The organism is Rossellomorea sp. DA94 (assembly GCF_029834455.1).
Classification (GTDB): domain Bacteria; phylum Bacillota; class Bacilli; order Bacillales; family Bacillaceae_B; genus Rossellomorea; species Rossellomorea vietnamensis.
Genome location: NZ_CP122397.1, coordinates 3,503,270 through 3,618,612, shown reverse-complemented (window position 1 = coordinate 3,618,612; position 115,343 = coordinate 3,503,270). Strand labels below are relative to the sequence as shown.

General features: G+C 44.4%; 118 protein-coding genes, 2 pseudogenes, 3 riboswitches and 1 other annotated feature (2 of these 124 running past the window's edge). Of the genes and pseudogenes, 92 read left to right on the top strand and 28 right to left on the bottom strand.

The window, feature by feature from the left end:
- Positions 1 to 487 carry the 5' portion of a phosphatase PAP2 family protein gene (locus P8596_RS18870; RefSeq protein ID WP_279724720.1) on the bottom strand. 155 nt of this gene lie to the left of the window's left edge, so only the first 487 of its 642 coding nucleotides appear in the window; the start codon lies at positions 485 to 487; the stop codon falls past the left edge of the window.
- A 205-nt stretch (positions 488 to 692) separates the two neighbouring features.
- A complete protein-coding gene (locus P8596_RS18865) occupies positions 693 to 1,178 on the bottom strand; it encodes a GAF domain-containing protein (protein WP_279727030.1) in 486 nt (161 codons plus the stop codon).
- A gap of 280 nt (positions 1,179 to 1,458) precedes the next feature.
- Here P8596_RS18865 and refZ point away from each other — a divergent pair, with 280 nt between their 5' ends.
- On the top strand, positions 1,459 to 2,112 hold the full coding sequence (gene refZ, locus P8596_RS18860; RefSeq protein WP_279724719.1) for a forespore capture DNA-binding protein RefZ: 654 nt from the start codon (positions 1,459 to 1,461) through the stop codon (positions 2,110 to 2,112).
- Between the two features lie 41 nt (positions 2,113 to 2,153).
- On the opposite strand, the gene hisJ is transcribed toward refZ, so the two are convergent.
- Positions 2,154 to 2,945 (bottom strand): histidinol-phosphatase HisJ, encoded by a 792-nt coding sequence (hisJ, locus tag P8596_RS18855; RefSeq protein WP_279724717.1) that lies wholly within the window; start codon positions 2,943 to 2,945, stop codon positions 2,154 to 2,156.
- Between the two features lie 442 nt (positions 2,946 to 3,387).
- On the opposite strand from hisJ, the gene ezrA reads away from it, so the two are divergent.
- Positions 3,388 to 5,085: a septation ring formation regulator EzrA gene (ezrA, locus tag P8596_RS18850; RefSeq protein ID WP_279724715.1), complete on the top strand. Its 1,698-nt coding sequence runs from the start codon at positions 3,388 to 3,390 to the stop codon at positions 5,083 to 5,085.
- Positions 5,086 to 5,147: 62 nt separating this feature from the next.
- Here ezrA and brnQ read toward each other — a convergent pair whose 3' ends face one another.
- The gene (gene brnQ, locus P8596_RS18845; RefSeq protein WP_261749919.1) at positions 5,148 to 6,488 is read right to left on the bottom strand and encodes a branched-chain amino acid transport system II carrier protein; all 1,341 of its coding nucleotides are present in this window, start codon (positions 6,486 to 6,488) and stop codon (positions 5,148 to 5,150) included.
- A 325-nt stretch (positions 6,489 to 6,813) separates the two neighbouring features.
- Between brnQ and P8596_RS18840 the strand changes: the two genes are divergently transcribed.
- The 6 genes from P8596_RS18840 to rarD all read left to right on the top strand — a co-directional run bounded on the left by P8596_RS18840 (position 6,814) and on the right by rarD (position 14,460).
- Positions 6,814 to 7,965: a cysteine desulfurase family protein gene (locus tag P8596_RS18840; RefSeq protein ID WP_279724714.1), complete on the top strand. Its 1,152-nt coding sequence runs from the start codon at positions 6,814 to 6,816 to the stop codon at positions 7,963 to 7,965.
- The gene (gene thiI, locus P8596_RS18835) at positions 7,962 to 9,173 is read left to right on the top strand and encodes a tRNA uracil 4-sulfurtransferase ThiI (RefSeq protein WP_279724713.1); all 1,212 of its coding nucleotides are present in this window, start codon (positions 7,962 to 7,964) and stop codon (positions 9,171 to 9,173) included. Before P8596_RS18840 ends, thiI begins: the two co-directional genes overlap by 4 nt.
- 86 nt (positions 9,174 to 9,259) lie before the next feature.
- Complete coding sequence (locus P8596_RS18830; RefSeq protein ID WP_034765764.1) at positions 9,260 to 9,463, top strand: alpha/beta-type small acid-soluble spore protein; 204 nt, start codon at positions 9,260 to 9,262, stop codon at positions 9,461 to 9,463.
- A 715-nt stretch (positions 9,464 to 10,178) separates the two neighbouring features.
- Complete coding sequence (mbcS, locus tag P8596_RS18825; protein ID WP_279724712.1) at positions 10,179 to 11,762, top strand: acyl-CoA synthetase MbcS; 1,584 nt, start codon at positions 10,179 to 10,181, stop codon at positions 11,760 to 11,762.
- Between the two features lie 114 nt (positions 11,763 to 11,876).
- On the top strand, positions 11,877 to 13,472 hold the full coding sequence (locus tag P8596_RS18820; RefSeq protein ID WP_279724710.1) for an amidohydrolase: 1,596 nt from the start codon (positions 11,877 to 11,879) through the stop codon (positions 13,470 to 13,472).
- Between the two features lie 73 nt (positions 13,473 to 13,545).
- Positions 13,546 to 14,460 carry an EamA family transporter RarD gene (gene rarD / locus P8596_RS18815; protein WP_034756193.1) on the top strand — a complete coding sequence of 305 codons (915 nt, stop codon included), beginning with the start codon at positions 13,546 to 13,548 and terminating at the stop codon, positions 14,458 to 14,460.
- A gap of 88 nt (positions 14,461 to 14,548) precedes the next feature.
- Here rarD and P8596_RS18810 read toward each other — a convergent pair whose 3' ends face one another.
- Positions 14,549 to 15,349, bottom strand: coding sequence for an NAD kinase (locus P8596_RS18810; RefSeq protein ID WP_034756196.1), 801 nt, complete (start codon positions 15,347 to 15,349; stop codon positions 14,549 to 14,551).
- A 150-nt stretch (positions 15,350 to 15,499) separates the two neighbouring features.
- On the opposite strand from P8596_RS18810, the gene sppA reads away from it, so the two are divergent.
- From sppA to P8596_RS18770, 8 genes are all read left to right on the top strand, one after another.
- Positions 15,500 to 16,510, top strand: coding sequence for a signal peptide peptidase SppA (gene sppA / locus P8596_RS18805; protein WP_279724707.1), 1,011 nt, complete (start codon positions 15,500 to 15,502; stop codon positions 16,508 to 16,510).
- Between the two features lie 92 nt (positions 16,511 to 16,602).
- A complete protein-coding gene (locus P8596_RS18800; RefSeq protein ID WP_224522332.1) occupies positions 16,603 to 17,055 on the top strand; it encodes an RDD family protein in 453 nt (150 codons plus the stop codon).
- A gap of 350 nt (positions 17,056 to 17,405) precedes the next feature.
- Positions 17,406 to 18,116 (top strand): DUF2953 domain-containing protein, encoded by a 711-nt coding sequence (locus P8596_RS18795; protein ID WP_254652159.1) that lies wholly within the window; start codon positions 17,406 to 17,408, stop codon positions 18,114 to 18,116.
- Positions 18,117 to 18,131: 15 nt separating this feature from the next.
- Positions 18,132 to 18,608: a GerW family sporulation protein gene (gene ytfJ / locus P8596_RS18790; protein ID WP_224522194.1), complete on the top strand. Its 477-nt coding sequence runs from the start codon at positions 18,132 to 18,134 to the stop codon at positions 18,606 to 18,608.
- A 128-nt stretch (positions 18,609 to 18,736) separates the two neighbouring features.
- Positions 18,737 to 19,237 carry a thiol peroxidase gene (gene tpx / locus P8596_RS18785; RefSeq protein WP_224522195.1) on the top strand — a complete coding sequence of 167 codons (501 nt, stop codon included), beginning with the start codon at positions 18,737 to 18,739 and terminating at the stop codon, positions 19,235 to 19,237.
- Between the two features lie 131 nt (positions 19,238 to 19,368).
- Positions 19,369 to 20,355 (top strand): class I SAM-dependent methyltransferase, encoded by a 987-nt coding sequence (locus P8596_RS18780; protein ID WP_371928690.1) that lies wholly within the window; start codon positions 19,369 to 19,371, stop codon positions 20,353 to 20,355.
- A gap of 324 nt (positions 20,356 to 20,679) precedes the next feature.
- Positions 20,680 to 21,873 carry an acetate kinase gene (locus tag P8596_RS18775; RefSeq protein WP_224522197.1) on the top strand — a complete coding sequence of 398 codons (1,194 nt, stop codon included), beginning with the start codon at positions 20,680 to 20,682 and terminating at the stop codon, positions 21,871 to 21,873.
- A 325-nt stretch (positions 21,874 to 22,198) separates the two neighbouring features.
- Positions 22,199 to 23,038, top strand: coding sequence for an EcsC family protein (locus P8596_RS18770; RefSeq protein WP_224522198.1), 840 nt, complete (start codon positions 22,199 to 22,201; stop codon positions 23,036 to 23,038).
- 27 nt (positions 23,039 to 23,065) lie between these two features.
- On the opposite strand, the gene P8596_RS18765 is transcribed toward P8596_RS18770, so the two are convergent.
- The gene (locus tag P8596_RS18765) at positions 23,066 to 23,377 is read right to left on the bottom strand and encodes a hypothetical protein (protein WP_279724705.1); all 312 of its coding nucleotides are present in this window, start codon (positions 23,375 to 23,377) and stop codon (positions 23,066 to 23,068) included.
- A gap of 211 nt (positions 23,378 to 23,588) precedes the next feature.
- Between P8596_RS18765 and P8596_RS18760 the strand changes: the two genes are divergently transcribed.
- Together P8596_RS18760 and argH are read left to right on the top strand one after the other, a co-directional pair.
- Positions 23,589 to 24,800, top strand: coding sequence for an argininosuccinate synthase (locus P8596_RS18760; protein ID WP_279724703.1), 1,212 nt, complete (start codon positions 23,589 to 23,591; stop codon positions 24,798 to 24,800).
- On the top strand, positions 24,797 to 26,191 hold the full coding sequence (argH, locus tag P8596_RS18755) for an argininosuccinate lyase (RefSeq protein ID WP_279724702.1): 1,395 nt from the start codon (positions 24,797 to 24,799) through the stop codon (positions 26,189 to 26,191). The genes P8596_RS18760 and argH overlap by 4 nt, the downstream gene beginning before the upstream one ends.
- A 101-nt stretch (positions 26,192 to 26,292) precedes the next feature.
- On the opposite strand, the gene P8596_RS18750 is transcribed toward argH, so the two are convergent.
- Positions 26,293 to 26,745, bottom strand: coding sequence for a universal stress protein (locus P8596_RS18750; protein WP_279724701.1), 453 nt, complete (start codon positions 26,743 to 26,745; stop codon positions 26,293 to 26,295).
- 108 nt (positions 26,746 to 26,853) lie between these two features.
- Here P8596_RS18750 and P8596_RS18745 point away from each other — a divergent pair, with 108 nt between their 5' ends.
- Together P8596_RS18745 and P8596_RS18740 are read left to right on the top strand one after the other, a co-directional pair.
- Positions 26,854 to 27,006 carry a hypothetical protein gene (locus P8596_RS18745; protein WP_179886503.1) on the top strand — a complete coding sequence of 51 codons (153 nt, stop codon included), beginning with the start codon at positions 26,854 to 26,856 and terminating at the stop codon, positions 27,004 to 27,006.
- 133 nt (positions 27,007 to 27,139) lie between these two features.
- On the top strand, positions 27,140 to 28,237 hold the full coding sequence (locus P8596_RS18740) for a flavin monoamine oxidase family protein (protein WP_279724699.1): 1,098 nt from the start codon (positions 27,140 to 27,142) through the stop codon (positions 28,235 to 28,237).
- Between the two features lie 42 nt (positions 28,238 to 28,279).
- On the opposite strand, the gene P8596_RS18735 is transcribed toward P8596_RS18740, so the two are convergent.
- Both P8596_RS18735 and P8596_RS18730 read right to left on the bottom strand, forming a co-directional pair.
- On the bottom strand, positions 28,280 to 28,933 hold the full coding sequence (locus P8596_RS18735) for an SDR family NAD(P)-dependent oxidoreductase (RefSeq protein WP_279724697.1): 654 nt from the start codon (positions 28,931 to 28,933) through the stop codon (positions 28,280 to 28,282).
- A gap of 68 nt (positions 28,934 to 29,001) precedes the next feature.
- Complete coding sequence (locus tag P8596_RS18730; RefSeq protein WP_254652153.1) at positions 29,002 to 29,433, bottom strand: MarR family winged helix-turn-helix transcriptional regulator; 432 nt, start codon at positions 29,431 to 29,433, stop codon at positions 29,002 to 29,004.
- Positions 29,434 to 29,592: 159 nt separating this feature from the next.
- Here P8596_RS18730 and P8596_RS18725 point away from each other — a divergent pair, with 159 nt between their 5' ends.
- The gene (locus P8596_RS18725; RefSeq protein WP_279724695.1) at positions 29,593 to 30,558 is read left to right on the top strand and encodes a quinone oxidoreductase family protein; all 966 of its coding nucleotides are present in this window, start codon (positions 29,593 to 29,595) and stop codon (positions 30,556 to 30,558) included.
- Between the two features lie 162 nt (positions 30,559 to 30,720).
- Here P8596_RS18725 and P8596_RS18720 read toward each other — a convergent pair whose 3' ends face one another.
- A complete protein-coding gene (locus tag P8596_RS18720) occupies positions 30,721 to 31,971 on the bottom strand; it encodes an FtsW/RodA/SpoVE family cell cycle protein (RefSeq protein WP_279724693.1) in 1,251 nt (416 codons plus the stop codon).
- Positions 31,962 to 32,306, bottom strand: coding sequence for a PadR family transcriptional regulator (locus P8596_RS18715; RefSeq protein ID WP_279724691.1), 345 nt, complete (start codon positions 32,304 to 32,306; stop codon positions 31,962 to 31,964). Before P8596_RS18715 ends, P8596_RS18720 begins: the two co-directional genes overlap by 10 nt.
- A 245-nt stretch (positions 32,307 to 32,551) precedes the next feature.
- On the opposite strand from P8596_RS18715, the gene P8596_RS18710 reads away from it, so the two are divergent.
- The 14 genes from P8596_RS18710 to P8596_RS18645 all read left to right on the top strand — a co-directional run bounded on the left by P8596_RS18710 (position 32,552) and on the right by P8596_RS18645 (position 42,159).
- Complete coding sequence (locus P8596_RS18710; protein ID WP_279727029.1) at positions 32,552 to 33,019, top strand: NUDIX hydrolase; 468 nt, start codon at positions 32,552 to 32,554, stop codon at positions 33,017 to 33,019.
- A gap of 175 nt (positions 33,020 to 33,194) precedes the next feature.
- Positions 33,195 to 33,860, top strand: coding sequence for a Type 1 glutamine amidotransferase-like domain-containing protein (locus P8596_RS18705; protein WP_279724690.1), 666 nt, complete (start codon positions 33,195 to 33,197; stop codon positions 33,858 to 33,860).
- 43 nt (positions 33,861 to 33,903) lie between these two features.
- The gene (locus P8596_RS18700; RefSeq protein WP_279724689.1) at positions 33,904 to 34,401 is read left to right on the top strand and encodes a hypothetical protein; all 498 of its coding nucleotides are present in this window, start codon (positions 33,904 to 33,906) and stop codon (positions 34,399 to 34,401) included.
- Positions 34,402 to 34,609: 208 nt separating this feature from the next.
- Complete coding sequence (locus P8596_RS18695) at positions 34,610 to 34,948, top strand: PadR family transcriptional regulator (protein ID WP_224522210.1); 339 nt, start codon at positions 34,610 to 34,612, stop codon at positions 34,946 to 34,948.
- 1 nt (position 34,949) lies between these two features.
- Entirely contained in the window at positions 34,950 to 35,294 is a 345-nt protein-coding gene (locus P8596_RS18690) for a DUF1048 domain-containing protein (protein ID WP_224522211.1), read from the top strand.
- A 138-nt stretch (positions 35,295 to 35,432) separates the two neighbouring features.
- Positions 35,433 to 36,206: an ABC transporter ATP-binding protein gene (locus tag P8596_RS18685; protein WP_279724688.1), complete on the top strand. Its 774-nt coding sequence runs from the start codon at positions 35,433 to 35,435 to the stop codon at positions 36,204 to 36,206.
- The gene (locus P8596_RS18680) at positions 36,196 to 36,945 is read left to right on the top strand and encodes an ABC transporter permease (RefSeq protein WP_279724687.1); all 750 of its coding nucleotides are present in this window, start codon (positions 36,196 to 36,198) and stop codon (positions 36,943 to 36,945) included. Before P8596_RS18685 ends, P8596_RS18680 begins: the two co-directional genes overlap by 11 nt.
- 206 nt (positions 36,946 to 37,151) lie before the next feature.
- Positions 37,152 to 37,616, top strand: a complete 465-nt coding sequence (locus P8596_RS18675; RefSeq protein WP_279724686.1) for a DUF3291 domain-containing protein — start codon at positions 37,152 to 37,154, stop codon at positions 37,614 to 37,616.
- 192 nt (positions 37,617 to 37,808) lie between these two features.
- Positions 37,809 to 38,882, top strand: coding sequence for a peptidyl-alpha-hydroxyglycine alpha-amidating lyase family protein (locus P8596_RS18670; RefSeq protein ID WP_279724685.1), 1,074 nt, complete (start codon positions 37,809 to 37,811; stop codon positions 38,880 to 38,882).
- Positions 38,883 to 39,021: 139 nt separating this feature from the next.
- A complete protein-coding gene (locus P8596_RS18665) occupies positions 39,022 to 39,603 on the top strand; it encodes a sugar O-acetyltransferase (protein WP_279724683.1) in 582 nt (193 codons plus the stop codon).
- Between the two features lie 149 nt (positions 39,604 to 39,752).
- On the top strand, positions 39,753 to 40,100 hold the full coding sequence (locus tag P8596_RS18660) for a YciI family protein (RefSeq protein WP_279724681.1): 348 nt from the start codon (positions 39,753 to 39,755) through the stop codon (positions 40,098 to 40,100).
- Between the two features lie 37 nt (positions 40,101 to 40,137).
- On the top strand, positions 40,138 to 40,689 hold the full coding sequence (locus P8596_RS18655; RefSeq protein WP_279724679.1) for a dihydrofolate reductase family protein: 552 nt from the start codon (positions 40,138 to 40,140) through the stop codon (positions 40,687 to 40,689).
- Between the two features lie 29 nt (positions 40,690 to 40,718).
- Entirely contained in the window at positions 40,719 to 41,066 is a 348-nt protein-coding gene (locus P8596_RS18650) for a VOC family protein (protein ID WP_279724677.1), read from the top strand.
- A gap of 16 nt (positions 41,067 to 41,082) precedes the next feature.
- Positions 41,083 to 42,159 (top strand): DUF3626 domain-containing protein, encoded by a 1,077-nt coding sequence (locus P8596_RS18645; RefSeq protein ID WP_279724676.1) that lies wholly within the window; start codon positions 41,083 to 41,085, stop codon positions 42,157 to 42,159.
- 296 nt (positions 42,160 to 42,455) lie between these two features.
- Positions 42,456 to 42,595, bottom strand: a riboswitch (cyclic di-AMP (ydaO/yuaA leader).
- A gap of 51 nt (positions 42,596 to 42,646) precedes the next feature.
- Here the strand turns inward: P8596_RS18645 and P8596_RS18640 are convergent.
- Positions 42,647 to 43,015: a Na-translocating system protein MpsC family protein gene (locus tag P8596_RS18640; RefSeq protein WP_279724674.1), complete on the bottom strand. Its 369-nt coding sequence runs from the start codon at positions 43,013 to 43,015 to the stop codon at positions 42,647 to 42,649.
- Between the two features lie 241 nt (positions 43,016 to 43,256).
- Positions 43,257 to 43,398, top strand: a riboswitch (cyclic di-AMP (ydaO/yuaA leader).
- A 417-nt stretch (positions 43,399 to 43,815) separates the two neighbouring features.
- Between P8596_RS18640 and P8596_RS18635 the strand changes: the two genes are divergently transcribed.
- The 9 genes from P8596_RS18635 to P8596_RS18600 all read left to right on the top strand — a co-directional run bounded on the left by P8596_RS18635 (position 43,816) and on the right by P8596_RS18600 (position 52,586).
- The gene (locus P8596_RS18635; RefSeq protein ID WP_279724673.1) at positions 43,816 to 44,220 is read left to right on the top strand and encodes a hypothetical protein; all 405 of its coding nucleotides are present in this window, start codon (positions 43,816 to 43,818) and stop codon (positions 44,218 to 44,220) included.
- Between the two features lie 122 nt (positions 44,221 to 44,342).
- Positions 44,343 to 44,420, top strand: a complete 78-nt coding sequence (locus P8596_RS23925) for a potassium-transporting ATPase subunit F (RefSeq protein WP_427600606.1) — start codon at positions 44,343 to 44,345, stop codon at positions 44,418 to 44,420.
- A 30-nt stretch (positions 44,421 to 44,450) separates the two neighbouring features.
- Positions 44,451 to 46,112, top strand: a complete 1,662-nt coding sequence (gene kdpA, locus P8596_RS18630) for a potassium-transporting ATPase subunit KdpA (protein ID WP_481900344.1) — start codon at positions 44,451 to 44,453, stop codon at positions 46,110 to 46,112.
- Between the two features lie 129 nt (positions 46,113 to 46,241).
- On the top strand, positions 46,242 to 48,257 hold the full coding sequence (gene kdpB, locus P8596_RS18625) for a potassium-transporting ATPase subunit KdpB (protein WP_279727028.1): 2,016 nt from the start codon (positions 46,242 to 46,244) through the stop codon (positions 48,255 to 48,257).
- A 24-nt stretch (positions 48,258 to 48,281) separates the two neighbouring features.
- Entirely contained in the window at positions 48,282 to 48,857 is a 576-nt protein-coding gene (gene kdpC / locus P8596_RS18620) for a potassium-transporting ATPase subunit KdpC (RefSeq protein WP_254652137.1), read from the top strand.
- A 72-nt stretch (positions 48,858 to 48,929) separates the two neighbouring features.
- Positions 48,930 to 50,081, top strand: coding sequence for a KdpD-like non-kinase potassium sensor (gene kdpDN / locus P8596_RS18615; protein ID WP_279724670.1), 1,152 nt, complete (start codon positions 48,930 to 48,932; stop codon positions 50,079 to 50,081).
- Positions 50,082 to 50,093: 12 nt separating this feature from the next.
- Entirely contained in the window at positions 50,094 to 50,510 is a 417-nt protein-coding gene (locus tag P8596_RS18610) for a CBS domain-containing protein (protein WP_254652135.1), read from the top strand.
- 95 nt (positions 50,511 to 50,605) lie between these two features.
- Positions 50,606 to 51,262 carry a potassium channel family protein gene (locus tag P8596_RS18605; RefSeq protein WP_254652134.1) on the top strand — a complete coding sequence of 219 codons (657 nt, stop codon included), beginning with the start codon at positions 50,606 to 50,608 and terminating at the stop codon, positions 51,260 to 51,262.
- A 1-nt stretch (position 51,263) separates the two neighbouring features.
- Entirely contained in the window at positions 51,264 to 52,586 is a 1,323-nt protein-coding gene (locus tag P8596_RS18600; protein WP_279724669.1) for a TrkH family potassium uptake protein, read from the top strand.
- Between the two features lie 223 nt (positions 52,587 to 52,809).
- Here the strand turns inward: P8596_RS18600 and P8596_RS18595 are convergent, their stop codons facing one another.
- Positions 52,810 to 52,962 carry a hypothetical protein gene (locus P8596_RS18595; RefSeq protein WP_254652132.1) on the bottom strand — a complete coding sequence of 51 codons (153 nt, stop codon included), beginning with the start codon at positions 52,960 to 52,962 and terminating at the stop codon, positions 52,810 to 52,812.
- Between the two features lie 317 nt (positions 52,963 to 53,279).
- On the opposite strand from P8596_RS18595, the gene P8596_RS18590 reads away from it, so the two are divergent.
- The 6 genes from P8596_RS18590 to P8596_RS18565 all read left to right on the top strand — a co-directional run bounded on the left by P8596_RS18590 (position 53,280) and on the right by P8596_RS18565 (position 59,448).
- A complete protein-coding gene (locus tag P8596_RS18590) occupies positions 53,280 to 53,369 on the top strand; it encodes a putative holin-like toxin (protein WP_219927342.1) in 90 nt (29 codons plus the stop codon).
- 272 nt (positions 53,370 to 53,641) lie between these two features.
- Positions 53,642 to 53,898: a binding site (T-box leader), on the top strand.
- A gap of 52 nt (positions 53,899 to 53,950) precedes the next feature.
- Positions 53,951 to 57,043, top strand: a complete 3,093-nt coding sequence (ileS, locus tag P8596_RS18585; RefSeq protein ID WP_279724667.1) for an isoleucine--tRNA ligase — start codon at positions 53,951 to 53,953, stop codon at positions 57,041 to 57,043.
- A 104-nt stretch (positions 57,044 to 57,147) separates the two neighbouring features.
- Entirely contained in the window at positions 57,148 to 57,831 is a 684-nt protein-coding gene (locus P8596_RS18580) for an HAD family hydrolase (RefSeq protein WP_279724666.1), read from the top strand.
- Between the two features lie 15 nt (positions 57,832 to 57,846).
- A complete protein-coding gene (locus P8596_RS18575; RefSeq protein ID WP_279724664.1) occupies positions 57,847 to 58,287 on the top strand; it encodes a GNAT family N-acetyltransferase in 441 nt (146 codons plus the stop codon).
- A gap of 18 nt (positions 58,288 to 58,305) precedes the next feature.
- On the top strand, positions 58,306 to 58,977 hold the full coding sequence (locus P8596_RS18570; protein WP_279724662.1) for a CPBP family intramembrane glutamic endopeptidase: 672 nt from the start codon (positions 58,306 to 58,308) through the stop codon (positions 58,975 to 58,977).
- A gap of 21 nt (positions 58,978 to 58,998) precedes the next feature.
- Positions 58,999 to 59,448, top strand: a complete 450-nt coding sequence (locus tag P8596_RS18565; protein WP_279724660.1) for a hypothetical protein — start codon at positions 58,999 to 59,001, stop codon at positions 59,446 to 59,448.
- Between the two features lie 37 nt (positions 59,449 to 59,485).
- Here P8596_RS18565 and P8596_RS18560 read toward each other — a convergent pair whose 3' ends face one another.
- Complete coding sequence (locus P8596_RS18560; protein ID WP_279724658.1) at positions 59,486 to 59,845, bottom strand: GIY-YIG nuclease family protein; 360 nt, start codon at positions 59,843 to 59,845, stop codon at positions 59,486 to 59,488.
- A gap of 16 nt (positions 59,846 to 59,861) precedes the next feature.
- Positions 59,862 to 60,608: a DUF2087 domain-containing protein gene (locus P8596_RS18555; RefSeq protein WP_279724656.1), complete on the bottom strand. Its 747-nt coding sequence runs from the start codon at positions 60,606 to 60,608 to the stop codon at positions 59,862 to 59,864.
- 187 nt (positions 60,609 to 60,795) lie between these two features.
- On the opposite strand from P8596_RS18555, the gene P8596_RS18550 reads away from it, so the two are divergent.
- A complete protein-coding gene (locus P8596_RS18550; protein ID WP_279724655.1) occupies positions 60,796 to 61,623 on the top strand; it encodes a nucleotidyltransferase domain-containing protein in 828 nt (275 codons plus the stop codon).
- A gap of 300 nt (positions 61,624 to 61,923) precedes the next feature.
- On the opposite strand, the gene P8596_RS18545 is transcribed toward P8596_RS18550, so the two are convergent.
- The gene (locus tag P8596_RS18545; RefSeq protein WP_156029919.1) at positions 61,924 to 62,097 is read right to left on the bottom strand and encodes a hypothetical protein; all 174 of its coding nucleotides are present in this window, start codon (positions 62,095 to 62,097) and stop codon (positions 61,924 to 61,926) included.
- A 197-nt stretch (positions 62,098 to 62,294) separates the two neighbouring features.
- On the opposite strand from P8596_RS18545, the gene P8596_RS18540 reads away from it, so the two are divergent.
- The 5 genes and pseudogenes from P8596_RS18540 (at position 62,295) to P8596_RS18520 (ending at position 67,621) form a co-directional block, all read left to right on the top strand.
- A complete protein-coding gene (locus P8596_RS18540; RefSeq protein ID WP_279724653.1) occupies positions 62,295 to 63,485 on the top strand; it encodes a sensor histidine kinase in 1,191 nt (396 codons plus the stop codon).
- A complete protein-coding gene (locus tag P8596_RS18535) occupies positions 63,485 to 64,141 on the top strand; it encodes a response regulator (protein WP_279724652.1) in 657 nt (218 codons plus the stop codon). The genes P8596_RS18540 and P8596_RS18535 overlap by 1 nt, the downstream gene beginning before the upstream one ends.
- A 146-nt stretch (positions 64,142 to 64,287) precedes the next feature.
- A pseudogene (locus P8596_RS18530) lies at positions 64,288 to 64,957 on the top strand (ABC transporter ATP-binding protein); the annotation flags it as partial.
- 278 nt (positions 64,958 to 65,235) lie between these two features.
- Complete coding sequence (locus P8596_RS18525) at positions 65,236 to 66,450, top strand: ABC transporter permease (protein WP_279724649.1); 1,215 nt, start codon at positions 65,236 to 65,238, stop codon at positions 66,448 to 66,450.
- Positions 66,451 to 66,463: 13 nt separating this feature from the next.
- Positions 66,464 to 67,621 carry an ABC transporter permease gene (locus P8596_RS18520; protein ID WP_279724648.1) on the top strand — a complete coding sequence of 386 codons (1,158 nt, stop codon included), beginning with the start codon at positions 66,464 to 66,466 and terminating at the stop codon, positions 67,619 to 67,621.
- Positions 67,622 to 68,077: 456 nt separating this feature from the next.
- On the opposite strand, the gene P8596_RS18515 is transcribed toward P8596_RS18520, so the two are convergent.
- Complete coding sequence (locus P8596_RS18515) at positions 68,078 to 68,932, bottom strand: COX15/CtaA family protein (RefSeq protein WP_279724647.1); 855 nt, start codon at positions 68,930 to 68,932, stop codon at positions 68,078 to 68,080.
- A gap of 273 nt (positions 68,933 to 69,205) precedes the next feature.
- On the opposite strand from P8596_RS18515, the gene P8596_RS18510 reads away from it, so the two are divergent.
- The 9 genes from P8596_RS18510 to nhaC all read left to right on the top strand — a co-directional run bounded on the left by P8596_RS18510 (position 69,206) and on the right by nhaC (position 77,819).
- The gene (locus P8596_RS18510; protein ID WP_051758163.1) at positions 69,206 to 69,565 is read left to right on the top strand and encodes an ArsR/SmtB family transcription factor; all 360 of its coding nucleotides are present in this window, start codon (positions 69,206 to 69,208) and stop codon (positions 69,563 to 69,565) included.
- 21 nt (positions 69,566 to 69,586) lie between these two features.
- On the top strand, positions 69,587 to 71,686 hold the full coding sequence (locus P8596_RS18505; protein ID WP_279724645.1) for a heavy metal translocating P-type ATPase: 2,100 nt from the start codon (positions 69,587 to 69,589) through the stop codon (positions 71,684 to 71,686).
- Positions 71,687 to 71,838: 152 nt separating this feature from the next.
- The gene (locus tag P8596_RS18500) at positions 71,839 to 72,450 is read left to right on the top strand and encodes a CPBP family intramembrane glutamic endopeptidase (RefSeq protein WP_279724643.1); all 612 of its coding nucleotides are present in this window, start codon (positions 71,839 to 71,841) and stop codon (positions 72,448 to 72,450) included.
- Between the two features lie 20 nt (positions 72,451 to 72,470).
- On the top strand, positions 72,471 to 73,376 hold the full coding sequence (locus P8596_RS18495; RefSeq protein WP_279724641.1) for an alpha/beta fold hydrolase: 906 nt from the start codon (positions 72,471 to 72,473) through the stop codon (positions 73,374 to 73,376).
- Between the two features lie 18 nt (positions 73,377 to 73,394).
- Positions 73,395 to 73,583 carry a hypothetical protein gene (locus P8596_RS18490; RefSeq protein ID WP_279724640.1) on the top strand — a complete coding sequence of 63 codons (189 nt, stop codon included), beginning with the start codon at positions 73,395 to 73,397 and terminating at the stop codon, positions 73,581 to 73,583.
- A gap of 120 nt (positions 73,584 to 73,703) precedes the next feature.
- On the top strand, positions 73,704 to 74,516 hold the full coding sequence (locus tag P8596_RS18485; RefSeq protein ID WP_279724639.1) for a sugar nucleotide-binding protein: 813 nt from the start codon (positions 73,704 to 73,706) through the stop codon (positions 74,514 to 74,516).
- Positions 74,517 to 74,545: 29 nt separating this feature from the next.
- A complete protein-coding gene (locus P8596_RS18480; RefSeq protein WP_279724638.1) occupies positions 74,546 to 75,073 on the top strand; it encodes a P-loop nucleotide/nucleoside kinase family protein in 528 nt (175 codons plus the stop codon).
- Positions 75,074 to 75,177: 104 nt separating this feature from the next.
- On the top strand, positions 75,178 to 76,305 hold the full coding sequence (locus P8596_RS18475) for an amidohydrolase (RefSeq protein WP_279724636.1): 1,128 nt from the start codon (positions 75,178 to 75,180) through the stop codon (positions 76,303 to 76,305).
- Between the two features lie 95 nt (positions 76,306 to 76,400).
- Positions 76,401 to 77,819 (top strand): Na+/H+ antiporter NhaC, encoded by a 1,419-nt coding sequence (nhaC, locus tag P8596_RS18470; RefSeq protein ID WP_279724634.1) that lies wholly within the window; start codon positions 76,401 to 76,403, stop codon positions 77,817 to 77,819.
- A 5-nt stretch (positions 77,820 to 77,824) separates the two neighbouring features.
- Here the strand turns inward: nhaC and P8596_RS18465 are convergent, their stop codons facing one another.
- On the bottom strand, positions 77,825 to 79,075 hold the full coding sequence (locus P8596_RS18465) for a transcriptional regulator (RefSeq protein WP_279724633.1): 1,251 nt from the start codon (positions 79,073 to 79,075) through the stop codon (positions 77,825 to 77,827).
- A gap of 89 nt (positions 79,076 to 79,164) precedes the next feature.
- Between P8596_RS18465 and P8596_RS18460 the strand changes: the two genes are divergently transcribed.
- Both P8596_RS18460 and P8596_RS18455 read left to right on the top strand, forming a co-directional pair.
- Positions 79,165 to 80,274: a mandelate racemase/muconate lactonizing enzyme family protein gene (locus P8596_RS18460; protein ID WP_279724632.1), complete on the top strand. Its 1,110-nt coding sequence runs from the start codon at positions 79,165 to 79,167 to the stop codon at positions 80,272 to 80,274.
- A 13-nt stretch (positions 80,275 to 80,287) separates the two neighbouring features.
- A complete protein-coding gene (locus P8596_RS18455; RefSeq protein WP_279724630.1) occupies positions 80,288 to 81,001 on the top strand; it encodes a GNAT family N-acetyltransferase in 714 nt (237 codons plus the stop codon).
- Positions 81,002 to 81,287: 286 nt separating this feature from the next.
- Here the strand turns inward: P8596_RS18455 and P8596_RS18450 are convergent, their stop codons facing one another.
- Positions 81,288 to 82,214, bottom strand: coding sequence for a DMT family transporter (locus tag P8596_RS18450; protein WP_279724629.1), 927 nt, complete (start codon positions 82,212 to 82,214; stop codon positions 81,288 to 81,290).
- 212 nt (positions 82,215 to 82,426) lie between these two features.
- On the opposite strand from P8596_RS18450, the gene P8596_RS18445 reads away from it, so the two are divergent.
- From P8596_RS18445 to P8596_RS18390, 12 genes and pseudogenes are all read left to right on the top strand, one after another.
- Positions 82,427 to 82,906 (top strand): Lrp/AsnC family transcriptional regulator, encoded by a 480-nt coding sequence (locus P8596_RS18445; RefSeq protein ID WP_279724627.1) that lies wholly within the window; start codon positions 82,427 to 82,429, stop codon positions 82,904 to 82,906.
- Between the two features lie 637 nt (positions 82,907 to 83,543).
- Complete coding sequence (locus P8596_RS18440; RefSeq protein ID WP_279724625.1) at positions 83,544 to 84,068, top strand: RNA polymerase sigma factor; 525 nt, start codon at positions 83,544 to 83,546, stop codon at positions 84,066 to 84,068.
- The gene (locus tag P8596_RS18435; RefSeq protein WP_279724623.1) at positions 84,046 to 85,089 is read left to right on the top strand and encodes a DUF4030 domain-containing protein; all 1,044 of its coding nucleotides are present in this window, start codon (positions 84,046 to 84,048) and stop codon (positions 85,087 to 85,089) included. The genes P8596_RS18440 and P8596_RS18435 overlap by 23 nt, the downstream gene beginning before the upstream one ends.
- A 181-nt stretch (positions 85,090 to 85,270) precedes the next feature.
- Positions 85,271 to 85,561: a DUF3784 domain-containing protein gene (locus tag P8596_RS18430; protein WP_279724621.1), complete on the top strand. Its 291-nt coding sequence runs from the start codon at positions 85,271 to 85,273 to the stop codon at positions 85,559 to 85,561.
- A 75-nt stretch (positions 85,562 to 85,636) separates the two neighbouring features.
- Positions 85,637 to 86,371, top strand: coding sequence for a hypothetical protein (locus P8596_RS18425; RefSeq protein ID WP_279724620.1), 735 nt, complete (start codon positions 85,637 to 85,639; stop codon positions 86,369 to 86,371).
- Positions 86,352 to 86,825: a toxin-antitoxin system TumE family protein gene (locus tag P8596_RS18420; RefSeq protein ID WP_279724617.1), complete on the top strand. Its 474-nt coding sequence runs from the start codon at positions 86,352 to 86,354 to the stop codon at positions 86,823 to 86,825. The genes P8596_RS18425 and P8596_RS18420 overlap by 20 nt, the downstream gene beginning before the upstream one ends.
- 222 nt (positions 86,826 to 87,047) lie before the next feature.
- Positions 87,048 to 87,563 carry an MgtC/SapB family protein gene (locus tag P8596_RS18415; protein ID WP_159362542.1) on the top strand — a complete coding sequence of 172 codons (516 nt, stop codon included), beginning with the start codon at positions 87,048 to 87,050 and terminating at the stop codon, positions 87,561 to 87,563.
- A gap of 251 nt (positions 87,564 to 87,814) precedes the next feature.
- A complete protein-coding gene (locus P8596_RS18410) occupies positions 87,815 to 89,089 on the top strand; it encodes an ABC transporter substrate-binding protein (protein WP_224522249.1) in 1,275 nt (424 codons plus the stop codon).
- 82 nt (positions 89,090 to 89,171) lie between these two features.
- Entirely contained in the window at positions 89,172 to 90,062 is an 891-nt protein-coding gene (locus tag P8596_RS18405) for a carbohydrate ABC transporter permease (protein ID WP_279724615.1), read from the top strand.
- A gap of 14 nt (positions 90,063 to 90,076) precedes the next feature.
- Positions 90,077 to 90,885 (top strand): annotated as a pseudogene (locus P8596_RS18400) (carbohydrate ABC transporter permease).
- An 11-nt stretch (positions 90,886 to 90,896) separates the two neighbouring features.
- Positions 90,897 to 91,637 carry an MBL fold metallo-hydrolase gene (locus tag P8596_RS18395; RefSeq protein ID WP_279724614.1) on the top strand — a complete coding sequence of 247 codons (741 nt, stop codon included), beginning with the start codon at positions 90,897 to 90,899 and terminating at the stop codon, positions 91,635 to 91,637.
- A 117-nt stretch (positions 91,638 to 91,754) separates the two neighbouring features.
- Positions 91,755 to 92,540, top strand: a complete 786-nt coding sequence (locus P8596_RS18390; protein WP_279724612.1) for an HAD-IIA family hydrolase — start codon at positions 91,755 to 91,757, stop codon at positions 92,538 to 92,540.
- Positions 92,541 to 92,901: 361 nt separating this feature from the next.
- Here the strand turns inward: P8596_RS18390 and P8596_RS18385 are convergent, their stop codons facing one another.
- Positions 92,902 to 93,195 (bottom strand): 3-isopropylmalate dehydrogenase, encoded by a 294-nt coding sequence (locus tag P8596_RS18385; protein ID WP_279724611.1) that lies wholly within the window; start codon positions 93,193 to 93,195, stop codon positions 92,902 to 92,904.
- 24 nt (positions 93,196 to 93,219) lie between these two features.
- A complete protein-coding gene (locus P8596_RS18380; RefSeq protein ID WP_279724610.1) occupies positions 93,220 to 93,381 on the bottom strand; it encodes a hypothetical protein in 162 nt (53 codons plus the stop codon).
- A 230-nt stretch (positions 93,382 to 93,611) separates the two neighbouring features.
- Here P8596_RS18380 and P8596_RS18375 point away from each other — a divergent pair, with 230 nt between their 5' ends.
- The 3 genes from P8596_RS18375 to P8596_RS18365 all read left to right on the top strand — a co-directional run bounded on the left by P8596_RS18375 (position 93,612) and on the right by P8596_RS18365 (position 97,578).
- The gene (locus tag P8596_RS18375; protein WP_279724608.1) at positions 93,612 to 94,529 is read left to right on the top strand and encodes a proline dehydrogenase family protein; all 918 of its coding nucleotides are present in this window, start codon (positions 93,612 to 93,614) and stop codon (positions 94,527 to 94,529) included.
- Between the two features lie 39 nt (positions 94,530 to 94,568).
- Entirely contained in the window at positions 94,569 to 96,200 is a 1,632-nt protein-coding gene (gene pruA / locus P8596_RS18370) for an L-glutamate gamma-semialdehyde dehydrogenase (RefSeq protein WP_279724606.1), read from the top strand.
- Positions 96,201 to 96,306: 106 nt separating this feature from the next.
- The gene (locus P8596_RS18365; RefSeq protein ID WP_279724604.1) at positions 96,307 to 97,578 is read left to right on the top strand and encodes a PucR family transcriptional regulator; all 1,272 of its coding nucleotides are present in this window, start codon (positions 96,307 to 96,309) and stop codon (positions 97,576 to 97,578) included.
- A 135-nt stretch (positions 97,579 to 97,713) separates the two neighbouring features.
- Here P8596_RS18365 and P8596_RS18360 read toward each other — a convergent pair whose 3' ends face one another.
- Positions 97,714 to 98,202, bottom strand: a complete 489-nt coding sequence (locus P8596_RS18360; protein WP_279724602.1) for a DinB family protein — start codon at positions 98,200 to 98,202, stop codon at positions 97,714 to 97,716.
- 521 nt (positions 98,203 to 98,723) lie between these two features.
- On the opposite strand from P8596_RS18360, the gene P8596_RS18355 reads away from it, so the two are divergent.
- The 3 genes from P8596_RS18355 (at position 98,724) to P8596_RS18345 (ending at position 100,183) form a co-directional block, all read left to right on the top strand.
- Positions 98,724 to 99,230, top strand: a complete 507-nt coding sequence (locus P8596_RS18355) for a GNAT family N-acetyltransferase (RefSeq protein ID WP_279724600.1) — start codon at positions 98,724 to 98,726, stop codon at positions 99,228 to 99,230.
- A gap of 115 nt (positions 99,231 to 99,345) precedes the next feature.
- The gene (locus tag P8596_RS18350; RefSeq protein WP_279724597.1) at positions 99,346 to 99,576 is read left to right on the top strand and encodes a hypothetical protein; all 231 of its coding nucleotides are present in this window, start codon (positions 99,346 to 99,348) and stop codon (positions 99,574 to 99,576) included.
- A gap of 61 nt (positions 99,577 to 99,637) precedes the next feature.
- A complete protein-coding gene (locus tag P8596_RS18345) occupies positions 99,638 to 100,183 on the top strand; it encodes a GNAT family N-acetyltransferase (RefSeq protein WP_279724596.1) in 546 nt (181 codons plus the stop codon).
- Positions 100,184 to 100,273: 90 nt separating this feature from the next.
- On the opposite strand, the gene P8596_RS18340 is transcribed toward P8596_RS18345, so the two are convergent.
- On the bottom strand, positions 100,274 to 103,264 hold the full coding sequence (locus tag P8596_RS18340; RefSeq protein ID WP_279724595.1) for a lamin tail domain-containing protein: 2,991 nt from the start codon (positions 103,262 to 103,264) through the stop codon (positions 100,274 to 100,276).
- Positions 103,265 to 103,656: 392 nt separating this feature from the next.
- Between P8596_RS18340 and P8596_RS18335 the strand changes: the two genes are divergently transcribed.
- The gene (locus P8596_RS18335) at positions 103,657 to 104,187 is read left to right on the top strand and encodes an MgtC/SapB family protein (RefSeq protein ID WP_481900343.1); all 531 of its coding nucleotides are present in this window, start codon (positions 103,657 to 103,659) and stop codon (positions 104,185 to 104,187) included.
- A 36-nt stretch (positions 104,188 to 104,223) separates the two neighbouring features.
- On the opposite strand, the gene P8596_RS18330 is transcribed toward P8596_RS18335, so the two are convergent.
- On the bottom strand, positions 104,224 to 104,793 hold the full coding sequence (locus P8596_RS18330; RefSeq protein WP_279724593.1) for a glycerol-3-phosphate responsive antiterminator: 570 nt from the start codon (positions 104,791 to 104,793) through the stop codon (positions 104,224 to 104,226).
- A gap of 269 nt (positions 104,794 to 105,062) precedes the next feature.
- Positions 105,063 to 106,235 (bottom strand): iron-containing alcohol dehydrogenase, encoded by a 1,173-nt coding sequence (locus P8596_RS18325; RefSeq protein WP_279724592.1) that lies wholly within the window; start codon positions 106,233 to 106,235, stop codon positions 105,063 to 105,065.
- 518 nt (positions 106,236 to 106,753) lie between these two features.
- Positions 106,754 to 106,860, top strand: a riboswitch (SAM riboswitch).
- A gap of 120 nt (positions 106,861 to 106,980) precedes the next feature.
- Here P8596_RS18325 and P8596_RS18320 point away from each other — a divergent pair.
- The 6 genes from P8596_RS18320 to P8596_RS18295 all read left to right on the top strand — a co-directional run bounded on the left by P8596_RS18320 (position 106,981) and on the right by P8596_RS18295 (position 113,260).
- Complete coding sequence (locus P8596_RS18320) at positions 106,981 to 108,006, top strand: methionine ABC transporter ATP-binding protein (protein ID WP_279724591.1); 1,026 nt, start codon at positions 106,981 to 106,983, stop codon at positions 108,004 to 108,006.
- Positions 107,996 to 108,658 carry a methionine ABC transporter permease gene (locus P8596_RS18315; protein WP_060674923.1) on the top strand — a complete coding sequence of 221 codons (663 nt, stop codon included), beginning with the start codon at positions 107,996 to 107,998 and terminating at the stop codon, positions 108,656 to 108,658. The genes P8596_RS18320 and P8596_RS18315 overlap by 11 nt, the downstream gene beginning before the upstream one ends.
- An 11-nt stretch (positions 108,659 to 108,669) precedes the next feature.
- Positions 108,670 to 109,506, top strand: coding sequence for a MetQ/NlpA family ABC transporter substrate-binding protein (locus P8596_RS18310; protein WP_279724589.1), 837 nt, complete (start codon positions 108,670 to 108,672; stop codon positions 109,504 to 109,506).
- 14 nt (positions 109,507 to 109,520) lie between these two features.
- On the top strand, positions 109,521 to 110,723 hold the full coding sequence (locus P8596_RS18305; RefSeq protein WP_279724588.1) for a M20 family metallopeptidase: 1,203 nt from the start codon (positions 109,521 to 109,523) through the stop codon (positions 110,721 to 110,723).
- 127 nt (positions 110,724 to 110,850) lie between these two features.
- Complete coding sequence (locus P8596_RS18300; protein ID WP_279724587.1) at positions 110,851 to 111,297, top strand: hypothetical protein; 447 nt, start codon at positions 110,851 to 110,853, stop codon at positions 111,295 to 111,297.
- A gap of 451 nt (positions 111,298 to 111,748) precedes the next feature.
- Positions 111,749 to 113,260 (top strand): FAD-dependent monooxygenase, encoded by a 1,512-nt coding sequence (locus P8596_RS18295; RefSeq protein ID WP_279724586.1) that lies wholly within the window; start codon positions 111,749 to 111,751, stop codon positions 113,258 to 113,260.
- Positions 113,261 to 113,927: 667 nt separating this feature from the next.
- Here P8596_RS18295 and P8596_RS18290 read toward each other — a convergent pair.
- The 3 genes from P8596_RS18290 to P8596_RS23855 form a co-directional block, all read right to left on the bottom strand.
- Positions 113,928 to 114,284 carry a hypothetical protein gene (locus tag P8596_RS18290; protein ID WP_279724585.1) on the bottom strand — a complete coding sequence of 119 codons (357 nt, stop codon included), beginning with the start codon at positions 114,282 to 114,284 and terminating at the stop codon, positions 113,928 to 113,930.
- Between the two features lie 326 nt (positions 114,285 to 114,610).
- Complete coding sequence (locus P8596_RS18285) at positions 114,611 to 115,093, bottom strand: GNAT family N-acetyltransferase (RefSeq protein ID WP_279724583.1); 483 nt, start codon at positions 115,091 to 115,093, stop codon at positions 114,611 to 114,613.
- 52 nt (positions 115,094 to 115,145) lie between these two features.
- Positions 115,146 to 115,343 carry the 3' portion of a hypothetical protein gene (locus tag P8596_RS23855; RefSeq protein WP_347815194.1) on the bottom strand. Its footprint extends 102 nt past the window's final position, so 198 of the gene's 300 nt are visible here — the last part of the coding sequence; its start codon lies off the right edge, out of view — the gene reads right to left on this strand; it ends in the stop codon at positions 115,146 to 115,148.

Here is a 115,343-nt window from a genome sequence, read left to right as displayed (position 1 = left end):
CCATTACCGGCACAAAGACCGTGTGGAACAAATGTTTATTCTTAATGTTGAAGTTTCCGAGAATGATGGCAAATGTCGTTAAGACATGGATGCTCGGGAAAGCATTATAAGGCTGATCATGGCTGTAGATCATCCGGACCAGGTCGATAAACAATCCATCACCCGTCAGTTCCGGGCGGGGTACGGTCGTTTGAAAGTAAAAGTAGATCACAAAACAAACCAATTCTCCGATGAAAATAATGCCGAGGGTTTTCAGGAATGTAGGGACATCTTTATACCAGAAGTAAAAAAGGTATCCTAAAATAAAGGCGTACCATAATATATACGGCACAATGAAAATCGGCACGAATGGGATCCATTCATCGAGTTGGGTAGATAAAATGACTGCTTCACGGGTATCCGTATTTAATAGCGTGTATATAAAACCTAATGCCGGCATCACCAGCAAACATAGTAAGTAGGGTAAGTCTTTTTTCTTAGCTCTCATATTACACCTCTTTTTACCTGTACTCCATTCTGGATATTGTATGGGATATCACAGGGTAAAGTTCTCATGTACGGTACTCTTTTCCCTATAAAAGGAGCAGGGAAACGTGAACTTTTTAACAAGTAACCGAATTTTTCCCAGCACAAAAAAACACCCTGACGGAAATGTCCTATTCCCGGCAGGGCTTTATCCCTATTATACAGGATTAAAGATGTCTTAAAAGTTCATCTGTGAAGATTTCCAAATACTTCTGGTCATCTTCATCAAATCGTGCTTTTTCAGGGCTGTCAATGTCGAGGACCCCGATCAGTTTACCATCTTTGACGAGAGGGATGACGATTTCGGATTGGGAGGCAGCGTCGCAGGCGATGTGGCCGGGGAATTGATGGACATCCTCGATCCGCAGCGTCTTCTGTTCACTTGCAGCCGTACCGCAAACGCCTCTTCCTAATGGAATCCTTACACATGCAGGAAGTCCCTGGAAAGGCCCGAGTACCAATTGATTGCTTTCTTCCTCAACCAAATAAAAGCCAACCCAATTAATACGGTCCATGAATTGGTTCAGTAAGGCGGAAGCATTGCTCAAATTCGCGATCTGATTCGGTTCACCTTCCAATAAAGCCTTCAATTGTTTCGTCACAAGACCAAAGCCCTGTTCCTTTGTACCTTGATATTTTTCTACTTGAAACATCATAAATTCCCCCAATTCTACATATTCTGCGCTATTTCATGTCTAAGCGTTATCGCAGGAACTCCAAGCGACAAATCCTGTCGAGAAATACTTAAAGGAAAACCATACGAAAACACGAATTCTTAGTGTAAACAAATTATAATAGAAACATCTATTGAACCATTTTTAGCATATTTTTTCATAACCTTCAATGATTTAGTTTAATTCTGAGAAGTTTTTATACATTGATCCTCGCCACTGTTTTTTTCATTCGCCTAATATACAAGAAAGAAGGGGAAATATGAAAAAACTAGATACCTCCAAGTCGACCAAAGAGTCCATTTTCAATTCGGCTGTGTACCTGTTTTATGATCATGGTTTCGATGGGACGTCCGTCAGGGATATAGCGAAGAGGGCGGGCGTGAACCCAGCTACGATTTCCTATTACTTCAAAGGAAAGCAGGGAGTATTGGAAGCGTGCTTCACCCATTTCTTTGAACCGTATTTGCGTTTCCTTCAGGAAGAGGTGGAGGCGTTGAATTATGTCAGTGCCGATCTGTGCCTGAAGCGTGCCGTCTATAAAATATTGAAATTCCAAAGCGAAAATCATCAGCTATCCCGATTCATCTGGAGGGAAGTATCCATCGATTCCCAGGTGGTCCGGGAAATCATTTCATCCTATTTAATGAAAGAAAGGCATTATATGAAACGGTTATTCGAACAGGGGATGAAGGACCATGCCTTGAAAAAACAGCCCGTCAGCTTCCTCGTCATCCAGCTCAAGTCCATGCTGACGATGCCGTTCCTTAACAGCCAGCAGTTAAGGGAAGTGTGGCAGATGTTCCCGCAGGAATACTACTTCATTGATCAATATTATAAAAACATTGATCAATGGATCGATCTCTTACTCGTTTCTGAAGCGAAAGAGGTCATGAAAAAAGAACTGATCATCTGAAAGAAAGAACTCTTCTCCGATTGAAGAAGAGTTCTTTCCTTTTATTTCATCAAGGCTCTTCCTTGATCCAGCCCATCAGCCGTATGGGCATCCGATCCATAGACGATCTTGATCCCCATGGCGCGGGCCTGGGTGATGACATCCTGTGGCGGATAGGATTCCCCGCAATGAGGTTTCACGAACCCCGCCCCGTTATAATCAAGCTCCAAATCCCTTCCCGCCATTTCCTGAAGGATGAGGGAAATCTCATCGGAAAACGACTGGGATGCAGGAAACAGCTTCTGAAATTTCTTTACGAGAGTGATGTGACCGATTCTCTTAGGTTTATAAACACCTAAATCAGCCCTGGTTGATTTCAATACCGTCTCATAATACCGCGCATAAACCGCATCCACCGAACCGTAATCATCGACCATCGACCCGAACACATCGGGACTGAAGTCCAGACAATCCCACTTTCCACGGTGCTGCAGAAAATGAACAGAAAGAATACTGTCATCCATCCGAGGTCCGTAGGTTGTAAGAATTTCTGCGGACTCTTTTTCAAACCCATCTATATAATCAACTTCAAGTCCAGAGAGGATGATGATCTTATCCTTATATTTTTCCTTAAGAATATCCAGTGCATCGAAGTATTCAGAAAGACGGGAAGGATCCATCCCGCTGTCCTGATCAGGTGTCGTATCAACAAACCCCTCAGGCAGCGGCGCATGCTCCGTAAACGTTATAGCACTATAATCAAGAGCAATCGCCCTCTCCACATACATCTCAAAAGAATCCTTACTACCATGTGGACAAAAAGGCGTATGAACATGTCCGTCGACTTTTAGCATGATGTTTCACTTCCTTGTATTTTAATAATGATCAGGGAGAATGAGGGTATGTTGCTTATATTCTTATAAAAAAGATTCTACATAGGTTGATTGAAGCGGAAGGTGCTCGACTCCGACGGGAATAGCGGGAAAGTTGAGACCCCGCAGGGCAAAGCCCGAGGAGGCTCAACTCACGCCCCGCGGAAAGCGAGCACCTGCAGCGGAAATCAACCAGCAGTCACTCATCCAAACGGTGTAAAACAACTAGCCAAATCAGCAACAAACCCAATAATCATACCCATTTCCCCTCAAATTTGCTAAAATTGACTTTTATCACTAAAAAATCAGAAATTAATAGTCAAAAAATGTCGTTAACATGGTATCATTATAGCAATGACAAATTATTAATGAAACATTCACATTCATATAGATGTCTACTGAATAGTTGAACAGGGGGCTTAAGATGCAATACGTCATCGCTGGAATAATACTTATCTTAATCGTATTCCTAATCGGATTTATCTCTAGAAAGAAATATTACGCCGAAATCGATCGGTATGAAGCCTGGAAAATCGATATCATGAACAAACCGGTTTCAGACGAACTTTCCAGAGTGAAGCAACTGAATATGACAGGTCAGACAGAAGAATTGTTTGACGGCTGGAGACAGGGTTGGGATGAGATTGTTGCTGTGCAGCTTCCTGATGTTGAAGAACTACTATTCGATGCAGAAGAGTACACCGATAAATTTCGCTTTAATAAAACCAAAGAGGTCCTGTCAAGAATCGATCAGGTTCTCACTGATATCGAAAAGAAGATCGAACTGATCCTGAGCGAATTAAATGAACTGGTCGGCAGTGAAGAGAAGAACCGCGAAGAAATCCTGGCCCTTCAAGAAGAATTCCGGAACAGCAAGAAACAATTGCTCGCCTATCGTCATACATACGGCCAAACGGCAAAGCATATGGAAGCAGTCCTTGATAAGCTTTCTGAACAAATCAATCAGTTCAATGAGCTGACGGAGCAGGGGAACTATCTGGATGCAAGGGAGATCGTGCTGGGCCTTGCAGAGGAAATGAAGATGGTTGCCTACAAAATGGAGACGGTACCGAAACTGATTACGGACTTTGAGAACGTATTGCCGTCCCAACTGTCCGAGCTTGAAGCTGGATACATCGAGATGAAGGATCAGGGCTACACCCTTGATCATATCGAAGTGGACAAGGAAGTAGCCTCATTGAAGGAAACCCTTCAACACTTTAATAAAAATCTTGAGGAGCTTCAGGTCGAAGAAGTGGAAGAAGGCATACAGGAAATCAAAGTGAAGGTGGAAAGCCTTTACGATTTACTGGAAAAAGAAGTCCATGCCAAACATTTTGTAGAGCAGTATCGAGACCAAACGACGGAAGGGCTCATCAAGGCAAAAGAAGACAATGATGACATTCAATCGGAAGTAAGAATCGTGAAGCAAGGGTACCATCTACATGATGCGGACCTTAGTACACCGAACGAGATTGATAAGAAAATCATCCAGCTCTCCAAGCGACATGAAATGCTGATGCATAAGGAAGAAACGAATGCGACGGCTTTCTCGAATTTAAGTGATGAGCTGAAAGATATCAGAAGTGGACTGGAAGAACTGAATCAACAGCAAAGTGAATTCTCCGTCTATCTGCAGAACCTCCGCAAGGATGAATTGGCTACAAGGGAAAAAATCCAGGAGCTTAAGAAAAAGGTGGCTGAAGCAAGCCGGATGATTTCAAAGAGCAATGTACCGGGATTGCCTGCCGATTACAAGGATCTTCTTGATGAAGTCCATCGTAAGATCGAGCAAGTGAATGCGAGCTTAACGGAAAAGCCTTTAAACATGAAGTTCATCCAGGAAACATTATTGGGTGCCGAGGATACGGTCGACCATTTCTATACGAAAACGGGAGATCTGATCGAGAATGTTCTTTTATCCGAGAAGATCATTCAGTACGGAAATCGCTACCGCAGCAAATATAGTTCGGTACGGGAAGGTCTTCAGACGGCTGAACAAGCCTTCCGTCAATATGATTACCGCAGAGCGTTGGAAGAAGCGGCCACAACCATCGAGAAGGTGGAGCCGGGCGCATTGAAGAAAATTGAGAAGATGATGGATCTTGAAGAAAGATCATAAATAAAAAGGACTGATGTAGACGTTTCAATCTACATCAGTCCTTTTTTGTAAGACGATTGAACTTAACTGGCTTCAATCGTCCGTTTGGTTTGACCTGCGAGTACGGCAATGATGAATCCGATGATGGCACCGATCATAGCCGGAACAATCCAGCCGATTCCTTGAGTATAGAACGGAAGGAATTCAAGAGATTGACTGATGGCCGTCACGTCGACGCCAGCGGTTTTGATGCCATCGATCAGACTGATCAGACCCGTTGGAATCAATGCCCCAACATACACAAGGGAGTAACCGTTAAATCCATTATGCATGAATGATAGAAGAATCAGTACGATCGCCAATGGATAAATGAATATTAGAACAGGTAAAGAGACGGCAATCAACTGAGTCAATCCGATATTGGCGATGATCATGCTGAATAGAGAAATGATGATCACCAATTTAGGATAGGATACCGGCAGGATTTTGGCGAAGAATTGTGAGCACGCCGACACAAGTCCGACTGATGTCGTAATGCACGCAAACGTAATCGCAAGTCCCAGGATGATCGTCCCCATTGAACCGAATAAATGGCTCGCTGCAGCTGAAAGGATCGCTCCACCGTTTGCCTGAACGCCGATGGAATCCGTACTGCTCGCACCGATATAGCTTAAGGATAAATACACAAGGGCAAGCCCTGCGGCCGCAATGAATCCGGCAATGATCGTGATGCGTGTCAGGCTGGACTTATTGGTGATGCCCCGGTCTTTAATGGAATTGATGACGACAATCCCGAACACTAAAGCAGCGATCGTATCCATGGTCAGGTATCCCTCGATGAATCCTTTGAATAATGGTCCATCCTGATAGGCTTCATGCGGTGCACCGAAGTCTCCCATCGGGCTGATGATGCTTTTGACCACTAGTACTGTCAGGATGACAATGAGGGAAGGAGTCAAGATCTTCCCGATACGGTCGACAAGTTTTGACGGATTCATCGCAAGCCATGCCGTCAATCCAAAGAAGATAATCGTATAAATCAGTAAAGAAACTCCGTATTTTGCTGTATCTTCAGGTAAGAAGGGGATGACCCCGATTTCATAGGCGACGGTTCCGGTCCGTGGTATTCCGAAGAACGGCCCGATCGCCAGGTACATAACAATGGTAAAGATAAGTCCGAATAATGGATGTACGCGGTTTGCGAGTGTCTGAAGGTCCCCTCCGGACTTCGCAATGGCGATGACACCAAGCAGCGGTAGCCCCACTCCCGTAATAAGAAAGCCGATGATACCGGTCCAGACATGTTCTCCGGCCTGCTGCCCCAGGAATGGCGGGAAGATCATATTTCCTGCTCCAAGAAAAAGAGCGAAGAGCATTAATCCAATCGTCAAGATCTGACTGAATGATAGCGCTTTCTCGTTCATATATACCCCTCCGTTTGTAATCGTTATCACAAGCAAAAAATATCTTATCATAAGTTTGTAGAAAAATGTCGAAAAACTAAATAGTCTTACAATTTAGTATATTTAAATAACTTCCGTTTCTGCTACCTTTTAGATTCTCGCAAAAATTCTGTCATTTTTCAATAATAATTTTTGGAAAATGAAAAAATATTTGTGAATGATGTGATAAATCATTTTTCTACTATAATGAATCCTAATGCCGAAATGAATTTCATTTGGGATGTGCAGGATTTATGGTAAGATTAATGATTGAGTATAAAAGCGTCATGTAAAAGAAGGTGTAAACTTGATTTATTTTGATAATAGTGCGACAACCAAGCCATATAAGGAAGTGCTGGACACATTCCTGAAAGTAAATGAAAGCTATTATGCCAATCCATCGTCCATCCATTCGTTCGGTGGTCAGGTGGAAAAGTTAGTTCAACAATCCAGGGAGCAGATCGCTTCCCTATTAGGGATAAAGACAAAAGAGGTATTCTTCACTTCTGGCGGGACTGAATCGAATAATCTGGCGATAAAAGGAACCGCACTGCAATACGGTCACAGAGGGAAGCATATCATTACGACCAAAATAGAGCATCCTTCCGTCATCAATGCCTTTAAGCAGTTAGAATCATTTGGTTACACAGCGACGTATCTCGATGTAGATCCAGAAGGCAAGGTCCGTCCCTCAGAATTGAAAGAGGCGATCCAGGATGACACGATCCTTGTTTCGGTGATGCAGGTGAATAATGAAATCGGGAGCGTGCAGCCCATCAGGGAGATCGCTGAGATCCTGAATGATTATCCCAAGATACTCTTTCATGTCGATGCCGTACAGGCATGCGGGAAGGTCCCCCTTATTCTCGACGAAAAGCTCATCGATTTATGCAGCCTATCCGCCCATAAAATTCATGGCATCAAAGGAACCGGCATGCTGTATGTGAGGGACGGACTTGAAATTTCGCCCATCCTCTCAGGAGGCGAGCAGGAAGGGAACCTCAGAAGCGGCACGGAAAACACCGGAGGAATCGTATCCTTCGCGAAGGCACTCCGGATGCATATGGGAGAAAGTAAACAGAAGTTGGTTATAATGGAAGAAAATCAGCAATTCCTTAAGGAAGAGCTTGAGAAAATCGGAGGTGTGACGGTTCATACACCTGCACGGGATCATGCCCCCCATATCCTGAATTTTTCAGTGGCGGATTTTAAAGGGGAAGTACTCATTCACGCCCTCGACCGGCATGAAGTGTATGTATCGACGACAAGCGCTTGTTCATCGAAGCAAAGCAAGCCCAGTCAGACCCTCTTATCCATGGGTGTACCGGACAACCTTGCCGCTAATTCGATCCGGATCAGCCTGTCCTTCCATAATACGATGGAGGAATGCAAAGAATTTATTGGTTTACTAAATAAAGAAATTCAATACTTACAACATACAATGAGGAGATCAAGATGAAATATAATCGCATACTCGTACGATACGGTGAAATTTCAACCAAAGGAAGAAACCGTAAGATGTTCACAGCCAAGCTCCGTGAAAATATTTTGCACACGCTGAAGGATTTCCCGACGATTTCCGTTGCAGCGAGCCGGGATCGCCTCCACATTCAATTGGGAGACGAAAACGCAGAAGAAATCATTCCGAGACTTGAAAAGATCTTCGGGATCCAATCATTCAGTCCAGTCGTCAAAGTCCCTCAAAATATGGAGGACATCATGAAAGCAGGACTTGCTCTCGTTCAAAAGAGCTTTTCCCCCGGCAAAACCTTTAAAGTGGCTGCCAGAAGAGCGGATAAAAAGTTTGAACTCGACACGAATGAATTAAACTATGAAGTAGGGTCCTATATCCTCCGCAATATGGACGGATTAAAGGTGGATGTAAAGAATCCCGACATTCAACTGAATGTGGAAGTGAGAAAAGAAGCCGTCTATCTCTCTTCTGAAATTTATCAAGGATCTACCGGAATGCCGGTCGGGGCGAGCGGGAAGGCGATGCTGATGCTTTCAGGCGGGATCGACAGTCCTGTCGCCGGTTATCTGACGATGAAAAGAGGAGTGGAGATCGAAGCGGTCCATTTTCACAGCCCTCCGTTTACAAGTGAACGGGCGAAGCAAAAGGTAATCGACCTATCGAAGAAGCTCTCTGCCTTCAGCGGGAAAGTGAAACTGCATATCGTCCCATTTACCAAGGTGCAGCAAACGATTCATGATCAGGTTCCTGAAAACTATACGATGACGTCGACGAGACGGATGATGCTCAGGATCGCGGATCAAATCCGTGAGAAGAATGAAGGGCTGGCACTCATTACCGGAGAAAGCCTTGGCCAGGTGGCGAGTCAGACGCTTGAGAGCATGCAGGCGATAAACGACGTCACGAATACACCGGTGTTACGTCCACTCATCGCCATGGACAAGCTTGAAATCATCGATATCGCCCAGAAGATCGATACCCATGACATTTCCATTCTTCCTTACGAAGACTGTTGTACGATCTTCACACCACCTGCACCGAAAACAAGACCTAAAAAAGAAAAAGTGGAGTACTATGAAAGCTTTGTTGATTTCGAAACCCTCCTTACAGAAGCCGTGGACGGCACAGAGACCATGACAATCGACTTATCTACAGGCTCGAATGTAGAAAAAACCTTTGACGAATTACTCTAAAAATTTAGGATAATTTACCAACGAATTTCCTTGTATGAAGCCATGTGTTTTTACACAATCTATATTCAACAAGGAGGTGAAAACACATGGCAAACAACAGTTCAAATCAATTAGTAGCTCCAGGAGCTCAACAAGCAATCGACCAAATGAAATACGAAATCGCTTCTGAATTCGGAGTTCAACTTGGTCCAGATGCAACAGCACGCGCTAACGGTTCTGTAGGTGGTGAAATCACTAAACGTTTAGTTCAAATGGCTGAACAACAAATCGGTGGCGGATATTCAAAATAATTAAATACAATGGCTACAAGGAGCGGGTTTCCCCGCTCCTTTTCTATTTGTATAAAAAAAGAAGGTTGTTTTCGTGTTTCAATCTAAAGACGATCAAATTGTATAAAATTTTTTGTGTCACTTTTTACACCGCTGTTGATTTCCGTGCAAGACTTCGCTTTCCTCGGGCGGAAGGCAAGCCTCCTCGTCGCTCTCGCTCCTGCGGGGTCTCACCTATTCCGCTTTTCCCGTAGGAGTCTTCGTCTTGCACTCCAATCAACAGCTAGAGCCGGCTGAATACACTTCATACCCTTTTACAAAAACAGCAAAAAATCCGAACGATGATCATTCGGATTTTGTTTTGAATAAACCAGTGCCTTTAATTGCTTTGTTCTCTTAGTACTTATCCATAATAGTTGTTAAAAATTCTGATGTTTATCCTTTTATGAATTTAAAACCATTATAAAACCAATGTTGATTGGAGCGGAAGGTGCTCGACTCCTGCGGGAAACGCTGGACAGGTGAGACCCCGGAGGCGCAGCCGAGGAGGCTCACCGCCAGCCCCGCGGAAAGCGAGCACCTGGAGTGGAAATCAACCACTACTCGCTTCTTAAATTTAATTGTGTTTGTCGAATAACCTCACGTTTTGACGATGATAGAATATAACCAAATAATTTAAAAAATTTAAATTATTTTGTATAATAGAGAAGAATCGACAAACAAGGGGGAGTCATACGTGAAGAGGGAAGAACTGATTGCACCGGAAAAGTATAATTTGGTGGAAGAAGTAGAGAAGTTTGCAAGTGATGGAGAGAAGCTTGCCATCAAGTGGGAAAATGAAGAAGGTAAAAAAGAAGACATTACATACACACAATTATTGAAAAATGTAAATAAAATTGGAAACGTTTTCTTAGGGGAGGGCCTTGAAAAAGGGGATGTCATCCTTGTCATGGTTCCCCGCTTAATTGAGGCATATGCTGTTTATCTTGCCGCACTGAAATCCGGGCTTGTCGTGATTCCAAGCTCTGAGATGCTTCGGACAAAGGATCTCGAATACCGGATCGATCACGGGGATGTGAAAGGAATTGTAGCGTATTCTCCGTTCGTCGAGCAGTTTGAAAACGTAAGGGGCATGGAAAATCTCAAGAAATTCGTAGTAGGGGAAAAGCAGGACGGCTGGCTTGCCATTGAAGAAGAAATGAAATCGGTCTCTGAAGATCTGTCATTCGCTGATACAAAACGGGACGATATGGCCTTCCTTTCCTATACGTCAGGGACGACGGGGAATCCGAAAGGGGTTGTCCACACGCACGGTTGGGCATACGCTCACCTGAAAACAGCGGCGCGTGAATGGCTGTGCATCGAAGAAGGGGATACGGTTTGGGCGACGGCAGGTCCTGGCTGGCAAAAGTGGATCTGGAGTCCGTTCCTTTCTGTCCTCGGTTCAGGTGCCACAGGTCTTGTGTACCAAGGGAAATTCGACCCGAACAAATATCTTCAGATGCTCGAGGATAACCATGTCAACGTCCTATGCTGCACGCCTACAGAGTATCGCCTGATGGCGAAAGTGGATAATCTGGGCACCTATAAGCTCGACCACCTGCACAGCGCGGTGTCGGCTGGGGAGCCGTTGAACAGGGAAGTCATCGATGCCTTCAAGAGACACTTCGAGATCGAAGTCCGTGACGGCTATGGTCAAACGGAGAACACCCTCCTTGTCGGGATCATGAAAGGGATGGAACTGAAACCGGGATCCATGGGGAAACCGACCCCTGGGAATCGGGTAGAAATCATCAATGATGAAGGCTATCCTTGTGAAGTCGGCGAAGTGGGAGATATCGCGGTTCACGTAGAAACGCCTGCCCTGTTCAAAAATTATTATAAAGATCCCGAACGTACGGCCATGCAGTTCAGGGGAGATTACTATATTACGGGTGATAAAGCGAAGAAGGATGAAGACGGCTACTTCTGGTTTGAAGGCCGTGGGGATGATATCATCATCAGTTCTGGCTACACGATCGGACCTTTTGAAGTGGAAGATGCCCTCGTGAAGCATCCATCGGTTCAGGAATGTGCCGTCGTGGGAAGTCCCGATGAAGTAAGGGGACTGATCGTTAAGGCGTTTGTCGTTTTACGTGAAGATGTGGATCAAAACGATCCCGAACTGATTCCTTCCCTTCAGCAGCATGTGAAAGACTTAACGGCCCCTTACAAATATCCGCGCAAGATTGAATTTGTGAAGGAACTGCCGAAAACGACATCAGGAAAAATCAGAAGAATCGAATTGAGACAAAAAGAACTGAGTTCAGTGAAAAACTGATCACGGATAGGGAGCCTTTAAGGCTCTCTATTTTTTATGATTTTTTCATTTCAGAATCTTCCTATAATATGATACATTTGAGAAATAGACTTTTAGGAAAGAAGGAAATGCATCATGGGTACTTTATGGAGAAACGGCACCATCTATACAATGCAACACGAAGGACATCATGTGGAAGCGGTTTTTACAGAGAACGGCCTGATCAAGGGATTGGGTACAGCGGAAGAACTAGAGCAGAAATTCACCATTGATTCAGTGGTGGATTTAGAGAAAAAGATCATGTTCCCGGGATTTGTCGATAGTCACATGCACCTCATCGGCCACGGTGAGACGTTGATGAGGCTAGATCTTTCCAGTATGAACAGCAAGCGTGAAGTGTTGGATGCCATCAAGGAAAAAGCCCAAGGCGTCGAAGAAGGAAAATGGATCATCGGTGAAGGATGGAATGAGAATCTTTGGAGTGATGCAGCGGTCCTGACCAAGCAGGAAATCGATGCGGTCGTTCCGAACCACCCCGTGCTTCTAAAACGGATCTGCCGGCACGCCATGGTGGTGAATTCGCTTGCCTTCAAACATGCAGGCATCGACGAAGACACCCCGAATCCTGCAGGAGGCTTGATCGAACGGGATGATGAAGGCGGGTTGAATGGTTTATTAAAGGATAAGGCACAGGATCTGATGGTCGATGCCCTGCCCGCCATTTCCTCCGAGTATCTCGTCGAAGCCCTGACCAAAGGGATAGAAAGCTGCTGGGAGCATGGATTGGTCGGTGGACATACGGAGGACCTGAGCTATTACGGAAACTTCAAGAAAACATACAATGCGTTCCTTGAGGCCATCAATGAAGGCAATAGGAAATTCAGGGCTCATCTTCTCGTCCATCATGCAGTGATCGAAGATTGGAAGGAAGATGGCCATCAATTCCTGAGCGGAAATGAATTCATTGAGTTCGGCGCCATGAAAATTTTCGCCGATGGTGCATTGGGTGGCAGGACGGCACTGTTGAGCTATCCGTACGCCGATGATCCAAGCACGAATGGAGTCAGCATCCACACGAACGAGCGACTTCTTGAGCTTGTGAAAAAGGCAAGGAAGTATGAATTGCCGATTGCCGTCCATACGATCGGGGATCAGGCATTTGAAAATGTCGTCGACAGCATCCTGGAGGCACCTAGCCTTCATGGCAGACGGGACCGGCTCATCCATGCCCAGATCCTCCGAAATGAACTGATCGAGAAGATCAAAGGGCTGCCTCTCATCCTGGATATCCAACCAAGGTTTGTGGCATCGGATTTCCCGTGGGTCGTTGAACGACTCGGAAAAGAAAACATGAAGTACAACTATGCGTGGAAAACGCTCCTTGACGAAGGTATCCCGTGTGCAGGCGGCTCGGATGCCCCGATTGAACCGATAAATCCACTTTGGGGAATTCATGCGGCGGTTACCCGGACGAATCCCCTGGACCCCGACAGGACCGTGTATCGTCCCGAAGAAAAACTGTCGATGTATGAAGCGATATCCCTTTTTACAAAGGGAAGTGCGTACGCCTGTCACCATGAGGAAGACCGAGGGGAGATCCGTGAAGGATATACAGCAGACTTCACCGTCTTGGATATCGACCCATTCAACGTCGATACGGACCAAATACTTGGCAAAGTCGTCGATATGACGATCGTCGACGAGACCATCGTCTATAAAAAAAATAAATAATCATTGCCCCCCAAACTTTTCACCGATATAATGGAGATATTTCGGAAATAGAAATAGTTTTGGGGGTGTTTTTATGAAGCAAGATCAAGCCGGGATCCTATATACGGCATTTTCATACTTATTATGGGGGATACTGCCGATTTATTGGAAATGGGTAAATCATGTGTCGGCGGATGAAATCCTTGCCAACCGCATCTTTTGGTCGTTCTGGTTCATGCTTCTATTCTTGTTCGTCAGCAAGCGTTGGAAGGAATTCACCAACTATTTGAAAACATCTCTCACCAAAAAGAAGCAGTTATTCGCTTTGCTGCTTGCTTCACTACTGATCAGTACGAACTGGTTTATCTACATATGGGCCGTGAATACAAACCAGATGGTGGAAGCAAGCCTGGGCTACTATATCAATCCACTGGTCAGCGTGCTGCTTGGCGTATTCATCCTGAAGGAAAGCCTGTCGAAGGCACAGGTCATTTCCTTTGGATTAGCCGCCATCGGGGTGCTGATCCTGACTCTTTCATACGGGGAATTTCCCTGGATTGCCATCGGACTCGCGTTCTCATTCGGCCTATACGGATTAGCCAAAAAGCTCATCCAAGTGGAATCATCCATCGGCCTTACACTCGAAACGATGACCATCGCACCAATATCCCTGATCTACCTTGGCTACATGTGGCAAGAAGGAACCCTTTCCCTCTTTCACGTTTCAGTAGGGACGGACCTTCTACTGATGGGAGCCGGGGCAGCGACAGCGATTCCATTATTGTTTTTCTCCAAGGGTGCCCAGCAGATCCCGCTGTACATGGTCGGATTTCTGCAGTATATCGCCCCGACGATCACATTGATACTCGGTATATTCATGTATCATGAAGAGTTTTCTGTTACCCATCTCGTTTCGTTCATGTTCATTTGGCTTGCCTTGACGGTCTTCACCGCATCGCGTGTGCAGTACGCCAGGAAACGCCGACGGGATGCCAGATTGTCGGCATGATGAAAAACGCTCCAGTCATTTTGACTGGAGCGTTTTTGTGTGGGATTTAGTTAGTATTGTCATACACCATTTTCAGAACCCATTCAACCTACAAAAACGAACGCTTCACTTTTTCCCAGAACGAGTTATCCTTCAATTTTACCGTTTTAATGACTTTGTCACTCAGTTTGGCTTCGACTTTTTCCACATGCTGAATGCTCAGCGCCTCGTTATCCATTCCCATGGCAGGGTAGTCGTTTCCGTCCTGGACGATCTTCAGTACGAGTCGGCGCTGGCCGCTCACGATGAAGGAGGATCCGAGTGTACGGTAGCGGTTATTGTTCAGGGAAGCCATTTCGCTCACCTGGATGCAAGGGAGCATCGGATCGACGACGGCACCGTTGACGGATTTGTTATAAGCGGTGCTACCCGTTGGAGTCGCGAAGATCATGCCGTCGCCACGGAATGTTTCGAAATGTTTGTCGTCGATGAAGACGTCCATGACGAAGGTTTTGATGATGCCGGAGCGGATGCTGAATTCATTCAGGCAGTGGAAGGACGTCTGATTGTCGACGGTCACTTCGATGGTCGGGTATTTACGTACTTCGATCTGTTCGGTTGTCATGGCTTCAATCATCTTGGATGTGTCATCGATGTGGAAGTCACAGTACATGCTCAGCGTACCGCCGGTTGAAATACCTGCATACAGGCAGTCCTCCCTGAAGCCGGTTTGCCGGACGGCCTGAAGGAATGTTCCGTCGCCTCCGATGCTGACGATGATATTCGCGTTCTTCGAAGATTCTACTATATTGAAATCATACCGCCTTGCCAGTTCATATAATTGATCAAGTTTGGCCTGCATTCCTTCTTGATGAAGGGCATAGAAAAAGATATTTCGACGGTTATTCATCGTATGTACCTCCCAGGATAAAAGATAATTTTTCCCATTTACATGAAATTTTGCTAGAATCTAACTTAGTGAATATTCTATCATGTTTCCCCATGAGAATGATATTCATATCCTTACATAAGATAGGGTAAACGAGGGAGGAATATACAGATGAATGCAAAAAGGTGGACGGCATTAGGAATCGCTGGCGCATTATTCTTTGTTTCGGTAATCGTCAACTTTGCGACCTCTGCTGTGACAAGTGATGTTAATCAAGCATTTGAAGACATGTTCGGAGGGACGGACAATCCATTCTCCGAGGAAATCATCGATGAAGGGAATGCGAATAAACGGATCGCGGTCCTGGAAGTGGAAGGTGTCATCCAGGATACGGGTGGTGCAAGTTCCTTATTCGAAAGCCCGGGCTATAACCACGAGCTCTTTATGGATAAGCTTGATGCCGTTGAAAAAGACAAATCAGTCAAAGGGATCATTTTAAAAGTGAATTCCCCAGGCGGAGGCGTGGTAGAGAGTGCGCAGATCCACTCAAAGCTGGTTGAAATCATGGAAAAAACGAAGAAGCCGATCTATGTATCGATGGGTGGTACGGCGGCATCCGGAGGCTACTACATATCAGCACCGGCTACAAAAATCTTTGCCAGCAAAGAAACGCTCACGGGTTCACTTGGTGTTATCATGCACAGCATCAACTACTCAGAACTTGCTGAGAAATACGGCGTCGATTTTGTCACAATCAAAAGTGGCCCGTATAAGGACATTATGAGTCCGACCCGTAAAATGACCGATGAAGAACGGAAGATCATTCAATCCATGATCGATAATTCGTATGAAGGTTTCGTGGATGTCATCGCCAAAGGTCGTGATATGTCTGAAGCGGAAGTGAAGAAGATTGCCGACGGACGTGTGTACGATGGAATCCAGGCGAAGGAAGTCAATCTGATTGATGAATTCGGCTATGTGGAAGATACGATTGCCGCGATGAAAAAGGATTATAAATTGAAAGATGCACAAGTATTTGAATACACGGCGGGCGATCCTTTCTCCGAGTTCTTAGGTATGGGTGCAAAGAAAATGATGGGGCAGGATATGGAAGCAGCGGCATTGATGAAGCTTCTTTCAAACCCAGGATCTCCACGATTGATGTATCTCTATTCTGAATAAGGAAGGTGAATGAAGTGAGTGATCGCTATGAACATAATGAAACACGGGAGCATATCGAAGTCCAATCTTCTTCTCCTGACTTTTCAAAGACCATCCCCCACGACGGTTATTACCTGGCGGGATTCTGGATTCGTTTCTGGGCGTATCTGGTCGATCTGATCGTCATCGGCAGCATCACGCGGCTGATTGTGAATCCAATCTTTAAACTATTGGACATTTCCTTATCCGACGGCTCGATGTTTGCCCCGATCTCGATTCTGACGAGTATCGTTTTTTACGGATACTTTATCCTGATGACGAAATACTTTAGCCAGACGATCGGGAAGATGGTATTCGGTATTCGTGTCATTGAGCTTAAAGGTGGTAAACCATCATGGGGAACCATCCTCTTCAGGGAACTGATCGGCCGGTTCATCTCCACGACCGTCTTTATTTTATATGTGGTGGTGGCGTTTACCAATAAGAAGCAGGGCATTCATGACCTGTTTGCTGATACGACGGTGGTACAGGAAAAGAAGAAGCTGGAATTTACTCCGGCTGTGTAAAAAGAGAGGCAAACCTGCTGGTGGGGCGGGTTTGTTTTTTTTTTTATGCGGAATTGGATTTCTGTGAAGAAAATGAGATGACTTTGTGAAATGTTACCTTTTTATGGAAAATAACGCAATTACTTGGTGAAATGACGCAATTAAATAAATAATGACGCAATCACAGGAATAATGACGCAATCACAGGAATAATGACGCAATTAATCGAAAAACGACGCAATCACCACCCAAAATGACGCAATCCCCGTCAGGACCCCTCCCCAAGAGCCGATTTTCCCCTGCATTTTCCACCCACTGGAGTTTATTTTCCCCAACAAAGGCCATAATAAGAGGTTGAAGGGTGTGAATTTATGAGCTGGTGGATCTGGACGTTAATCATTATCGCGGCACTTATTATTTTTCTATTATTCATTCTTATTATCACGAAGCTGACCATCACAATCTCCCTATACCATGGAAATGACAATGATCATTTCAAGGTGAAGCTGAGGGCGTGGTTCGGGTTGATCAAGTATACGATCGATATCCCCCTCGTGAAACTTGATGACGATGGTCCGAATGTTGTCGTCGAACAAGAAACGAAGAAAGGGAAGGAGAGCGACCCTTCCAAGAAAAAGGCTTCCAAAAAGAAAATCACGCCTCACGATTTCATTGCGAGTTTAAATGATACAAAGGAAATCGTCATCCACGTCCAGTCCATGCACCGGATCATCCGGGGGTTTCTGAAAAAAGTCAAACTGGATCAGATCGAGTGGAAAACTTTATTCGGAACCGGGGATGCGGCATCGACGGGGACGCTGACTGGGACGATTTGGGGAATGAAAGGGAGCATCATCGGCATCCTGAGCGGGTATATGCGCCTTCAATCTATGCCTGTCATCGAGGTGACCCCGACTTTTCAGCATGCAGTGATCCAAACGCAATTTTCATGTATTATCCAGTTTCGCATAGGGAATGCTATCCTAGTAGGTTTCAAGATACTTCGGTACTGGAGAGGCGGTATGGCTAAGTTCAAGACAAAGCCCCTTTCCACCATTTCTGGAGAAAAACATTCAGTTTAACTAGGAGGTCTTCATATGTCAGAACATCCGATTGAAGGTCTGATGACCACGGCAATGGAAAATTTAAAAGAAATGATCGATGTGAATACGATCATCGGTGATCCCGTTGAAACACCCGATGGAAGTGTCATCCTTACCGTTTCAAAGGTAGGCTTTGGGTTTGCTGCAGGTGGTAGTGAGTTCATCATCGACAGTAAGGGAAAAGACGACAGCGGTAAAGGCGGAGAAGGCGGCGGTGACAAGTCATCCCCTAAGCAGCAGCCGTTTGGCGGAGGTAGCGGTGGCGGTGTCTCCATTACCCCGATCGCGTTCCTGATAGTCAGCTCGAAAGGAATCAAGATGCTTCATTTAGATGAAAGCACTCACCTGATCGATCGCCTGCTGGACCTTGCTCCTGGTGCCATCGAGAAGATCCAGGGCATGATGAAAAAGGACGGCAATAAAGAGGATCAGAACGGACAGCACAATCAAAATCATAAGATGGAGCTGTAAATGATTGTGAGCTTACTCGAATGAGTGAGCTCATCTTTTTTTTGAAAAGGACCCCTATGATTTGCTTTCCCCCTCCCTTTTTCTGTACTATGAAAGGGTACATACTATTCATAGAGGAGGAACAAATAATGGCAAATATCACGTTTAAGAATAACCCTGTCACTCTATTAGGTAATGAGGTTAAAGTAGGCGACAAAGCTCCCAACTTCACAGTATTAGCTAATGATCTATCGGAAGTCACACTGAATGATTCCAAGGGCAAGGTACGTCTGATCAGTGTCGTTCCTTCCATCGATACCGGTGTTTGTGATGCACAGACACGTAAGTTCAATGAAGAAGCAACGAAATTTGATAACGTGGAAGTATTGACGATTTCAGTGGACCTTCCATTCGCACAAAAACGCTGGTGCGGAGCGAACGGAATCGAAAATGTCCAAACCCTTTCCGATCACCGCGACCTTTCTTTCGGTGAAGCATTCGGCGTGCACATCCAGGAACTTCGTCTTCTGGCACGTGCTGTATTCGTTGTGAACAGCAATGATGAAGTAACGTATGTGGAATATGTAAGCGAAGCGACTGACCACCCGAATTATGACGCTGCCGTAGAAGCAGTGAAAAACGCGAAATAATCCGTCCCAACCAGAATATTCATTAAGACATGCTGACCTGACTTTCTCATGGTCAGCATTGTTTTTTTTTACAAACGTCCTGGACAAAGGTAAAATAGATGAATGAAATTGTGATAAAGGAATGAATGCCCATGATAAATTCGCCAGTCGAATCATTATTTGGAATAATCGACGAAACGGCTACACTGCTGAAGGATGAACTTGCCTGCAGTTATTTAGAAGCCGTTGCCGAAACGGGGGAGAACCTGTTTCAGGGGGACGTCCTCCAGGAAGAAGTCAGTGAACTGACCAAGAAGCGCCTGAACAAAAAGTACGACGAAGCAAACGTTTCTCAACTTGAGAATGAAAATATCCGTAAAGCATTCCAATTCGCTATTTTAAAAGGAATGAAGGAAAACGTGCAGCCGAATCATCAAATGACGCCGGACTCACTTGGGCTGTTCATCAGCTACCTGGTGAATAAATTCACGGCGGGCATGAATAAGCTGACTGTCCTTGACCCTGCAATCGGAACGGGGAATCTCCTGACGACGGTGTTGAACCAGATGCCGGGTAAAGAAACCCAGTCCATCGGTGTCGAAATCGATGAAGTGCTCATCAAACTTGCCTACGTGGGAGCAGATCTTCAGAAGCATCCACTGCAGCTCTTTAACCAGGATTCATTGGAGCCGTTGTTCATCGATCCCGTCGACCTTGTCCTGTGCGACCTGCCGATCGGGTATTACCCGAACGACCTGCGCGCCCAGGATTATGAGCTGAAAGCGGAAGAGGGCCACTCATATGCCCACCATCTGTTCATCGAACAAAGCTTGAAGCACACGAAAGACGGCGGATACCTCTTCTTCATCGTGCCGAACGGCCTTTTCGAATCGCCGCACAGTGCACAGCTTCAAGGATACCTGAAAGAGAAAGCAGACATCCAGGGCTTCCTGCAGCTGCCACTTTCACTGTTTAAAAATAAAAACTCGGCGAAGAGCATCCTGATCCTTCAGAAGAAAAAGGAAGGAATCAAGCCTCCTAAAGAGGTATTGCTTGCTCAACTGCCAAGCCTATCGAATCAGAGAGCCCTTCAGGATATCCTGTCGAAGATTGATCAGTGGCTTGTGCAGAATAAATAATCGTATGAATAGAGACTGCCTTTGGGCGGTCTTTTTTTATGGGTGTTTTACTGGATAGGTGTTCGGGGTATGCAGGGAGTGAGGGGTTTATAGTCCGTTTTTTCAAGTTTATCAACCGAAATTTCAATATATCGACGAATCCTCCAGATAGTATTCGCACTTTTGTGAAAACATTTAATTTAACATGAAAACGATGTCATTTCAAGCTTTTTCTTGAAATAGGGTGGAGTCAGTGATTTAATGGGGAATTGAGAGATAAAAAACGATTCAATGAACAGAATAATGGTAGAGTCGATAGATCGAAAACAAAAGGAGCGATACAACGTGGCAAAAAAAGTGATTGCAATTAATGCTGGAAGCTCTTCGCTAAAGTTTCAGCTTTTTGATATGCCTGAAGAAACAGTCATTACCAAAGGTCTAATTGAACGTATCGGATTGAACGATGCGGTTTTCAATATAACAGTGAACGATGAGAAACGTGAAGAAGTAACGGATATCCCGAACCATGAAGTAGCGGTTAAAATGCTGCTTGAAAAGCTGACAGGCTATGGCATCATCAACTCGCTTGATGAAATCGAAGGTATCGGACATCGTGTTGTACACGGTGGGGAAGTCTTCAATGAATCCGTTCTGATCACTGACGAAGTGATTAACAAAATCGAAGAACTTTCTGATCTGGCACCCCTTCATAACCCTGCAAACTTAACGGGAATCAAGGCATTCCAAAGCGTACTGCCGAATGTTCCTGCGGTTGCTGTGTTTGATACAGCGTTCCACCAAACGATGCCTGAAAGCTCATTCTTATACAGCCTTCCGTATGAGTACTATGAAGATTTCGGAATCCGTAAATATGGTTTCCACGGGACTTCCCACAAGTATGTATCTCAGCGTGCAGCTGAAATGCTTGGCCGTCCGGAAGAGCAAGTGCGCCTGATTTCTTGTCACTTAGGGAATGGTGCAAGTATCGCAGCCATCGAAGGCGGGAAATCCATCGATACATCCATGGGCTTCACACCACTTGCCGGTGTTGCCATGGGAACTCGTTCAGGTAATATTGACCCGGCCCTTATCCCGTTCATCATGGAGAAAACAGGATCAACGGCTGATGAAGTATTAAATATCCTGAACAAGAAATCCGGTATGCTTGGTGTATCAGGATTCTCAAGTGACCTTCGTGATATCGAGATGCAGGCTTCAGAAGGTAACGAGCGTGCGGAATTGGCTCTTGAAGTGTTCGCTAACCGTATCCACAAATACATCGGTTCCTATGCATCACGCATGTACGGTGTAGACGCGATCGTCTTCACGGCTGGTATCGGTGAAAACAGTACATTGATCCGTGAAAAAGTCCTTCAAGGCTTGGAATTCATGGGCGTATACTGGGATCCGGCACGCAATCAGGTCCGTGGTAAAGAAGCATTCGTCAACTATCCGCATTCACCGGTAAAAGTCATGATCATTCCTACGAATGAAGAAGTCATGATTGCTCGTGATGTTGTGGAAAAAGGGAATATCTAATAAATGAAACGGGATCGCCGGCTATGGCGGTCCTTTTTTTTGTTCAGAAAATGAGGGACGGACCTCAAAAAAATCCCTAGCGGAGGAATCATGCGGAAAATGACCTGTATCATGCCGGATTTAGGATAATCGTGCGTGTATTTACATTTTCATGCGAGATTCACATCTATTATGCGATATTCCAATAAATCATGCCGGATTGTCGGATTTTCTTTGCGAATAGAGTATACTGACTATTCCCACCATTATCCCCGTCACAAAGGATTTGTCCATTCCATATATGGTATACTATACGTAATTTAAGGAATGTAAGGAGTGGGGAGAAGTGAACTGGTCAGAACGAGATAATCAGGTATGGCAGTCGATCAAGGCTTGGAGAGAAGAGTTGTATGAATATGAAGCGAATGATTTGGAGCATACATATGTGAAGTGGCTGGATTACGCGTTTGAATCGATTCCTGAAGATGTTCAGGATCAGTTTTTTCAGCGTCTTGATGGCTGGTTGTTTCATATGCATTCCCTGATTCAAGGTTCACAGATGCAAAATGACGCAAGGGAGCGGATCCTTGTGACGGCGCGGGCCTTCAATCAGGACATTCAGACGGTCGAGGATCTTCATTATTTAACGATTGACCAGCTTCATTACATAGCGGAGCAGCATGCGGGACGCCATCGCATCTACTCCCTGTTGCAAGGAGGGGTGACGGGTACCGGGGGGCTGGTGGCTCTGGGTTCGGATCTGCCTGCCATGCTCGTCATCAATCTCCGTTCGGTGCAGCTCATCGCCATCACGTATGGATTCGATGTTCAGACGCCGTTTGAAATGATGACGTCGCTGAAGGTGTTCCATGCCGCAACCTTGCCGGCAAGGCTCCGGGCTCTTGCTTGGGAGGATCTGAAGGAGGACTTGAACAAGAAGGATTCCAATTACTTCTACGACGGGTCGGAGCAGCTGACGGATTATACGTGGCTCGAGGGGTCCATGAAGCAGGCACTGAAAGCGATGGCCATCACCATGTTTAAGGGTAAGAAGTGGTCGGGTCTGCCTCTTGTCAGCATTGCCATCGGAGCGGGCTCCAATTATCAGCTTTCCAGGAAGATCACTGATTTTGCCGAAAAATATTATCAATACCGCTATCTGCGCGATAAGAAAAATGAACAATAAAAAAAGGGGAATGATGTGTTCAACGCATCATTCCCTTTCTGTTTTTTCCGGATTGGTCCGGTACCAAAGCCATAGATCATTGATTTCCGAAGCACGTTCAGAGATTTCATGATTGATCTTGCAGGACCGCTCAAAATCATCTTCCCCAGCCAGTTCATCCTGAAGGCGCTCGATCTCCCCATCAATTTCCCCGATCCGGTCTGGAATGGTTCCCCGGACACGCTCCCACTCCAGGAGAATCACTTCCTGTTCCTCTGATGAATATTTCGGCCATTCCTTCAACTGCAATGGGAGGTGGATTCCCAGTCTTGAATCATATGAAAAAAATTCGTTCGTCATCTATCTGGATGCTCCTCACATTTCATTCTTCTTTCATCCTACAATAAATTCCTGCTGAAGCCCAGTGCGAAGGGGATGTCACCAATTGTCCATAAAATAATTATACAAATTCATGAATAAGTATTGATGTATTTCTCGTAAACTGCTAATATAAATTCATCTTAAAGAATAAATATTCATTTATATAGAAAATCAACAGGAGGAGATACGGATGAATAAAAAAGTGGTATTAGCCTACTCAGGTGGTTTGGATACGTCGGTTGCAGTTCAATGGTTAAAGGAAAAAGGATATGAAGTCATTGCATGCTGCCTGGATGTAGGGGAAGGAAAGGACCTTGATTTTGTACAAGAGAAGGCATTGACGGTGGGAGCTTCCAAGAGCTATGTGATCGACGCGAAAGAAGAGTTCGCAAATGATTACGCGCTTATCGCGCTGCAAAGTCATGCACTCTACGAAGGAAAGTACCCACTGGTGTCCGCTCTATCAAGACCGTTGATTGCAAAAAAACTTGTAGAAATTGCCGAACAGGAAAACGCAACGGCCGTGGCACATGGCTGTACGGGAAAAGGAAATGACCAGGTGAGATTCGAAGTGTCCATCGCGGCATTGAATCCTGATTTAGAAGTAATCGCCCCGGTTCGTGAATGGAAATGGTCACGTGAAGAGGAAATTGAATATGCGAAGGATAAGGGGATTCCGATTCCCATCAATCTTGATTCACCATACAGCATCGACCAGAATCTATGGGGCAGAAGCAATGAGTGCGGAGTGCTCGAAAATCCTTGGGCTGCACCACCGGAAGATGCATACGACCTAACATCAAGCATCGAAGAATCGCCAAATGAAGCAGATGTGGTTGAAATCACGTTTTCCAAAGGGGTGCCTGTGGAACTGAATCACGTGGCATATCCTCTTGATGAAATCATTGCGAAACTGAATGTGCTGGCCGGTAAGCACGGAGTCGGACGTATCGATCATGTGGAAAACCGTCTTGTCGGCATCAAGTCACGTGAAGTATACGAATGTCCGGCTGCCATGACTCTTTTAAAAGCTCATAAGGAACTGGAAGACCTGACATTGGTGAAAGAAGTTGCCCATTTCAAACCGGTGATCGAGAAAAAAATGACAGAATTAATTTATGAGGGACTTTGGTTCTCTCCATTAAATAAAGCGTTGAAGGCATTCCTTGATCAAACGCAAGTGTATGTAAATGGTGTCGTACGCGTGAAATTATTCAAAGGTCATGCCATCGTCGAAGGAAGAAAATCACCGAACTCCCTGTATGATGAAAACCTTGCAACGTACACAAAAGCGGATGAATTTGATCATGATGCTGCCATTGGATTCATTCAACTATGGGGTCTGCCGACGAAGGTGTCTTCCATGGTCAACGCTGAGAAGAAAGAGAAAGTCACTCTATGAGTAAGCTGTGGGGAGGCCGTTTCACCAAAAAGCCTGAAGAGTGGGTGGATGAATTTAATGCATCCATCTCATTCGACCAGGAGCTTGTACTGGAGGACATTGAAGGCAGCATCGCCCATGTGAAAATGTTGAAAAAGTGCGGGATTCTGACAAACAGTGAATCCGATCAGATCCTCGATGGCCTCCATGTGCTGTATGGAAAAGCTGAAAAGAATGAGCTTCAGTTTTCCGTTGAATATGAGGACATTCATTTGAATCTGGAGAAGCATCTGATCGATTTAATCGGTGAGGTCGGCGGCAAGCTCCACACGGGCAGAAGCCGTAACGACCAGGTGGCGACAGACATGCATCTCTTTTTAAAAAGACGTGTGGAGGAAATCGTCAAGCTGGTTGAGGACCTTCAGGAAGCGATCATCGCCCAGGCGGAAGCAAATGTTGAAACGATCATTCCAGGGTACACTCATCTACAGCGTGCCCAACCTATCTCGTTCGCTCATCATCTGATGTGTTATTTCTGGATGCTGAATCGTGATAAGGAGAGACTCGCTGATTCTCTGAAAAGAATCGATATCTCCCCATTGGGAGCTGGGGCACTGGCAGGAACGACATTCCCCATCGACAGGGAATATTCAGCCGAGCTCCTTGGCTTCGGTGCTTGCTATGAAAATAGTCTCGATGCCGTAAGTGACCGTGATTTCATCTTGGAATTCCTGAGCAACAGCTCGATCATGATGACCCATCTTTCCCGTCTCGCGGAAGAGATGATCCTGTGGTCCACGGAGGAGTTCCGATTCATCGAGCTTGATGACAGTTTCACGACGGGTAGCAGCATTATGCCGCAGAAGAAGAATCCGGATATGGCGGAGCTTGTCAGAGGGAAGACGGGCAGGGTGAATGGAAATCTCATTTCTCTTCTCACTGTGTTAAAAGGTCTGCCCCTTGCATACAACAAGGACATGCAGGAAGACAAGGAAGGCATGTTCGATACGGTGAAAACCGTCGTGGGATCGCTTAAGATCTTTACGGGCATGATTTCGACGATGAAGGTGAATAGTGAACAGATGAAGGAAGCGGTCGGGAATGATTTTTCCAATGCGACAGAGCTTGCGGATTACCTGGCGACGAAGGGGATTCCGTTCAGACAGGCACATGAAATCGTTGGGAAGCTTGTGCTGTATTGCATCGAGAAGGGATGCTATCTGAAGGATGTATCGCTTGAGGAGTATGGTGAGTTTTCTTCGTTGATCGAGAAGGATATTTATTCGATTTTGACTCCTTATTCGGCTGTGGAGAGACGGAAGTCGTATGGTGGTACGGGATTTGAGCAGGTGAAGGTGCAGATTGGGAAGGGGAAGGCTGAGTTGGGATCTTTGGCTGCTCAATCTGTGTAATTGATAGTGCTGATTGATTTCCTTTCTAATATCACCAAAAAGAGCGGTTGAAAAGGAACCTTCTCCTTCAACCGCTCTTTTTTTGGGGGAAGATGGTAAAATCAATCTTCCACTTCTTCCGTTCTGACAACCAGTACGTCGCAGTGGGCAGCCCGGGTGATGTGTTCGGAGACGCTGCCGATGAGGAAGCGTTCGACGGCGTTGAGGCCGGTGGCTCCGCATATGATGAGATCTGCTTTGACGTTTTTGTTTGCTTCTCTTGGGATGATCACTTTCGGGGAGCCGTATTCGACATAGGTTTTGACTTTGGTCAATCCGGCTTTGCCCGCTTCGTCTTTGTACTCGTTTAATAATTCTTCAGCATACTTGATGGCTCTTTCTCCCACTGTGCGGTCGTAGGATTCGATGGCCGCGAAAGAGCGGGTGTCGATGACGTGGATCAGGGAAAGAATGGCGTCGTTCCGTTTGGCGATGGCAATCGCTTTTTTGAAGGCCCATTCTGCTTCCCTGGATCCATCTACAGCTACTAATATGTTGTGATATTTTAAACTCATTGTGATCCCCTCCTTACATTCATCATACTATATTTTCCCACTTATATCTGTAGCCAATTTTCGAACAATAATGGAGAATAGACTACTTATTTTTAAGGGGGAATCACCATGAAGAAGAAGGATCCGAAAGAGCAGTTCACATATGATGAAAATGCGAACCAACAGGTAAGCCAGCAGATCATGGATTCGTATACGAGCGGTGTCATCGATACGGAGAATGGTCAGTATGGTACGTATGAAAACGAGCAATATGAAGAGTAGGTAAAGGAAAAGCTTGTAGAGACAGTTAATGTTTCTGCAAGCTCTTTTTTTATGGCTTAAGCTCCCCTGAATGAAAAGGTCCGTCCCTTCTGCTACAATACTCTATATTATAAAGAGAATAGGAGGTCACGGCATGAAGAAACCTGTGATCATTGTCGGGGCTGGCCTGAGCGGTCTCAGAGCCGCTTCCCTCCTCCACTCGAAAGGCGTTGAGTGTGTGGTCCTTGAAGCCCGGGGAAGAATTGGAGGAAGAGTCATAAGCGAGACCATCGGAGGGACGGACCTTGCGAGAGTGGACCTCGGACCGACGTGGTTCTGGCCTGACTATGAGCCTCTCATCACACGTCTTGTAAAGGAGCTCGGTTTACAGACGTTCCTGCAGCATACGGAAGGAGCCCTTCTCTATGAGCAGTCAGAAAATGTTGTCCCGCAACAGCATGTGTTACCGGAAGGAGCTGTGCAAAGATCTTTCAGGCTGCACGGCGGTGTGAAGTCACTCATTGATGCCGTCTATGATACTCTTCCGCCCGGTACTGTTCAGTTGAATACAACCGTAAAAACAATCCGGATGGATAACGGTGGGGGCATCACGGTCGAAGCTGATGAGCTAGGCGGGAAGAAGGAATGGAAGGCAGAAGCTGTGATCCTTGCCATGCCACCACGACTTGTGGCACGACATCTTTCATTCTCACCTTCTCTTCCGGAAGCCCTTATCCAAAGCATGCTTGAAATGCCGACTTGGATGGCGGGACAGGCAAAGGCAATAGCCATTTATGAACGGCCTTTCTGGCGGAAGGATGGTCTTTCGGGTCAGGTAACGAGCTGGGCAGGTCCTCTTCAGGAAATACATGACGCTTCACCAGATAAAGGGGCAGGTGCTTTGTTTGGATTCTTCGGGATGCCGGCTGCAACGCGCAGGGAGCTGGGTGAGGATAAAATAGTGGAGCTTGTCTTGGAACAGCTGAAACGCTTATTCGGTGAGCAGGCGGGTTCGCCAATCTCCCTTCTGTACAAGGACTGGTCAGATGACCCACATACTGCCGTAAAAGAAGATGCTGAACCGCTGATGAATTTTCCTGAATATGGTCCACTTGGGCATGCAGGTGTGTGGGAAAGGAAAATCCTATTTGCCGGAACCGAAACAGCAGCCGAAAGTGGCGGTCATCTGGAAGGTGCTCTCCGGTCGGCTGAACGTGCGGTTTCCAGATTACTGGAGAACCCATATAAATAAAGAGAGAGCCATCACATCAACCCTGTGATGGCTCTTGATCTGTCACGCCTCTTCGTACACAACCTCAACGTCTCCTTTATCCTCATGCATCTTGAATAAAGCTCCCGCAATCTTATCCCCCGAGAAATAAGTGTCTTCCTGAACGAATCCGTTAATGGTCAGAGTCCCTACAAAGATCCCTTTCGGCGTCAGTTCCTGATTCAGACTGTAAGCGAGGTTTCTTAAGCCCGCTTTTCCAACGGATAATGAAGCAACGTCTGCACTTGGATAGAGCGCAAGACCTCCACCTGTCAAAAGAATGGATCCGGAGTTTTTTTTCATGAAAGGAAGGATTTCCTGAACGGCGACTAGTGCACCTGCCACGTTCACTTTAAAGTCATAAACGAAATCCTCCACATTGATCGCAGTCGGTTGTCCAGGTCGGATGGACGCTGCATTATACAACAGGACCTCGATTTTATCACCAAATGCAGCCCTTACTTCAGAAAGGGCCTTTTTCATGGACGATCCGGATGAAACATCACCTTGAAATCCTTTTGCTATGATACCGTGCGCCGCTAAATCAGTTTCAAGCTCCTGAAGTGAAGAGAGTGTACGAGAAATGAGTGCCACCTTGTACCCTTTCAATCCGAAATTCTTCGCTGTCTCATAGCTGATCCCTTTACCGGCTCCGATGATGACAATCGTTTTATTCATAATGTATTCCTCCGATTTTTATATTTGTATATGCAAATGAATGGGTAAAAAAAGAGTGTAAAACATTCTCACTCTTTTTCAAGCTTTAGACTTGCTTCATGCAGCATCCGACTTAAATCCAGGCTGAAATCCTTCCCCAGTGTCTCGGAATAATCCTGGAACATTTCTTTGATCGACACGCGGAATTCACGGTACAATTCTTCCCCTTCCTCCGTTAACGAAATGAAGGTTTGCTTACCGGACATTTTGCGAACGACGATGTCTCGCTTTTCCAGTTTATCAATGAAACGTGTACTGGTTGAAGGAGCAATGGCCAGCTTTTGACATAGTTCTTTCTGTGTAATTCCAGGCTTGAAGTGAATAACCATGATCATATAAAAGTAAGATGGAGCAAGTCCCCCGGCATCCAGGTGTTTTTCAGCAAGTTTGGTGATGCTGCGGGAAAAACGGCTTGCCGTGAAATATAAGCAGTGAATCAGAACGTCTTCTTCTTGATTCATAAGGTCAACATCCTTTCATTTGCACATACAAATTAACATAGGGAAGAACTCCTTGTCAATATAAGCGGCAGTTATGATGTTCCTTTCAGTTTTTCTATTATACGGATACCAGACTTTTACATTAAAATAAAAAGGAGATAGTGGAAAAGGGGTGTTGGAATGAAAGCAGTGATTCAACATGAATTTGGGGATTCCCATGTGCTTCAATTAGCGGAAGTGGAGGCTCCAATCATTAGTAAAGATGAAGTGTTGATCAAAACGGCATGTACGAGTGTGAACTATGCAGATATTAAATCAAGGAAGGGCAAAAAAGGAAAGGGGAAATTTCCTTTCACACTTGGTCTCGATGCAGCTGGGACTGTCGTTGAAGCCGGGGAATTCTCCGGGCTTGAGGCAGGAGACCGGGTCATTGCGTTTCCGATAGGTGGTTCATACGCCGAATATGTAAAAGCCCATAAACAACTTACGTTTAAAATTCCTGAAGAACTTTCCTTTGAACAGGCGGCTGCCATGCCGACTGTGTCAATCCTGTCCCATATCCTACTACATGAAATTGGCCAGGTGAAGAAAAGCGATACGATCGTTGTCCATAGCGGGGCCGGGGGAGTCGGTTCCATGCTCGTTCAATTCGCGAAGCTTGCCGGGGTTAAGACAGTCATTGCAACGGTCGGCAACTTGAGCAAGGAGGACTATGTAAAGAGGTTGGGAGCAGATCTAGTGTGTACATACGACACGTTTTCAGAAGAAGTCCTTCACCTGACGAATGGAAGTGGGGCGCAAGTCATTTTCGATTCCGTGGCCGGAGAAGTCACGTCGGCGAGTCTGGACTGCCTGGATTTATACGGAACCCTCGTTCAATTCGGTAACAGCAGTGGCAGTGCGGGACATTTCAACACAAGCGATGTTCATTCCTCCTGCCGAAATGTAAAAGGGTTCAGCCTGGGAACAACGAGGAAGCATCGTCCGGACATGTTGGCTCCCGCTGCTGAAAGAGTGATTGAGCTATTTGCAGCTGCCAAAGTAACGCTCCCCATTGCCAAGGTATTCGATTTAAGTGAAGCCAAACAGGCTCATGATTTGATCGAGAGTCGTGCGTATGAGGGGAAGGTATTGATTAAAGTATAAGGATGGTTAAAATAAGATATCGAGTTCATGTGGTAAAAGTATGATCTAGAGGAATGTTAGAAGTGAACAGTTTGGTGGTTTATAAAATACTTTGAGTAATATGTTATATGTACAATAAAAAGGAACAGTAACTCAAGCTGTTCCTTTTTATCTATGAATTTATTAATTTGCCACAACCAAATCAACGGTATTTCGTCTTCTATATATACTCAATAACAATCCTACTGCCAGCATTTCAAAGATGATATGGGAGCCGCCAAAGCTAATAAATGGAACGGAAACTCCAGGAAGAGCCGATAATCCCATATTTGCAAGAATGCTTACTGTAAATTGAGCTGTAAAAGTAGCGGCAAGGCCAACCACAAGCAGTTTACCGAAGGCATTATTCACACTTCTTGAAAGGGTAAAGGCTCTGTATATAAAATAGACAATCGTCCCGGAGACCGCGATGGCGGCCAACCAGCCAAATGAATAGATGGTATACGCCAGGATAAAATCTGTATGAACTTCGGACATGAAGCTTGGAGCAGTCTTAAGGGTATTCCCTATAAGATCCGCATCCTTAAATGGCAGGTGAGCATATGGACTGATCCTCGTATGTTGGGCATGCATGAACAAATGCACAATCGGCCATATAGTCGAGACGGCTGCAAATGTGATCACTTGTTTAAGGGCGGCACTCGAAGCATGCATGATGGCAGTACAGACCAGAATGCTGATGAAGGTAGTGGCTAAGGCACCAGTCGTCGACAATAAAGCGATGGGGATTGAAATCATTCCTACACCAAACCATAACGAACGTGTACTCTTCCAATTCCATGAATGAAAGATACCTGCAAAGGAAATGATCAAAAGATAGGGAGTCACTTCCGTCACATTCACATGGGCAATACCTAAATTTAAAAATGGCACACCATCCACTCTATCGCCAGTTATAACGGTCAAAAGTAGAAGAAGGACCGTCCCCGCGTAAACGTACTTCGAGTAGGTTAATAGTTTCCGATAATCGAAGGTATACAAAGCCAGCATGATCAGAAGACCGATTATATAAAAAACAAGACTTTTATTGAAAACACTCATTTCATTGAGGTCTGCAATAGTGGAATGGAATTGCAAATAATACATGATCAATAACCCGAATAGAGAAGCGGCCATTACTGGAAGAATGGTTTTGACATCCAGAGGGGCTTTATGGGTCTTATCTAACTGTTCACCCACTACATCTGCGTCTCCCAAATGTGTTAGAGCATAGTCGATTGCTTCTTCCTCAGAGAGCCCTCTGCTCATGGCTTCCTCTTTCAATGAAAGGAGATGATCCTGAATTTCAAACGTTATTTGAGCATGGACATCTTTGTTTCTGACCCGCTTACAGATTCTTTCAATATACGAATCAATCTTTTTTTCTATTCCCATACGCTTTTCTCTCCATTAAGGACTTGGTCCACAGCCTGTTTAAATGTGGACCATTCCGCTTTCTTTTCCTGAATAAATTCTCTTCCGGAGTCATTTAACTTGTAGTATTTTCTTTTTCTCTTTCCAGACCCTTCTTCCCAATAAGACAGAATGAATCCTTTATCCTCCAGTGTGTGCAGGATGGGGTAGATCGTCCCTTCTTTCATGTTGAAAATGCCGTCAGATTTCAATTCCAGCTCTTTAATAATTTCATAGCCATACATCGGTTTGGCATCCAGCAAGCTTAATATCAGGGTAGTGGTACTCCCTTTCAGCAGCTCTTTACTTATTTTCATAGATTGGTTCCCTCCATATACATAGTATACCTATGCATAGTATTTATATGTGTATTGTATATGGCATCAATACAACTGTCAATGTTGGTTTTTGGTACAGAGTGAAGCCATTCTTTCGTATAATCCTTTTACATGATGAAGGGGCTTGCCCAAACCTCCACCATTTGAAATAATTGGTACGAAAATAAAGGAAAGGTTTGAAATGCAATATTAAAGGTGAAATAGCATGAAAAGGAGTTTAGATGATGGGATACATAGAAGAATTGAGGGAAATCGTGGGTCACAGGCCATTACTATTTGTAGGGGCCGTGACGGTTATTGTGGATGAAATGGGAAGGTTACTGCTTCAACAGCGAACATATCCGAAAGGTGTCTGGGGAATTGCGGGGGGACTGATGGAACTTGGGGAATCCACTGAAGAGGTTGCGAGAAGGGAAGTATATGAGGAAACGGGATTGAGAGTCGATGAACTTCATTTAATCAATGTGTATTCAGGACCGGAACACTATGTAAAGGCCGAAAATGGTGATGAGTTTTACGTCGTAACGGTTGCCTATTATTCGGAGGGGTATGAAGGAGAATTGAACATAGATCAATCTGAATCGATTACATTTGAATTTTTTTATCCTGATGAACTGCCAACCAATATGGTTAAAAGCCATAAAGTGATAGTGGATGAATTTTTGTCTAAATATTACAGAAAAGGTGTATAACATATGACGGCAGATATAAGGGAACGAAGCAACAGCAAATGGTAAATAAACGCGGTCTTTTATCCAAGGAGGATAAAAGGCCATTTTTGTTGAATTCCTTATGGAACAAGTAGCGCTGGTTAAGATCTAGTGCATAAATGAAAATCCGTTTTGATCACACTAAGGAGATGAAATCATGAAATTACTGCTCACATCAGCAGGCGTCAATAACAAAAGCATACACGAAGCATTGGTTGCGATGCTCGATAAACCGATCGCCGATTGCACTGCCCTATGCATCCCCACCGCCATGTACGGACACCCCTGGGTCGGTCCCGGCGTCAGAACGTGGGAGTTCATCAGCGGAAATTCAGAGAATCCCATGGTGGATTTGGGATGGAAGTCTGTCGGCGTACTGGAACTAACAGCGTTGCCAAGCATCCATAAAGAACGCTGGGTACCACTCGTTAAAGAGACGGATGTCTTTCTCGTATCCGGCGGTGACGCTCTCTATTTGGCTCATTGGATGCGACAATCCGGACTTGCAGATCTTTTGCCGTCGCTGGATGCAGTCTATGTGGGAATGAGTGCAGGGAGTATGGTGATGGCGCCTGTCGTCGGAGAAGACTTTGTTGGCTGGAATCCTCCGAACGGCCAAGATGAAGCGCTCGGAATGGTTGATTTTTCGATATTCCCCCATCTGGACCACGAGATGCTGCCTGAAAATACGATGGCTGATGCAGAGAAATGGGCCAGAGGAATAAAGGGACCATCGTATGCCATTGATGATCAGACAGCCATCAAGGTGATCGATGATGAAGTGGAAGTTGTTTCGGAGGGGAATTGGAGACTGTTTTCATAAGGGTTGATACCTCTTCAAAAATATAAACATATAAGGTGGGTTAATGATTAACAGTATAGGATTTTTGAACGTAACTAAACGGAAACGATTATACTCTGTAATATTAGTTGCTTCCATTCTGACCATACTATTTGTCTGGTCAGAGCCCCGAGACAGGATGTACGATCTACATTACTCTCCAAAGGAAAACATCATGACATTTGATTTTAAAACACCAACACAGGTTCCATTTGCTGAAATGAAGGTGACCAATTTTTCAGTTGTAGAAGATCAACAGGAAGCGGAAATGTCTTTATTAAACGCTGATATCAATATGATGGATATCCGAATTTCCTCATCTAAACCAGAGTATGCAGCAGATAAGATCGAAAGGGTGAAAATCGGACATGATATTTATGGTGATTTCATTCCGGATATCGCCGGGAGAAGAGTCCTTAGCTGGAAAGATGACCTGTATTATGAAGTGACTTATTACCCTAAATTAACCCCAAAAGAAGTGAGTAAAACACAGCTGATTCAAATGGCAGAGTCTTTTGATTAAAATGTAAGGTGGTTGATTGAGAATCCTTTCTAAGGACTATCATTTCTTCTGTTTCACTATCTTTCATAAATATCCACGGCAAAAGCTGAAGATCGAATTATTCATCTTCAGCTTTTATAAATTGGGTTGACAAAACCACTACTTCGTCATACTATATAGTGGTAGTTAGTATTACTGAGTACGAAACTGAAATATAGGGGGTGAATGTTTGGAAAACTTAACAGAAATGCTGAAAGGGGTCCTGGAGGGCTGTGTCCTTGAGATCATCAGCCGTGGCGAAACGTATGGGTACGAGATCACGCAGCAGCTGAGAGAACTGGGGTTCACGGATGTGGTGGAAGGCACTGTGTACACCATTACCATGCGCCTTGAAAAAAATAACCTAGTAAATATTGAAAAGAAGAAAAGCACAGTAGGGCCGCCAAGAAAATTTTACACCCTGAATGAAGCGGGTCAGGAGAAGCTCGAGATATTCTGGGGAAAATGGGATTTCCTTTCAAGCAAGATGAACGAACTCAAAACAAAAGAAATCATAAGGAGAGGTTAAGATGAAATTTATTGAAAAGATTACTGGAAGTATGGCCGACAAGCGTGAATGGAGAGCGATGGAAGCCCGTGCGAAGACATTGCCAAGTGAATACCTCAATGCCTACAAGGCGATTCAAAAATATATGTGGACAGCTGGCGGTCTTACCGACTGGAAAGACACGAGCCGAATCTTTAATGGCATTCTGGATCTGTTCGAAGAAGGGGCAGCGGAAGGCAAGGAAGTTACTGACCTCACCGGGGAAGACGTAGCCGGATTTTGTGATGAACTGGTGAAAGACTCGGAAACGTGGAGTGACAAGTACCGGGCGAAGTTGAATGATTCGATCGGTCGTGGAAAGAAGTGAATCCAATCGGTTATACCGACTGAATGGCGGGTGAAAATGCAGAACCAAGACTATTCAGTTGTTTTTTTTACCATAGTAGTAAGTGATACTGATTACCTGTAACACTAAGTAGTGTTTAAAATATAAGGAGGAAAACAGATGAGTCATGCAGCGATTTCAGTAAAAGGGTTGAAAAAGTCGTTCAAAGACAAGGAAGTCTTAAAGGGTGTGGATTTTGAGGTGAAGCGCGGGGAGATATTTGCGCTTCTTGGTTCAAATGGGGCGGGTAAAACAACGATCGTCCATATTCTTTCGACGCTGTTGAAGGCGGATGGTGGCAGTGGGAGTGTTTATAGCTTTGATGTGCAGCATCAGCCTGATCAGGTTCGTCGGAGTATCAGTTTGACAGGACAGTTTGCTGCCCTGGATGGTATCCAGACAGGAAGGGAAAATCTGATCATGATGGCGAAGTTACGGGGAGTGTCAAGTCCGTCCCGAATCGCAGATGACCTCCTCAAGAGATTCAGTCTGACGGATGCGGCCGACAGACGAGCGGATACGTATTCCGGTGGGATGAAGCGCCGGCTTGACATCGCCATGAGCCTGATCGGGGCACCCCCTGTCATCTTTCTCGATGAGCCGACGACAGGCTTGGACCCGGAAGCCCGGATGGAAGTCTGGGAAACCGTCAAGGAGCTTGCCGGTAGCGGCACGACCATTTTACTGACGACCCAATACCTGGAGGAAGCGGAACAGCTGGCGGACCGCATCGCCATCCTTCATGGAGGGGAAATCATTACGACGGGTACCCTTACTGAACTGAAGGAAATGTTCCCACCTGCGAAAGTGGAGTATATTGAGAAGCAGCCGACACTCGAGGAAATCTTCCTCGCGATCATTGGCAAAAAAGGGGGAAATGAAAATGAACAGTAACACAGGGGTATTATTTGGCCGTTTGATGCGCGGTATTTTACGGAGTCCTGATACGATCATCACGGTTGCCGTTACTCCGGTTATGATGCTACTATTGTTTGTTTATGTATTTGGCGGTGCCATTGAGACAGGGACGGACAGCTATGTGAATTACTTGTTACCCGGAATTCTGCTGATTACGATTGCGTCAGGTGTCGCTTATACCTCGCACCGGCTCTTTACGGATGCGAAGAGCGGACTGATGGCGCGTTTTAGTACGATGCCGATCAAACGCTCTTCGATATTATGGGCACACGTGTTGACTTCCCTTGTATCCAATTTGCTTGCCGTTATGGTGGTCATTCTTGTTGCACTGCTGATGGGCTTTCGTACTGGTGCTGATGTGTTGGAATGGCTGGCGGTTATCGGGGTACTTGTACTGTTTACGCTCGCTCTGACATGGCTTGCGGTTATTCCGGGATTGACGGCAGACTCGATGGAAGGGGCGACGGCTTATTCATACCCATTGATTTTCCTGCCGTTTATCAGCTCGGCCTTTGTTCCAACGGAAACGATGCCAACCGTTGTGCGGGTGTTCGCAGAGAACCAGCCAGTGACGTCCATCGTGAATGCAATTCGTGCACTATTATATGAAGGGACGGTGGGCAGCGATATATGGATAGCCCTTGCCTGGTGCGTCGCTATCATGGTCATTTCTTATTTTATTGCAGGCAGGATATTTAAACGTCAGCTTGGATAAGGGGGAGGTTCATGTTTCGCAGATTAAAAGAGAAAATAGAATGGACACAAAAGGAGTGGTGATGATTGCTTAGCAGCCAATCGTACTTTTGTGTCTTCTTTTTTTTGCGAAAAAGAGGAAGATTCTTGTTGGAAATGGAATACCATTAATATGGTAGTGGGCTTAAATAAAGGTCTTTTTCAAAGATTGTCATTGGAGGGCTGCTTATGGCATTCATTTCAATTTACACGATTGGCAGGTTGCGGAATCCTTACGACCATCCGGCGTCCCTTGGCTTTTATGACATGGGTTATAAAGTCATGCGTCAGGCTTATGCTTCGGGACATCTCATTGAGGAGTTCTCTTCAGAGGGTGTCGCCCTTCCTGAAGAGGCGAAAGGGAATGGGTACCCGGTCCTGACATTAACGGTATGGAAAAACCTTCAAACGTTGTACCGTTTTACATATGCAGGGAAACACAGTCAGGCATTGCGGAATAGGAACAATTGGATGGAGAATGATGATGGAAAACATTCTTCCTATGTCATCTGGTGGACAGAGACGGTGAAGGATGTCTCATGGGAGGAAGCTTTCAGAAGGTACGATTATTATCTTGAACATGAAGCTACTCCTTATGCGTTTGACTTAAGGCAAGCATTTGATGAGAGTGGGAACATGATTCGTATAAAATAGGGTTCCACGACGTAAAGTGTGAGAAGCTGAGAATCATCAATGGTTTTCAGCTTTTTTGTGTGTGGAAAAAACTATAAAAAAGAATGTGATACGTCTCTGGTCCTATCTCTTTTATGTCACAGGTCAGACGAAAGATCATACCATCCTATGTTACATTCATATCAGCAATAAATGATATGGAGTTGAAAGTGAATGAGAAAGAGTTTACGCATCATGATCGGAATCATCCTCCTGCTGGGAGCATTGACTGCATGGTTCAGCCGTGGAGGAAGTGATACGGTTTATAAAGAAATACCAGAAGCCAAACATTCAGCTGCTTATGAACCAGAAATTCTCTGGCCAAGGACAGAAGAAGATAAAGAAATTGCCGGGGAAGCAAGTGGAGTAGCCGTCGATAGTAAAGGAGATATTTATTATCTACATCGGGGAAGTTCGGAATATGGTGGAGAAAGCATCATACAAGAACCGACCCTTATCGTTATTGATGGAGAAACCAAGAAAGTCAAAGATCGTTGGGGAGAGAATGTATTTGCTTCCCCTCATGGATTGGAAATCGACCAAGAAGACAATGTATGGATCACAGATATAACCCAGAATAAGGTGTACAAGTTTACAGCTGACGGGCGCTTACTGGATACCTTTGGGGATGATTATCCATTTTATATGGAGCCTGCCCTGCGTATCCGGAATGTGCTGCCCAAATTCCCGACCGGGATGACAAAGGATACGTTCGCGAGGCCGACGGATGTCACTGTCATGGATGATGGCTCATTTGTCGTAAGTGATGGATACCGTAATAGACGGATTGTTAAATTTGATGCAGAGGGACAATTCCTTTGGGAGAAGAATCAACTGGGAGACCATCCGGGGGAATTGAATCTTCCCCATGGAATATCTCATGATCAGAAAGGGAACTTATATGTAGCAGACCGGAACAATGCACGAATTCAGGTGTTCACGAAGGAAGGTGAATTCCTTGATGAGTGGGATCAGAATGAGCTTGGCCGCCCATTCGGTCTCGAAGTGGGGGAAGATGGCAACGTGTATGTAGCGGATGGCGGTGATGCGCTTTATCCAAACAGTGAGAAAGGGTCTCACCAGGTCGTTGTTCTAAATCGAAACGGGAAGATCATAGACCGGTTTGGTGGCTGGGGTTCTAAGGTTGGGGAGTTGAAGATTCCCCATGATATCGCTGTGAATCAACATGGCGATATCTTTGTGGCAGAGCTTGAGAATCAACGGTTGCAGATGTTTAAACAAAAATAGGATGAACCTGAAGAGAATTTTACAAACTTCAGAGAGCAGAGTCATGCGGTCAATTTTTTTGGGAATCAGAGGTGCATAAGGATAAGAATCGTCTTATAATAGGAGAAATTCAAGGAAAAAGGTTGAAAGGAGAAACAAGATGACAGAGAAAGAAAAAATGTTAAACGGAGAGTACTATAACGCACGTGATCCCGAATTGATGGAAATGGCAAGGAAATCAAGAATCCTGATGGATCAATTCAATTCTTCCCCACCAGACCAGGCAGATAGAAAACAGAAAATCCTCGCTGATCTGCTTGAATCGGTGGGAGAGGGTGTGTGGGTGGAAAAGCCTTTCTACTGTGATTATGGACAAAACATTTCAATCGGGAAGAACACGTTTATCAATTTCAACTGTACGATTTTGGATACAAATAAAGTAACGATAGGGGAAAACGTTCTGATTGCACCGAATGTACAGATTTATTCGGCCACTCATCCCCTTCAGGCATCTGAAAGAATCAACCATGACCACGGTCCGGGTGAAGCCCCGTATCGCACGTTGACTAAGCCAATCTCCATAGGGGATAACGTATGGATAGGCGGCAACACCGTCATCCTGCCTGGCGTCACGATCGGTGACAATGCAGTGATTGGGGCGGGGAGTGTGGTGACTAAATCAATCCCTGCTGACTGTCTGGCGGTTGGTAACCCTTGTAGAGTGATAAGGGATATTAAATAGATGAAAAGTATGTGATATCCATTCTGGGACTTATTCTTGTTGAAGGCAGGGATAAGTCTTATTTTTTGCTCCGATGTGGGGAAGGAAAAACCTTTCATTCTATTGAATAATTACAGTGGTGACGTTAAACCCCGTTAGGAGGAATATCTATGCTCTTTATGATGATCGTCAAAGCCTCGAGAAATTCGGAGGCGGGTAACCTTCCAAGTCCCGAGCTTATGGAAGCAATGACGAAGTACAATGAGGAACTAGTGGAAGCAGGCGTCCGGGTGATGGCAAAGGGACTTCATCCGAGCTCGGACGGTATTCGCATCTCGTACCCTGAACCTGGCGGAAAGCCGGTCGTAACGGAGGGCCCTTTTGAAGTGGATGAATTAGTGGCAGGTTTCTTCCTGATCGATGTGAAGTCAAGGGAAGAAGCGATCGAATGGGCCATGCGAGTACCCGATCCACAAGGGCATGGGGAAGGACAGGTGGAATTGCGACAGGTGTTCTAAGTTCTAAATAAACGATACATGACGGGAGGAAAGGAATATGGGGGAATTGATTTATCACGTGGCCGTTTCCCTGGACCATTTTATCGCAGATCAGGCACTGATAGACGGGGATATCGAACGCTCTCTCTTTCTATTTGATGGCGATCATGTACCGGATTTCATGGAAGACATAAAGGATTATGATGCGGTACTGATGGGCAGGAAAACCTATGAGTTCGGATTCCTGTTGGGGGCAAAGCCGGGTGAACCCGGTTACAAGGGAATCAAGCATTACATCTTTTCAAAGTCTCTTCAATTCGACTCTAACGATGAAGTAGAACTCATAAAGGAAGACGCCGTCCCATTTATTCAAACATTAAAGCGGCAAGAAAAGGGCAGGATCTGGCTCTGCGGAGGCGGGGAGTTGGCTGGGACGCTGCTTAAACACCAGCTCTTAGACCGATTGGTTCTAAAGGTTAACCCAATCCTGGTCGGGAAGGGCACTCCATTATTCGGAAGCGAAGAGCCTGGAGTCAACCTGAAGCTGCTGGACGTAAAGCCATATGAAAGCGGCGTCATCAAATCGGAATATACGTTTATGTATTCATAAATGGAAAGAAGAAAGGGAGAGAACCTATCATGATCAAAGGCTTTGGAGGAATCTTCTGGAGAACCAAACATCTGGATGAAGTAAAGAGATGGTACAGTGAAGTGTTGAAGATTGAAATGGGAGATTGGAACGGAACCATGATTAGACCCGATCAGGAGAGTGAAACCATCTTTTCTTTTTTTACAGAAGAAGACCCGTATTTCCCCACAGAACAGCAGGTCATGCTGAATTTTCAGGTGCATGATCTGAAAGAAACGATCCAGCATCTGAATCAGATCGGAGTACCCCTTGCAAAGGAAAAAGAAGTGAGTGAATTCGGCCAGTTTATTTGGATTAAAGATCCTGAAGGCAGATTGATCGAGCTTTGGGAGAAATGAGGAGAGTCGAGTCACAATGGAGTTAACTTCTGCACAGCGTCAGGCAATCGATTATTTTACGGCCTATGCCCGTAAGCATAAAGCGGATGGGATGGCTACTATTCAACATATTCTGAACATGTCCAATATTTCAGGTGAGGTGTTTGAACAGGCAGTTCATCAAATAAAAACGTACGCACAGATCGGTTTGCACTTCCATCCGGATCGGCCGACTTCCACTAGGAAGAACGTTGCCCAGTCTCTGCTCGAACAAGGGGAATATAAGAGTCAGTTTGAAACATTCATATCGAATGGGAAGGTCTCTCCTCATTCAGGTGGTGACCGGGATAGGTGGGAGGAGAGTATGTTTGGGGGCGCTTACCACTCGGAAGGTGCGTTGATGAGCGAACGGCCAAAGTACGGGGCATTGAATCTGATGCTGCATCCGGATGGTCCTTCTCCACGGTTTGGGTCATGCTATTTTTTGCTGAGCCCTAACGTATCATCCCGTTCAACCTTTACATATTTGGACTCCCATCAAAACCCATTTGCGAAGGGGGCGTATCAAGAATTTAATATGATTATGGCTGCTCTTTTGGAAGAAATATTTTCAAGAGATTTTGCACTTGGAGAGAAGGATTTGACTCCGACGAAGTTCATTCATCATGTACTGAATCATCTTGAACATGGCAGTGTCGGACACGAGGCCAATCGAAACCTGAACCATTACATAGAATCACAGATTCATGGTCCCATTTCGCTGAAAGAAGATGTGGAAATGTTGGTTGCCGATCCATCCTTTAAGGATACATCGGTCGGTGAAACCCTAGAGCAGATGTGCTCAAGGTATTCCATCGATCTTAATTGGCACAGGGGTTTTGTCCTTCATGTGGATGAGGTTCCTGCTGACTTTAGAGGACCATCCATGCCCTCATTGGCCAAGCGGATCGCTTTAAAAAATGTAATTGATGCATACACCATCGGGCTTGCGGTGATGGACTTGAGACAGAATCCAGATGCATGGAGTGATAGGGGAACATACGAAGAGGTACTACAGGAATTGAAGCTATTGTGGCATGTCCTTGTAAAGTACGGAAGGCCAAAGGAGAAGTAAGAGGTGATTTTGAGGTGAAAAAAACATCCGTGGCTGCGGTGGCAATAAGCATGATATTGATCTGTGTGCTATCCAATGAATACTCCTTTTACCAAGCCAAGCAGTCTTGTATCAAACATAATAAAACTCCGATCACAGAGAAGTCTTTTCTCTCTTTTCATTGGAGTGTATCTTGTAAATAAAACAGAGCCAGAATCGCAGTATACCATAATCGTTAGTAAATGCCCTGAATCATTGGGTCCTTCACACAAAGATTCAGGGCTTGCAATTGGTAGATTGATAAAAGCTTGTTAATCTCCTCTCTTCTACAACGCTTACGAAGTTAGCTGACGGGTTCGGAAGGTATAAGTCTCCCGGTCACATGACTTCACCCCATGAATAGTCTCATCTATTCCTTTGGTTTCTCCGCTCCTGTCGGATTCAGCGAATTAGTTCAGATGTGATGAATACAATCATCGTTAGTAAATGGATAATTATACAATTTCGGTTAGTTTTCCAACTGCTTTTCCAGGTTCTTATCAAGCACGAACACTTCCATGCGCTCTCCCGTTTTTGTACTGATGTCGCTGTGGCTCGAGAGTACTTTGCATCCGGTATGCTGTTCAACAATTTCTTCAATGTTTTGACTGTACATTTCCCGCAGTACCTGTCTCATCTGCTTCACGAGCACCCTGCCTTTATCGTGCTCGACAAGGTGTTTTTCTTCTACCGTTAACACACCCTTGAATCGTGCGATGACCATGTCCTCCAGGATGTACGTCCGTGTTTCCTGTGGACCGCGGCCGATCAGTTCCCTTTGCATTTTTATAAATGCTTCACTCAATTCAGCCTCTAATCGGCGTTTAGTCGTTTTCATATTTTCTTCCCCCTAATGACTAACGTAACAATTCATGGACTATATTACTCAGGTGTGTTAAAAGTTGTCAATCTATAATTTTCAGTTAGATAGACTAAGAGAAAAAGTACGATTCAATTAAGAATTTTAAGAAAACGATGGTTTTTGTTAGAAAAACAATCCAATTTAGCAGGATTCGGCACTTTTTATCCGTTTACAAATTTCATAAGCCGGGAGTAATATAGTCCTTGTAAAGCACAACTCAATATTTCGGCCTAGTCTCGGAAACGAGAACGGAGGACCCAATCAAGTGGGGTTAATTCTACAAGTGTAGAAGGGATGAGATTAAACTCTTTCGCCATCCTACCCGTCAGCTAACTTCGTCGGCTAAAGCGAAGGAGGTCATAAAGACCACCTTTTTCAGGGGGCTTTTTTTGTTGTTTCATAATGGCAAAAGGGGCAGCCTGATAATCAAGTAGGTCTTTTTATAATGCCTATTTTCGAAAAAGTGAACATGGAAGACAGAATGCATAGAAGGCTTAAAGGAGCCTGCTAGGCGTTAAGTAGACCAATGTGTACTTTTTCTCCAGATGAACAAGAGATGATAGAAAATCGCATCTATACAGGGTGCTGATTGTTCTTTGCTTTTGTCAATTGTCTGGGGGAGAAGTGTACGTTGGTCTATTTTTGTTTCTGAAGACGGATTTTCCTCCTGATGAGGGGATCTGTTGGAAGAAACAGCCCATGTTTTTTCGAGGGCATGACTTTCTGCAGTTTGAAATGGTAGAGGTGTGATGATACAGAACGAAAGGAGGATTTATGTGTGTACACAGGAACGGCAAAAGGACACAACTCTTGTTTGTATTCCCTCTTATGAAGTGCTGCAGGAAATAGAGGGATGCTTAAATTTATCCCATGATTGCTTTTTTGTTTCCCCGATTCCACAAGTGGTTGAGATTCTGAAGGGGCGGGGGTTCCACCGTGTCATGGGTTTGGGGGTGAATGAAGAATTTCTTGATCACCGCTGTCACATCCATAAGGTCATCGTATTTGAGAATCACTTTTTCGATACGCTTCCGATGATGAGGATTATTCAAAACAGTACGTCCGCCCCCATCATTGTCGTCACGATGACTCCCGGCTATCCGGTACGTCTGTACCAGTCCAACGGTGCAAGATATGTCGTGTTCACAAAAAGCAGGAATGTTTCATGTTTCTTTAACTAATGTTAGGAGGTTTTACACATGTTGGATATTATAATGATCGCTTTATTCATCGTTCTTCCGGCGCTTATGTCGAGACTTACCAATTGGTCTTCCACTGTTGTCGATCAGGGAGGTAAGGACTCATGATGCTGTTACTTGGGATTACGGCCATGATTACACTGTATTTATTTTATGTATTGTTTCATCCAGAAAAATTCTAATTAGTGGAGGTATCACAGGTGATTACGACCATTCTATCGATCATCATTACATTAGCGGCAATGATTCTGATTGCAAAGCCGGCAGGGGTCTATTTGGCAAAGGCGTTCGATTATAATCAAACGCCTTTAGATAAAGTTTTTGGACCATTCGAACATCTACTTTTCAAAGTCAGTGGAATAAAAAAAATGAACCAGACGTGGAAGCAATACGCATTGGCCCTTGTCTTCACGAATGGTTTCATGATTTTCCTTGTGTATCTTGTATTCCGGCTCCAGGGGGTCCTGCCCCTGAACCCGAGTGGCAATCCGGGGATGAATCCCACTCTTGCCTTTAATACAGCAATCAGCTTTATGACCAATACGAATCTCCAACATTACAGCGGTGAATCAGGTCTTTCCTATCTCGGACAAATGATCGGTATTCTGTTCATGATGTTCGCGGCACCGGGAACGGCCATGGCAGTAGCCATCGCCTTTGTCCGGGGACTCTCAGGTGCTGAAATCGGTAACTTCTTTGTGGATTTATTCAGGTCCATTACCCGCGTCCTATTGCCGATCGCCTTTATTGCAGGCTTTATTTTCATAGCGCTCGGGGTTCCGCAGACGCTTGAGCCATCGGTTACCGTGAATACGGTTGAGGGTGGTACCCAGGAGATTGCCCGTGGCCCTGTCGGAACATTCCTGTCCATTAAAGAACTTGGGAATAACGGGGGAGGATTCTTTGGTGTCAACTCGGCCCATCCATTTGAGAATCCGAACGCCATCAGTAATTTCATTCAGATTCTGCTAATGTTCCTGCTGCCATCCGCACTGCCTTTTACGTATGGAAGGATGGTCGGGAATCCGAAGCAAGGTCGTGTCCTGTTTGTATCAATGGTGTTGGTCTTCATTGTATTCCTTTCTACGGCCCTGTTCTATGAAACGCAAGGAAACCCGGCCCTTAATGCCACAGGGATCCAGACCGATCAGGGAAGTATGGAAGGGAAGGAAGTACGGTTCGGTACGGGTCAATCGATTCTTTATGCCATGGTCACGACGGCGACAGAAACAGGTGCGGTCAATACGATGCATGATACGTTAACCCCGATCGGCGGGATGCTGGCACTGACGAATATGCTGCTTAACACCGTTTTCGGAGGGGTTGGCGCAGGCTTCATCAATGTGCTCATGTACGCCATGATCGCTGTGTTCCTTTCAGGGTTGATGGTTGGACGCACGCCAGAATTTCTGGGCAAAAAAATCGAAGGCAGGGAAATGAAGCTGATTGCCATTACGATGCTTATGCATCCCCTGTTGATATTGGGGGCATCTGCTCTTGCGCTTTATACTCCGCTTGGGGTCGAAGTCATTTCAAACAGTGGATTTCATGGGATATCCCAGGTCGTTTATGAATATACGTCATCCGCTGCCAACAATGGATCGGGATTTGAAGGACTTGGGGACGCCACTCCATTTTGGAACATCTCGACAGGAATCGTGATGTATGTAGGAAGATTCTTCGGTCTGGTGACGATGCTCGCTGTTGCAGGATCCCTTGCCTCCAAGAAGGTGGTTCCCGAGACGATCGGAACGTTCCGAACGGATACGTCCTTATTCGGTGTGATCCTGATTGGAACATTCTTTGTCGTCGGGGCGTTAACGTTCTTTCCGACACTCGTATTGGGACCGGTAGCAGAATATCTGACATTGTAGATGGGAGTGGAAGAAGTGGCAAATCCATTAGTGAAAGAGACAAATAAGGTCGCTGAATTTAGAGGGAAAGAACGAAACCGTCTTTCCCCCGAACGGCCCAATCCAAAAGAACAGAAGGATGGAAATGACATGAAGAATAAAGGAATGGTCAAGCAGGCCTTGAAAGATTCTTTCATTAAGCTTGATCCAAGAATCATGATAAAAAATCCGATCATGTTTGTAGTGGAGATTGGATTCATCATTACCTTGATATTGTGTATTGCACCTGATGCATTTGGCAAAAGTGAAGTAGCCTCCTGGTTCAATGTGACAGTCAGCCTGATTCTCTTATTCACCGTGCTTTTTGCCAATTTCGCCGAAGCATTGGCAGAAGGCCGCGGGAAAGCGCAGGCCGATTCATTGAAAAAGTCCAAACAGGAGATGTCCGCCAATCTGCTTCTGGGAAATGGAAAAACGGAAAAAGTGGCTTCTACCTCTCTCAAGAAAGGGGACGTGGTCGTCGTCTCACAAGGTGAGATGATTCCAGGTGACGGTGAAGTGATTGAAGGTCTTGCCTCGGTAGACGAATCCGCGATCACTGGTGAATCCGCTCCTGTCATCAAGGAAGCCGGTGGTGATTTCAATTCTGTCACTGGAGGAACGAGAGTCGTCAGTGATCAGATTAAAGTCCGGATTACCAGCAACCCTGGTGAATCATTCCTGGACCGCATGATTTCATTGGTGGAAGGGGCAGAGCGTCAGAAGACCCCGAACGAAATTGCCTTGAATACGGTATTAACAAGCTTAACGCTTATTTTCATGATTGTGGTCGTCACTCTTCCGTTCTTTACGAACTATCTGGGATTCTCCATTGAAATCCCCGTATTGATTTCACTCCTGGTCTGTTTGATCCCGACGACCATCGGTGGATTGTTATCAGCCATCGGGATTGCGGGGATGGACCGTGTGACTCAATATAATGTACTCGCCATGTCTGGAAAGGCAGTGGAAGCGGCAGGGGATATCAACACGATCATTCTGGATAAGACCGGTACCATTACATTCGGTAACCGTATGGCGAGTGATTTCATCGACGTGGGGGAAGCATCGAAAGACGAGCTTTTCTACTGGACAGGGATCAGTTCGTTACAGGATGAAACACCTGAAGGACGTTCCGTCATTGAACTGTTGAAAGAGAAGGGAATGGAGCTTGATGCTTCCCTGGCAGCTGGGGGACAATTCATAGATTTTAAAGCTGAGACAAGAATGAGCGGGGTGGATTTGAAAGATGGCCGACAGGTGCGCAAAGGGGCTGTCGATTCAGTCAAGACGTGGGTGAAAGCTAAAGGCGGCACAATCCCCGCAGATCTTGACGAAGAAGCGAAAGAAATCGCGAAAGAAGGCGGAACCCCATTGGCTGTAGCAGTGGAAGGACAGATCTTTGGATTGATTTACCTGAAAGATACGGTTAAACCGGGAATGAAGGAACGATTTGAAAAGCTCCGGCAAATGGGGATCAAAACGATCATGGCTACAGGGGACAACCCGCTTACAGCTGCCACGATTGCACGTGAAGCAGGGGTGGATGAATTCATAGCGGAATGTAAACCGGAAGACAAAATCGAAGTGATCAAATATGAACAGGCCCAAGGGAAATTGGTGGCGATGACAGGTGATGGGACGAATGATGCGCCTGCACTCGCCCAGGCAGACGTGGGGCTTGCCATGAACAGCGGGACGACAGCGGCAAAAGAAGCGGCGAATATGGTGGATTTAGACTCGAATCCGACAAAGATCATTGAAGTGGTTTCAATAGGAAAGCAATTACTCATGACCAGGGGAGCGCTAACCACATTCAGTATTGCCAACGACATTGCGAAATACTTTGCGATCATTCCTGCCATGTTCATGCTTGCGATTCCGGAGATGACAGCCTTGAATATCATGGGTCTGTCTACACCCATATCGGCCATCCTGTCGGCACTCATCTTTAATGCCGTGATCATTCCTTTATTGATTCCGCTTGCCATGAAGGGAGTCGCATACAAACCGATGAGTTCCAACTCATTATTGAGACGCAACTTAACGATTTATGGTCTTGGCGGTGTATTGGTGCCATTCATAGGAATTAAATTGATTGATATGGCGATTTCATTATTCGTATAAAGAGGATAGAAAGGGAGATGTAAAATGAAAAACAGTCAATTTGCCGGACCGATTATCCGGTCCAGCTTCACCATCATGGTGCTTGCAGGTTTAGTGTATCCACTAGCGTCAACCGGAATCGCACAGGCAATCATGCCGGACAAGGCGGATGGAAGCTTGGTTTATAATGAAGAAAATGAAGTGGTGGGCTCGAAATTGATCGGGCAGAGCGTGAGTGATCCCACCCTATTTCATGGAAGGGTATCCGCCATTGAATATGATGCTTCTGGTTCGGGATCGAATAACTATGCCCCGTCCAATGAGGATATGATCAACCGTACAGAGGAATCATTGGAAGTGTGGAAAAAAGCCAACCCGGATACACCGATCAGTGAGGTTCCGGTCGATCTTGTGACAGACTCAGGTTCAGGTCTTGATCCACATATCTCCGTTCAGGCTGCCATGGCGCAGGTGAACAGAATTTCAGAGCTCACCGGCGTATCCAAAGAGAAGTTGGAGAAATTGATAGAAGACAATACCCAAGGGAAGGAATGGGGGATTTTCGGAGAAGAACGAGTCAATGTCCTTTTGCTTAATCTGGATTTACAGAAGTTATTATAAGTGAAACAGAACCCTGACCAACTCGTTGGTCGGGGTATCAAGTTGATGTGTGCTGCTCGGAGGTGAACAAGAGTGGAAAAAAATCACCCATATTTCAGGAGAAAGACCCCTGAAGAAATTCTCCATGACATCACAGAATCAGCAAGGGGCAAACTGAAATTATATGTCGGCGCTGCTCCGGGAGTGGGAAAATCATATAAGATGCTCCAGGACGCTGCAGACTTAAAAAAAGAAGGAAAAGATGTGGTCATCGGATTAATTGAAACACACGGACGGGCTGAAACGGAAGCTCAACTGAAAGATCTTGAGCAGGTACCATTAATGGTCATGGAGTACAAAGGGAAGAAATTCTATGAACTGAATGTAGAAGGAATCATCAAAAGACAACCGGATCTCGTCATTATCGACGAACTTGCCCATACGAATATTTCCGGTTCCGTTCATACGAAGAGATATGAAGATGTAATGTTGATCCTTGATGCCGGGATTGATGTCCTGTCAGCCGTCAACATCCAGCACCTGGAAAGTGTCAATGATATCGTCCAACAGATTACAGGAGTGAAAGTAAGGGAAAGGGTACCGGATACGTTTGTACAAAAAGCACATGAAATCCAATTGATTGATGTGACTCCTGAAGCGTTAAGAAAGCGACTGAAGGAAGGAAAAATTTATGCTCCCGTGAAAATCCAACAAAGTCTGACCCATTTTTTTACCACGGCCAATTTATCAGCACTCCGTGAACTGGCTTTAAGGGAGGTTGCCAATGATGTGGACGAAAGAATTGAACAAATAAGCGGTGATCTTAAGAATGGTCCAATCGGGGTTAATGAGAAAATCCTGGTATGCATCCATTACGGTCCCACATCAGAAAAGCTCATCAGAAGGGGCTGGAGAATGGCACACCGGCTGAAGGCAGAATTGTATATTTTTAACATTGTAGCGAATAAAGTTTCACATGCCCATCAGGTTAACGAACCAAAGATGAAAGAGTGGAAGGGGCTTGCCGAACAGTTTAATGCGACTTTATTGTTTGAAGAACAAGGAAAGAGAAAACCTGCTTCTGTCATCATCGAAGTCGCCCAAAAATATAATGTGACTCAAATCCTGCTGGGGCAGTCAGCAAGAACCAGGTGGGAGGAAATATGGAAAGGTTCGATTGTCAATATGATCATGAGGGAGACGACCAATATTGATATACACATCGTGGCAGATGGAAGATCATAAGGAGGAAAGAACTTGAACATCGCGTTTTTCTTAGTCCCCAAGCGGGACGTAGCTTATATTAAGTACGAATCGACGATGAGGCAGGCGCTGGAAAAGATGGAATATCACCGGTACACGTCTGTACCATTGGTCGATAAAAATGGAGTGTATGCTGGTACTCTTACAGAAGGGGACCTGCTCTGGAAAATAAAAAACACACCGGGACTGACATTCCAAAATACAAGCAATGTGATGGTCGCTGACATCCCATTGAACAGACAGAATAAACCGATTCACATCGATGCGGAAATGGAAGATATCATTTCTAAGTCTTTGGAACAGAATTTTGTCCCGGTTGTCGACGATCAAGATCATTTCATAGGAATCATCAGAAGAAGGGAAATCATTGCTTATTGTTTCGGAGAGATGATAAATGGGGAATCGATGTAAAGAACACTTTTTTTCTAACGAACCGAATTCAGCTAGTAACATATTCGTCTATTTGGGCAAAATACCTGTGAATCCGTACAACAGGGGGGAAGAGTATGAAGAAGCAATTTGCTGTTATCGGTTTAGGCCGCTTTGGAGGGAATTTGGTGATGGAACTGTCTGAATTGGGGGTGGAAGTCCTCGCAATCGATCGTAGTGAAGAAGTGATTGAAAGATTCTCCTCCATCGCCACTCATGCCGTCCAGGCAAATGCGATGGAAGAATCCGTTCTAAGGCAGCTGGGATTAAGGAATTTTGATCACGTCATTGTTTCTTTCGGGGAGAACATTGAGGCAAGCATCCTTACAACACTCCAGTTAAAAGAGCTGGGTGTCAAAGAAGTGTGGGTTAAGGCATCGAATGTGTACCATCAAAAGGTATTGGATAAGATTGGTGCTGACAAGGTCATTCACCCCGAAAGAGATATGGCTAAAAGAATCGCCCATCATGTAACATCGGAAAAAATCATCGATTATATCGAACTTTCAAACGAACATAGCATCATAGAGGTCGTGGCAACAAAGAAAGTAGCAGGGAAAACATTGGTTGACTTGGATATTCGGGCAAGGTATGGATGCAATATCATAGCCATTCAACGAAATGGAGAAATTCTGGTTTCACCTCCTGCAGATGAATTGGTCCAGGACAGGGATATGCTGATCGTGATTGGTCATAAACGAGACTTACACCGGTTTGAGAAAGAAGGGGTGTAAGATGATAAGAAGAAGGGTAAACGTCACGCCTCCACAGTTACTTGTTTTAGTATTTTTATTCTTTATCATCCTGGGAACATTACTATTAAAGCTTCCATTTGCCTCTACCATTTCTCTCTCATGGCTGGATGCCCTTTTTACAGCCACATCTGCGATGACTGTAACAGGATTAATCGTCGTTGATACAGGGACTGCCTATACTTTATTCGGCGAAGTGGTCATAATGTGCCTCATCCAGATCGGTGGACTAGGTATCATGTCATTTGCTGTATTAATCTATCTAATGCTGGGAAAGAAAATCGGCTTCAAAGAACGTCTCTTGATTCAACAAGCACTTAATCAAACCTCGGTGGGTGGAGTCATTCGACTTGTTAAGCACTTATTTTTCTTTTCTTTCATAGTGGAAGGGATTGCACTTGCATTACTCGCAGCAAAATGGATCCCTGAATATGGATGGGGGAAAGGCCTCTATTATTCATTATTTCATTCTATTTCTGCCTTCAATAACGCCGGCTTCTCGATATGGCCAGACAGCTTAATGAGATACGTGGGTAGTCCTATCGTAAATCTTGTTATTACAGGTCTATTTATTATTGGTGGAATTGGATTTACGGTTCTGACAGACCTTTGGTATTCAAAAACCATCCGTACATTTTTCCTTCATACGAAATTAATGCTCATAGGCACCCTGATTCTAAACATAGCAGCCATGTTGGCTGTGTTTGTATTGGAATACAGTAATCCAAAAACAATCGGTGGTATGCCGTTGGAGGATAAACTGCTGGGTTCTTATTTCCAGGCGGTAACCCCAAGGACCGCCGGATTCAATACATTGGATATAGGAAGTATGGAACCTTCGACCATCCTCCTTATTATATTCCTGATGTTCATCGGAGCAGGCAGTGCCTCAACAGGTGGAGGGATTAAGCTGACGACTTTCATCGTCATTCTTCTGTCGGTTGTTTCGTTCTTAAATGATCGAAGTGAAATCAGAGTCTTCCGCAGAACGATAGATCGAGCATTCATCTTTAAGGCATTGGCCATCTCGATGATTAGTATATTATTAGTATTTACCGGGATATTTATCTTGACCATCAGCGAGCATGGTTCACCCATCCTCCAAATCATATTTGAAGTGGTATCAGCTTTTGGGACGGTTGGGCTTTCCATGGGATTGACAGGTTCATTGTCATGGATAGGTAAAATAGTCATTATATTCATCATGTTTACAGGGAAGCTTGGTCCATTGACATTGGCCTTCTCTTTGGCGAAGACGACCAAGGATAAAATCCGTTATCCAAAAGAGGATATTCTTACTGGGTAAGTTTAACTATTGTGGGAAAAACACAGAGTGAAGGGGTCTTGACCAGTAGGCATCAAAAGACACAACTAGAGAGAGAAGCTAGTTGTGTCTTTTGATCTGGCAGATAAGATGAACATGAAGCGAGAAGCGGTGGTATACAAACGATTCCGCTTCTATTAAAGATAGTCACTGAGATGGGCGATCTTACCGCATTACTTCAATACTAAAAATCAATTGTCCCTCTTTACTTTGCTTTAATCAACCTAATATCTTCCGCCTTCGCCAACACACATTTCTTATCTTCAGAACCCAATTCCACATATTCAGAATCATAAATCCAGAATATGGTGTACAACTCATCTTCGTATTCTACAGTATCGCCTAAATTATATTTCATTGTCTCTCCTTGAGGAAGATCGATCCATTCTCAGTGACAGGTGTATATTGTACCATTACTTTAGAACTAATTTTGTTCCTTGGGTCTTGGTATTAGGCATTTTAGGTGAGACTACTCCATGGAATCACCTGTGAACGTCGTTATTCACATTGAAATATTCTTTTAAGAATGTGTACGCTTACCTAACCAAATTTTTAGATTGGTCCATTCGAAAGGGAGCAAACGGACGTTCGTCTGTGATATAATGGAAGGACACAACATAATACGAAAGATGGGGTAGCGGCTCACACTCCCAAGTGAAGGGAGGTGATACGCTAATGATTGCTGTAGGAGATGTATTGCAAATTATGATTGCCTTTGGAACATTGATTGTAGCAATTGTCGCGGTTACACAAAAAAAGAAGTAACCATCGTCCCCACCGCTCATGAGGATCATTGATGATTACTTCTGTTTCGATTGACTCTGAGTGAGCCGCTGCACTTTCCATGCAGTTTATGTTGTGGAGGAGTCCTGATTGCCGTCAGGGCTCCTTTTTTAGTGTACTTAACTACTTTTATTATATACATAATGTGATTCGTTAGTAAAGAATAGTGAATAAATGAATCATTTTCCGCCAAGAATAAAATAAAGTATTGACAAAATTAACCTGTTTCGTATAGATTAATTGTAACATAACACTTACATTCTATGACGAGAACGAGTAGGTATGGAGTCTGTTCTACAGAGAGTTGACGATTTGGTGGAAGTCAACGTTCAGATCATATTGAATATCCTCTCCGAGAAGCAAAGCTGAAGGGTTCTTAAGCTTTGACGGGTTTCCGCCGTTACAAGGAACGCGTATGATTGTACGTTGAATGAGCGCTGTCACGTAAACTTGAAGTCGGGTTTATGGACAGAATCAGGGTGGTATCGCGGGTTACAAACTCGTCCCTAACTTAGGTTAGGGGCGGGTTTTTTTATTTTTATAAAAAATGAAGGTGTGATGACATGGAGAAGGTCAATGTAAACGAACAGTCAGTTGTAAGGGAGCAGCGGATCCAGGACTTCTGGAATTCGAATCATATTTTTGAAAAGTCAGTGGCAAACCGTGAAGGGGAAAAGACATTCGTGTTCTACGAAGGTCCCCCGACAGCCAATGGCCTGCCGCATGCCGGGCATGTCCTTGGCCGTGTGATCAAGGATTTCGTCGCCAGGTACCAAACGATGCGGGGATATCAAGTGAAACGAAAGGCAGGCTGGGATACCCACGGACTGCCGGTGGAACTCGGTGTCGAAAAGAAAATCGGCGTCTCCGGCAAGCAGGAAATTGAGGAATACGGGGTAGAGAAATTCATTGAGGAATGTAAAAAAAGTGTATTCGATTATGAAAGGCAGTGGCGTACATTCACAGAAGCCATCGGATACTGGGTGGACATGGATGATCCATATGTGACCCTTGAAAATGAGTATATCGAAAGCGTCTGGCATATCCTTTCGAAAATCCATGAGAAAGGTTTGCTCTATCAAGGGCATCGGGTCGTCCCGTACTGCCCGAGCTGTCAAACGTCCCTCAGTTCCCATGAGGTGGCACAAGGATATAAGGATGTAAAAGATCTTTCCGCAACGGCTAAATTCAAGGTGGAAGGAAGCGAAAATCATTATTTTCTTGGATGGACGACGACACCGTGGACGCTACCGTCAAATGTGGCACTTGCCGTTCATGAAGATGTAGATTACGTGAAAGCGAAGCGTGGAGAAGAGACGTATATCCTTGCGAAAAACCTTGTGAACGAGGTGTTGGGAGAAGAATTCGAAGTGGTCAGTGAGCATAAAGGACGCGAATTTGTTGGCGTTTCGTATCAACCGCCTTTCGACAATCTTACGCTTGAGCGCGGCCATGAAGTCATTTCGGCAGGGTTTGTGACCGACGACAGCGGAACCGGGATCGTTCATCTGGCGCCGGCTCACGGGGAAGATGATTACAATGCCATCAAAGAAAGCGGATTGGATTTCGTGAATATCGTGGATGAGAAGGGCTGTTACACCAGTGATTTCAAGCCTCTCCAAGGGGAATTCACCAAGGACAGCGATGTGAAAATCATCAAGATGCTTGCAGACAGCAACCTTCTTTTTGCCAAAGAAAAATATGAACACAGCTATCCGCACTGCTGGCGCTGTGACTCACCGCTCATCTACTACGCCATGGAAGGCTGGTTCATCAAGACCACGGCCGTGAAAGATACGATCATCAAGAACAACCAATCCGTCGAGTGGTACCCGGATCATATGAAAGAGGGCCGCTTCGGGAAATTCCTTGAAAATATGGTCGATTGGAACCTTGGCAGGAACCGTTACTGGGGAACACCTCTTAACGTATGGGTTTGCGGGGATTGTGACCACCAGTTCGTCCCGGGAAGTGTTGCCGAGCTGAAAGCACATGCGAAAAGCGGTTTGAGTGACAATTTGGAGCTTCATAAACCATATGTCGACGACGTGACCGTGGAATGTCCGTCCTGCTCTCATGAGATGAAGAGAACGAAAGAAGTCATCGATGTCTGGTTCGACAGCGGTTCGATGCCGTTTGCCCAGTATCATTATCCATTCGAGAATGAAGAGTTATTTCAACAACAATTCCCGGCGGATGTGATCGCAGAGGGAGTGGACCAGACGAGGGGATGGTTCTACAGTTTGTTGACGGTATCGTCCCTCTTTACGGGAAAAGCTCCTTATAAACGTGTCTTATCTCTAGGGCATATCCTCGACGAAGACGGACGTAAGATGTCCAAGAGTAAAGGGAATGTCATGAATCCAATGGAACTCGTGGAGAAGTTCGGTGCCGATGCTCTCAGATGGGCATTGCTCGCAGACAGCGCTCCGTGGAACAATAAACGCTTCTCGGAAAACGTCGTCAGTCAGGCAAAATCCAAGCTTGTGGATACACTGAATAACGTTCACTCCTTTTATACGCTGTATGCCGTGATCGATGGGTTTGACCCTGAAAAGCATGAAGCCGGAACACCTTCTCTCCTTGATCAGTGGATGTTATCACGATTGAATACGGTGATCACAAATGTAACGGAGCATTTAGATGGGTATGACTTTACTGCAGGCGCGAGAGAATTATCGATCCTGGTTGATCAGGTGAGTAACTGGTATATCCGCCGGTCACGTGAACGCTTCTGGAGTGAAGGGCTGAAGGAGGATAAATTGGCGGCGTACCACACATTAAATAAGGTTTTGGTGAATGTAAGTCGATTGCTGGCACCGTTCACGCCGTTCATCGCAGAAGATATCCATATGAACCTGACAGGTGAAAGCGTGCATCTGGCTGATTTCCCTAAAGCGGATGGAGATCAAATCAATCCAGTGCTTGAAATGGAAATGGACCATGTGCTGCAAGTCGTCGAGCTTGCCCGGTCCGCCCGAAATATGACAAGCATCAAAACGAAGCAGCCCCTATCCGAGCTTACGGTTGTCGGGTCCCAACAAGATACAGAACCTCTTCAGAAATATGAATACATCATCAAAGATGAAATCAATGTGAAGAACGTTCAATTACAGGACAACGCAGGAGATTCGGTACAGTATGAACTGAAGCTGAATTTCCCGACTGCCGGTCCGAAACTCGGGAAGCTGGTGGGATTGGTGCAAAAGCAATTACAAACCTTATCTTCCGAAGAAGCGAAGAAGGCTGTGGAACAAGGGTTTGTTGAAATTGAGTCTCCTAACGGGGAGAAGGTTTCCGTGGAGAAGGATGACCTGATCGTTCATCAAAAAACCCATCAAGGACTGGAAATGGCTTCAAATTCTCAGTTCAGCGTATTCCTGGATACAACCATCACAGAAGACCTGCGGAAAGAAGGGAAGGCCCGGGAACTGGTTCGCGCCGTTCAGCAATACCGGAAAGAATTGAATCTGCCGGTGGAACAGCGAGTGGATCTTGTGTTGGATGTGGACGATGTTATGAAAGAGGTAGTGAAGCAATTTGAAGATTTACTGCAGGGGAGTCTCTTGATCAAGAGCATGGCGTTTGAGAAACGAGAAGGCATGAAGGCTGTTGATTTGGATGGAGATCGGTTAGGAATCTTTGTAGGAGTGTAATGCAATGAAGGGCTTACCCAAACCAGGGTGAGCCCTTCTCTAGTTAGATTTATCTTGAGTTAGTAGAAATAATTTGAAATAATTGGTAAGAAGGAGTGATGGATATGAGGGAATACAAAGCTATGCTATTTGACTTAGACGATACTTTACTGGATCGAAATCAGGCAGTGGATAACATATTTCATATCATGTTGGAAAAATGTTATGGAAATGTAGAGGATACGTTGAAAGCGGAAATGCTGCGTAAGTTTAAGGAGTATGACAATAGAGGCTATGGCGTCAGTGATAAAACAGCTGTATTCCAATCTTTTTTTGATGAATTCCCCCCGTTATACCGGTTGCCGAAGCCTCAAGAATTCTGGAATCAACAATTTCCTCAATGTTTTTCGATCAGTGAGTATACCGCCAATCTTCTGAAGGCAATTCAAGAAAATATGAAAATAGCAATCATTACAAACGGCACGATACACAGACAAAAAGCGAAAATCCTGAATTCCGGTTTACATGAGTATTTTGATGTCATTTTGATTTCTGATGAAGTTGGATTGGAGAAGCCTGATCAACGCATATTCCAATTGGCGCTGAATAAGCTTCAAGTCCAGCCGGAAGATGCATTATTCGTTGGGGATAATCTGGAGAAGGATGTGGGTGGGCCTCAAGGTGCTGGCCTTAAGGGTATATGGTTCAATCCAGGTGGAATGGAAAACGATTCTGATATAAAGCCAGATGAAGAGATTCAATCCTTGGATGAACTGTTACATTATCTTTCTCCTAAACAATTCACTTGATGAGGAGGCAACGCCTTGCGTATTCATTATCATCAGTTTCGCTCGTTACCCGAAGACCATATCATGAATGGAATGGTGACATTACACGGATCTATATTTGAAACATCGGACGATTTGATCACTAAAATGGCCAATAAGCCTGAGATATTAATAGATATAGCGATGGACGATTCCAGAGTCATTGGATACAAAATAGGCTACCAACTGGACCCCGATACCTTTTATAGTTGGTTGGGAGGCGTGGATCCGATCTACCGAAAACAGGGAATTGCGGCAGAGCTCATGAAACGGCAGCATCAAACCCTGAAGGAACGTGGGTATACGGTGGTGCAAACGAAAACCATGAATAAATGGCGCAGTATGCTGATTCTCAATATCAAGAATGGTTTTGATGTCATCGATACGTATACAGATAAGAAAGGCTTGCATAAGATCATTCTGGAAAAGAAGTTATAGCAGAGCGGAGGGGATTCCATGCAAAACAGTTTACCTGCACAGGAACCAATACCTGTTACAGAAGATGCTTTGGCCATTGGATTTAAAACGCTCTTAATCTATTTGGTCATATTGGCTCTTCCAGGTTATTTCATCAATCAATTGCCTCTTCAGAACTATGGCGGATTGAAAGGTCTCATTTGGTTTTTATATTTTATGGCCGTCACGCTGGGTTATAAGAATATCAGGACATTCATGGTTTCCCTAATGAAAGTGGAAGTATTCAAGAAACCAGGAACCTATCTATGGATTTTTCTCACCTTTATGCTTCCTTACGTATTATTGCACCTAAGTCTCCATTTCGAAGTACTGCTCGACAAATACTATATTTTTTACTTCAACAATCATATGCTCCATGCAAGCAGCTGGCGAGAGACAATCGATGTAGCGGTCCTGACACCGATCTCTGAAGAAATTATATTCAGGGGCATTTTGCTGACGGTCCTTTTAAAATTCGTAAAGCCATTTTGGGCAGTCGGCATTACAGCGATCTTATTTGGACTCGTCCACCCATCGGAAATTTGGCTGTTCACTATACTGGCTGGCTTCCTTTTAACGGTGATGACTTATAAAACCAAATCGATCCTGCCGGCAATGGTGGCTCATTCAATGTGGAATCTATATATGGTGCAGTTGTTTCTATTTTTTTGATGACAGGAGGGGAGCGAATTCTTGAAAATAATAAGTATAGTACTGGGCGTGATCCTGCTGGTCGCTATACTGGCCAATCTCCATACGATCATCGCTTCAGCCAAATGGTATTCATTTGAGCATAACAAGAAGGTTTCAACCGAAACCAAAACCATAACGTATCGGGACATATTCGAGAGGTTGTACCAACAAAGAAAAGTGGCAGCAGAATTGGAAGACACGATTGTATATTCAAGGATAGGGGATGAAGTACGAAAAGGGGCTGATGAGGCTTCTGATTACGAAATATTATTATCGCACAACGAGCAGATTACTTCTTTGAAAGTGAAGTTGCCGATAACCACGTTTACAGATGGGGATAAGAACATAGAGTTTATTTCAGGGCATGGGGAAGTGTTAGAAATATGTGAGGACGGTCACTGGGAAGAGTTTAATGGATCTTTGCAGGAGTTAATGAAAAAAGCCCATTAAAAACGCTCAGAAAAAATGACTCTGAGCGTTCTTGTGATCATCTTGCCTGCTTCTGATTACATCCCTGTTCCCCATAAGGCTGCATTTTCTCCAACCACTTTTCCTCCAGCTCAGCAAGAGCTTCTTTCTCAGTAACATATGGATCATCATTCTTTTTCAATTTCTCCAGCACCTCAAAGGTAAAAGCGTCTTTGCCAAACTCTTTCCATGCCGTTTGTAACGCTTTACTGGTCGTGAATCCATTGTTATCGAGCATGAACTTAATCCCGTTCAAAGTCTTCAAGTTCTTCGTGCTTCCGATATAAATTTTACTGTTTTGCTTGTTTGTAATTTGAAAGACACCCGCTTCAACCGGTGTTTCTTTGTATTGTTGTTTTAACTCCCGTTTTCGATCCATGGTACAGACCTCCCGTTTATTTTTTTGCCCAATATTGGCTTCCGTCGGATTTCCGGTCGAGTAAGCCGTATTCAATCATGTATCTTCTGATGAGAACGTAATCTTCATAAATGCCTTTTAGTACCCCGTTCAATTCTTTTTCATCGTACACATGGTCTTTTTTCAACTGTTTCGAAATCTCACGAAGGACGACGAGCCTTTGTTTTTCCTTTGGCGGAAATTTCGTCAATGTCCCGTCGGAGAAGTATTTCTTCAGTATGTGATCCTGTTCGTCCTGTGTGATATTGTACCGTTCATCTACCATGGTGGCGGTTTGATGAACGGGTACAAACGTCGGGGCGTTCTCATCTTTTTCTTTCAGTAACTCCATCATGGTCAGAAAGGTCTTGGCCTGACGCTCCTTTTCTTTTAACGCAAACCGGTGATGGCGGATAGTAGACGCACTGCCGATCTCCAACTCTTCCTGAATGTCCTTATCATTTTTCCCTTGATAAAAGAGGGTCAATAAACGCTTTTGATGATCGGTCAGACCCGTGAGCTTTTTATCCATCCCGATTAAATAATCGAACACTGAAATATGCGTACGGTCAATATGAACCCCCATATATTTTTCTGCCAGGTAAAATCGATCTTCGTGTGGATAGACCATGCCTTTTTCAATACTCTCTCCGCACAAAAGACAAACAAATGCATCCTCTTCTTCCATATAGCCTCTTTTCATTTCTTCCAAAGAGGCACTCCAAAACAGGTTGGAAAGTTCCATTTCTTCACACGTCCTAATCTTTTGTTGGTTATTATATAAACTATAATTAAATTCGTTGGTTAATTTATAAACATATTATATTTTTGTTTGGTTTTTATCAACTGGGAGCTTTTTGTGAAATTAAAGGAGATTGATCATTTGAAGTAGAATCTAAACTTACAAGATCCATCGACTGGAGGTCAAAAACATGAAAGAACATATCGTCGACGTCATCCATCAAATCGAAATCGATCACGATGTAAAAATTTTATTTGCCTGTGAATCCGGAAGCAGGGCGTGGGGATTTCACTCTAAAGACAGCGACTATGATGTCCGCTTCATTTATATCCATAAGCCAGACTGGTATTTATCCATTGATCAAAAGAGAGATGTGATCGAAATTCCTGCGAGGGATTCCGTCTCGATTCCGATTGAGCCGTTGTTGGATATAAGCGGATGGGAGCTGACGAAGGCACTGAGGTTATTCCGGAAATCGAATCCGCCTCTTCTCGAGTGGCTCCAATCAACGATTGTCTACTACCAGTCTTACACCACCATTGATCAAATGAGGGAACTGGAGCAGAAGACCTTTTCCCCCGTTTCCTGTATGCATCATTATCTGAGCATGGCGAAGGGCAATTTCCGGGATTATGTTCAGGGAGAGGAAGTCAGGATCAAAAAATATTTGAATGTGCTCCGTCCCCTGCTGGCTGCCAAATGGATCGAGAAATATGATTTGAGCCCTCCGATTGAATTTCAAGAGCTGGTTGAAGAACTGGTGCCAGGGGGTGAATGGAAAGATTCGATCGCAAACTTGATAAAACGGAAGAGAGCGGGAGAAGAAATCTATTTCGAACCGAGGCTCGATACCATCAATGAACATCTTCAAAAAGAAATCGAACATGTAGAAGCGTATGCGAAGTCGATTAAAAAAGACATTCCTGATCCAACGGCTGAATTGGATATGCTGTTCAGGGGTGCATTGAGGGAAGTTTGGGATGAAGAGTGGATGGAGTTGGGACAACGGGGATGGTGAGGTAAAGGGAATAACTGATCATGGACTGCTTTTTGTTAAAAATGTTATAAAATCATAGAATAGCAGGTCGGAAAGGTTCAATATTACGTTCAGACGAAAGAGTTCCAACCCTGCTTATGGGGTTGGAGCTCCTTTTTGGTCTTAATTATCTTGAAGAGAGAGGGGGAGAGGGATTAATTGCGTCATTTCCGGCGATGATTGCGTCATTTTAAGATTTATTGCGTCATTTTCTCGTTTATTGCGTCATTTTCAAATTAATTGCGTATTTTTCCAAATAATACCTTTATTCCCCGCCTCTAACTAACGCCGACCTTCCCCCTTATCACTCCCCCGATTAAACCAATACATAAGAAAAAAGCCCAATGTAAATCCACCACTCAATGTCAGAATCAAACCCATCTCATAATCCCCAAGTAGGAATAAGAACATAAATATAATGATCCCGACAACAAATGGAAAGTACCAGCGATTCATCGGAACGCCTCCTTGTTAAATTTTGTAATTTATACTTATGGTTTTTTTACCCAACTACAGGGATTATAATCTTTTAGTGTCATAGTATCTTATCTACAAACCCCACCTTACCAAACCACCCAAATAAGATTATAATGGTAATATCTTCTACCTCTATGTACAGGCATGAAGAGAGATCTCACGATAGAGGTGAATCCATGAAACTGACTTTCTTAAGCATTCTCCGTCTGGTCATGTTCACCATGATCAGTTACATTTATTATTCTTCTGTTGGAACACCATCGACTGCTCAAAGTATGTATGTGATCATAGCGGGAATCGGATTCATATTGAATCATTTTCTTATGGCGTCCACCCGGAGTCAAACCTATTATCCTCTTGCCATCGATTTCATCCTGATTACAGGGTTTGTCTACTTTTACCCTGGATCTTCCCTTTATTTAATCTTATTCGGGGTAAATGCAGTGACGCTGTTTTTGTCTGCTAAAGACAAACGGGTCCTTTGGGGCTTCAGCGTAGCCTTTTTCATCATTTGGTTCTGCTCTATGTACTATACTTATCACGTGACAGGTACGATTTCCTTTTTGGAAAATCTCATTAATTTCAGCTTGATTGTGTTCGAAGCAGTCGTCGGACGGCTCATACATAAACTGTTCCATGCACGGGCCAAAATTGAAACCCAGTACGGGGAACTGCAGGAGACCCATTCCGCGCTGACCGCGGCCCATGAGCAGCTGCATCATTATTCAAAGCAGGTAGAGGAGTTGACGCTGATCCGGGAACGGAACCGGATTTCCGGGGAAATCCATGATACGGTCGGTCATAAGATGACGGCGCTTCTCGTTCAGCTTCAGGTAGCGAAGGAGCTGATGGATTCACGTCCTGACATGAGCAGACAGAAGCTGGAGCTCTGTGAAGACCTGGCGAGGGAGACCCTCCAGGAAATCCGCCTGTCGGTCAGGACCTTGAAGGATCACGATCAGCCGCAATCCTTCATCCCAACAGTCCGCAAACTGCTGGAGGATTATCAGGTGATGACGGGTCTCCTCTCCAGTTTTACCGTTAAAGGGGATGTGACCACCATCCCAATCTCCATCCAGCTTGACCTGACCCGGGTCATACAGGAATCGATCACCAATGCCGTCCGCCACGGGGAAGCAAAGGAATGCAGCGTCATGCTCGAAATCACGGAATCCATGGTGGAAATCCGAATTCAGGATGACGGAAAAGGGTCTGCGGACATCAATCCCGGATTCGGCTTGAAGCATATGCGGGACAGAATCCACGAACATGGAGGGACCACCGTATTTGAAAGTACGAAAGAAGGGTTCCGTGTGAAAGCAACGGTGCCTTTAATAGAGATGAAATGGCAAATGGGGGGATCATAATGGTCAGAATTTTAATCGTGGATGATCAGGAATTAATGAGGGACGGACTTGCCACGATATTGGATTTGAGGCAGGAAATCGAGGTGGCAGGGGTTGCGTCTAACGGGCAGGAAGCGTTCGAGAAAGCCGGGGAACTCCGTCCGGACATCGTATTGATGGATATTCGCATGCCAATCGCGAGCGGAGTGGAAGGAACAAAACTGATTACCACCAACTATCCCGACATCAAGGTCCTCATGCTAACTACTTTCAACGACAGCGAGCTCATTTTTGAAGCACTGGAAGAAGGGGCGAGTGGATACTTACTGAAAGATATGCCGACGGATGCCATCGTCCAGGCGATCATGACGGTTCAATCGGGGGGCATGGTGCTACCGAAAGAGCTGACGGCGGATATCGTAAGGGAAATAAGACGGAATCAGCCGGCAGAACAAATCCACACAGTCCCGGAAATCGTGAAGGACCTGACGGAACGGGAACTGGAGGTTCTTCAACAGCTCGGTCTCGGACTGAACAACAAGGAAATTGCGGAGAAACTGTATATATCCGAAGGCACCGTAAAGAATCATGTGTCCAATCTTATCAGCAAACTCGAGTTAAGGGACCGCACCCAGGCGGCGATCTTTGCCGTCCGCTATCACATCACGCATTATTGAACCATGACTTTCAGCATAGTATCCCTATGAAATACAGCTATTAAAGCTGTATTTTTTTTGTTCAAATTCTATCGCAGGAGGGATTTGGAAAAGGAAGATCCCCGCTATACTTAAGCTATAGTCAATGAAAAAAAGGGTGTGGCGATATGTTGGAAGTGAAAGAGCTGAAGAAAAGCTATGGAAAAAAAGAGGTCGTGAAGAATGTATCTTTTATGATCGAAAAGGGGGAGTCGTTCGGATTGCTTGGACCGAACGGAGCGGGGAAATCAACGACGATTTCCATAATTTGCGGTCTCGTGCCATATGATCATGGAGAAGTGCTCGTTGCTAGTCAATCGGTGAAACAATTTCCGGTGCTGGTTAAAAAGAAAATCGGGGTGGTCCCCCAGGAAATTGCCCTTTATCCAACGATGTCAGCAAGGGATAATCTGTTGTTCTGGGGGAAGATGTACGGTCTGACCGGAGCACAGGCAAAGAAACGGGTGGAGGAAGTCCTCGAAATCGTCGGTCTGAAGGAGCGGGGGAAAGACCGGATTGAAACCTTCTCAGGAGGGATGAAGCGGAGAATCAACATCGGAGCCGCCTTGATGCACGAGCCGGAATTATTGATCATGGATGAGCCGACGGTGGGGATCGATCCACAGTCGCGCAATCACATCCTTGAAACCGTCAAAGCACTCAATGAAAAAGGCATGACCATCATATACACGAGTCATTACATGGAGGAAGTGGAGTTCCTTTGTAATCGCGTCGGCATCATGGATCATGGGGAAGTGATTGCCCTCGGGACGAAGTCGGAACTGTGTAGCCGATTAACGGGAAGCAGCTTCATTCAGATAAAGGTGGAAAATCTATCGGAAGAGGCGATGAGGGAGTTAGAAAAGGCGGGAGATATGGGACGAATCGCATTTCAACAGGAAGCCGGCATCATCGAAGTATTTGCACCGAACCCGCAGGAAGCCGTGGCCTCGGTCATCACGTCAGCCGTTGATTCAGGATTGAAGATTGAATCCGTTGAAATCAAAGAATCGAATCTGGAAACACTTTTCCTGCAACTGACAGGACGAACGTTACGGGATTAGGAGGAGAAAGACATGAGCATGTTCACCATTGCATGGAAAGATATCAGGATCCGCCTCAAGGATCGCAAGTCCTTTATCACACTATTATTGATGCCGATCGTCCTGACAGCCATCCTTGGATCTGCTTTAAGCAGCGCTTTCAGTGAAAATGGATCGCTGCCAGAACTGACTGCAGGAGTCGTCGTTACCTCACAAGATGAGCTGACAGACCAATTCCTGCACGACACCCTGCAGGGAGAAGAATTGAAGGACAGTATCACCTTAAAGAATTTTAAAACAGAATCCGACTTGCGGGACGCCATCGAGGATGGGAAGGTGGATGCCGGCCTCGTCATCCCGAACGGTTGGGGAGACGGGATAGTGAACGGGGAAACCGTACCGGTCAAACTATTCAAAGATCCCGGTAAAGACATTCAGTACACCATCCTTTCCACGATCACCGAATCCTTTACGAACCGTGTGGCAACGGTATCAGCGGCTACACGGACCATGGGTCAGGAGTTGAGCTCGGCTGTGCCGGTGTCCAATCAGAATATTGATCTTTCCGCTACCATGAAGGATCTATCAGAAAAACTTTCTACGATTGCAGATTCAAAGGAAAACGGAGTCATCACTCAAAAAGACGGCAAGGAACCTCTTTCAGGCATGCAATACTACGCTGCCGCCATGGGAGTCATGTTCATTCTGTTCAACACGACCATGGGAGCCAAAATGATCCTTCAGGAGCGGAACACGGACACGTTGGCGAGACTCATGATCAGTCCCATCCGCCACTCTTCCATCATAGGTGGGAAATTCCTTGGCACCCTGTCGTTCACCGTCCTTCAGTTCACAGTGTTCGTCATTGCTACCCATTATATTTTTGGAGTGGACTGGGGCAGCAATGGATGGCAGCTTCTCCTGTTGGGCCTCGCGTACTCCGTTACGGTTTCGGGTCTTGCCATGTTGCTTGCGGGATTCCTTACGGATGAAAAAACAGCAGATTCCATCGGGGGAATCGGCGTGCAGGTCCTCGCCCTGCTTGGCGGTTCGATGATCCCACTGGCATCGTTCCCTGGCGCTTTACAGAAGTTCGCCTCCATCGCCCCCAATAAGTGGGCCCTCGACGGCTTTCTCGATATCATGAACGGTACGTCGTGGAATAGTCTTGTCCTGCCTGTCACCGTACTCGTACTGAGCGGTCTTCTGGCATTGTGGATCGGTTCATTGAAATTAAAGCTTAGATAAGGAGAGAAATAGGATGAGAAAAATCATCAGTATCGCCCGGTTTGAAGTGAAACGACTTTTTCAAAATCGCCGTGCCTTTCTGCTGCTGTTCGGAATGCCCCTGTTATTCACCTTCATCTTCGGGGGAGTCATAACCGGAGACGGGGAATATAAGCCGGAGATTGCCGTAGTGGACGAAGACCAGACGGAGGCGTCACAGACCCTGATCAATGAAATGAAAGCAAGCGATTCTTTTACATTTACAAAAGGAAATAGCAAGAGAGTGGCCGAACAGTTCGACAACCAGGAAATAACGGGATATATTTCGGTGGAAAAAGGATTCGAATCAACGCTTCAAAATGAGGGAACACCGGAAGTCGTCTTTGTTTCAGGACCTTCCTTCGAAGGGGCGGCACTTGTGGAACAGCTCATCAATGACAGCCTCGTGAAACAGAAGGTAAGTACAGCTGCTGCAAAATTTTATCAAGAGACAACGGGAGAAAATCCGGCCGCCATCCAGGAGAGAATATCAGATGAACGGAACTCGTTGCCGGCAGCTGTGGAAACCGTCTCCGTTACGAAAAATGAAAATGGGCAATCGATGAACAATCTGACGGCGCGTTCAGCAGGCTTCACGATCATGTTCGTTATGATCGCCATGCTATCAAGCACCGGTATCCTTCTCGAAGCGCGTCAAAACGGGGTATGGTACCGGATGATGTCCACTCCTGCCACCAAAGTAGAAGTATTATGTGGATACATGCTGGCATTCTTCGTCATCGGCTGGATTCAGTTCGGAATCTTGATGGCTCTGTCAGAGAAGATTTTTCACATCGAATGGGGGAATGTGTTCGCCAATATGATTCTCGTTTCAAGTCTGCTTCTCTGCAGCATCGGCCTCGGACTCTTCCTTGCCGGACTCGTCAAAACGTCAGAACAGCAATCGGTCTTCGGCAACCTGATCATCATCTCCACCTGCATGATCGCCGGCGTCTACTGGCCGGTTGAAATCATGCCGGACTTTATTCAGCATATCTCAACTTTCCTTCCACAATACTGGGGGATGGAAGGATTTGCTGAATTGACGGTAAGAGGCGGAGGGATTGCGGATATCATTACCCCGGTTGGGATCCTCCTTGGGTTTGCCGTTGTGTTTTTGATGGTGGGCTTGAGAAGAGTGAGGTTTGAGTAAGAGGAAATGTAAGGTACATCGTCAATAGGTAGAATCGTTTTGTTTTCTATCATGAAGGCAGTTACCCCGGGCTAACAATGAGTTTATTAAACTCGTCGCTAATGAAACTAAAACCAGTTTAGTAAATAGGTGGAGAAATTCCGCTTATTTACCAAAAATAACTGAAAATACCTTAGATAGACGGAATAATTCCGACTATCTTCACGAAAAACGTAAAAATGTTCGATTTTGCTTTGCTTAACCGGAATATCTCCGCTTATATCCGGAACAAAGCTCTATTCTGCAATTTTAACCGGAAAATTTCCGCTTATTATCAATGGTTACTCAATCAAGGATAAGGCTTCTTACTAAACTAAATCATAAAAAACGCACTGTGAATGGTATCCGTATCCTGAATTCACAGTGCGTTTAATATCTGTTTTACAATGTTTGCCTCTTTAAAGTAAACTTGGTAACTCAAATCTGCCTGGCTTTCTTCTTCTGATTAAAATAACTGACGGCCGTCATCCGGCTCAATAGAGCGACGGTCAGAATGGACAGGATCATGTGTACGGACGATGTCACAGGGCTCAGTTCCTCTGTTTTTACAACAAATCCGCCAAAGGTTGTCAGGATGGATAGTAGGATCAAGAGTAAGGCGGATTTCCTCATCACGTTAAATCTTAATGCAAGGAAAACGGCATATCCGATGAAGAATAACACAATCATACCGAGCAATCCGTGAATCACATAAGTGAAATTTGCAAGTTCCACATTCGTGTTTCTTACTTCAAACAGTAATTTGCTGAGTTGGAAATGTTTAAAGAGTGCTCCGATTAATACCTCGAGCATGAGTGCTGAAAACCCGATCACTAATGGCTTTTTCACTTCATTCAACATCACGTTTCCAGTTCCTCTCTGTAATCCTTCATGAAGGAAAATAAGAGAGATTAATAGAAAGAGGCTGAACATGACATCGAGTGTAGTGAAACCTGTTGGTGTTCCGAGCAGAACATTCATCCCGCCGATCATCGCCTGAGTAAATAAGAGAACCAGGGATAATAACGAAATGACTTTGACTGCTTTATCGGTTGTCTTTCTCCAGGCAATGATGGCGTTGATCAGAATGACCAGTCCGAGCAGTGTCGTGAATAACCGGTGAGAGTATTCGATCACGACACGATAATTGGTGATATCCGGGATGACTTTTCCATTACAAATCGGCCAATCACTCCCGCATGCATCACCAGAATGTGTCGCTACGACCAGGTTGCCGAGCACCAATGCCGCGATGGTGACGATGATTGTAAAGAATGAGAATCTATTTTTCATATCATTGAAGTCCTTTCGTGTTAGAATCAACATATATTGATATCTGTTCATATACTAACAGGATTGTGAGATGGAACACAATCGTTAAACGTCGATGTCACATAACGTTCATCTATCGTTAGTAAAGAATGGAAGGCTGGTTTACAAAAAACTCTTAGACCATTTGAAAAGTACAACAACTTCTGTTTGACAGTGGCATGTTCTTTTTTTTATCATATAAATAAGAATACATGAACACATTGTCATATATTGAAATAGAATAGGAGTGTCGACATGCGAAAGAATAATAATCATGAAGAGCTGAATGGGCATAAACAGGATGAAAAAATAGATGAACCTTGTGTGGAGATTGATGAAGAAACGTTGTTTATCGTCACTCAGACGTTTAAAGCATTGTCCGAGCCGACTCGTGTAAAGATTCTTCATCTATTGGCGCAAAAGGAACACTCTGTTAATGATATCGCTGAAAAGCTGTCGCTGCTTCAAACGACCGTATCTCATCAATTGCGCTTCTTGAAAAATTTACGATTGGTCAAGTACAGACGCGAAGGCACGACATTGTACTATTCTGCCGATGATGATCATGTCATGAACATGCTTCAGCAAACGATGCACCATGCGAGACACCACTAGGAAACAATGGGGGAGTTCAAGATGGATGAATATAAGCTTCAAGGGCTCTCGTGCAGCAATTGTGCGAGGGAAATGGAAGAGGAAATCAATAAACTGGAAAATGGAGAAGGGTCGAGGATTCTTTATAACAGCAGCAAATTAGTCCTGAATAAAGGCGTTGATATGCAAAAAGTGGAGAAGATCCTTTCCGCTGACGGAGCGGCCCTCGTGAAGGATCATGGGGATGAACATGGTCATGACCATTCCCATGAGCATACGAACAGCAGCACAATGAAGATCCTGCTTGGGATGTCGGCCATCATCTTTTTCTCAGCGATCTATGTCGATTCGCAGTTGGATAATCTGGTCCCGATCATCATGTATTTGACGGCAGCTGCGACAAGCGGATATCCTACCTTCATCAAGGGAGCAAAGAATCTGCTGAAATTCAAGTTCAACATCGATACGCTGATGACGATTGCCTTGATAGGGGCCTTTTCCATTGGGGAATGGAAAGAAGGGACGCTAGTAGCGATTCTGTTCGGCGTCAACGAACTGCTTGAAGGAATGGGCATGGAGAAGGCAAGGAAGTCCATGGAGGAATTAATGAAGGTCGCTCCGAAAGAAGCGATTCTGATTGAAGGGGACAAGGAAAGAGTCGTCCCGATCAGTTCATTGAGCGCAGGGGACCTCGTCCTTGTGAAATCAGGACAGAAAATCCCGTCAGATGGGATCGTCGAATCCGGTAAGAGTTCCGTAAATGAAGCGGCCATCACCGGTGAAGCCATGCCGGTCGAAAAGGAAAAAGGTGAAAAAGTCTTCGGCGGAAGCATCAATAACGAAGGGGTCCTCAAGGTAAGGATTTCGAAAGAATACAAAGATTCGTCCCTTGCGAAAATCCTGCACTTAGTCGAAGAAGCTCAGGAAACCAAGACCCCGACAGAACAATTCATCAATCGATTTGCCCGGTATTATACACCGATCATCATGATCGTGTCCGCATTGGTGATACTCGTTCCTCCGCTTCTGTTCAATGGGGATTGGGGAGAATGGTTTTATCAAGGGCTCGCGGTACTCATTGTCGGTTGTCCGTGTGCATTGATCCTGTCGTCTCCGATAGCCATCGTGTCCGGGATTGCCCGCAATGCAAAAAACGGAATCCTTGTAAAAGGCGGCGTCTTCCTAGAGCAACTTGGAAAAATTGATACCGTTGCATTTGATAAAACAGGTACTCTCACCAAAGGCCATCCGTATGTAGAAGAAATGGCTGTCTACGATCAAGAAAACTTTTTCCGGATTGCCGGTTCAATTGAAAAATCATCTTCACATCCGATTGCAAAAGCAGTCATGAAAAAGATAAGCGAAGACTCGGTAAACCAGGCATTCTCGGAACCTGAAGACATCAACACCATCTCAGGTCAAGGTGTATCTGCCATGATTGAAGGAAAAAACTACAGAGTCGGAAACGAGAAAAGCCTCGAATGTTCCGTGCCATCTGAAGTCGAGCAAAAGATCCAAACGATGAAAGCGAATGGGTATACGCTGGTGATTGTCTCAAGCGATACAGACGTTCTTGGATTATTCGGCATCACGGATGAAATCAGGGAAGAAAGTAAGGAAATCATACAGGACCTATATTCTGCCGGTATCAAACAAGCCGTGATGCTGACAGGAGACCACGACAAGACCGCAGAAAAAGTGGCAAAGCAAGTAGGGTTGACCGATTACTATGCAGGTCTCCTTCCGGACGAAAAAGTCGCGAAAGTAAAAGAACTCACAAGCAAAGGAAAAGTGGCCATGGTGGGTGACGGAATCAACGATGCCCCGGCACTGGCAACAGCCGACCTTGGAATCGCCATGGGTAAGGGAACCGACAGTGCCATTGAAACCGCTGATATCGTGCTGATGCAGGATCATCTCGGGAAACTTCCTTCCGCCATCAAGATTGCCAAAAGGGTCAATAACATCATCAAAATCAACATTTCCCTTGCATTGGGGTTGAAATTGATTGCATTACTCTTGACCATCCCAGGACTACTCACACTATGGATTGCCATCTTGTCTGATATGGGGGCAACAATCTTGGTTACGTTGATTAGTTTGACGGTGATGTTGGGGGAGAAGTCGAAGGCGTCACAGTAATTGGAACTTCATAAAAAAGACAAAAAGGCTCATCCAGGAGGATGGGCTTTTTTGTGTTGTTTTTAAATCCAATATTTTCTAAATGGTTGTGATAAACTTACATTAGGAAAGTAGGACTTTATTTCAGGGTGGGAATTGGGGAGGAGCTGTCGGTGTTTAAGAAGGCCATATTGTTTTTAACCATTTTTGTAACCGCTTTTGTATTGGAAACGGCGAAATTACCAGATGTGTTTTACTTTATCCAAGGTATCCCAAGACCCTTAGTGTTTAAGCTGGAAAATCGATTCTTGGTCCTCATCTTTTTCATGTTCATGATACTTCTCTTTGGAAAAAAATATATCCACGTATTCAGTCTGGATGTTCTGAAAGAGAAGAAAATGTATATGTGGATCACAATCACACTGATCTGTGTGACGTTCTTAAAGCAGACCATAATAGGCTTTGAAGATACATTTGGACTTATCAGACTACCGCAGCTGACCACACTTCATTTGTTTTTTCTATTACTCAATGTTTGCCTCATCGTTCCCATCCAAGAAGAGCTTCTGTATAGAGGTCTATTGATCATCGTTCCCTCTAAGCGATGGAAGTTGGTTATGTTCTTCTTTTCTTCCATCACATTCGCTTTCTTACACACATATCCATTACAAATCATCTGGTTAGGGTTGGGCTTAGGGGTACTTGCATTAAGATTTAATAATATTTGGGTTCCGATCATAGCGCACTCGCTATGGAACCTGCTCGTTACATATATCAATTTATAAAAAGGACATGAGGTGCAAGTATGAAGGAGATATTTATTTCAATAAATCATTACTGTGTGAGAGGTCACATCTGGGGAGCAAATAATTTGCCGACCCTCGTTTGTTTACACGGATTAGGCAACACCAGTTTAAGTTTCATAGAAATAGCTGAAGAACTAAAGGGAGAATATCGGATTATATCCATTGATCTGCCCGGTCATGGGAAAAGTGCTAAGTTAGACACCGAAGCAGAGTATGAAATGAGAAAGATGACAACTTGGTTATACCAGGTTCTGGAAGAGTTGAATGTAGGGAAATTTTACTTTTTGGCACACTCATACGGTGCAGATATCGCTCTTCACTTCATGAAAGAGTTTGGGTCTCAAGTAATCAAAGGTATATTACTCGATGGAGGTTATACGACCAAGGAGCATTTTTATTGCATTGTAGACGAATTGGCCACTAAGCCAGATTGGGAATGGCCAAACATTAACAGTGTGGAAAAGGAGATTCACTATACAACAGAATCCTTTCATTCATTTGAATATCCAAGTTATGAAGCATTTTACATAGAAGAAGGCAAATCCTACCGTGACTGGAATGAAGATAAAAAAGCGGCATCAAAAGATTACGTCAAAAAAGTAGATGGTAAGATAAGGCTCATCGTTGACTCTGAAGTTGCCCGTTCAGTCATTAAGTCTATGGCTCAATCCCCCATTAACAAGATATATAGTCAACTAGAGGATAATATATTGTTACTGGTTGCTACATTACCAGAGGAGTTTACCATCATTAATGACACATTACTGGAAGATGTGAAGAATAATACTAAGATGGAAATCAAAAGGATAGAAGAGGCTGCTCACATGTTGCATTGGGATCAACCGGCTGTGGTTATTAAGGAAATCAGGGAGTTTTTGGCTAAGGATATATTCATTAAATCGTAATGCATGGAGATGATTTCAGTGGAAGGAACTATGATTAAATCGTTTACCATTGCTTTGTCCATTTGCTTCTCTATCATCCTGTTAATTTTTTGCTGCGTGACAGGGTATGCACTCATCACACTCCAAACGATAAATATGTTTGATTTGTATATTGCCAGCTTCAGCGAAGACGGTATGTTCATTCGTGTTTCAACAAAGATTTGGTAAGTCATGGCCATCAGTGTAACGTTCATGATGCCGTTAATATATTTATTCCTTCGAAAAAGGAAAAGGGGGAATCCAATAGACCTAGATTAGAGCATATGAAACAGAATGGAGGCATTCAGAATGAAAAAACTGCTTATCTTCGGAGCAAGCGGATTAGTGGGAAAAGCACTGGTAAAAGAATGCAAAGACTCCTTCGACGTATACGGAACCTATGCAACCAGACCCGTAGATCTCCCTCAGGAAAAGCAATTTCAATTAGAAATCAGTGATGTGGATCAGATGAAAGATATGGTCAAAACCATCAGGCCCGATGCCATCATTTCATGTCTGCGTGGTGAGTTTGATCAACAGCTTGAATTTCACAGGGAACTCGCAAAGGAAATGCAACATACAGAAAGCACACTCTACTACTTTTCCACGGCCAATGTGTTCGATGGGGACTTCACGAAGCATCATACAGAAGAAGACGCTCCTAACGCCGCATCACCTTATGGGCAATTTAAAATAGAGTGTGAAAATTTGTTGCAAGAATTATTACAGGAGTGGGCCGTTACAATACGTATTCCGCAAATATGGGGGAAGAATTCTCCTAGGCTGGACCAGATCAAAAGTGGGATTGAAGAAGGCTCCATTGATGTATACAGCAATCTGGAGTGTAATCACCTCACAGATGAGTTATTGGCCAAACAGTTAAAATACATCATTCTTCATCACCTTAAAGGAGTTTTTCATCTCGGTGCGGTCGATATGATGGCTCAGTCTCAATTCGTTGAGGAACTAGTGGGCAACCTTACGAATAAAGATGTTACGTTTCATGATTGCCTGCTTGAAGATAAACCGGAGATATTTCATTTTGGGCTGAAGAGCATTCGAAAGGATCTTCCGGAGCGTTTGGTGAAGACGAATAGGGCATTGATAAGCGATTTAGTTTAGGCAGATCCTGTTGAAATGGGGGCTTACACATGTTTGATACGTTTAATTTTAACCTGATCTACCGTGAACGAAATGATGTAACCCCATTAGTGGTCATGATGTGTGGGGTGGCGGGTTCCGGTAAAACGACTTTTTCACAAATATTGGAGCGATCCGGGTTTGTCCGCCTTTCAATCGATGAAGAAATATGGGCAACGAATGGTCGATGGGGGATTGATTTCCCAATGGAAAAGTTTGAGGAATATAGAAAAGATGCAGAAGAAACATTACGCAACCGTTTAATAAAGTTAATCCACGATAAACAACAGGTGGTGATAGATTTTAGTTTTTGGGACCGTGGGAGAAGGAATCGATATAAAAAACTGATCGAGGATTCCGGCGGTAAATGGATACTGGTTTATTTGAAGGTTCAAGAACATGATTTGCGTGAACGACTTAAGGTACGTAACCAGCGTTTTGATGCAAATTCCTTTCCTATTTCAGAAGAGCTTTTAGCGTCATATCTTAATGGTTTTGAAATACCTCAAGGAGAAGGGGAAATAGTGATAGACAATTAAAAGGGGTTAAGTAACATTGCAGATCTATGCATTTTGAACAAAAGCAGGACTTCCCCTCCCCATCTCAGAATACATAAGTGAAATGGATTGAAAGGAGAAAAAGTATGAAAGTTGAAAACCAGATACTAGAATGGTTCACCCATTTCCACGCTCATCCCGAAGTGAGCTGGAAGGAAGTTGAAACGACGAATAAGATTGCAGCAATTTTGGATGAACTGAATGTGGGCTACAGGAGATTTTCTGATGTGACAGGGTTGATTGCTGAGATAGGGGAAGGGGATGAAGTGACGGCTGTTCGCGCGGACATCGATGCCCTGTGGCAAGAGGTGGACGGGGTGATGAAGGCGAATCATTCCTGTGGTCATGATGCCAATATGTCAATGGTGCTCGGAGCACTTCTTTATTGCCTGCAGGATCCTCCGAAAAATAAGCGGATCCGTTTCATTTTTCAGCCTGCAGAGGAGAAGGGGAATGGATCGCTGACCATGATTGAAAAAGGAGCGCTTGAGGACGTCCGTTATTTATTCGGGGTTCATTTGCGACCGCAAGAAGAATTGGAACATGGGTCCTTTTCGCCTTCTGTTCATCACGGGGCAGGCATTTACATGGAAGGGAAAATTAAGGGTGTTGATGCCCATGGGGCGAGACCCCATCAGGGAAGGAATAGCATCGATGTGTTAATGGCCGTCCATTCTTTTTTGAAAACGATTTATTTGTCTCCATTTGAATCGTATTCTGCCAAACTGACAAAGCTAGCTGCAGGAGGAGAGAATCTAAACATCATTCCTGGAAATGCAGAGTTTGCAATCGATGTACGTGCCAAGAAGAATGAAGTGCTGGAAGAAATACAGCGCCGTCTAAACGATGGGGTCGATGGTATTGCCAAGCTGTACGGAGTCACGATTGAGTATGAATGGACAGACTATACGCCTGGGGCTGAAGTGTCTGCTGATGCTGAGAGCATCACGAGGGAAGCGATTATATCCGTCGCGGGTGAAGAAGCATTGGCTCCACCGGTCATTACATCTGGCAGTGATGATTTTCATTTCTACACGATCAAGCATCCGGAAGTGAAGGCGGCGATGATCGGGGTCGGGGCGGACTTGACTCCCGGACTGCATCATCCGGACATGAGGTTCAATGTTTCAGCCCTGAATCAAGCGGCAAAAATATTGGCTGAGACGTTTAAAAAGGCATCATCCCGATTGGAAACGGTACCAAAAACGGATTGACGACTCAACCTCCTGCCCTTATGATACTCATATAGCGACTATTTAGCGACAATTAGAAATAGTCAAAAAACAAAAGGTATCAAGGGGGAATTTGGATGAAGAAAGAAATGTCGTTTTGGCTGGCCATCATACCATTGCTAGTCATGATCACTGTAATGGCCATTACGATCGTGGTTTTGGAGCAGGGGCCGCACATTCCTCTGATCATCGGTACGGTCACGGCTGCACTTGTCGCATGGTTTTCGGGGTTCAAATGGAAGGATATAGAGGAGGCGATGTATAAGGGGATTCGTCTTGCTTTACCAGCCGTCGTCATTATCATGCTTGTGGGATTGACGATTGGTGCGTGGATCGGCGGCGGAGTCGTGGCGACGATGATCTATTATGGTTTGAAGATGATCACACCTTCGCTTTTCCTTTTATCGATTGCGGTCATCTGCGCCGTTGTGTCACTTGCGATCGGGAGCTCCTGGTCAACGATGGGAACCATCGGTGTTGCAGGCATGGGAATCGGCATCAGTATGGGGATCCCGGCTCCGATGATTGCGGGTGCCATCATCTCAGGGGCTTATTTCGGTGATAAGATGTCACCGCTGTCAGATACAACGAATCTGGCTTCAGGACTGACCAACACGGATCTTTTTGTACATATCCGCCATATGCTTTATACGACGATCCCGGGCTTTGTGATTGCCCTGGCTGTATATGCGTATTTAGGTAGGAACTTTGGAAAAAGTGGGGTCAATACGGAGGACATTGAAAAAACAATCGGGGTTCTGCAGGACAGCTTTGTCGTTTCACCATTTTTACTGATTGTACCGCTGCTTGTCATTGTGCTCGTTGCGAAGAAAGTTCCAGCCATCCCGGCTCTGATCGTGGGGATCATTCTTGGATTCGGAGCACAGGTATTCATTCAGCATGATTCGTTTGCGGATGCTGTTTCAGCTCTTCAAAGTGGATACGTGATCGAGACGGGCAATACAATGGTCGATGATCTGTTTTCGCGCGGAGGTCTCGACTCCATGATGTACACGGTCTCCATGACGATCGTCGCCATGACCTTCGGGGGGATCCTTGAGCACACAGGTATGCTTCAAGCCATCGTCAACCAGATCCTTAAGGTGACAAAGACAGCGAAAGGCCTGGTTGCTTCCACTGTAGTGTCTTGTTTTGCCACAAATGCATCATGCTCTGAACAGTATATTTCGGTGGTGGTGCCTTCACGGATGTATGCAAATGCTTACAAGGAAAAAGGGCTGCATTCAAAGAATCTGTCCCGAGCCCTTGAGGACGGGGGGACGTTGACATCCGTCTTCATCCCATGGAATACATGCGGGGTCTTTATTTTAGGAACGCTCGGGGTCCATGCATTTGAATATGCGCCATATGCGGTGTTGAATTTCATCGTGCCGATCATTTCCATCATCTATGCCTTCACGGGCTTCAGCATTACCAAACTGACCGAAACCGAAATGAAGGCTATGGAGCAGGAGGATGCCACACTTTCCTCCTGACCCGGTCAATAAATGGGGAAGGTCAGTTCATAAATGGCCCGCGGCCTTCCTTGTGCATAGGTCATTTCTTCTCCAATGATCCTGGCAGAACCATTGTCGACCAGCTTCTTCAAAATCCGTTCTGTGGAGCGCCGTGTGATTTGCAAGTAGTCAGATAGCTCTGCCGCCGTGAAATCACGGGCCGAACGGGATTTGTAGAATTGAACGATTTTGGATAAGTTCGCCGGACTTAATTTTAATTGCTTGGCAAGGGACAGCATGTCGGGAGTATCATTCTTCAGATGCTGTTTCTTGCTTTTATTAGGAAAAGGTCCTGATAACTCTTTTTCTTCATTTAGAATGAAGGCGCAGCTATTAGAATCAGCCTTTCTGGCAAATGACAACGCAATCTCTGCGTTTGTCTCTGCCTCCGCTGCCGTATGACCGTATCCGAACCCTGCAAGCACAGGGCGTTCATGGAAGTCAGTGCTGTCCAGGAAATGTTCGATACTGCCCCTATTGCTATAAATCGTGTAAGAAGCATTGTCCTCATTTTTTTGAAGGGTCCCCTTCATCAAGCGGGCAAGCTCATGAAGATGTTCATGTTCTCCATCCCATTCTTGAATGGAAAGACGGGCAGCAGCGATCGTGGCCGCTTTTCGTTTCGAAAGAAGGGATTGGGCATAAGCTTCATGGATGGTCCGTATCAATGACCTGGCAGGGTCGATCATTCGCATGCAAGGGATGTGCAACTCGACAAGGCGGTCATAAACCGCATGGATGCTCGTTAAGGCCATATCTGTTTGACCATCCAGAAACAACTGCCGGTGGAAGTCTGTATAGTCGTCGATGTGAAAGGTGTGGGGCAGGCGTTCTTTATAGTCCATCACATATCGGGGCGGATTCTTGAGGTGTAAGTCTGACTGGGCATGATCGATGAAAGAAAGATCCATTAAGTCGATGGACACGCGGTCTGGTTCAATCCCATGATGGTGCAGGATATAAAGCAGTGATGTCACAAGGGCCGTTTCATCCTGTTCCAGGTAAAGGACCGGGACAGACAATGTGCGGCATTCTTCTTTTGAAAAAAAGTAAGGCAGTGCTCCGGAAAACAAAACGGCATCACAGGGTGTCAGGTTTTTTATATGTAAGCTTGCTTCCTGGGGCTCACCGTAAATATAGGGGATCAGTTCGATAGTGTTCAAATCCGGTGCAATGGACGTCTGGACGTGTTCGATGAATTCTCTCGACCCAATCAGGGCGATTTTCGTTTTCATGATAATCTCCTCTCTGAATTAACGACTATATAACGACATTATACCAAGAAGAAATAAAATTTGGTAAATTTTAAAGGAGTGCTTAGCATATGATCATAAAAAAAATCAATCTGTATGCCATTCGATTACCACTGAAACAGCCTTTTATCATCAGTTACCATACCTATGAGGATATGCCTTCTATCATTGTGGAGATGGAGACGGACGAAGGCATCATTGGATACGGTGAAGCGGTGGCGGATGAACATGTGACAGGCGAAACGTGGGAAAGCACATTTCAAGTGCTTCAGCACACCCTCGCCCCGAAACTGATCGGGGAGAATCCGTTTCATATTGAACGAATCCATGAACTGATGGATAAAGCGATTTACAATGCCCCGACAGCAAAAGCGGCCATCGATATCGCTTGCTATGATGCCATGGGGAAAAAAGTGAATCAGCCTGTCTATCAGCTGCTCGGCGGCCGGTATCACGAAGAATTCCAGATTACCCATGTCCTGAGCATAACAGACCCGGATACGATGGCAGAAGAAGCAGCAGGTATGATCGAGAAAGGTTTTCAATCGTTTAAAATGAAGGTTGGAACCGATGTCGACCAGGACATTGAACGAATACGGAAGGTCAGGGAACGTGTCGGTTGGGACGTGCCGATCCGGGTGGATGTAAATCAGGGCTGGAAGAATAGCAGTCAGACACTGAAGGCACTGCGGCATCTTCAAGAGTTGAACATCGATTGGCTGGAGCAGCCCGTTTTGGCAGATGACATAGATGGAATGGTCCGGATCAAATCGAGGACAGATATCCCCCTAATGATTGATGAAGGGCTGAAAGGCGTACGTGACATGCGTGAAATCATCGGGAAGCAGGCAGCGGATAAAGTAAATATCAAATTGATGAAAAGCGGAGGGATCTATCCGGCAGTGAAACTTGCCCACATGGCTGAGATGGCAGGGATGGAATGCCAGGTCGGTTCGATGGTCGAGTCATCGATCGCGTCAGCAGCGGGATTCCATGTCGCTTTTTCCAAAAAGGTCATCACTAGTGTAGAATTGACGGGACCGATTAAGTTTTCAAAGGACATCGGAGACCTGCATTATGACGTCCCGTTTATCCGACTCTCGGACAAAGCGGGACTCGGTGTGGAAATAAATAAAGATATTCTGGAAGAGTTGACTGAGTTCAAGAGTATCGTAGAGTAAGGAGCATAGAATCATGGATCATCTATTTCAGGGATTTTTTGAAAAGAACAATGAATCATACAGCGTCCGTTTGTTAAGTAAAGAGGATATGAGTCAAATACAGCAGCTACAGGAGCTTGTCGTGGAGACATTGACGGAAAAAAAGAATCTGCAGCCCCTGACGTATGAGGAATTGGACTATATTTTAACCGGAAACGGACTGATGATCGGAGCCTTTACGGAGAAGGGACTAATCGCATTCCGCGCCTTATTGATCCCACCTGTTGACGAAGAACATCTGGGGCTGGATGTAGGACTCGAGGCAGAGGAACTGCCAAGGGTCATCTATCAGGAAATTTCGAATGTACACCCGGATTACAGAGGCAACCGGCTCCAGCAAACACTGGCTCATTTGATCATGCAACAACTGGCGAAGCTGGATCAAAGGTTCACCTATGTGGCGTGCACGGTTGCTCCCTTTAATATTCCCAGTTTAAAAGATAAATTCAAGCAGGGAATGGAGATTGCCGCCCTTAAGATCAAGTACGTCGATCAATTGCGCTATGTATTCATTAAGCGCCTTGATGGAGATGGCGGAGGAGAAGAAATTTCCGAGATTGCCAGAGTTCCGATGGGGGATGTCGAGGGACAGCAGGCGTTATTGGATGAAGGGTGGCGTGGCATTTCGATGGAGGAAGATGATGGTGGGTATCGGGTGTTGTATGTGAGAAGGCAGCCACTGTCCTAACAGATTGTCTTCTGATGAATAAGCGGAATTTTTCCTGTTACTGTGCAAAATGGGAGTAGTTTCGGGGGAAATAAGCGGAGTTTCTCCGTTTAAGGCAAGTCATAATGGTACATTTTAAAGCTTTTTGAGTAAATAGGCGGAATATTTCCGTCTATTACTCGATTTTTCGTGCAGAATTTCTCAATAAGCGGAATATGTCCGCTTATTGAGGTCGTTTATTTTACAGGTATATAGAGATCGCGAAAAAAATGCTTGGAGCATCTGTCTCCAAGCATTTTTATTTTCTTTATGAAGTCTTCACAGGCTCATTGGACAGCATACCTGATGGAACTTCCTTGAACAATTTAGGCTTTGTCTTCAATACAGAAAACAACACACACCCTGCCAAAACAATCGCACTTCCTACAGCCTGAAGCCCATTCATCTTCTCACCCAAAAAGACAAACGCCAACAAAGCCGTGAAGACAGGGTTAAAGTTCAAGAACAACCCCGACGTACTTGGCCCCAGCTGATTCACCCCGACATTCCAAAGTACCATGCAAACTACTGTTGAAATCACGCCGGTATACAGTATCGACTGCACGAATGATGCATCAACATTGGTCACACGGAAATCATGAAGATTGAAAGGTAGCAGGATAAGAAGTCCGAAAATCCCTGAATAAAGAATCGACATCATGGGCGTGACACTCTTCATCGCCCACTTGCTGCAAACGGAGTAGAATCCCCACATCACTACGGCAGCGAGCATATACAGGTCCCCTTCATTGAACTCTAAGGAAAAGGCCATTTCCAGGTTTCCTTTGGACAGGACAAGCAACACGCCAAAAAGTGACAAGAACATGGAAGACAGTTGAAAGGCGTTCATCTTTTCTTTCAGAAAAATAAAAGAAATTCCGGCAATGGAAAACATATTTAACGTAGAAATCAGGCCAACATTGGTGGCAGAGGTCTTCTCAAGGGCCATGAATTGCAGTGCCTGAAAGAGGGCAACCCCTGTCAGCCCCATGAGGCATAATGGCAGAATCGATCGTACGGGTGGAACGAGCTTTTTTTCTTTCCACCAGACCATCGGAAACAGGCAGACGATGGCGATGGCCCATCTTAATATCGTCAACGTTCCCGGGGATGCATGCTCCACAAGGGTTTTGCCCACGATGAAATTGCCTCCCCAGAGAAGACTGGTCAGTAGCAGTAGATAATGATATTTCACGTCATTTTAGCCCCTTTTCACAGAGCCACTGTGCACAATGACATTTACTATAAGAATAATTTTAACATTTACTCAGATTTACAGAAGAACATATTGTATAATGAGGATTAATCGAAATAATTGAAAGTATGATAGAGTATAAGGTTATAAAAATTCATTTGTACATCGTTTTATCAGGGGTTTTTTGAACAATTGAAAAGGGTGGTTGAATCATGGAATCAGTGGTAAGCAGGGTATTGGACCAAATGGATCTCAAGCTATTGGATTTGCTGCAGAAGGACGGGCAGCTGAGCAATCTTGAATTATCAAAACGGGTCAATTTATCGGCACCGGCCGTTCACGCACGCATCAAGCGTTTGGAAACAGAAGGGTATATCAAGAAACAGCTAGCGATTCTGAACCATGAAAAACTGGGATTTGATCTACTATGTTTCGTGTTTATGAGCACGAACGAACACCGCACAGAAAAACTGGAAGCCGTGGAAGGGACATTGGAATCAATGGAGGAAGTCCTGGAATGTCATTGCTTGACCGGTGAATATGATTATCTTCTAAAAGTCGCCTGCAAGGATCGGAAGGGGCTGGAGCTCTTTATCAGAAGGTTGAATGAGATGGGGATTACGAAGATTCAGACGAGTTTGGCGTTGAGGGAGATTAAGGATTCGACGGTGCTACCGATAGTGGAGGATTAAGTGGGGATTAGCCCTCGACATTCAGAAACTTAAATATAAGTAGAGTTGCAATAATACATATAGGAATCCGAGCAACAGCAAAATCAGCAGACCAATGATGGACGGAATCAGATAAAGGGCACGTGACCCTTTTTCCAAGTTAATCATAGAAAAAATGAAAGCCGAAACACCAATTAAATAAGGGATAAGGTATCCAATGCCTAGATAATGTAAAATACCCTCGCTTGGGCCTACAGAGTATTCAACAGCTGTGTCTGCTAAAATCAGTAGAATGGTAGAAAATCCGGTTATTAGTGAAAAAATTCGTATGTAACTGTGAATGGTTAACATCCTTTCTTTTATCCAACTGCCTTATGTTTGATCATTTTTCAGGTATATGAAGTTAAGAATCTTACTTTATGATTTATCATTTGGAAACAGATGTCAATGTGTGCTATGAATATATCACAGTTACATGAAGATTAAGGCAAAGGCGATTCACGACTTGGCCAATCCACGGGGTTTATTTTTTACATTGGTCTAACCAGCATTATCCCAACCTGGGATCAATGCTTTTTTTATTTTGAAAAATTCACTTCAAACGTGACCAATCTATTTTCATTTGCGTCTAAGTGTAGGAGGGAAAGGGGGAACAGTTTTGGACCAACAAGAACTAAATAAATGGTTTACACAATACGGAGAATCAATCCTCACATACATACTACTAATGGTACGGGACTATCAACAAGCCGAGGATTTAACACAGGAGACCTTTCTAAAAGCCTATAGAAGTAAACAACAATTTAAAGAGAGGTCTTCTGTGAAAACATGGCTGTTTTCCATTGCACATAATGTGACGATCGACCACTTTAGAAAGAAGCATCCGCTGAAACACTATCTTGGCTTAACAATGGAGGAGAAAGACGGCATGCCGTTACCGGAACAAATCGTCGAGATGAATGAAGAATCGGAAGAATTATACCGAGCGATTCAACAATTAAAGCCAACGTACAAACATATCATCATTCTAAGAAAGTTGAAAGAATTTTCAACAGCAGAAACAGCCCATGTGTTGAACTGGTCAGAAAGTAAAGTGAAAATGACGCTAAGCAGAGCGCTGGTTGAACTGGAAAAGGTATTGACGAGAGGAGGGGTCATCAATGAAATCAACAGATCCATTTAAAGAGTTGGAAGAACAGCTGAAGGTAACAGACGAATCAAAAGAGCATCTTCGAAGTAAAATCATGCAGAGCACAAATGCAAAGAAGAAGAGACATTTTAAAAAGTATGTCTGGATTGCAGCAGCATGTATACTCTTTCTTATCACATCCCCGTTCTACTCAACCACGATGGCAAGTATTGTGGCGAAAGTATTACCAATCACGATCACTCCACAGATTTCAGACGGAGAACCCAACCCCAATTTGACTTCTGACCTTTTTACACTAGTCGAAAAGGAAGGATACAGAGTTAGTTCAGTAGGAACAACACCGTCTCCTTTCACGATTGAAGTCTCAATTCATTTGGAGGATTCCACATTAAAGCAAGCCAAGGAAGATCTTGAATCCAAGATCACCAGTTATCTTTATGAAAACGGGTACGACGATTACGAATTAAAGATAACGGAAGCTCCCGAAATTCCCACTCATGAGGGAAGCGATGGATTAAACAAGGAATATGATAAAGTTCGAGATATTGTGAAAGAAGTATTCGGTTCCTATGGATATGCCAAAGAGGCTGAGTATGAGTTAGCAGGCATGAAGGGGAGCGGCGCCTCAACGATCGTCACCATCGATATGCCGGACCATATTGATGAATCAAAGAAAATCATTGCAGACATTGAAAAAGAAATAGAACGACGAGGTCTAGAGGTGAAAAATGTCGAAGTGGATACTTTCAACTTGAAACATCGTCAGCAGGATAATCGTTGGTCCATGATCTCTTCTGATATCTATGATGCCATGGCAGGAAAATCGACGTATCAACTGGCAGGACTTTCGTACCGGGTGAAGGATGGACACTCTTATGTTTGGATAAAAACAGATCTGGATAAACCACTTCCTCAAGAGCAGATTAAAGAAATTGAAAAAGCAGTACAAGAGTATTTGACCTTAGCTGAAACGAAAGAGCAAATTCGTGATGATGAGTTTACGATTGAATTTTTATTGAGGGATGGGAAGTCGTTTGTGGAGATAACGGACTGAGAATTTCCTCTGCCTCCTTTAAATGAAATATAGAATCCAAATTTAAAAAGCTGTCGAGAAAGTCTCGACAGCTTTTTGATCTTTATAAATACAAAAACTTAGATTTGAGAATATGGTAAAATATAACTGTTAGAAATTATCTGCAAGGAGGAAACCAAATGAAATACAAGTATGTAAAAAAATGTTTGTAGCTCAAATAATATTCATTTCAACAGGAGTACTCACTATTATTATGGGGTTGTTGGTATGGAGAAAACGTTGCTACAAATTGATGGCGGGATATGTGGAAGGCAGCATCAAGAATGAAGGTGCGTTTGGAAAAGTGAATGGAATTTTCGTTATAGTTATGGGGATATGGACGATTGTTTTTAGTTTTTTTATGGATGTGTTGAGTGTATGGGTGTTTATTGGTCTACTAATGATAATAGTTATTGCACAAATTTTATTAAATAGTAGGATTGCTAAAAAATGAGGTTATCGCTGAATGAAACGAAAAGTATTTTTTGTTTCATTTTGTGGTAAAATATAGATGAAGGAGGGGTTTGTGATGATTATTGAAGAAGGTAAAATAAATTCTGCTGCCTTGATTTTGGATAACATCGATTATGAAAAAGACCCTGCATTTGTGTTTCTTATGTTAGCGCATGCCACTGAAATGAAACATCATCGTTTTGTACGGAAAATACTACACACTGAAGACACAGTTTTTAAACAGAAAATGAATGCTCTTGATGAATATAAAAACTTGCTCGTGTCACTGTCAGAAGCATTGAGGGATACGGCGATGCATCCTGTGGAGAATTTGGCTGTCACGAAATACTTTCTCGATTCCCTGTTCTTACTTATCTCAGACAAGGGATCATTGAAATATGATTACCAGCACGACTATCTTTATTCTTCCAATATGATCTGCAATGGCTTGAAAATTTCTAAGGCTACTCTAAGTCGCTATGTAAATCTTGGTTTAGAGGTGGTTGATACAAATAAACATAATCGATATCCTGCTCATGTACTATTTTATTGGAAGGAAAGCTTGTGGTCATCGCGCATACAAGCCATATTTCAGGCATTTAAGATCCGTAACCGTACAAGGTTGGACATCATCAAAGAGTTGGAAGAAGAAAAACGTACGTATGAAAAGAGCCACGGGAATAAATCCTTCTATGAAGTCTACGCCCAAGTTAAGAATCCAGATGAATTAGAAGACCCTGAGAAATATTATGACTGGAAAGACATAATGGATGAGTTAGAGGAACTTACAAATGAAGATCAATCAGAATGATCGGATTCAACATATTCAACGACTCTTCGAATCAAATCCGGATGTATTTGATTTTAATAAACCCGAGGTACTTGAAATTAGTGCAAAAGGTTCTAAACGAGTAACGGCTGTTCTTACTTTATTGCATCATGACGTGTATGGTGAAACTGTCCTTTTTATAAATGAAAAAATTGAAAATGAAGACTTAAAGGAGTTTAGATATGGCTGGGAGATTTCCCAACGTCAACGCAAGTTGGGTGTTTCATCACGATTTCTAACAGCGTTTGATAAACAACATAAACCAGAACCGCCTTATAACAATATTAGTACTGATCCATATCACCATCATTATGAAATAGGCAATAAGGTTCTGCGTACTGAAACTTTTGTTCAGTCATTAGAGGATGTTATTACTATTTTAAGAGATTATATTATAAGTGGAGACCCTTACCACAGTAATCATAGATTCATATAATAGCCCCTAAACTAGAGAGGTTTTTTCTTCCCACGAACATCCACCCAACTAACTACATCATTGCGATCATAAAATAATTAGTGTACGATAAAAAGAAAATTTTAACGAACGAATCAAAATGGAAAGTATAAAGGGATACTCACAAAGCGAACGGTATGATTTTTTCATAATAGGCAGATTCGTTTCGGGAGTGTCCCTTTTTTGTTTAAGGAGGATGCCAACATGACACACTACATAAATGAATTTATAGACTTCTTCTGGAAGCATGACATCTATTTCCGAATTGTGGTGAGTGCGGTGTTGGGGTTCATCATCGGATGGGACCGGTCTTCGAAGAACAAGCCGGCCGGTTTGAAAACCTATACGTATGTTTCGGTGGCATGTACGTTGATTACGATCGTTTCAATCGAAGGCGCCGATATGCTCAGTGAACCGGATAGCGGGAAGATGATGGATCCACTCCGTCTCGCTGCCCAGATCGTATCGGGGCTCGGGTTCTTGGGTGCAGGGGTGATCCTGAAAGATGGACTGCGGGTGAAAGGGCTCACGTCGGCTGCGATGATTTTCTACGTTGGGGGTATCGGAATCGGTATCGGAGCAGGGTTTTATTCGATTGTCATCTTCGCCACACTTGTCACTTTCATCATGACGAGGATCGGTAACTTCTTTGAAGAACGGGAGATCAAGGCGATGAGTCTGCCGAAGCTGCGGAAGAAAAGCGATGAGAAAGACGACTAAATTCAAGGTGGGAACGGATGATCTGTTCCCGCTTTTTATTTTGTAAAAGATATGTAAATAACAAGAATTTCATTGCCAACTTTTAGTTAATGTTGTATTATTGTGAATAATCAGACATATATATTAGACAGATTTTAGTCTAAGGGTAGAGATGCGGAGAATCCCTGTGACCAATAAAATGCATGCCACATTTTTGTGCTGCAGTTTATTGTTCATGGGTTTTTTTATGAAAAAAAAGGGGAGGAAATGACATGAAGATCAGGCTTTTATCATTCGTTTTAGTGTTGATGGTTGTGTTTGCCGGATGCAGCAGCAGTGATACCGCTGGAGGCGAAACGACTGAAATTGATTTCTGGTTCCCGGTAGCGGTTGGAGGGGATGTAGCGAAGATCGTGGATGGGTTTGTGGCGGATTTCGAGAAAGAGAATCCTGACATTAAGGTGAATGCGAAATACGGAGGCAGTTATGCCGAGACGATGACACAGGTAATGGCATCGGCACAGGCAGGAAATTCGCCTGAGCTTGCCGTATTATTCTCCATCGACCTTTTTACGCTGCTTGAGAATGACTTGATTGAAGAATTGACGCCGATGTTCGATGAAAAGTATCTGGATGATTTCTATGATGGATTCATGGCGAACTCTTCCATCGGGGATAAAGTGTACAGCTTGCCTTTCCAGCGGAGTACGATCGTCCTTTACTACAATAAGGATGCCTTCAAGGAAGCCGGGCTTGATCCGGAAGCTCCACCTGAAAACTGGGATCAGCTCGTGGAATACGGGAAGAAGCTGACGAAGAATGGCGGAAAGGACCAGTGGGGTCTTGAAATTCCGAGTACCGGCTATCAGTACTGGATGTTCCAGGCGCTGGCTCTTCAGACAGAAAAGAATATCATGTCCCAAGATGGAAAAGAAGTGTATTTCAATGCACCTTATGCAAAAGAAGCAATGGATTTCTGGTTATCCCTTGGAAAGGAACATAAAATCATGCCGGAGGGTGTCATTGAATGGGCGACGGTCCCTTCTGACTTCCTAAGTGGGAAAACGGCGATGATGTATCATACGACAGGTAACCTGACGAATGTGAAGAACAATGCGGACTTTGATTTCGGTGTGTCATTTTTGCCGGCGAATGAGCAGTACGGTTCCCCTACAGGAGGCGGAAACATCTACTTGTTCAAAGACCTGCCTAAAGCAAACAAGGAAGCGGCCGTCAAGTTCATGAAGTTCCTGACCGAACCGGAGCGTGTGGCTCAGTGGTCCATCGATACAGGATATGTCGCCACCACGGAATCGGCTTATGAGACAGACGTGTTGAAGAAGTATGTAGAAGAATTCCCTCCTGCACTGGTTGCCCGTGAGCAGCTGGAATATGCAGAAAGTGAACTCGCCACCTATCAAAATGGTGAAGTACAGAAAATATTCAATGATCACATTCAATCGATCTTAACGGGTCAAAGCCCTGTGGATGAAGGATTGGATAACGCACAGAAGAAAGCAGAAGACGTGTTGGAGCCATTTCAGTAAAGGGCAACAGGTGAATCATTGAAAGAAGTGGAGCTCAAGCGCCGACCTTGGGCTCCTTTCACAAGAAAGGTGGGACTGATCGATGTCAACGAAGCATAGAAAATTCAGTTCCCGGGCAAGGAATAATCTGTTCGCCTACGGGTTGCTGTTACCTTCATTTATTTTTTTAACGTTGTTTACGTTTTATCCGACGCTCAAGTCGATTCAGTTAAGCTTCTACAGCGGTCCGATGACGAGGCTGCAATTTTCCGGATTGGAACAGTATAAGGAAGTCTTCGGAGATGAAATATTCAGGAAGGTCATCCTGAACAACATCCTCTTCATGATCGGGACAGTACCCACGAGTCTGTTCCTCGCGATGTATCTTGCCATCTGGTTGAATAAGAAAATGGCCGGAAGCGCCTTGCTCCGTACCTCCTTTTTTTATCCGACGATTGTTCCGCTCATCGCAGTAGCGAATATTTGGCTTTTCATCTACACCCCTCAGTATGGATTGCTTGATAACTTTCTCCATACGTTCGGTCGAGGTGATACCAGCTGGTTGGGGGACCCGGGTACCGTCATGGTTGCGATGATTGTCATGATCATCTGGAAAGATGCGGGTTTCTTTATGATCTTTTATCTGGCAGGTTTGCAGAATTTGCCGAGTGACGTGTACGAAGCGGCTGAGATGGAAGGGGCGAAACCGTTCCAGATGTTCCGGCATATCACGTTTCCACTGATGATGCCGACGACGCTGTTCGTCATGATCGTGGCGATCACGAATTCATTCAAAAACGTCGACCACCTGTACATAATGACCAAAGGTGGACCGGATAATGCCAGTAATCTATTACTCTACCATATTTACGAAGCGGCGTTTACGAACTGGGATCTAGGCAAAGCCGCGGTGCTGACCGTGATCCTGATCGTCATCATGCTCGGTATCACTGCCTTCAACTATCTGTACCTTGATCGGAAAATCCATTACTAGGAGGGGAAGCAACAATGAAAAAATTGAACTATGGCATCATTATTGTTCTAGGGATTCTTTCATTCATCCCCCTGCTTTGGGTGGTCGTCACTTCTTTCTCGCCCGGGAATCAAGTGATTAATGGAGGCTTTCCGTTCTGGGTCTCGAATCCAACGTTTGAAAACTATATTCAGGCGTGGGAGACGGCACCATTTTTGCAATACTATTTCAATACGTTCGTGATCGTGTTTGGCGTGTTGATCGTCCAGATCATCACGGTTACCCTTGCAGCCTATGCGTTTGCACGGGTCAACTTCACAGGGAAGAATGTACTGTTCATTCTGTTTCTGCTGCAGCTGATGATTCAGCCTGAAATACTGCTGTTCCCGAACTACCAGGTCATCAGCCAGCTGGGGCTCGTCAATACAAAGCTTGCCGTCATGATGCCGTATTGGGCTTCGGCGTTCGGGGTATTCCTGATGCGCCAGACGTTCAAGCAGGTTCCGTTTGATCTTGATGAAGCGGCAAGAATGGACGGATGTAAATGGTATCAAACCCTGTGGCATGTCTATATCCCATCGGCGAAACCGACGTATATAGCCTTTGCCCTGGTCTCGGTCAGTCACCATTGGAGCAACTTCATGTGGCCGTTGATCATCACGGATTCCGTGGAGTCCCGCCCATTGACCGTAGGACTGGCGTTATTTGCACAATCCTATGAAACGGAGCGCAGTGGGGGATGGTTGCTGCAGGGACGGTCATGGTCATCATGCCGTTGGTCATTGCCTTCTTCCTTTTTCAAAAACAATTCGTATCGAGCTTTATGCACTCAGGAATTAAATAGGAGGGGATCTGATGGACATTCATTTTTTAGGAACGGGGAGTGCGTATCCCGGCTCGGAACGCGACAATACCTCCATCTGCTTCTCAAATGATGAGTATCATGTGCTGGTCGATGTCAGCGGCAATCCTTGCAGGAAACTGAAGCAGCTGCAGGTGGATTTAAAGGAACTTGATGCAGTCGTGTTCACCCATTTTCATATTGATCACATTTACGGCCTGCCATCCCTGCTATGGGGGATGTGGCTTGAGGATCGGAGAAAGCCTTTAAGGATTCTGTGTGACGTGCGGAATGAGAGGAAGCTTCGGGAATGGCTATCGACGATGGAAGCCGATCAATGGCCGATTGCTTTTCCGATTGAAATCGAGACATTTGATGGTGATCGGGAAACGGAAATTCTGTCTGGAGGGGGAATGACGTTTTCCTGCTTTAAGGCCTTACATTCTGTACCCACAGTCGGGCTTGAAGTACGATGTGATGGACGGGTGCTCGTATATTCCAGCGATTCGGAAATCAACGCACGGATTGACGAGTATGACCATATAGATGTGTTAATCCATGAAGCAACGTCTGCGAGGAAAGTGGCAGGCAACCACAGCAGTCTTGTTGAAATCGTTGAAAAGTATGAAGTGGATAGAATCGGGAAAATTGTTCTTGTCCACCTATCCGACGGCGAACCGTATGAAGAAGAGGTGGAGAAGCTCAGAACATCAAAGGTCATCATCGGTGAAGATTTGATGACACAACACATGTAAATGAATAGGTACAAGGATAAAGAAGAGGAGATTCCTTGGGTATGACGAAAAATCCAATTGTTCAATTGGAGAAATCGTCATGCTCAAGGAATTTTTTATTTGTTGGAGGGGGTACAAATGAAAAATTTAAAGGGGTATATTTTTGACTTGGATGGGACCGTGTATCTCGGTAAACAGTTGATAGAGGGAGCAGACACCACCATCAATGCACTTCTTAAGGAAGGAAAAAAGGTGCTGTTTTTGACCAATAAGACCATTGAGTCCCGTCAGCGCTATGTGGAGAAGTTGATCGGATTTAATATTCAAGCCAACCTTGAAAACATTTTGAATCCGACGGTTACCCTGATTGATTATTTAAAGGAACATCATCCCCAGGCGACGTTATATGTGATCGGGGAGCAGCCCATCAAGGATGAGCTGACACTTGCAGGCTTCAGGGAAGGAATGGCACCAGCTGAGGTGGATATCGTCGTGCTGTCATGGGACCGGGATTTTCATTATGACCATTTGAATTTTGCCTATCAGTCAATCAAGCTCGGTGCGAAGATGATTGCGACCAATCCTGATAGAACCTGTCCGATAGAGATGGGGGATGTGCCGGACTGTGCGGGGATGATCGGCGCTGTGGAAGCTGTGGTCGGGAGAAAGATTGATGTGCAGGTTGGAAAACCGTCCATCCTGACCATTAAAGCAGCATTGAAAATATTACAATTGGAGCCTGAAGAATGCGTCATGATCGGTGATCGCCTGGAGACCGATATCCGGATGGGGATCGAAGCCGGGATGAGAACGGCCATTGTGCTGAGCGGGATCACAACGGAGGAGGATTTGAGGGGGACGGTTTGGACACCGGATTATGTGTTGGAGTCGGTTAAGGGGTTGTTGTCGGAAAAGATGATATAAGAAATAGGGAAACAGTTTCGCTGGGCACCTAGCAACCAACGAGTTTGAACGTCAAATTCGTTGGTTTTTTGTGCTCCACACGCCCTTTTTGTGCTCCACACCCTCTTTTTGTGTCCCTAACAGGGGAAGTCAGTGTCGTATTTGGGAGGGGGGCGGTTTCTTACTCTGCTTTTCGAGTGATTTCAGAAGAAGATCGAATGGAAATGGTAGAGATGGAACCTCCCACTCTCAATAATTGCGTCATTTTCATTGGGGAATGCGTCATTTTCCGGATAATTGCGTCGATTTTTTGTTTATTGCGTCATTTTCGTTCGTATTTGCGTTTGGAAAATAATAGAAAATTATCTTGCGCACTGAATGTTCAATGGGCTTTGCTGTTGTATTTTTTTACGACACTTACTACAATGGCAATCAATAAAACAATCAGGCTATTAATCAGTAAATAGTACCCTACTTGCAGACCATAAAATATGGCAAAGGGATCTCGAATGATGAAGAGTGCTAGTAATCCCCCGATGGCCGCAAATAAAACTGCTAGAAGAAGTATAGTAAAGGCAGCAGAATATAAACTCCTCTTTTTCTTATATGAAATAAAACCAAAAATATTTGATGTTACAATAAAAAGCCCCATAAGTATCATGAAGAATTTTGTCATTTCATTCTCCCTCGTAACTAATATTTATTTCTCTTTAACTGATATGGATACATCGTCTGTGAATCCGTCTTTAACACCCTCAAGAATGGAGTCTCCATTAAAGATAAAGAAGGTCAATGCCAGAATAGACAACAAAATAATAGTACCGAAGATGATGGAAGGTATCATGCCCTTTTTCTTTTCCATATTTACACTCCTTAGCATATGTTTATTAATTAGACGGAAACCGATAACAGATAGTTTCAATTTATTCGCCCCTCTTTTGTGCTCCCACCATAACTCAACCCACAAATATTTGTGTCCGGAGCACGTTGTTTCAGAGCCACTTTTCCCGTTATAATTTTCTTAAGATTTACATTTCTCGTTTAATCACCTCACACTTGAGGTAACAGTCACTATAAGGAGGTGTTGTAATCATGGAAGCAATCAGTAAGCGTTTTTTCATGTTTCTTTCTCACAATAAGGCATTGGATAAGATGGCCAAACGGTGGGGATCGAAATTTGGGGCTAACAATCTTGTAGGGGGAGAAACCTTTTTACAAGCGATTCCATTGATTACGCAATTGAACGAGGAGGGATTCCAGGTAACAGTCGATCATCTTGGTGAGTTTGTCCAGTCCACAGATGTGGTGCGGGAGAATGTCCAAGGATGTATCCAGAGTATCAGTGCCATCGCCTATCATGGGCTAAACACTGAAATCTCTGTCAAACTGACTTCCCTGGGGTTGGATATCAGTCAAGATCTTGTCATGGAAAACATGGAGTTGATTCTGTCGAAGGCTAATGAAAGCGGAATCACGGTCACTCTCGATATGGAGGATTCCTCGAGGTGCCATGCCATCCTAGACGTTTACAAGAAGCTCCGTCAAAAGTACGACAATGTGGGGACGGTGATCCAATCCTATCTATATGTTTCAGACAAGGATGTGGATGATCTCAATCAGTTCTCCCCTTATTTGAGGCTTGTGAAGGGTGCATATAATGAATCGGGTAAAGTGGCGTTCCAGGAGAAGAAGAAGGTGGATGAGAACCTGAAGCATCTTATCAAGAAGCAGCTCTTGAACGGCCATTATACAGCGATCGCAAGCCACGACGAAGCGATCATCGATTATACCATCGGATTAGTGAACGAACACAATATCCCGAATGACCGCTTCGAGTTTCAAATGCTTTACGGAATGCGGAACCAACTGCAAACCGACTTATTGAAAAAAGGATATACCGTTCGCATTTACCTGCCATATGGCGAGGACTGGTTCGGGTATTTCATGCGACGTCTGGCGGAACGGCCGGCGAACATCGCATTCGCATTAAAAGGAATCTTCAGCAAGTAACATCCAGACAGAATGAAATCAGAAAGGAACGTGAAGAGAATGAGTAACGGAATTTACAACATCCCAACACCGACAAATGAGCCTGGCAATACATATGCCCCAGGTACGAAAGAAAGAGAAACGCTAAAAGCTGAATTAGAGCGCCAAGCTGGGCTTGAGGTTGAGATCCCGGTCATCATCAATGGCGAGGAAATCAAGACAGATACAGTGAAGCAAGTGGTCATGCCACATGATCACAAACATGTATTGGCTACCTATTCACAAGCAGGTGAAAAAGAGCTTCGTGATGCAGTAGAAGCAGCAATGGCTGCGAAGGAATCATGGTCCAATATGCCATGGGAGCACAGAGCATCCATCTTCCTGAAAGCGGCTGACTTAATCTCTGGTCCATACCGTGATGTTATCAACGCGGCTACGATGTTGGGGCAATCTAAAACAGCATACCAAACGGAAATCGATGCAGCACAAGAATTAGCTGACTTCCTACGCTTTGGCGTTGATTATGCCAACCAAATCTATCAAATGCAGCCGGACAGCATGAAAAACATCTGGAATCGTTTAGAATACCGTGCATTAGACGGATTCGTACTAGCGATCTCTCCATTCAACTTCACAGCGATCGGTGGTAACCTGCCATCAGCTCCTGCCATCATGGGGAACGTAGTTGTGTGGAAACCGGCAACAACGGCTATCCTATCAAACTACTACTTCATGCGTATCCTAGAAGAAGCTGGACTGCCTAAGGGCGTTATCAACTTTGTTCCTTCACGCGGTTCACAAGTTTCTGAAGTGGTGTTAACAGATCCACGTATGTCAGGATTCCACTTCACAGGATCAACAAGCGTGTTCCAGACGATCTGGAAAACAGTAGGAGAAAATATCACTAACTACAAATCATATCCTCGTTTAGTTGGGGAAACTGGCGGTAAAGACTTTGTCTTCGCTCACGAAACAGCTCAAGCAGACAAAGTAGTCGCTGCACTTGTTCGTGGTGCATTCGAATACCAAGGTCAAAAATGTTCAGCAGCTTCCCGTGCTTACATCCCAGCAAGCATGTGGGAAGAAGTAAAAAATGGTGTCGTGGAAGAAACGTCGAAGCTTAAAGTAGGGGATGTGCGTGACTTCAGGAACTTCATGGGTGCGGTCATTGATAAACCTGCCTTTGATTCCATCACAAGCTACATCGACTATGCGGCTGATTCGGAAGAAGCTGAAATCATTGCGGGCGGTACGTATGATGATTCTGTTGGATACTTCATTCAACCGACTGTCATCGTGACAACGAATCCAAACTTCAAAACGATGACCGAAGAAATCTTTGGACCGGTATTAACGATCTATGTATATGAAAACGATCAATTAGAAGAAACCCTTACTTCAGTGGATACTGCTTCCATGTATGCATTAACGGGTGCGATCTTTGCACAGGATCGTGAAGCGATCATGCACTTGGAACGCCGTCTATCCGGTGCAGCTGGTAACTTCTACATCAACGATAAACCAACAGGTGCCGTGATCAACCAACAACCATTCGGCGGTTCACGCGGTTCTGGTACAAACGATAAAGCAGGCTCTGTTTTCAACATGATTCGCTGGACCAGTCCTCGTATCATCAAAGAAAACTTCGCGCCAACAACCGATATTACTTATCCGTTTATGGATGAGGAATAAATCGAATACGACAAGCTCTCCCGACATGGGGGAGCTTTTCATTTTTTATTGGGGGATTTAACGCTATAATAGGAGTCACAAACACTCGTGGAAAGGTAAGATTCCTATGGAAGCAATAGATATCATCCTCCAAACAGAAGACATTCATAAAGCAACGGAATTGATCAGCTCAAAACTGGGCAATCCCGTCATCATCGAAAACAAAAATTTCGAGCTGATTTCATATAGTTCCTCTTCTAATAAATTCGACCAAACACAGCTAAAGACGATCCTTACGAAAAAATGTCCGGTCTTTATTATCGACCGACTGAAAAAAGAGGGAATCGTCCACCAGCTCGAAAAACATACGGATCCGATCCGGGTGCAGGCGATGGAAGAGCTAGGATTTCACCAGCGAGTCGTCATCGCCGCAAAATATCTGGGAAACACGATGGGATACATCTGGGTTCAGGAATCCAACCGCCTTCTCGAACATGAAGAGCTCGGTTTCCTTGAAGAGATCTCCGCACATCTTGGAAACCTGATCAATGATATGTACGCGAAGGTCAATATCAAAAAGGACAGAAAAGAAGAAGTACTGTGGCATCTCCTGCAGCACGAATACGGAAGTGAAAGCCAGCTCCGCCATGATGCGTCCCTCGTCAAGTTGACCCTGCCGGAACGGTTCACGGTAGCGGTGTACTCGATTGCATCGTCGGACTATAAGCCTATGCTCGACCAACTGGAGAAGCTCGTCCAGGAATCCAGCTTCAACACAAAGGTGTATTCATTACGAACGGAATACCAGGTGATCCTCGTTCTCTACGGCAAAGCAGACACACCGTCTTCTTCCCTGGAACTAGCGAGGGACCTCGTCGAAAAGGTGAAAGAGCAAACAGGAGAAGAAGAATTCTACAACTTCCTGATCGGGATCGGGAAGGAATACACCACGTTATATCAAATGAGAAAAAGCTTCCTGGAAGCATCAGAAGTCATTGAAACAGCTAACTTCATCAGCCCGCGTCCTGAATCCATGCCACGGGAATTCGCTCATCTGGGTATTTATCGGTACTTGCCGACGCTCTATGAGAAAAACACTTCAAAGGATTATTATAGTGATGATTTGCTGGTATTGATTAAGAATGATGTAAAAAAACAGACAGATCTACTGAAGACGCTTGAAGTGTACCTGGCGAATGATGGGAAGGGGAAACAGACGGCAAGCGAACTGTTTATCCATCCGAATACGTTGAATTACCGGATCAAGAAGATACAGGAACTGACTGCGATTGATTTTAATGATTTTAATATGAAGGTGTATTTGTATACAGAGTTGTTGCTGTTGAATAATGTGGAGGCTTATTATCAGCGGTATAAGGATGCGTTGAAGGGGATTTGATATCGGTAAAATTTTTAACAAACAATAATAAAATCCGAACGAATTCGATTTTCATTAAAGAATTTTGAATCACCGTTCGGATTTTTCTTTGGATATAACCCTTTTGAAGTAGAGTGAGCACGTCCCTTGTTTACATTAAAAACTGCGTTTTGCTGCCCAAACTCCCTGCATTTTACTGAGGAATACAATTTGTCCAATATGATAGGCGTCGTGCATGGCTAAACTCTTCAGTTCAATCATTAATGGATTTTCATCAGGGATTTCTCTATACAAATCTTCTAGTTCTGATGTTGCTAGGATTTTTTCTAGTTCACGATGAACATGGAAGTATTCTTGTTTTGTTTTCTGCCAATTTTGAGATGTTTCAGTTGGTAATTGATATGTAGCGTCATTATTTTCTGCCTGTGGTTCATTGGCTGTTTCACCAAGAAATCGTAACAGAATTCGTTTTTCAAAGAAAAGCAAATGACACAATAATGCCCAAATGGAATGGGCCCCTTCAGCTGGTTTCCAAATGGCATGTTCTAAGGTGATATCCTCCAGAACTTTTTCAAGTGGTGGAAACCAGTCTTCTCGATCTAAGCAGCTTGCCCATTGCTGTAACAAAACCGTCCTTACATCCATTTTCTATTCCCTCCAATGTAATTCCTTAAATAGATAATCCCTAGTTCAAAATTTATTTTGACGTGATGTATATAGCAATTAATCTGTTCTTCACTAGAACAATGAAGGCGACATTATTCAAAATATTCTAATATGATTTTACCATATGTTGTATTAATGAAAAAGAACAACTGTTTTAAGATTGAGCTACGGCGCAGAGTAGAGTGATGACCCCTTTTGAAAATAATGGAATTAACTTATTGAGGCGTATGAAGTGAAATATACTGAAAAAAGAAAACATATGATTAAAAATTGTTTTTAGGTTATAGAGGGTTTTAACAGCATAAGAAGGAATATAGACAAAAAGACCAGATCCATTTTAGGTCTGATTTTAAAACTTTTTACTGTAAAGTGAAGAGATATTTACACTGCTATATCTGCTGCTAATTATTTTGGTGTGATTTAAGAGTAGAGTGGAGACGGTTTTTACTCTGCCTTTTCCTATAGCCCTTCCCCAAAAAAATCGACAAGGAGGTTATCAGATGACAAGTGGATTCTCAATAATGGATTTTGAAATAATGACTGAACGGCTTTACTTGAGTATATGGGAGGAATCAGATGCATTTTGGTATAGGGAACTTGTTGGGGAACGTGGAGTTGATAAGCCAACTCTTGAAGATGCACGCCAACATGTTATCAGTTTACGTGATAGAGCACTGGAAAGTGGTATAGGTGCACTTACAATCCGACGCAAAAATGAAGGAGATATGATTGGGTATTGTGGATTAATTATTGGTCGTTCTACTATAGAAGAGCCGGAAATTGCTTATGAACTGTTCAAAAGTGTCCACGGGAAAGGCTATGCAACAGAAGCTGCATCAGCAATTATAGAAGCTGCGGGCGCAACTGGGCGTAAACGTCTGTGGGCTACTGTTGGGTCTTGGAATATTGCTTCCTTTCGAGTTCTTGAAAAGATTGGTTTCATACGCCACCATAGTACCTGGAAAGAAGATGGAGAAGAAGTTGTTTGGAACATGCGTGATCTTTAGATATCAAATAACTTAAGATCAACTATTTGATCCGACTTTTGCCCTTATTAAATTGTTGGGTGGGCTGGATAATTGAAGGGGAAAACTAATTCCCAAACAAAGTGAGGTATATCAAGTGGACTTATTACTCTGGATCACTATTGGCTTCATTATAATCGGATATATTGTGCTCACTTCTATGAAAACAAGTATGGAAAATAAGCTCGCATATTTAAAAGCAAATTCGGAAGATGAGAAGAGCTCAGTGAAAGCTAAATCCATCATTTGGTGGATAACGAGTGCCACTGTATGGGGAATTGTTAGTATGGTTCTTATTGTTTGGTATTTTCATAATCACTTTGGATGATGGGGTTGAATGATCCTTAACTAATATAGTTTCAAAACATCATAAAAGGAAGTATGTACTATTGGGTAGTGAAGATAAAATCGTCATTTCTCCATTAAAGGATGAATTAATTGATGACATCAATCAAACAAATGATTCTTTTAAAGTGTTTGGAAGGCTTGTACCCAGTTTTCAATCAGGGAAATGGTCTTTTGAAGAAAAACTATTTGATGAAACCAAAGATATTCGTTTTCCAGATGACAACCTTGATTGGAGCCAATATATAAACCAAGAGGATAAAGCGTTGTTCTTAGCTTATATGAATAATACCTGCATAGGACAGATTAGGGTAATGAAGGATTGGAATCGCTTCTGTTATATTGAAAACATTGCTACGAAGAAAGAGTATAGAGGCAGTGGAGTCGGAAAGCTGCTATTAAATAAAGCTGAGGACTGGGCGAAACAAAGAGGACTTATAGGAATGTCCCTGGAAGCACAAGATGATAATCTTGGTGCATGCAGATTTTATCTAAAACAAGGATTCATACTAGGTGGAGTTGATACATTGAAGCAGTCCTATAACCCTAATATTGAAACCACTTTGTATTGGTATAAATTATTCAATTAAAGAGGTCTTAACGCCATAAGAAAAAACCAGATCCATTTAGGTCTGGTTTTTTCACTCACTGAGATCCTTCTCTTCTATGACGACTTTATATTACTCAATCCCCTTATCATCCTTCATCAACTTCTTCATATCAATCTTAAGCATCCGGTCCATCGGGTAGGTGGTGGTGTAGCGGTATTTGTTGGCGCCGGATTCGAATACGACGTAGAGTTCTTTCTGTATTTCCACTATTCCCTCAGGCATTGGGATGGCTTCGACACTCTGGCGTGGTTTGGCCGTGTGACCATCCAGGAACCATAATGGAACTTGTTTTCCTTCTACTGTGGCATAGGCATGTGGTTCTTCCTTCAACGGATATTCATAGCGATACAGAACACTGTCGTTTGCCCTGCCGTAAGAAGTGCTGAGAGTGACACCGTTTCTTGCTGCCTTCTGCATGATGGCTCCCTGGACTTTTCCTGTCGTTGATAACACGTAATCCGGTACGGCGTTGATGTCAGGTGAGCCATTCCACTGCTCTTTACTCAGCATGTCGTTGTTTCGTTCTAGATCGAATCCGATCATCCATGCGTAATGCATTTCTCCGTCCCTGTTCTCGATGTGATGAGTTGGGTCGGTCGGATAGGAGCTTGCTTCATAGAATTCCCCGACCCAAAGGATGCCTTCATCATAGACGGTGTAAGCCGCTTCGACAGGGATGGGGATCTGTTTGGTGAACTGGATTTCCCCGTTGTTTGGTGCATTGACCAGATCGCTTAGATCGAAGCTGAATAAATGATTTTCGGATGCGACCCAGCCGTGATCACGACTGACGGTCACTCCGCCTGCGTGTCCGGTATACGGTGTGCCGTCCGTATTGTAGAGGACAACGGATTTCACTAATTGTCCCGTTCTGCGGTCTGTAACGGTAATAGTTCCCGGTCGGATCCCATCATCGACGTAGCCGATGGTAAGGAGCCAGTCTTTTTTCTGATAATAGGTCAATCCTTGTGGAACGAGGCCTTCTGATAGTCCGGCAATCACCGGGCCGTCGGTACTGATATCCCACAGGTCCTGGTAGGCTGGGTCTTTCGCGTGTTCCGAACGTTCAACCTGGGTGATGAGCTGGTGATCTGGTGTGACGGTTACAGGCTCTGATTTCTCCGATACGTTTCCTGATATATCCTCTGCGCTTACTTGTAACGTGTATGTTTGATTGCCCACTAACGTATAAAGAGTAAAGTCGGTCTGGGATGGATCGACGGAATATTCAAGTTCTCCATCTTTGTAAATGTGATAGCGATATAGATCGGTTTCACTGGAAGCGTCCCATGTTAAAACGGCTTCCCCGTTGCCTGCAGTGGCTTTCACGTTGGTCGGTGTTTGCGGTGCTGCTTCATCTGACACGGGACGATCCGGTGCTTGATCTTCTATGACCCATCCAGGTGTCGGACTTTGACCCGCTGCCAATTTTTCCATCGTCCGGGTATTATCCTTTGGATAGGAATAGGTGACGGTTTGTTTTAGGGAAACGTCCTCTCCTGAATAATCGGCCCTTACTACTTCCCTTCCATCAGGGTCGTAAACGGTCAGTGTATTGCCGCCGTTGACTAGGCCGGCGATATCACCGAGGACAATGATATCCTCTTCCTGAAGATACTTACTACTATAAGAATAAAAATAGTTATAGTTGAACGCTTCAAGGGAGATAGGGCTGATGGCAGTGTTTCTGGTCCAAATCACCACCGTATCCCATGGCTTCAAGATATGAGTGTCCCCGATTTCTTTGTCCCAGTTATAGGACGCGATCCGATATCCTTTCAAATCGATCGGGTCCGGGCTGTTGTTATAAAGCTCGAAGTATTCAAATGCATCATAACCTGCATAGTTATCTGTATTCGGAATCAATTCCGTGATCAGCAAGTTTGGTGTCGGGACGTTTTCACTCGGACCTGTGACGAGTGGTTTGGTAGGTTTCGATTCGTTTCCGACTTGGTCGATTGCCGTTATTTTGAAAGAGTACTCCCTGTTCAATTCCAGAGGGGATACGTTCATGCTATTTTGGTCAGCATCAACTGTGCCGTAAAGCGTCCCGTTGATGTAGACGCGGTATCCGGCAAGGTCACTTTCAGGATTGGCATTCCAAAGCAGCTTGACATGATCCTTGCCTGGAGTTGCTTTCAATCCGGAAGGCGTGGCTGGGGCTTCGCTGTCCACGATTTCCTGTGGGACGGCCCGGACTTCTTTTGTTGCCGGGGATTCATTTCCTTCTGCGTCCACGGATGTCACCCGGAATGTATAGGTCTTTCCATTCTCCAATCCATTTATGATTGATTTGGCAGCCTCCGTGGAGGTAATCGATCCATCAGATTGGTAGATTTGATAGGAAACGGCACCGTCTGTCGCTTCCCACTCAAGGGTAACCGACTGGTTGGCTGGAGTTGCCTTCAGGTTTGCAGGTGTCGAGGGACCAGCTACCTGTCCGGTCAGAACGACGCCTGGAGTCGGCTGTTCATCGTTTTTCATCTTTGTCATCGCACCAGAGCTGGTGGCCTGATACGTGATGCTCCGGTTCGTGATGCCGTCGACTTCTCCATCATTGATGAGAGCGGTACTGAGGATTGTGCCGTCTGCGTTCGCAATTCCTACCTGACGCAGGCTGCTGTCATGCAATCCCTGCCCGGAAGAGGTCAGCTTGACTTCGTATACATCCTCGGGCGTTAGGTTCATCTCATAATTGGAGTTGAACTCCCAAAGGGGTACATCAGGATAGGCCAATTTCTTTAACCATAGGACGAGGGAATCTTTTGGCTGGATGATTTTATCTTCGATGGGCCAGCGGTTGGCCGGGCTTGAGAAGTTACTTGTGAAGTATTGAAGCTGATAGTCCTGCAGGTTGATGGCTTCTGAGGTGGTATTATAGATTTCGACGTACTCATAGGGCTGTCCTGACCCAGCAGACTTGGTGACGATTTCCGTAATGATAAGGGGCGGGGTGGTTTCTTGCGCACTTGCGTTGTGGACCTGAAGCAGTAAAAGTCCTGTAATGGCGAAAGCAAGAAAGGCGGCTATCCGGGTGATTGAGTTGGTTTTCAACATCATTTCCTCCTTTTTTCTATTGTTTATGTAAAAAAGAAAAGAACCCCATGGCAATGGAGTGCACGATGACCGTACACACGATTGACACAGGGTTCTCCTCATCTCTACCCACTATATTCACTGTTTAATTCCATAATACAATGGACCCACGATTTAGGAAATGGGCATTTCGATTTAATTTAGTGTATATTTAGAATTTTTAGATATATCATTGAAATGAAGAGGAAGTTGGTGTATGATGAAAGGAATAAGATGAAGCTTGGTAGGAAGAGTAGAAGAGATCCCCTATGAAGCGAATGGTATGATTTTTTTCACAATACTGTGGAGAAATCATCAATTCGTTTTGTGGCGCGGTCTCTTTTTCATTTAAGGAGGAAGAGGGTATGGCGAATTACATGAATGAAGTAACGAGGTTCTTCTGGCAGCATGATATTTATTTCCGAATTGTCGTGAGCGCAATATTAGGATTCATCATAGGTTGGGACCGGACATCCAAAAATAAGCCCGCTGGTTTAAAAACATACACATATGTATCAGTGGCTTGTACCTTGATCACGATCGTCTCGATCGAAGGCGCTGAGATGCTCAGTCAACCGGGGAGTGGTAAGATGATGGATCCTTTCCGTCTGGCAGCGCAGATTGTTTCCGGCCTTGGGTTCCTTGGTGCAGGAGTGATCCTAAAGGACGGATTGAGGGTGAAAGGACTCACTTCAGCAGCGATGATTTTTTACGTGGGGGGAGTCGGTATCGGCATTGGAGCTGGATTTTATTCCCTCGTCATCTTTGCCACACTGGTAACCTTCATTATTACGAAAATAGGAAACATCTTTGAAGAACGGGAGATCACAATCGTACGGGTTCGCCTCCCGTGGATCGGGAAAAAAAGAAAATCAGACGGCGATGCAGAAAAAAAGGTAGGGACCTAAAAGGACTGGAACTCGAGGAGTTCCAGTCCTTACTAGTCAAACATCCAAATTCCAAAGCTTCGGATCCCCGGAAGAAATAGCGAGGGCGCCGGCACTCAGTCCATTCAGAATATCCTGCTTATTACTGATCAAGCCACCAGCGATGATGGGTAGGGTAGTCATTGCAGTCAGCCTGTCAATGACAGAAGGCATCAGACCAGGAAGGACTTCAATGGCATCGGGCTTGCAGTTATGGGAGATGTCAATCCCCTTCTCAAGGGCATTCCGGTCGATGAGAAAAAGACGCTGGATTGTCATCAAACCTTCTTCCTTTGCATACTTGATCAAATTGCTCCTCGTCGTAATGATGCCAGCGGGTTTCCATATTTCTGCTATGTATTTAATGGCACTCTTCGTATTGGACAACCCATCGATGAAATCAATATGGATAAACGTAGTTTTACCGGCTTCCTTCAGCTTTTTTAAATAGCCGTTCATCGAAATCAAATTGCCCGTAAGGATGAACACGATGTTGGCGTTTGACTGTATGGCTTTATCCAAGTCTTTTTCTTCCTTGATGGAAGCGATGACCTGGGATTGGACGATGTCGATAATGTTTGGTTTCATGGACTTGGCCCCTTTTAATAGTCTGAATATTGTTTTTCTTTTAGTATAGCATAGTTGTTTTTAGGTGGTGAGAGGAATAATCTAAGGTAGACCTTTGCTTATCGTGCCTACCTAATATCACCCAGAGTGCCGTAAATCAGAAAGAAAAAAGAGCAAGAGAAGACGGCTGGGATGACTAGTAACACTGGGGAAAGAATCATGTTCACTAGTAAAAAGCAGAGCCCGGGAAATCCCATAAGCTCTGCTTTACTTATTTGTTCAATTGATCTTTACGCTTTCACTAAAGATTCCTTGCCATAGTAAGCGGCTTTAAATAGCTCTTTCATTTGTTCTTGACTAGTCTCACGTGGATTGGTGCCTGTGCATGGATCTTCCATAGCATTTTCAGCCATTGTATCAACATGCTTGTTGAACTCTTCTTCGGATACACCGTAGTCCTGAAGGGTAGTCGCAAGACCGAGGTCTTTGTTCAATTGATAAATATATTCAACAAGAGAATCAGTCAATTCTGTATCGTTATTTCCTTTCAGGTTCAGACGGCGGGCGATTTCAGCAAAGCGATCTTCCACGACTTCACGGTTAAACTGGATGACGTAAGGCAGGTAAATCGCATTGGCATAGCCATGCGGAATGCCGAACGTTGGACCACTTTTGTGGGCAAGGCTGTGCACGTTACCGAGTACAGCGTTGGCAAAGGCCATGCCTGCCATGGCTTGAATGGTGTGCATTTTCTTAGCGGCTTCCTGATCGCCCTGATAAGAAGCAAGAAGGTTATCCTTTATCACTTCAGCTGCGCCTAGTGACAGGATATCCGTATACATGGTACGCGGTTTCGCTACATATGCTTCGATGGAGTGCGTGAATGCGTCCATGCCGGTATAAGCAGCAATGTGCTTCGGCAGTTCTTTAATCATAACCGGATCGATAATGGCGACATCCGGTGTTAGTTCGAAGTCAGCAACTGGATATTTCACGTTCGTGGTTTCATCGGCCAGAACAGAAAGGTTGGAAACTTCCGAACCACTTCCGCTTGTCGTCGGAATACCGGCAAATTTCGCTTTATTGCGAAGTCGCGGCAGTTCGAATGGCTTAATGGCATCTTCAAAAGCAAGGTCCGGGTGCTCATAATAGAGCCAGATCGCTTTTGCAGAATCCATCGCCGATCCTCCGCCGATTCCGATTATCCAATCCGGCTGGAACTCATCCAGCTCTTTTGCTCCTTTTTTGACCATTTCAAAAGTAGGCTCTGTATTGTAGCCTTCCAGTACTTTTGTTTCTATATTGGCAGCTGCCAGGTGTTCCTCTACCTTGATGAGGTTTCCGTTACGTTTAACAGAACCTCCTCCAATAACAAGTGCGGCTTTTTTACCTTCAAAAGACTGTAACACTTCAAGTGCATTCTCTTCGAAATAAATATCGCGTGGAATTGTAAAACGACTCATAGTAAAAATAGCCTCCTTAAGTTTCATTGATTGATTATCGTTTTAAGTGAAAACATTACCCCTGCCGTTCATCGGAGGGCAATGGAATGTAATATTCCCATTTCTTGAATGAATAAAACATCACTGGTTGCTCGCAAAGCATCTGGAAAGTTTCATAACGGACTTGTATTAAGACAGAATTCACATACGAATGAAAAGTGAAAATCACCATGCTACTTGCTCCAAACTTAAGATCTCTCCGATTTTCATAAGAATGGGAATTAACTATAAGTCTCTTTTTCAATCACTGCTATTTTTTTGTGGTTGGGCAGAATAATAGAAATATTTTCTTCTAGTAACTTAGTGAATTGAAACGAAATGAATATATTGGCCAATTAAAGACTGGTTAAAGTGACCCTAGTTGAATAGACCTACACAATACAAAATATTCAAAAACAGGTTTGACAAACCAATTCAAATCCTTTACCATTACCCTAATGCTTAAACGCATCATAACTTTAACTTAATAAAGCGATATCTTCTTATCAAGAGAGGTGGAGGGACTGGCCCTGCGATACCTCGGCAACGGGTTCTTAAATGAATACCGTGCCAATTCCATCAAGTCATATGACTTGAAAGATGAGAAGAGCGGGACATATACATATTTGTGCCTCTCTTCTTATGAAGGGGGGCACTTTTTATTTTCACCCATGTCCATAAAACCCAGGCATCAGGAAGAATACATAACGAAAGGAGCAAGTCTTGTATGATCAGAGTTCAGAATGTTACGAAAGTATTTGAGACGAAGGATGGCCCCTTCACTGCTTTGAGGGATGTTTCCTTTGAAGTGAAGAAGGGAGAGATTTATGGGGTGATCGGATTCAGTGGGGCTGGAAAAAGTACGCTTGTCCGCTGTCTCAATTTTTTAGAGAAACCATCTTCAGGAGATATTTTCATAGAGGGTCGCAGCTTGAAAGATCAGTCGCCCATCGATTTGAGGAAAGAGCGGCACCGTATCGGGATGATCTTTCAGCACTTCAACCTGTTTCAATCCCGGACGGTGGCAGGGAATATCGCCTATCCTCTGAAACTGGCAAAATGGCCGAAAGATAAAATCAACGAAAGAGTAAAGGAGTTGCTTGCGTTTGTCGGACTCGAAGATAAAGCGAAGCATTATCCTGATGAACTGTCTGGAGGGCAGAAGCAAAGGGTGGGGATAGCAAGGGCCCTGGCGACGTCTCCTTCGATTCTGCTCTGTGATGAAGCCACATCCGCCTTGGATCCACAGACGACGGAATCAATTCTGAACTTATTAAAGAGAATCAACGCGGAGTATGGCATTACGATCGTGATGATCACCCACGAAATGGGGGTTATCAGGGAAATTTGTGATAAGGTCGCGGTCATGGAAAATGGAGAAATCGTGGAAGAGGGAAGCGTCTTCGATATCTTCTCCGACCCGCAGACCTTGACAACCAGAAACTTTGTGAAGAGTGTCATGAATGATCAGCTGCCGGCATCGGTTCTTGATAAATTGAACGACAGCAAGGAAGGGCGCATCTGCCGCCTCATATTTAAGGGGGATTCGACAGGCACGCCGATCCTTTCCGAAACGGCAAAGAAATTCAATGCCCATATCAATGTATTATTCGGCCAAATCACGGAACTCCAGGGCAAGCCGTTCGGGAATCTCATCGTACAAATCATCGGCAGCAAGAAGGAAACAGAAGAGATCCTGGAATATTGGAAGAACAGATTATTCGTAAGCGAGGTGGAGAAGCGTGCAAGTTAACTGGGAATTATTCTGGCCAAGAATTATTGAAGCGACATGGGATACTTTGGCGATGGTGTCATTCTCCCTTCTGTTCGCAACATTGATTGGACTTCCCCTCGGTATCATCGTCGTGGTGACGAGAAAGGGGCACTTACTCGAACATAAAGCCGTCTTTTCAGTACTGAGCAGCATCATCAACGTGTTTCGTTCGATCCCGTTCATCATCTTGATGGTGGCCATCATCCCCTTTACAAGATTGGTAGTGGGAACGTCGATCGGAACGGCGGCAGCGGTCGTACCGCTTGTCGTATTTGCGGCACCGTATATTGCGAGACTGGTAGAGAGCTCGCTCCTTGAAGTGGAGCCGGGGGTCATTGAAGCGGCGGAGTCCATGGGGGCGGGGCCGTGGCAGATCATCTTCGGGATCCTCATTCCGGAAGCACTGAGTACACTGGTCCTGAATATCACAATCGCGACCATCGGCCTTGTCGGTGCATCGGCCATGGCCGGAGCAGTCGGAGGCGGTGGCCTCGGAGATCTCGCCATCGCATACGGATATCAGCGATTCGAAACATCCGTCATGATTGTGACCGTCATCATTTTAGTCGTGATGGTGCAGGGACTTCAGACAGCAGGGAATACATTATCAAAAATCATCAGGAGACGATAGGAGAGAGGAATATGAAAAAATCAATCAGTCTAGCAAGTATCGCGATTCTATTATTTACCCTACTATTGAGCGGTTGCTCAGGAAACAGTGCATCCGGTTCAGGTGATAAAGAAGTCGTGAAAGTCGGAGTGAATGGATCCGGGGTGCCGATTTGGGAGTATATGAAAGAGAAGGCAGCAAAGGAAGGGATTAATATCGAGATTGTGGAGTTTGCCGATTACGTGAGACCGAACCAAGCGCTGGCCGATGGGGATATCGACTTGAACGCCTTCCAGACAATCTCGTATTTCGATTCCTTCGTTGAAGAACATAATCTGGACCTTGTACCGATTGGCTCGACGATCATCGCGCCGATTGGCATCTATTCGGAAAAATATAAATCGGTGGAAGACTTACCGAAAGGCAGTACAGTAGCCGTCCCTCAAGAGGCGACGAACCTTGGACGTGCCCTTCTCCTGTTGGAAGAAGCAGGGTTGATCAAGCTAAAAGAAGGATTTGATCAGTCACAGGGTCTTGAAGCCATCAAAGAAAACCCGAAAAACCTTGAATTCACACCGGTCGTCGCTGCCCAGACGCCAAGGGTACTGCCGGATGTTGCGGCATCGATCATCAATAATGGTGTGGCGGTTGAAGCAGGGATGGTTCCGGTTGACGACAGCATCTACATCGAAGGGGCGGAATCCAAGCCGTTCATCAATATCATCGCGGCACAGGAAAAAGAGAAAGACAACAAGACCTATCAAAAGATTGTTGAGCTCTATCAGCAAGATGACGTAGCGGAACATATCAAGAAAACATATAAAGATTCACTGATTCCGACATTCGTTCCCGTCAGTGAATTGCATTAGGAGGGAAAAGAGAGATGAGTCAACAAGCAGTGATTGCTGATCGTAAACACAACATCGTCTCAGCAGTCGATCAATTGGCGGTGAAACTCGTGTCGACCAGCCATCAGATCCACGACAACCCTGAAATCGGAAACGAAGAGTTCTTTGCCTCCGATACCTTGACCACCTTACTTGCAGCCAACGGGTTCTCCATTGAACGGGGAGTGGCGGGTCATGAGACTTCCTTTGTGGCACGCAAGCATTCTGGGAAAGAAGGGCCGGTCATCGGCTACCTGGCTGAATATGACGCCCTGCCTGGACTTGGTCACGCCTGCGGTCACAATATCATCGGGACGGCAAGCTGCGGGGCGGCCATCGCCCTGTCGTCCGTACTCGATGAAACAGGAGGGGAAGTGGTGGTGTTCGGGACGCCTGCCGAGGAAGGCGGCCCGAACGGTAGTGCAAAGGGCAGCTTTGTAAAAGCAGGCTTGTTAGAAGGAGTGGATGCCTGCATGATGGTCCATCCATTCAACCGAACCACACAGACAGGGAAAACCCTTGCGGTGGACCCCCTTGATTTCGAATTCAAAGGAAGGTCTGCCCATGCGGCAGCGTCCCCTGAAGACGGCATCAATGCCCTCGATGGTGTGATCCAGCTGTTCAACGGGATTAATGCCCTTCGCCAGCACGTGACCGATGATGTACGGATCCACGGCATCATCACCCACGGCGGGGACGCGCCAAACATCGTCCCTGACTATGCAAAAGCCCGCTTCTATATAAGGGCTGCAACGAGGGAAGCGTGCAATGAAGTCACGAAGAAAGTGAAAGCGATCGCTGAGGGATCGGCCCTCGCCACCGGGACGAAACTGAATGTCATCAAGATTCAAAATGAAGTCGACCACTTTCAGCTCAACCGCCGTTTCGATCAAGTATTCCAGCGTTCCATAGAGTCACTGGGGGAATCCTTCGACGATACGGAACGAAAGGGACTCGGTTCATCCGACGCCGGAAACGTCAGCCGGGTGGTCCCGACCATCCACCCCTATATCAAAATCGGTGCAGAATCCCTCGTCGTCCACACGAACGAATTCAGGGAAGCGGCGAAATCCACCGAGGGCGACCGTGCCCTGGTGATCGGGGCAAAGGCACTTGCGCTGACGGGATATGAACTGCTGACGGATAAGGAGCTTTTAGAAGAAATATGGAAAGAATTCAGTTCAGGCAATGAAGGATGAGAAGACAGCCACATCAAGGCTGTCTTTTTTCTGTTGTTGGAGAATGTTCCAATGTTTAACAAAAACACGAAAAGGATATTGAATAAATGAGAGATAGTATCGTAGAAACAAAAGAAAGGAGAACGACATGAAAAAATTATTGATAGCAGGAAACCTTTTTTTCGCCCTCTCGATCCTGGGAGCGTGCGGTTCTGACGAGGCCGAACCCGAAGAAAACACTTCAAATGATACGGCAGAAATGGGTGATCAACAGGATACCCAGGAAATGGACGAATCGGCAGCAGACCTGTTCAGCACTGAAAAGCTGCAGGAACGAATCCAAAAGGGGATGGATCTTGATTCCTATTCTGCTGAATTGACAGCAATGGAGGAAAAAGGAGAAACCACCCTCGTCAAAAAGTACAACTTGACCGGAAATGAAGAAATTAAAGCACAAATCCTCCAATCATCAGATGGGTTCGTCGCAGTCGAAACCGATGGACTTGAAGTTACAGACGTCTCAGGCTATAAATCCATGAAAGAAGTAGAGGATCATTTGAACGACAAGGATATGGAAGAAGATATGAGCGAGTAAACGGTCCATACCAGTCGTAATCCAATAATAAATAGATAAATGAAAGGAAGCGTTGATCTAAAAAGGATCAACGCTTTTTCTTATGAAGTTAATTGATTGAAGGGCAGGTTAATGCATTCAAATTTAACAGTTGTTTATCTTCATATTAATCGCCCTTTGTAAGTACGGGTCTTCAATCAGTTGCGACCATGAAATATCCATGCTAAAATACATTAATGAGTGATTACTCACTTTTTTGAGTCTGAGAAAGGATAAATATTCAAAAAATAAAACCTACAGAATAATGTTTTCAATAATTTGTAAATACTTTAAGTAAAGACAAGCAATTAGACAGTGTGAAGAAAAGGATTGTTGATTTTAGCTTGGACGATCATGAAGGGTGTAAGGGAAAGTCCGACCGGTGTGATAGTTTTAACCATAATAAGCAGTTCAAATTAAGGGAGGAATCATAATGAACCCGGATATTCTGATAGTAGGAGCTGGCCCGACTGGTCTGGTCATGGCTCTAAGGTTGTTGAAACACAATGTTTCTTTCCGCATTATAGACAAAAACAGCGGTCATGGGGAAGCCTCCAGAGCACTGGTGCTCCATGCAAGAACGATGGAGTTCTATCGCCAGCTTGGGTTTGGCGATGAAATATCAGAGTTAGGGATTAAACTGGAATCCCTTCATATTCGTGAAGGTTCCAGAGAAAAAGCCCACTTGACCTTTAAGGATTTAGGAGAGGACTTGAGTCCATACCCGTATATGCTGAGCTATCCACAAGATGATCATGAACAGTTCCTCGGTGAAAAGTTGAAGAGGGCTGGAATAGAGATTGAATGGAATACGGAGCTTGTCTCTTTTGAAGATAAAGGGGATTTTGTTGAAGCCGTCCTATCAAAGGATGGAAATGAAACATCCATCCGCACGGCTTATCTTTGCGGATGCGATGGTGCTCACAGTCCTGTTCGTAAAACGCTGGGCCTGGGTTTTTCCGGTGGAACATATGATAAGCTCTTTTATGTAGCTGATGTGGAAGCAGACACACTACATGATGCTTCTATGAACCTTTATCTGGACGCAGAGGGCTTTTGTGCCTACATGCCTGTAAGAAGTTCCGGGATGGTCAGGGTGATCGGGATCATTCCTGAGAAGCTCACTCAAGCAGAACATATTACGTTCTCATCCATCAGCGGTTTTGTAAAAGAAAAGGTCGGGTTGGATGTAAAAAAAGAAAACTGGTTCTCAACCTATAAAGTTCATCATCGTGTAAGTGATCATTTTCGAAAGGGAAGGGTCTTTATTGCAGGGGATGCAGGGCACTTACACAGTCCTGCAGGAGGACAGGGAATGAACACGGGGATTGGGGATGCAGTAAATCTGTCATGGAAACTGGCAGAGGTGCTTAAGGAAAAGGCACATCCTGATATCTTGGATACTTATGAAACAGAAAGAATCACTTTTGCAAGGACCCTTGTGGATACAACCGATAAAGCATTTCAGAACATTGTGGGAGAAACCTTCAAAAGTAAAGTGATTCGAACGGTCATCATGCCTTATATTGCTCCATTCCTCCTCGGATTCTCGACTACCAGGAAGGCCGCATTCAAAGTGATATCACAAACGAGAATTCATTATCACGATAGTCGCTTGAGTAAAGGGACTTCAGGTAAAATTACCGGTGGTGACCGGCTTCCTTATTACCAGAATGGTCCTATGGATAATTATGTTCCGCTTACCTCTTGTGAATGGCAAATCCACATTTATGGGAAAGCTTCAGAACAGTTAGGGAAATTCAAGGAAGATTCAGGAACCGAATTGCACGTCTTCCCTTGGGAATCATCTATGGAAGAAAAAGGTCTAATGGAAAATGCTATCTATCTGATCAGACCAGATGGCTACATTGCTTACACCAATCAAGACCAAGATCTAAATAGCCTAGAGAATTATCTTCAATCTTATTCGCTTCGATTAAAATAAAGAGTGTAGGAAGTAATACTAAGTGAATGAAGAGGCTTTGATCGAGGGGCTTAATCCTAAGGGGGAATCCGGATGATTTTAAAAGAGGAATTTTGCGACACTTGAAATCGTTCGGACCTTTAGGGTTCCTCCGTATTTAGAAAAGCTTCTAAATGTTTGGTGGGAAACAACTAATACATCAATCTTCCTCTCCTGTCTTTCGGAACAATGCTCATAATGATTGTCATAATTATAGAAAGCATAATGCCTGAACCTGCTGCATGCAACACTCTTCCATGCTATAACATGGAAAGTCTACATCAACACGATACATGATTAGAACAGACCAGTCGTCCAGAAGAGGGAATTACATATGTTTACTCTAAGAGACATAAAAAAGCAAAGGAATCATATACTAACGAAAATATAGAAGGTAAATAATATCAAAACCTAAAAGTTACTTTATTAAAAGGGAGCAGTAGCGATACTGTGTTAGTTAAAATTTCTTATGACTCTGATTTATGCTGATACCGAAATATTAGATGCATCTAAAAATGAAGACGAATTTTATGCTTAGCGAAGGTAATAAGGCCTTATTAAGTTAAAGGGGGCAATAACATAAGATCAGCTCATCTTAATCAGTTTATAGCCCATCTTCAATTATTGGATAGAAATGTTGAATAAAACTTTATCCTGGAATTGCAGGAATATGATTTCTTGTACTTGGCTCGTCGTTAATAAATGTAATGTTTATTGTACCCATAATTTCTTTGTCTTCATTAGCTTTTATAATACTCTCTGGAAAGCTATTAATAATTTTATTGCTATCTTCAAATAGTTTAACCCCATTTTGGTTAAGTAAATTCAATAAATTTCTTACCCCTCTAACTTCTATTTCAAAATTTATAACAATCATTTTATTTGAATACATTGTATGGTTTGTAATCCAACCTGAACATTTTGATATACTGCTAACAGTATAATCAATCATTTCATGTCTATTTTCTCTTGTAAATCCTTTTATTCTTATAACTCTTGGTACCATTAAATCACCTATTTTCACCCAAATTAGCTTTTATGAAATTATAATACGCTTACGTTAATTAAGAAAGTGAAAGCAAACATTATTATTTCTTATTCCAGTAAATAGGAGCAATAACTGAAGATTAGTCACTTATTGAACAGTATTGTGGAAGAACACGATTATTACTTTATTAACCTTGGAAGGTAGCTGATATATCCACGGGCAAATACCTTAGGAATAATTGTTAAGGAGAAGAAGGGCATAAAGGAAAGCATTCAAAAGGAATAGGCATTTGTTACCGCCTTATAGACGGTACGATCGAACTCGGTGAGAGGTCAAATATTCTTTTAATCTAAATTCAATTCAAAAATAAGTGAATCCCTATCAGAGAAATCATATTGAATGGGCAAGTCCTTTTTATCAATTTCCATAAATCCGACTTTTTTATAAAAACTATGTGACCGAGTGGCTTTAGCTGGTGTATCCAAAACGATCTTAGAAAACCCGTTTTTCTTAGCAAATTCAATGAGTTCCTTATATAGATCTGTGCCTATCCCGTATTCTTTACCCCGATAATCTTTATAAACGAAAAATTTCTTTAACACTGCAACTTCATTGTTTTCTTTTTGCAAACCAATAGTACCAACAACCTCTTCGTTATCATTTAATGCAACCCAAAAATTTCCACCGTTATTGATATAATTCATTTGAATGTCTAGAATATCTGGTTGTTCTTCAACACGTATACCCACTTGGTATTCCACATTCTGTACATATAGTATCAATTTAATGACATGTTCTCTGTATTTATCGTGATAGGGAATAATCATTTTTTTCCTCCTAGATAAAAAATGGCTTCTGAATACAAAACTGCTCTTCCAACTATAATGACACGACTATCCTTATTTTTACAATAAAGTGTCCCACCTCTTCTTGATAATTGTCAAGCAACCATTTCGTATTTTCTAATCTATTTGTCAAAAAGGATTTGGGAGAAACCCAGGTCCATCCGCTTTTTGAAAGGGCTTTTTCTGCGATTTCTTTTCTAATGTGTAAGGCAATTCGTAGCTTTCCCAGGTG

Bases quoted from the DNA above. Each gene is read 5' to 3' on its own strand.
- P8596_RS18865 (WP_279727030.1), bottom strand. From the start codon at position 1,178: ATGTTTCAAGTAGAAAAATATCAAGGTACAAAGGAACAGGGCTTTGGT.
- refZ (WP_279724719.1), top strand. From the start codon at position 1,459: ATGAAAAAACTAGATACCTCCAAGTCGACCAAAGAGTCCATTTTCAAT.
- hisJ (WP_279724717.1), bottom strand. From the start codon at position 2,945: ATGCTAAAAGTCGACGGACATGTTCATACGCCTTTTTGTCCACATGGT.
- ezrA (WP_279724715.1), top strand. From the start codon at position 3,388: ATGCAATACGTCATCGCTGGAATAATACTTATCTTAATCGTATTCCTA.
- brnQ (WP_261749919.1), bottom strand. From the start codon at position 6,488: ATGAACGAGAAAGCGCTATCATTCAGTCAGATCTTGACGATTGGATTA.
- thiI (WP_279724713.1), top strand. From the start codon at position 7,962: ATGAAATATAATCGCATACTCGTACGATACGGTGAAATTTCAACCAAA.
- P8596_RS18830 (WP_034765764.1), top strand. From the start codon at position 9,260: ATGGCAAACAACAGTTCAAATCAATTAGTAGCTCCAGGAGCTCAACAA.
- P8596_RS18820 (WP_279724710.1), top strand. From the start codon at position 11,877: ATGGGTACTTTATGGAGAAACGGCACCATCTATACAATGCAACACGAA.
- rarD (WP_034756193.1), top strand. From the start codon at position 13,546: ATGAAGCAAGATCAAGCCGGGATCCTATATACGGCATTTTCATACTTA.
- P8596_RS18810 (WP_034756196.1), bottom strand. From the start codon at position 15,349: ATGAATAACCGTCGAAATATCTTTTTCTATGCCCTTCATCAAGAAGGA.
- sppA (WP_279724707.1), top strand. From the start codon at position 15,500: ATGAATGCAAAAAGGTGGACGGCATTAGGAATCGCTGGCGCATTATTC.
- P8596_RS18795 (WP_254652159.1), top strand. From the start codon at position 17,406: ATGAGCTGGTGGATCTGGACGTTAATCATTATCGCGGCACTTATTATT.
- ytfJ (WP_224522194.1), top strand. From the start codon at position 18,132: ATGTCAGAACATCCGATTGAAGGTCTGATGACCACGGCAATGGAAAAT.
- tpx (WP_224522195.1), top strand. From the start codon at position 18,737: ATGGCAAATATCACGTTTAAGAATAACCCTGTCACTCTATTAGGTAAT.
- P8596_RS18780 (WP_371928690.1), top strand. From the start codon at position 19,369: ATGATAAATTCGCCAGTCGAATCATTATTTGGAATAATCGACGAAACG.
- P8596_RS18765 (WP_279724705.1), bottom strand. From the start codon at position 23,377: ATGACGAACGAATTTTTTTCATATGATTCAAGACTGGGAATCCACCTC.
- P8596_RS18760 (WP_279724703.1), top strand. From the start codon at position 23,589: ATGAATAAAAAAGTGGTATTAGCCTACTCAGGTGGTTTGGATACGTCG.
- argH (WP_279724702.1), top strand. From the start codon at position 24,797: ATGAGTAAGCTGTGGGGAGGCCGTTTCACCAAAAAGCCTGAAGAGTGG.
- P8596_RS18750 (WP_279724701.1), bottom strand. From the start codon at position 26,745: ATGAGTTTAAAATATCACAACATATTAGTAGCTGTAGATGGATCCAGG.
- P8596_RS18745 (WP_179886503.1), top strand. From the start codon at position 26,854: ATGAAGAAGAAGGATCCGAAAGAGCAGTTCACATATGATGAAAATGCG.
- P8596_RS18740 (WP_279724699.1), top strand. From the start codon at position 27,140: ATGAAGAAACCTGTGATCATTGTCGGGGCTGGCCTGAGCGGTCTCAGA.
- P8596_RS18735 (WP_279724697.1), bottom strand. From the start codon at position 28,933: ATGAATAAAACGATTGTCATCATCGGAGCCGGTAAAGGGATCAGCTAT.
- P8596_RS18730 (WP_254652153.1), bottom strand. From the start codon at position 29,433: ATGAATCAAGAAGAAGACGTTCTGATTCACTGCTTATATTTCACGGCA.
- P8596_RS18725 (WP_279724695.1), top strand. From the start codon at position 29,593: ATGAAAGCAGTGATTCAACATGAATTTGGGGATTCCCATGTGCTTCAA.
- P8596_RS18720 (WP_279724693.1), bottom strand. From the start codon at position 31,971: ATGGGAATAGAAAAAAAGATTGATTCGTATATTGAAAGAATCTGTAAG.
- P8596_RS18715 (WP_279724691.1), bottom strand. From the start codon at position 32,306: ATGAAAATAAGTAAAGAGCTGCTGAAAGGGAGTACCACTACCCTGATA.
- P8596_RS18710 (WP_279727029.1), top strand. From the start codon at position 32,552: ATGGGATACATAGAAGAATTGAGGGAAATCGTGGGTCACAGGCCATTA.
- P8596_RS18705 (WP_279724690.1), top strand. From the start codon at position 33,195: ATGAAATTACTGCTCACATCAGCAGGCGTCAATAACAAAAGCATACAC.
- P8596_RS18700 (WP_279724689.1), top strand. From the start codon at position 33,904: ATGATTAACAGTATAGGATTTTTGAACGTAACTAAACGGAAACGATTA.
- P8596_RS18690 (WP_224522211.1), top strand. From the start codon at position 34,950: ATGAAATTTATTGAAAAGATTACTGGAAGTATGGCCGACAAGCGTGAA.
- P8596_RS18685 (WP_279724688.1), top strand. From the start codon at position 35,433: ATGAGTCATGCAGCGATTTCAGTAAAAGGGTTGAAAAAGTCGTTCAAA.
- P8596_RS18680 (WP_279724687.1), top strand. From the start codon at position 36,196: ATGAACAGTAACACAGGGGTATTATTTGGCCGTTTGATGCGCGGTATT.
- P8596_RS18675 (WP_279724686.1), top strand. From the start codon at position 37,152: ATGGCATTCATTTCAATTTACACGATTGGCAGGTTGCGGAATCCTTAC.
- P8596_RS18670 (WP_279724685.1), top strand. From the start codon at position 37,809: ATGAGAAAGAGTTTACGCATCATGATCGGAATCATCCTCCTGCTGGGA.
- P8596_RS18665 (WP_279724683.1), top strand. From the start codon at position 39,022: ATGACAGAGAAAGAAAAAATGTTAAACGGAGAGTACTATAACGCACGT.
- P8596_RS18660 (WP_279724681.1), top strand. From the start codon at position 39,753: ATGCTCTTTATGATGATCGTCAAAGCCTCGAGAAATTCGGAGGCGGGT.
- P8596_RS18655 (WP_279724679.1), top strand. From the start codon at position 40,138: ATGGGGGAATTGATTTATCACGTGGCCGTTTCCCTGGACCATTTTATC.
- P8596_RS18650 (WP_279724677.1), top strand. From the start codon at position 40,719: ATGATCAAAGGCTTTGGAGGAATCTTCTGGAGAACCAAACATCTGGAT.
- P8596_RS18645 (WP_279724676.1), top strand. From the start codon at position 41,083: ATGGAGTTAACTTCTGCACAGCGTCAGGCAATCGATTATTTTACGGCC.
- P8596_RS18640 (WP_279724674.1), bottom strand. From the start codon at position 43,015: ATGAAAACGACTAAACGCCGATTAGAGGCTGAATTGAGTGAAGCATTT.
- P8596_RS23925 (WP_427600606.1), top strand. From the start codon at position 44,343: ATGATGCTGTTACTTGGGATTACGGCCATGATTACACTGTATTTATTT.
- kdpB (WP_279727028.1), top strand. From the start codon at position 46,242: ATGAAGAATAAAGGAATGGTCAAGCAGGCCTTGAAAGATTCTTTCATT.
- kdpC (WP_254652137.1), top strand. From the start codon at position 48,282: ATGAAAAACAGTCAATTTGCCGGACCGATTATCCGGTCCAGCTTCACC.
- P8596_RS18605 (WP_254652134.1), top strand. From the start codon at position 50,606: ATGAAGAAGCAATTTGCTGTTATCGGTTTAGGCCGCTTTGGAGGGAAT.
- P8596_RS18600 (WP_279724669.1), top strand. From the start codon at position 51,264: ATGATAAGAAGAAGGGTAAACGTCACGCCTCCACAGTTACTTGTTTTA.
- P8596_RS18595 (WP_254652132.1), bottom strand. From the start codon at position 52,962: ATGAAATATAATTTAGGCGATACTGTAGAATACGAAGATGAGTTGTAC.
- P8596_RS18590 (WP_219927342.1), top strand. From the start codon at position 53,280: ATGATTGCTGTAGGAGATGTATTGCAAATTATGATTGCCTTTGGAACA.
- ileS (WP_279724667.1), top strand. From the start codon at position 53,951: ATGGAGAAGGTCAATGTAAACGAACAGTCAGTTGTAAGGGAGCAGCGG.
- P8596_RS18580 (WP_279724666.1), top strand. From the start codon at position 57,148: ATGAGGGAATACAAAGCTATGCTATTTGACTTAGACGATACTTTACTG.
- P8596_RS18570 (WP_279724662.1), top strand. From the start codon at position 58,306: ATGCAAAACAGTTTACCTGCACAGGAACCAATACCTGTTACAGAAGAT.
- P8596_RS18560 (WP_279724658.1), bottom strand. From the start codon at position 59,845: ATGGATCGAAAACGGGAGTTAAAACAACAATACAAAGAAACACCGGTT.
- P8596_RS18555 (WP_279724656.1), bottom strand. From the start codon at position 60,608: ATGGAACTTTCCAACCTGTTTTGGAGTGCCTCTTTGGAAGAAATGAAA.
- P8596_RS18550 (WP_279724655.1), top strand. From the start codon at position 60,796: ATGAAAGAACATATCGTCGACGTCATCCATCAAATCGAAATCGATCAC.
- P8596_RS18545 (WP_156029919.1), bottom strand. From the start codon at position 62,097: ATGAATCGCTGGTACTTTCCATTTGTTGTCGGGATCATTATATTTATG.
- P8596_RS18540 (WP_279724653.1), top strand. From the start codon at position 62,295: ATGAAACTGACTTTCTTAAGCATTCTCCGTCTGGTCATGTTCACCATG.
- P8596_RS18535 (WP_279724652.1), top strand. From the start codon at position 63,485: ATGGTCAGAATTTTAATCGTGGATGATCAGGAATTAATGAGGGACGGA.
- P8596_RS18525 (WP_279724649.1), top strand. From the start codon at position 65,236: ATGAGCATGTTCACCATTGCATGGAAAGATATCAGGATCCGCCTCAAG.
- P8596_RS18520 (WP_279724648.1), top strand. From the start codon at position 66,464: ATGAGAAAAATCATCAGTATCGCCCGGTTTGAAGTGAAACGACTTTTT.
- P8596_RS18515 (WP_279724647.1), bottom strand. From the start codon at position 68,932: ATGAAAAATAGATTCTCATTCTTTACAATCATCGTCACCATCGCGGCA.
- P8596_RS18510 (WP_051758163.1), top strand. From the start codon at position 69,206: ATGCGAAAGAATAATAATCATGAAGAGCTGAATGGGCATAAACAGGAT.
- P8596_RS18505 (WP_279724645.1), top strand. From the start codon at position 69,587: ATGGATGAATATAAGCTTCAAGGGCTCTCGTGCAGCAATTGTGCGAGG.
- P8596_RS18495 (WP_279724641.1), top strand. From the start codon at position 72,471: ATGAAGGAGATATTTATTTCAATAAATCATTACTGTGTGAGAGGTCAC.
- P8596_RS18485 (WP_279724639.1), top strand. From the start codon at position 73,704: ATGAAAAAACTGCTTATCTTCGGAGCAAGCGGATTAGTGGGAAAAGCA.
- P8596_RS18480 (WP_279724638.1), top strand. From the start codon at position 74,546: ATGTTTGATACGTTTAATTTTAACCTGATCTACCGTGAACGAAATGAT.
- P8596_RS18475 (WP_279724636.1), top strand. From the start codon at position 75,178: ATGAAAGTTGAAAACCAGATACTAGAATGGTTCACCCATTTCCACGCT.
- nhaC (WP_279724634.1), top strand. From the start codon at position 76,401: ATGAAGAAAGAAATGTCGTTTTGGCTGGCCATCATACCATTGCTAGTC.
- P8596_RS18465 (WP_279724633.1), bottom strand. From the start codon at position 79,075: ATGAAAACGAAAATCGCCCTGATTGGGTCGAGAGAATTCATCGAACAC.
- P8596_RS18460 (WP_279724632.1), top strand. From the start codon at position 79,165: ATGATCATAAAAAAAATCAATCTGTATGCCATTCGATTACCACTGAAA.
- P8596_RS18455 (WP_279724630.1), top strand. From the start codon at position 80,288: ATGGATCATCTATTTCAGGGATTTTTTGAAAAGAACAATGAATCATAC.
- P8596_RS18445 (WP_279724627.1), top strand. From the start codon at position 82,427: ATGGAATCAGTGGTAAGCAGGGTATTGGACCAAATGGATCTCAAGCTA.
- P8596_RS18435 (WP_279724623.1), top strand. From the start codon at position 84,046: ATGAAATCAACAGATCCATTTAAAGAGTTGGAAGAACAGCTGAAGGTA.
- P8596_RS18430 (WP_279724621.1), top strand. From the start codon at position 85,271: ATGTTTGTAGCTCAAATAATATTCATTTCAACAGGAGTACTCACTATT.
- P8596_RS18425 (WP_279724620.1), top strand. From the start codon at position 85,637: ATGATTATTGAAGAAGGTAAAATAAATTCTGCTGCCTTGATTTTGGAT.
- P8596_RS18420 (WP_279724617.1), top strand. From the start codon at position 86,352: ATGAAGATCAATCAGAATGATCGGATTCAACATATTCAACGACTCTTC.
- P8596_RS18415 (WP_159362542.1), top strand. From the start codon at position 87,048: ATGACACACTACATAAATGAATTTATAGACTTCTTCTGGAAGCATGAC.
- P8596_RS18410 (WP_224522249.1), top strand. From the start codon at position 87,815: ATGAAGATCAGGCTTTTATCATTCGTTTTAGTGTTGATGGTTGTGTTT.
- P8596_RS18405 (WP_279724615.1), top strand. From the start codon at position 89,172: ATGTCAACGAAGCATAGAAAATTCAGTTCCCGGGCAAGGAATAATCTG.
- P8596_RS18395 (WP_279724614.1), top strand. From the start codon at position 90,897: ATGGACATTCATTTTTTAGGAACGGGGAGTGCGTATCCCGGCTCGGAA.
- P8596_RS18390 (WP_279724612.1), top strand. From the start codon at position 91,755: ATGAAAAATTTAAAGGGGTATATTTTTGACTTGGATGGGACCGTGTAT.
- P8596_RS18385 (WP_279724611.1), bottom strand. From the start codon at position 93,195: ATGACAAAATTCTTCATGATACTTATGGGGCTTTTTATTGTAACATCA.
- P8596_RS18380 (WP_279724610.1), bottom strand. From the start codon at position 93,381: ATGGAAAAGAAAAAGGGCATGATACCTTCCATCATCTTCGGTACTATT.
- P8596_RS18375 (WP_279724608.1), top strand. From the start codon at position 93,612: ATGGAAGCAATCAGTAAGCGTTTTTTCATGTTTCTTTCTCACAATAAG.
- pruA (WP_279724606.1), top strand. From the start codon at position 94,569: ATGAGTAACGGAATTTACAACATCCCAACACCGACAAATGAGCCTGGC.
- P8596_RS18365 (WP_279724604.1), top strand. From the start codon at position 96,307: ATGGAAGCAATAGATATCATCCTCCAAACAGAAGACATTCATAAAGCA.
- P8596_RS18360 (WP_279724602.1), bottom strand. From the start codon at position 98,202: ATGGATGTAAGGACGGTTTTGTTACAGCAATGGGCAAGCTGCTTAGAT.
- P8596_RS18355 (WP_279724600.1), top strand. From the start codon at position 98,724: ATGACAAGTGGATTCTCAATAATGGATTTTGAAATAATGACTGAACGG.
- P8596_RS18340 (WP_279724595.1), bottom strand. From the start codon at position 103,264: ATGATGTTGAAAACCAACTCAATCACCCGGATAGCCGCCTTTCTTGCT.
- P8596_RS18335 (WP_481900343.1), top strand. From the start codon at position 103,657: ATGAATGAAGTAACGAGGTTCTTCTGGCAGCATGATATTTATTTCCGA.
- P8596_RS18330 (WP_279724593.1), bottom strand. From the start codon at position 104,793: ATGAAACCAAACATTATCGACATCGTCCAATCCCAGGTCATCGCTTCC.
- P8596_RS18325 (WP_279724592.1), bottom strand. From the start codon at position 106,235: ATGAGTCGTTTTACAATTCCACGCGATATTTATTTCGAAGAGAATGCA.
- P8596_RS18320 (WP_279724591.1), top strand. From the start codon at position 106,981: ATGATCAGAGTTCAGAATGTTACGAAAGTATTTGAGACGAAGGATGGC.
- P8596_RS18310 (WP_279724589.1), top strand. From the start codon at position 108,670: ATGAAAAAATCAATCAGTCTAGCAAGTATCGCGATTCTATTATTTACC.
- P8596_RS18305 (WP_279724588.1), top strand. From the start codon at position 109,521: ATGAGTCAACAAGCAGTGATTGCTGATCGTAAACACAACATCGTCTCA.
- P8596_RS18300 (WP_279724587.1), top strand. From the start codon at position 110,851: ATGAAAAAATTATTGATAGCAGGAAACCTTTTTTTCGCCCTCTCGATC.
- P8596_RS18295 (WP_279724586.1), top strand. From the start codon at position 111,749: ATGAACCCGGATATTCTGATAGTAGGAGCTGGCCCGACTGGTCTGGTC.
- P8596_RS18290 (WP_279724585.1), bottom strand. From the start codon at position 114,284: ATGGTACCAAGAGTTATAAGAATAAAAGGATTTACAAGAGAAAATAGA.
- P8596_RS18285 (WP_279724583.1), bottom strand. From the start codon at position 115,093: ATGATTATTCCCTATCACGATAAATACAGAGAACATGTCATTAAATTG.